The sequence below is a fragment of the Actinomadura sp. B10D3 genome, from assembly GCF_039871695.1.
In the GTDB taxonomy this organism is placed as follows: domain Bacteria; phylum Actinomycetota; class Actinomycetes; order Streptosporangiales; family Streptosporangiaceae; genus Spirillospora; species Spirillospora madurae.
Genome location: NZ_JBDPLY010000001.1, coordinates 57,040 through 172,382, shown reverse-complemented (window position 1 = coordinate 172,382; position 115,343 = coordinate 57,040). Strand labels below are relative to the sequence as shown.

Here is a 115,343-nt window from a genome sequence, read left to right as displayed (position 1 = left end):
CGTCTGCCAGACTGGCGACCGTGACGACCCCGCCTTCGCCCGACCCCCCGGACGCGGAACGGCCGTCCCGGAAACCGGACGACTCCTCGCCAGGTGGACGGCCTCCCAGACCACCCGGAACAGGCCGGCGGTCGGGTGGCCACCGTTCCACCGGTACCCACCGTTCCACCGGTGCCCACCGCTCCTCCGGCGCTCCCCTCCGCGATCTGGACCAGCAGGTGCGCGACCGCTACGGAACGTGGCGCGACCAGCCGCGCGGCCTGGCCTGCGCGGTGGTCGGCGCCTTCATGATCCTCACCACGGTGGCGTTCCTGTTCGCCGTGTTCGCCGTCGTGAAGGCCATGCGCTGAACGCACGGGACCGGGACGGCCCTACGGCGCGCCCCGGTCCCGTCTGCTCCGTCGCGTCAGGCAGAGGTCCCCCCGGCCCCCTCCGCGATGGTGAACGCCACGTCGCCCTGCGGGTCGACCTGGGCGTCGAGGGTCTTGTCGTCGAGCAGTTCGGCGACGGCGGCCTCCAGGTACACCTTGGCGCCCTCCTCCTCCACCACCTGGTCGCCGGCTTCGGGGGCGGGGGCCACCGAAAGCCGCAGGGCGTCCGAGCCGTCGAGCCCGGACTCGATGCGGATGCCGGTCTCGGGCGGAAGCTCCGGGTTCGCGGTCACTGTACGAATGACCTGGACGGCACCGCTGGTCAGCGTGAGCACGATCAGCTCCTCACGTCTCTGCTGTGTCGGGTTGATCCGCACACCCTCCCCGATCCCCATGGCCGTAAACATCGAGACGTGACCGAACGGTCTCAGTCCGCGCTCGGGGCGAGCGCCCGCACCGCCTCCGCCGGGGACAGGCCACCGCTGGGGACGATCGCCAGAATGGGCGTGGTGAGCCCGCTGTCCACGTACTCGCGGACGCGGGCGCGGCACCGGTCCGGGGAGCCGTGCACGACCAGGTCGTCGACGACCTCGTCCGGGATGACCTCCAGCGCCTTCTTGCGGTCGCCGGCCGCCCACGCCTCGTTCATCGGGCGGAGCGCCTCACCGCGCCCGAGCCACTCGTGGAACGCCTTGTAGACGGGGACCGTCATGTACGCGGCGATCATCCAGCGGCCGATCGCCCGGGCCTCCGCGGCGTCCTCGGTCGGGCAGACGAACAGCCGTGCGATCAGCTCCGGCTCGTCGCCCAGCTCGCCGCGGACCGTCCGGACGTCCTTCGGCGCGAGCCAGTTCGTGATCGCGCCGTCGGCCTCCCGGGCGGCCAGCCGCAGCATGCCGGGGCGCAGCGCCGCGAGGACGATCGGCGGCGGCGTCGCTGGCGCGTTGTCCAGCTTGAAGCCCTTGACGGCGAAGGTGTCGTACTCCTCCTTCACCTTCTCCCCCGTGAGCGCCTTGCGGAGGAAGCGCAGCGTGTCACGGGTGCGCTTGTAGGGCTCCTCGAACGGGATGCCGTTCCAGCGCTGCACGATCGTGTCGGACGAGGTGCCGATGCCGAGCACGAACCGTCCGGGCGCGAGGTCGGCGAGGGTGGCGGCCTGCTGCGCCAGGAGCGCCGGGCCGCGCGTGTAGACCGGCACGATCGCGGGGCCGAGCCGCAGCTCGGGGGCCCACTGCGAGGCGAGCGCCAGCGGGGTGAACGCGTCGGTGCCGTTCGTCTCCGCGGACCAGGCGTCGGTGTAGCCGAGCGCGGACAGCTCGGACACGACGTCCCGGTGCTCGGCGAGCGGGAGCCCGGTCAGCGGAATGGTGAGTCCCCAGCGTGACATGCGCTCTCCCTAGGCGACCGAGGGGCGGATGGTGGCGCCGCCGTCCACGACGAGCGTCTGCCCGGTCATCCAGGACGAAGCGTCGCCCGCGAGGAAGACCGCCGCGTTCGCGATGTCCTCGGGCTCGCCGAGGCGGCCGAGCGGCATGTGCTTGCTGATCTCCGCCTCGTTCGGTTCCCACAGGGCGCGGGCAAGGTGCGTCTTGACCAGGCCGGGCGCGATGCAGTTCACGCGGACCTTCGGCGCCAGCTCCATCGCGAACTGCCGGCTCAGGTGGATCACGGCGGCCTTGGTGGCGTTGTAGTAGCCGATGCCGTGCTCGGTGATCATGCCGCCGACGGAGGCGATGTTGATGACCGCGCCGCCCCGCTCGGCGAGCGACGCCCGCAGCGCGAGCTGCGTCCACTGGACGATCGCGAACTGGTTGACCTCGACGGTCTTCGCGGCGGCGGCGGGCTCGATGTCGGCCATCGGGCCGAAGTAGGGGTTGGTCCCCGCGTTGTTGACGAGGATGTCGAGGCCGCCGAACTCGGCGACGGCCGCGTCCACGCACGCGGCGGCCTCGTCTGCGTGACCCACGTGCGCGGCCTTCGCGAGGACGCGCACGTCCGGGTGCGCCGCGCCGATCTCCTTGGCCACCTCGTCCAGCGCCTCCTGCTTGCGGGAGGAGATGACGACGTTGGCGCCCTCGGCGGCGAACGCGGTCGCGATCGCCTTCCCGATCCCCCTGGAGGCCCCGGTGACCAGGGCGGTCCTTCCCTGCAGTCCAGTCCGCATCCGCGCGCTCCCTACTGTTCGCACCCTGTGGGCGGCTCGGCAGAATCCGACTCGGTCACTGTACCGAAGTGACTGACGAGTCAGTTAGCTCGGGTCCTGCCCACGCCCGTCCCGCTCACCGGACGCGTCCCGCTCCGAACGGTCGCTTGGTTGTTACGCTGCGCCCGGTTGGAGACGGCGGGGAGATCAGGGAGGGGCCGCGTGACCACGACCAAGGAACGTCGTCCGGCAGTCGAGGGCTGGTTCACCACCGAGGACGGAGGCGTCCGGCTGCTCGGCACCCGCTGCTCGTCCTGCGGAACGCCGTACTTCCCGCGCAACGAGCTCGCCTGCCGCAACCCCGCCTGCACCGGCCCGAAGGACGGTTCCGAGCTGGAGCCGTACACGCTGTCCGGACGCGGGCGCGTCTGGTCGTACGCCGACTCCCGCTACAAACCGCCGCCCCCGTACGTCTCCCCCGACCCCTTCGTCCCGTACACCGTCGCGGCGGTCGAACTCGAAGCCGAGCGCATGGTCGTCCTCGGCCAGGTCGCCCCCGGCCACACCGTCGACGACCTCACTGTCGGCATGGAGATGGAACTGACCGAAGGCACCCTCTACGAGGACGACGAAGCCGAATACACCGTCTGGATGTGGAGGCCCGTCCGATGAGCAGTGCGGGGCCGCGCGGCGGCTGGACTGAGGAACGCGCGCAGCGACGAAGGAGCGAGCACGTGACGAGGGAAGCCGCCGCGAAAAAGCGGCCCCGCACCGCGAGCGGAGCGAGCCAATGAGCAGTGCGGGGCCGCGCGGCGGCTGGACTGAGGAACGCGCGCAGCGACGAAGGAGCGAGCACGTGACGAGGGAAGCCGCCGCGAAAAAGCGGCCCCGCACTGCGAGCGGAGCGAGCCAATGAGCAGGGATATTGCGGTGCTCGGTGCGGGGATGCATCCGTGGGGGAAGTGGGGGCGCAACTTCGTCGAGTACGGGTTGGCGGCGGCGCGGGCCGCGCTGGCGGACGCGGGGCTCGCGTGGACGGACGTCCAGTACGTGGCCGGCGCGGACACCATCCGGAACGGGTACCCCGGGTTCATCGCCGGCGCGACGTTCGCGCAGGCGCTCGGCTGGTCGGGCGCGCGGGTGTCCAGCTGCTACGCGGCATGCGCCTCGGGAGCGCAGGCCATCGGCTCGGCGCGCGCGCAGATCCTCGCGGGCCTGTGCGACGTCGCGCTGGTCGTGGGCGCCGACGCCGCCCCGAAGGGCTTCTTCAAGCCCGTCGGCGGCGACCGCCCGGACGACCCCGACTGGCTGCGGTTCCGCCTTCTGGGCGCGACCAACCCGATCTACTTCGCCCTGTACGCGCGCCGCCGGATGGCCATGTACGGCGCGACGCTGGACGACTTCGCCGCCGTGAAGGTGAAGAACGCCCGGCACGGCCTGGCGAACCCGAACGCCCGGTACCGCAAGGAGGTGACGGCGGAGGACGTCCGCGAGTCCGCCGTGGTCGCCGACCCGCTGCGGCTGCTCGACATCTGCGCGACCAGCGACGGCGGCGCGGCGCTCGTCCTGACGTCGATGGAGTTCGCGCGGCGGCACGGGATCGCCGACCCCGTCCGGATCCCGGCGGTGTCGACGGTGACGCCGACGTTCCCGAAGACCGTCCTCGACCTGCCCGACTTCGCCACGGACTCGGCGATGGCGGTGCCGGAGCCCGAGCGCCCGTTCCGGTCCGCGATCGCGGACGCCGCCTACGAGGAGGCGGGCATCGGCCCCGAGGACCTGTCGTTCGCCGAGGTCTACGACCTGTCCACGGCCCTGGAGCTGGACTGGTACGAGGACATCGGGCTGTGCGGGCCGGGCGGCGCCGAGGAACTGCTCCGGTCGGGCGCGACGGCGCTCGGCGGGCGCGTCCCGGTGAACCCGAGCGGCGGGCTCGCGTCCTTCGGCGAGGCCATCCCGGCGCAGGCGATCGCGCAGGTGTGCGAGCTGACCTGGCAGCTCCGCGGTCAGGCCGAGGGCCGCCAGGTCGAGGGCGCGCGGGCGGGGATCGCGGTGAACCAGGGCCTGTTCGGCCATGGTTCCGCCCTCATCGCCGTCCGGTGATCACGCCACGGTGAACCCGTCGCACGCCATGAAGTAGGCGTCGCCGTTGGGGTGCACATGCATCCAGATGACGGTCCAGACGCCCTTCATCAGCGGATAGGTGCCGTTGCCGGAGCCCTCCCACTCGAAGTCGGCCGGGTAGCGGAGGCTCACGTCCTGGTTGTTCTCCGGCACCAGGTGCGGCTTGCTCCTGACCACGCCGGTGACGCCGTTGCCCTGCTGTTCCGCCGGCGGGCGGATCTCCGCGGTCACGTAGTAGCCGGACGGCTTCGCGTACTTGAAGCGCATGCTGAGATCCACGGTCGTCGCCGTGACCGGCTGGCGCGGCGCGGACCTCTGCAGGTCACCGGCGAGGGCGGCGTCCTCGGGCCGGACCGTCGGCAGGCAGGCGAGGTCGCTCTGGGAGAACCGCGTGGTCTGGAAGTCCGTGGTCGGCTGCTTCACCAGGATCACGTCCGGCGGGCGGCCTCCCGGGCCGGGGGTCCGTACCGGTGCCGTGGCCGCGCCGCTGTTCGCGCCCTGACCGCCCTGCGCGCCGGGCCCGCGGGTCGAGCCGGTGCCGCCGGTGGAGCCGCCCGGGTCGTCGCCGTCGAGGGCGAACCGCGCGGCGAGCGAGCCCCCGAGGACGACGGCGGCCACCGCGGCGCCCGCGGCGATGACGGCGGCGCGCGACCGTCCGCGTCCCGCGCCGGGCCCCGTCCTGATGTGCTCCGGCGGGACGAGCCCGAACGCGGCGGCGTCCGCGACGCTGGCGGGCATCGGCCGCGGGACGCCCACGACCCGCTGGTAGAAGGGGTCGCCCGTGACGGGGCCCGAGGGCATGGCCGACTGGAGGAGCCGCTCCAGCGTGATCCGCGCGTCCGGGTCGCGCTCGGCGCAGGGCCGGACCAGGTCGGCGACGCGCGGGTCTACCCCGTCCAGGTCGATCTCGCCGTCGAGGGTGCGGTGGATAATCGCCTCGATGCGCCCGCCGCCGAACGGCGGGCGTCCCGTGGCGGCGTAGGCGATCGTCCCGGCGAGCGAGAACACGTCCGACGCGGGCCGCGGCTCCTGCTCCCGGACGACCTCGGGCGCGACGTAGCCGGGGGTGCCGTTCCACACGCCGGTCTGGGTGATCTGCGTCTGCCCCTCGCCGCGGGCGATGCCGAAGTCGATCAGCCGCGGCCCGTCCGGGGCGAGGATCACGTTGCCCGGTTTGAGGTCGCGGTGCTGGACGCCCTGCCGGTGGATCTCCAGCAGGCCCTGCGCGAGGGCGGCGAGCAGCCGCACGCAGGTCTCCGGGGGCAGCGGCCCGTGCTCGGCGACGGCCTGGCGGAGCGTCGGCCCGGGGACGTACTCGGTGGCCAGCCAGTACGGCGGCGCGTCCAGCCCCGCGCCGACCATCGCGGCGGCGAACCGGCTGCGCACCCGCTCGACGGTCGCGACCTCGCGCCGGAAGCGGGCGAGCGCCTGCGGGCCCTCGAAGTCCTCCCGGATCACCTTGATGGCGACGTGCCGCCCGCCACCGGTCAGCCCCAGATACACCTGCCCCATGCCGCCGGCGCCGAGCCGGGCCAGCAGGGGGTAGCCGCCGGTCCCCGCGGGATCCTCTGGACGGAGTGGTTCCACGCGACAGATGATCTCACTCCGCGAAGGCGGTCACGCACTGCTCGTCGCGATCGGACCGGAGCGCGTGTGTGATGCAAATCACGTTGCTGACCCTGTGTGACCAGCGCCGTAGAGGTGACGTGTCTGGTGTCACCTTCCGAACACCAGACTCCGGGGACGGCCGCCGCGGCCGGGGGGACCGCCGCGGCCGTCCCCGGACCCACCGATGGTTCCGGGGCGGGCGGGGGGCGCCCCGGGACCGTCGGCCTTGACCTCAGGGCCTCGGGTTCGTCAGCGGGTGCGCTCGTGGATGGTCACCAGGACGCCGTCCCCGTACGACGTCGCCTCCCGCATGGCCCAGTTGGTCTTGTCGGGCGTCTCCGTCCAGAGCTTGCGCCCGTGGCCGAGGATCACGGGGATCCACATCAGGTGGATCTCGTCGACCAGGTCGCGCGCGAGCAGGCCCTGGACGAGCCGGATGCTGCCGGGCACGGAGATCTCGCCGTCGACATCCTGCCTGAGCCGCGCGACCTCCTTGGCCAGGTCGCCGGAGAGCACCGACGTGTTGTTCCAGTCGGGGTCCGTGAGCGTGCTGGAGACGACGTACTTCGGCATGCCGTTGTACTTGTCGGCGAGCTCGCCCTCGTAGTCCGGCCAGGCGGAGGCGAAGCCCTCGTAGGTCTCGCGGCCCAGCAGCAGCGCCGCCGACGCGAGCGCCTCGTCGGTCTTGAACTGCTCGCCGTCGGGGCCGCGGTCGACCTCGAAGCTCCAGTCCGGGTACTTGAAGTCCTCGCCGCCGGGCGCCTCGACGACGCCGTCCAGCGAGATGAACTCGGTCACCACGATCTTTCCCATGTCAGGCTCCTTGGATGAAATCGCGCAGGACGGAGGCGAGGACGTCGGCGGTCGTGCTGTGGTCCTCTCCGGGGACCGCCTTCAGCGTGGCGGTCGGCAAATGGGCGGCGAGGGCCTTGGCGCCGGCGGCGAGGTGCGGCCAGGTGTCGCGGCCGTGGAGGACGAGCACCGGGACGCGGACGCCGGACCACAGGTCGGCACGGAGCGGCTTGCCGGACATCGTGTCCCCGACGTTGCGGCCGTCGTAGGCGATCGTCGGCGCGACCGCCTCCAGGGCGGGCCAGAAGTCGCTCCCGCGCATCTCGGCGACGACGTCCTCGGGCATTCCCGCGGTGGCGGTCATGAACAGGGCCACGGCGTCCCCCGGACGGCCGTCGGCCACGGCCGCGTCGAGGCGCTCGACGTAGTCGGCGGGCAGCGGCGGGGCGCTGTCGTCGACGATGACCGGCGGCTCGAACAGCGCCAGGCGCGCGATCGGCACCCCGGCCTGCGCGGCGTTGAGGGCGAGGTGGCCGCCGGACGACCAGGCGAACACCGTCGCCGGACGGCCGCCGCCCGCCCGCTCGATGATCGCGGCGAGGTCCTCGAACTCGCGCTCGACCGCGTAGGGCGCGGTGTCCCCGCTCTCCCCGCGCCCCCGCCGGTCGTAGTTGATCACCTGGAACTCGCCCGCGAGCAGCTCCGCCGTCTGGGCGTTCTCCGGGGTGGCGGCGCGATGCGCGGTCGCGCCGTCGATGAGGACGATCGGATCACCGTCGCCCCACGCGGTGTAGGCGATGGTGGTGCCATCCGCCGAGGTCACAGTGCCCTGGAACATGACGTCGCGCCTTTCTGGTGTCGGTTGCCGCCCGATCGGCACCGACACTAGAGACGCGTGTCGCCCTCCGGCTTGTACAGAAGCGACAGGGGCTCGCCCGCGGCGTCGCGTTCCTGCAACTGCGTCGCGGTACGGCCGATGAACCGCCGCAGCGACCGCGCCAGATGCGGCTGGTCGTAGTAGCCGAGCCGGTTCACGACCTCCAGGGCGGTCACGCCCTCCGCGAGCAGCACCGCCGCGTGCCGGGCGCGGTCGATCTGCCGGATCGCGCCCCGGGTCAGGCCCGTGGCGGTGGCGACGCGCCGCTGCACGGACCGGGTCCCGACCTTGGCGATGCCTCCCCACACGACCTCGTCCACCAGCGGGTCGCGGGTGAGCACGCCCGCGCGCACGATCCTGTCGACGAAGTCCTCGGCGCTCTCGTAGCCGGGGATCTCCCATTCCTCGCCGCGCAGGACGAAGCGGCGCCGGCCGACGTGCGGGCTCTCCGCCTCGGCGTCGACGAGCCGGGCGACCGGCAGGTGCGGCATCGACGTGCCGTGCGCGAACGTGATCCCGAACGACTCGGAGTCCCCGGCCGGCTCGACGGCCGTCGCGGTGGTCTCCGGTCCCCGGACGGCGGCGTGCGGGATGCCCTCGTCCTCCCAGAAGACGAGCTCCCAGTTGGACGTCGCGACGGACGTCAGGCTGCCCGCGCCGCTCGCACGCCCGCGCCAGACACGCGCGATGTACGGCGAGTCGGACCCGCGGTGGTCGCTCTCGATCGGCATGCCGCGCGCCTCCTTCCTCTACCGAGGCTATTGGGTGCGGCCCCCGACCCGCGTGCCGTCGGCGCGCTTCACGGTGAGGTGGCCAGGCTGCCGAGGACGTCCGTGACCCGGTCGAGGGCTGCGGCTATCCAGGGAAGGGACGTGGGCGCCGGGGCGGCCAGAGCCGCTTCACGCTGGGCATCGTCCTGGCCGTAGAGCAGGCTTGTCGCCATCCGCACCTTCAGCGCCTGTGGGTCTTCACCGAAGGCGCTCCCGGGGACAACGGCGACACCGTGCTCCTCGAGAAGCAGGCGGGCGAGATCAGCGGAAGTTGGGGTCTTCATGTTCGCCCGAAGCGGCTCCAGGTCGGGATAGAGATAAAAACCCGCTCTCGGTTTCGGCACCGGGATTCCGGCTTCGGCGAGACGGGCCGCCATCGCCGTCACGACTTCCGCATGGAGCCTCCGGGATGCCGTCACGTGCTCGATGATCTCGGGTGGTTCCCGGAATGCGAGCGTGGCGGCGCGCTGGATGGGGTTCGACGAGGTGCTCCAGATGTTGCTGGCAACGCCGAGAATCCTCGTACGAAGCTCGGGATCCGGCACGAAAGCGACGCCGACCCGCCAGCCCCCGAGCGCGAGATTCTTACTCAATCCCGTGGTGATGACGGTGCGCTCGGGCGCGTATCTGGAAGGGCTGGGAAATTCGTGGTCACAGTCGAAGACCAGGTCCCTGTAGATTTCGTCCGAGACGATGGTCAGATCCAGCTCCCGTGCCGCCTGGCACAGATCGGCCACGAGCTCGGGGCGCGGCAGCGTGCTGGTCGGGTTGTCAGGGATGGTGAGGATCACCGAGCCGACCTTCCGTCCCTCCCTCCGGGCGCGCGTGACCTGCGCCGTCATCTCTTCAGGATCAGGCACCCCTCCCTCACCTGGGCGGATCGCCGTGAACAACGGCCGGACGCCGCACAGTTGAGCCTGGAACGCATAGCTGACCCAACTCGGACGGGGGAGCACCACATCGCCGCCGAGCGCGAGCATGATGGCGAACAGCAAAGGCTTGCTCCCGGGGCCGCCGACGACCTGCCCGGGCTCGGCCACGACCCCCCGGCGCCGGAAGTATCCGGCCACGGCCTCCCGGAATTCTCGCTCTCCGTCGACCGAACCGTAGGCGTTGAGGCCTACCGCGGCGGCGAGTTCCGTCTTGAGCGCACGGTGGACGGGCAGCCCGCTCTCACCGAACGCCAGAGGAAGTGTGGAGAGCCCGGCCAGCTGCCGCTGTTTGACGATTTCGTGCGCCGCCAGATTCGCGGCGACGGGAGCAACCTTTCGGGCTTCACTGTTCAGACGATTGACCATGGAAGGCATGCGAACTCCAAATTTCGGCCGGCGGCCGTCCGTTTGTTCGATCGAGACGGCCGCCGGCCCAGGTTGCGCGAACGTGCGGCCCGGGCCGGCCGCGGTCATCGGCATTACTTGAGAGCCGCGGTTTCGGGCGACCTGATATGAAAGAAGATCGCATGGGAGAAGCGACAGGGAGTCATACGAGAAACGAGCGCATCGCCCCATCCGACCACCGGGCTCCTGGTGATCTTCCTCTCGCTCAGTACGGACTCCGTCTTGATCTGTACACACTCCCAGCCATGCTGGGTGAACTCTTCCCGCAGCTGCTCCGGCGAGAAGGCGGTATAAGCGAATTTGCGGCGGGCGCCGTCGAGGTGGTGCGTGTACATGAACCGCGGCGCGCTGCCGAGATCGTCGACCGGAGCGTTCCGCCGCTCCTTCCTGTACCGGCGGAACGTGTTCGGAACCGACCCGATCACGTTGGCCTGACCGTTCGCCATGCTCTGAATCGTCTTGAGGACGATCTCCCGCTCCTGGTGGGCCATGTGCGAAAGAACACCGAAGAAGAGCAGCGACAGTTCGCTCTTTGCGGCCAGTTCCGCATCGATGTCTTCGAGTTCTTTGAAGCAGGTGATCCTATCTTGCAAACCCCGGAGAAGCGCGGTCTCCGCCAACTGCTCCCGGGCCGCATCACTTCTCTCCACCGCCAGCACGGTGTGGCCCGCCGCCGCCAGCGGGATGGCGTAGCGGCCGTCACCTGCACCGATATCGGTCAGTGTCGCACCAGGCGGCACCATGCGGAGCGTACGCGCGAAGGCCAGTCGATTCGGCCGCGGATATCGCTCCGCGTATTTCCTTGACCCAAAGTACGTCTCGTAGGAACGATACGTCTCATCGGGTTGCACCATGAAGTGGTGTTCTCCGTCCTTCTTCGTGCCATTGCCTGACCGTGTTCATGGCGCGGGGCCGCGCACCATCCCTTGGGCCTTTCGGTCGGGAACCGTCCACCCGGCCCGCGTCGCGGCAACCTCTGATCATCAACCGAATCGGGTTTTTGTAGGATCCGACAAAACCGCAGGCATGAATGTTTCAGGAGAGGCACGAACGAACACACGCGTCGAAATGGCGAGGAGTCGATCTGCCCGCCGACGAGCGCACGGAACAGACCCGCGATCAGGACTGGCGTCCTCTGGTCGCGGGCAGGCGTCGGCGATCCGCCGGGCGGCGTGAGCAGGTGCGCCGGCGGACGGGCGTCAGGTGCGGATTAAGCCGGCGAGCGACCAGATCGACGGCGTGGAACTCCGGCGAGATGCCGACTCTGCCAGCTGAGTCCTTGGCGCGATGGCCAAACCCGACCCGCTCCTTCGTTATGAGGTCCTCGCATGCGAGCCGACTCGCACACGATCGACACCCGCGACAGTCCGGGATGCGGGCCTGTCCGCATCCCCTCAGGTCAGAGCGGGTGGTTCCAGGTCAGGGAAGTTTGCGGATCTCCTCGATGACGGCCGGCATGACCGCGTTGTTGTGGCGGATCCAGTCGAGGAGGACGGCGACCTGGTCGTCGGTATAGGTGGCGAGGCGCTCGTTGAAGGCGCGGGCGATCGGCTCGAAGTAGCGGGCGAAATGGGCGACGTTCTCCTCGACGAGCTCGACGATCACACGCCGCCGGTCGTCGGGGTCGCGGGTGCGGCGGACGTACCCGGCGCGCTCCAGCCGGTCGATCACGGCCGTGATGGCGCCGCCCGTCGTGATGCCCATGAGCTGGGCGAGCTGGCCCGGCGTCTGCGGCCCGTCCAGCGTCAGCGCGTTCACGCACTGCGCGTCGGTGACGTTCATGCCCGCCTTGCTCGCGGTGGCATGGTGCAGCAGCACCGTGTACACCGTGCTGCGCTGCATGGCCGTCTGCAGCTCGGCCGCCATCCGTTCGCGCTCCGGGGTCGACACTCCCTGACTCTCCCATATTTCTCTCAGATAGAGAGGCTCACTTCAAGAGCGACTCCGTGGGGCGAGTCTATCGATCCCGCCGCGACCGGGACCACCCGGTGTGGCGCAGGCAACGCGCCGTGTCGATCGAAGCACGTCTGAGCAGCCACTACGATGAGTTTGTTAGGACCACTAACAGAGGTCCGCTCCTGGCCCCGGATCCCACGAAGGTTCGGGGCCGACCTCTTCGATCCCTCCCGGCACGCCGGCGGCGCCGCCCTACCGCGCCTCCTGCGCCACCTGCTTCGCCCAGCGGTAGTCCGCTTTGCCCGCCGGCGACCGCTTCATCTCCGCGACGAACGCGTACACGCGCGGCACCTTGTACCCCGACAGCTGCGTGCGGCAGTGCGCGTCCAGGTCATCGGTGGACGGCTCCTCCCCGGACGGCTGGATCACCGCCGCGACGCGGTTGCCCCAGCGCTCGTCCGGAATGCCCGTCACGACCGCGTCGTAGACCGCCGGATGCCCCTTGAGGACGGCCTCGACCTCCTCGGGGAACACCTTCTCGCCGCCGGTGTTGATCGTCTGCGACCCGCGCCCGTACACGGCGATCGACCCGTCCTCCTCCACGGTGGCGATGTCACCGGTGAGCAGCCAGCGCCTCCCGTCCACCACGGGGAACGTCCTCGCGGTCTTCTCCGGGTCGTTGTAGTAGCCCTGCGCGATGTGCCCGGTGCGGGCGACCTGGCCGATGACGCCCGACCCCGGCTTGACGGGCTGGAGCGCGTCGTCCAGGACGGTCACGTTCTCCACGTCCGGCGCGAACCGCAGGCCCTTCTCCGGGCTCGACCCGGCGACCGCCTCGGCCGTCGAGCCCGACTCGGTCGAGCCGAACCGGTCCATGATCATCACGTTCGGCAGCAGCTCCTGGATGCGGTCGCGGACCGTCCCGGTGAAGATCGCGCCCGTGGAGACGTAGGCGAACAGCGAGGAGGTGTCGTAGTCCCCGCGCGCCAGCTCGTCGGCCATCGGGATCGCCATCGCGTCCCCGGTGACCGTCACCGAGTTGACCTTCTCGCGCTCGATCGTCCGCCACACCTCGGCCGCGTCGAACTTGCGCGTGTAGACGAGCGTCGCGCCCATGAACCAGGCGATCCAGGTGCCCACCTGCGCGGCGCCGTGCATCAGCGGCGCCACCGGCATCATGATCAGCGGCCCGGCGTCGCGCGCGTTCTCGACGATGTCCTCCGGCCGGGTGGGGCGCGGCAGCGACGGGTTCCAGAACCCGAGCAGGATCTGCTCGGTCGACCACATGACGCCCTTCGGCATCCCGGTCGTCCCGCCCGTGTAGATGATGTAGACGTCGTCCTTGGAGCGCGCCGGGAAGTCCCGCGACCCGTCCGCCTCCTTCACCGCCTCGTCGTAGGAGACCGCGCCGGGGATGGACGGCGCGCCGCCCACCGCGATCAGATGCCGCAGCTTCGGCGCGTCCGGGACCGTCGCCGCGACCCGGTCCTCGAACTCCACGTCGTAGAGGAGCGCGACGCTGTCGGAGTCCCGGTACACGTAGAGCAGCTCGCTCTCCACGTACCGGTAGTTGACGTTGATGGGCACGGCCCGGATCTTCAGCGTGGCCAGCAGCGCCGCCGCGTACTCGATGCCGTTGTAGAGCTGGGCGGCGACGTGCTGACCGGGCCGGACGCCCGCCTCCAGCAGATGGTGCGCGAGGCGGTTCGCGTGCTCGTCCAGCTCGGCGTAGGTGAGCCGCCGGTCGCCGCAGACCAGGGCGATGCGGTCCCCGATCGCGTCCGCGACACCCTCGAACAGGTCAGCGTGGTTGTACTCCATCGGACGTCCCTTCCGGCGTCTGGGGAGATCAGGGTCTGTCGCTGCCGACGATCCACATCGCGAAGAACTGGGCGCCGCCGCCGTAGGCGTGGCCGAGCGCCCGCCGGGCACCGTCCACCTGGTGCTCGCCCGCCCGGCCGCGCACCTGCAGCGCCGCCTCGGCGAACCGGATCATCCCGGACGCGCCGATCGGGTTGGACGACAGCACGCCGCCGGAGGCGTTCCACGGGATGTCGCCGTCCAGTGCCGTCGCGCCGGCCTCGGTGAGCTTCCAGCCCTCGTTGTCGCCGCAGAAGCCGAGGTTCTCCAGCCACATCGGCTCGTACCAGGAGAACGGGACGTACACCTCGGCGCAGTCGAGCTCGTTCCGCGGGTCGGTGATGCCGGCCTGCCGGTACACGTCGGCCGCCGCGTCCTTGCCGCCCTGCGGGCTGACCGTGTCGCGGCCCGCGAACTGCATCGGCTCCGACCGCATCGCCGTGCCGTGCACCCACGCGGGCGGGTGCGGGGCCTTCTTCGCCGCGTCCTCCGACGCCAGCACCATCGCGCACGCGCCGTCCGACGACGGGCACGTCTCCAGGTAGCGGATCGGCTCCCACAGCATCGGGGTCGACTCGACCATCTCCCGGGAGATGCCGGGGATCTTCAAGTGCGCGTACGGGTTCTTCAGCGCGTTCTGCCGGTCCTTGACCGCGACCAGCGTCCCGATGTGGTCGGGGGCGCCCGACCTGCGCATGTAGGCGCGGATGTGCGGGGCGAAGTACCCACCGGCGCCGACGACGAGGGACGTGGTGAACGGCCCGTTCACCGTCAGCGCCCACGTCGCGTTGGACTCCGACTGCTTCTCCCACGCGATCGTGAGGACCCGCTCGTGCACCCCGGACTGGATCAGGTTCGCCGCGACGATCGCCGTGGACCCGCCGACCGAGCCGGCCGTGTGCACCCGCAGCAGCGGCTTGCCGGTCGCGCCCAGCGCGTCCGCCAGGAAGAGCTCCGGCATGACCACGCCCTCGAACAGGTCGGGCGCCTTGCCGACCACGACGGCGTCGATGTCCTTCCAGGTCAGCCCGGCGTCGTCGAGGGCGCGGCGGGCCGCCTGGCGGACCAGGCCCGCCATCGACACGTCCAGCCGCCTGGTCTTGTACTCGGTCTGCCCGATGCCGATGACCGCACAGGACTTAGCCATTCTTCTCTCCCGACAGGACGCACACGAGGTTCTGCTGGAGGCACGGGCCGGACGCGGCGTGCCCGAGCGCCCGGGACGCCGTCCCGTCGTGGACGCGGGACGCGGCCTCGCCGATCCGGATGAGGCCCGCCGCCATCACCGGGTTCGCCGACAGCGCCCCGCCGGACGGGTTGACCGCCACGCCGTCGCCCAGGCCGAGCGCCTCGCGCAGGATCAGCTCCTCGTGGCTGAACTGCGCGTGCAGCTCCGCGACCTCGATGCCGGTCGCGCCCGCCCGCTCCCCCGCGAGGCGGGCGGCCTCGGAGCGGGTCAGGTCGCGCACGCCCAGCGCGTGCGGCTCGGTGCGGTGGTCGATGCCGGTGATCCACGCCGGCCGCTCGCACAGCTCCCGGGCCCGGTCGCCGGCCGCGAGGACGATCGCCGCGGCCCCGTCGGTGACCGGCGCGACGTCGTAGGGGTGCAGCGGCGCCACGTCGTAGTCGTCGCCCTCGGGCTCCGGAAGGTCCAGCGCGAACGGATTGTCGCGCCCGGACGCCCGGGACCGGGCCGCGACCGCACGCAGGTCGTCCTCCTTCACACCCGACCTGTCCATGTACGCACGGGCCTGCATGGCCGCCATCGACACCTGGTCGACGCCGAGCGGCGCCAGGTGGTACGGGTCGAGCTGTTGGGTCATGACCGCGCGGAGGTCGCCCTGGGACGACTTGCCGAACCCGTAGACGAGCGCGGTGTCGATCTGCCCGATCTGGAGCTTCACCCACGCCTCGTACAGCGCCCACGCGCCGTCCATCTCGACGTGGCTCTCGGAGATCGGCGGCCACGCGCCGAGCGTGTCGAGCGCGGAGACGAAGGCGAACGGCGCCCCCTGGAGGTAGTCGCACGAGCCCGAGCAGGTGAACCCGAAGCGGGACAGCCCGGTCCGCTCCTTGATCTCCGTGATCACCGGCAGGACGATCTCGGTCTCCGCGAGCCCCTGGTCCTCGGCGCTGTGCCGGCTCTGCGCGAACGCGACGACTGCGACATCACGCATCACATGAAGTCCTTGATCTCTTCGAAGGGGACGTCGGGCTCGTCGATCGGCTCGAACCACTTGATGTTGGCCATCGACCGGTCCCACTCCTCGCGCGGGCGCCACGCCGCCCTCACCCGCATGCCCATCCGCACCTGGTCGGCGGGGATGCCCGCGACGAGCGTCAGCATCGTCAGGCCCGCGCCGTCCAGCAGGACGTAGGCGGACACGAACGGCACCTCGGGCGCGCGCGGGTCGGGGATGTTGTTGACCGCGAAGGTGGTGACCGTGCCGGTGTCGGGCAGCTCCACCTCCTCAGAGGTGGGGACGCCGTCGCGCGGGCAGAACCCCTTCATCGGCACGATGACCTTCTCGCACACGGGGCAGCGGTGCCCGATGATCCGGCCCTCGGAGATCCCCTCCAGGAACCGGCCGAGCGCCCGGCCGCCCTTGAGCCGGTACTCCAGCGAGGCCTGCGGGTTGATCATGGTGACCTCGGGCAGGAAGCACTCGATGTCGCCGATCGTCCCGGTCCGCTCCGCGCGGTACTTCGGCCGCACCCGCATCCCGGTCTTCAGGAACTTCGGCGGCTTCGCGCCCGCCTCGAAGAGGCCGAGGTCGAGCGCGTGCAGCAGCGCGGTGTCGGCGCCGTCCGGCCGGATCAGCGCCCACGCGAACGGGCGGTCGAACGGGTGCCCCTTCGCCGGGCGCGGCACCCACGACCAGGTGGTGACGGTGCCGGCGGGCCCGACCTCGACGAACTCGTCCGTGACGTCCTCGCCGGTCTCGGGGTCGCACTCCTGCGGCGGGACGAGCACCCTGCCGCCCGCCGTCCGGACGCCGACCATCCGGCCGTCGCGCAGCTCGCTGAGGAAGCGCCCGATCACCGGGCCGACCGAGCGGGTGTAGCCGCCGGGGAAGCCGACGACGTGGTTCGGCTCGACCGGCCCCTCGTTAGATGGCACTGTCGCGGTCCTTCCAGTACGGGTCGCGCAGCTTGCGCTTGAGGAGCTTGCCGTTGGGCTCGCGCGGCATCGTCTCGATGAAGTCGATGGATTTCGGCCACTTCATCTTGGCGAGCCGACCCTCCAGCGAGGCGAGGATCTCCCGCGCCAGCTCCGGGCCGGGCTCGACGCCCTCGGCGGGCTCGACGACCGCCTTGATCTGCTCGCCCCACTCCTCGTCCGGGATGCCGAACACGGCCACGTCCCCGACCTTCGGATGCAGGATGATCTCGTTCTCGATCTCGGCCGGGTAGATGTTGGCGCCACCCGAGATGATCATGTCGGCCTTGCGGTCGGACAGGAACAGGAACCCGTCCTCGGTCAGGTAGCCGATGTCACCGACGGTGAAGAAGTCCCCACCTATCGAGGGGGGTCGACCCCCCGCACCCCCCGGTTCTTTGTGGAGGCGGTTCTTCTCCGTCTTCTCGCGGTCGCCCTTGTACTCGAACTCGACGCCGGCCATCTTCATGTAGATCGTGCCGTGCGTCCCGGCCGGGACCGGGTCGCCGTCGTCGTCGACGATCAGCAGCTCGCTGATGGGCCAGGCGTTGCCGACCGTGCCGGGGTGGGCGCGCCAGTCGGCCGGGCTGGCGATCGTCCCGCCGCCCTCGGTCGCCGCGTAGTACTCCCAGATGCAGTCGCCCCACCATTCGAGCATCTGCTGCTTGATCGGCACCGGGCAGGGCGCCGCCGCGTGGATCGCCCACTTCATGCTGGACACGTCGTACCGGGACCGGACGTCCTCGGGCAGCGCCAGCAGGCGCTTGAAGTGCGTCGGCACCATGTGGGTATTGCTCACGCGGTACTTCTGGATCATTCTCAGGGTGTCTTCGGCGTCCCACCGGTCCATGTAGACGACCGTGTGGCCCATGTGGAGGGCGGTGCCGCCGAACTGGGTGACCGCCGTGTGGTAGTTCGGCGAGGTGATCAGATGGGCCTGTTGCTCGCCCCCGGCCGGGAGCCCCGGCGGGATGCCGAACAGGCCGAGCAGGAACGTCATCAGCTCGGCGCTGTCGTCGGGGTCGATGTGCATCAGCGCCCGCTTGACGCCCTTCGGCCGTCCCGTCGTCCCGGACGTGTAGTGCATCGTGGCGCCGTTGCCGCGGTCGTCGGGAAGGGAGTCGGGCTGACCCTCGACCAGTTCGGCGTAGGGGCGGAAGCCCTCGACGTCCCCGAGGCCGAACCGCCGGTGCGCCTCGATCTCCTCGCCGGCCCGCACGCCCTCAATCGCGTAGCGCTCGTGCACGAAGAACGCCTTGGCCTCGCTGTCGGCCACGATGTAGCCGATCTCCGGGCCGGTCAGGTGCCAGTTGATCGGCGTGTAGTACCAGCCCGCCTGGAGCGCCGCCAGATACAGGACGAGCCCGTCGACGCCGTTCGGGACGAGGCCGCAGATGCCGTCGCCCTTCTCCAGTCCCAGCGCGCGCAGCCCGTGGACGAGCCGGTTCGAGCGGGCCAGCAGGTCACCCGCGGTGTGCTCCGTCCCGTCCGGATCGACGGCCGCTACCCACTCGGGATCGGCCTGCGCCAACCGCCAAAAGCCCAATGACCCCATCGGATCTCCCTAGGTGACCGCGTTGAGCACCGGCGTCCGCAGCGGCGCCCGGCGACCAAAGTAGATCACGTTCTCGTTTTGGAGTTCAACCCCTACCGGTAGGGCAACGGCTTAACTAGAATCTGTTCTCGTTTGACATCTGAGCTGGAGGAACCCATGGCGGAACGACTGCCGATCAGCACCGAGGACTGCATCGTCGAGCGGGACGGGCACGTCGTCATCGTCACGATGAACCGCCCGGAGGCGCGCAACGCGCTCAGCTCCTCGATGCTGGTCGGTCTCGCCGACGCCTGGGCCTACATCTCCGACACCCCCGAGGTGCGTGCCGGAATCCTCACCGGGGCCGAGGGGACGTTCTGCGCCGGCGCCGACCTGAAGGCCATGGGCCAGCAGCCGTCCGACCCCAAGGTCCAGGAGCGCATGGCGCAGATCCCGAACTTCCACTGGAAGGGCCTGCTCCGCGAAGGGCGGCCCACCAAGCCGCTCATCTGCGCCATCGAGGGCTACGCGGTGGCCGGCGGCACCGAGCTGCTCGTCGGCACCGACCTGCGGGTGGTCGCCGAGGGCGCGACCCTCGGCCTGTACGAGGCCAGGCGCGGCCTGTTCCCCATGGGCGGCTCCGCGATCCGGCTCCCCCGCCAGATCGGTTACGCCAACGCGATGGACATCCTGCTCACCGCCCGTTCGGTGACCCCGCGGGAGGCGCTGGACATGGGGCTGATCAACAAGATCGTCCCGGACGGCACCGCGCTCGCCGCCGCCCGCGAGCTCGCCGGCCAGATCGCCGGGTGCGGGCCCCTCGCCGTCCAGGCCATCCTGCGCACCTACCGCGAGACCGAGCACCTCTCCGAGGAGGACGCCCTCAAGATCTCCGACGAGATCGGCTGGCCCGTCATCGGCTCCGAGGACGCCAAGGAGGGCTCCCGGGCCTTCAAGGAGAAGCGGCCCCCCGTCTACCACGGCAGGTGATCGCCGCGCCGAGGCGCCCGCACGCGCGCTCCCGGCCGCTTCCGGCCAGGGGGGCGCGTGCCGATGGCGCTTTAGGGGCTGTCCGAAAAGGCATGCCTGGTTTGTTGCTTTTCTGACGTGGCACCGCTGGGGGCGAAGCGAGTCACGGAAGGACTGAGCGGGCCATGGCCTTGCACATAGGACGCAAGCGGAGCGAGTCCACGGAGGCGACCCCCCGGCGGCGGCTCTGGCCGCGGCGGCCGGCGACGGACGAGACCGGCAAGACCGCGGTGGTCGAGCGCAGGCCGCGGCGGTGGCGGCGGAGCAGGCAGAACCCGGTCAGCGCGATGATCCTGGCCGCGGGCTGGGCCGCCGCCGCGATCCTCGCCCTCGGCATGCTGCTGACCTGGGGCGACGCCAACCCGGCGAACATGCTCGTGGACGCCACGCTCGACGCCGGGCGCTGGCTCGCCACGCCGTTCCACGACGTCTTCACCCGGTCCGACCCGCGGGAGCAGCTCTACATCAACTGGACGCTCGCGGGCGTCGTCTACTACGTCATCGCCCGCGCCCTGTCCTGGATGACGCGCTTCTGAGGCGGCGTGGCCCCCGCGCCGAGACGCGCGTCTCGGCGCGGGGGCTCTGCGCCGGTGTCAGCCGCTGCGCCAGTGCGCCAGGTCGGTGTACCGGGTCGCGTCGGTGATGGTGCTGCCGACCGCCCACACGGTCGTGGTGCCCGGGCGGACGGCCAGCGCGGAGACCCTCACCGTCGTCCCGGCGGGCCGGGTCAGCGTCTCCTCGGTCCATGCGCCCGCCGCGGTGCGGTGACGCACGGTGCCGCTGCCCGACAGGACCCAGATGCCGCCCGCGCCGTCCGAGGTGACCTCGGTCATGCTGCTGCCGGCGCCGCCGAGGACGCTGGTCCACTTGGTGCCGTTCCAGTGCGCCAGCAGCGAGCGGGAGACCGTCTCGCCCCCCTCGCCCGGCACCTGCACCGAGCCGACCGCCCACACGTCGTCGCCGGAGGCGGCGTACACGTCGTGCAGGGTCGAGGCGACCTCGCCCGGGACGGTCCCGTCGACCGCGGGGAACGGAACGTCGGTCCAGGACGTGCCGTTCCAGTGGGCGGTGGCGGGCTGCCCGTCCGCCGAGCCGACCGCCCACGCGCTGGTGGGCGAGACGGCCGCGAGCGCGCGGGGCCTGATCCCGATCGGGGTGTCGGCCCAGGACGTGCCGTTCCAGTGCTTGGCCGTCGAGAAGCCGACCGCCCACGCGCTGCCGGGGCCGGCGGTGGCGATGTCGTAAGGCTGGAAGCTCAGCGGGACCTTGTACGTGGTCCAGCTCGTGCCGTTCCAGCGCAGCAGGGCGTTCGAGTCGCCCGAGGTGTTGAGCTGGGCGGCCACCCACAGGTTCGACGCCGACGTGGCCGAGGCCGCCCTGAGGCGATACGGCGCGACGGAGGCGGGCAGCGCCACGTCGCTCCAGGTGCCGCCCGTCAGCCGCTGGAGGACCGGCTTGTACGCCGGGGACTTCTGCAGGCCGCCGACGGCCCACAGGGTGCCGTCCGGCGCCGAGGCGAGGTCGCTGAGAACGCTGCCGGCGTCGGCCGCCGGGTCGCTCTGGACGATCGGCCACGCCGTCCCCGCGGCCGCCGCGACGGAGGACGCCGCACGCTGCTCGTCCGGGTCCGTCGCGGTGATCCCGACCGTGACCGCCACCGCGCCCAGCGCGAGGGCCGTGCCTGCGACGGCCAGTGTCCTGCTTCTCTTCACAAGGCCTCATCCACCCATTAATGATCTTGCCGGAGAGCAGAACGTAGCAGGACGGAACGGACTCTTGAGCGCATTTGATGATCTTGTCGCGACGATCCTTCGTCCGCACCTCCACACGATGCGTCGCGGGCACCGGCCCGGCGGCGAACAGCACGCCGCCGCGCCCGGGGCGGGACGCGGCGGCGCTGGGAGGACGGTCAGCCTTCGGTGATGGTGTTGAGGCGCTCGATGGCCTCGACGTACTCCTCGATGAGGTCGTAGACCACCTGCGCGGCCGGTTTGACCTGGTTCATCGAGCCGACGATCTGGCCGACGGGGAAGGTCACCAGCTCGCCGTCGCCGGACCGCTGGATGCGGGGCAGGGCGTCCGCGATCAGCATGAACTGCATCGGCATCGGGAGGTAGCCGGGCGAGTCCTCCCTCTCCCACGCCTCGGTCCACGCGGTCTTGAGGAAGCGCGCCGGCTTGCCGGTCCAGGCCCGGGACCGGACCGTGTCGCGGGACGTGGCGCTCAGCAGCTTCGGCAGCGCCCGCTCGGGGGTGTCGGCCTCGTCCACGGTCAGCCAGATCGAGCCCGTCCAGACGCCGTCGGCGCCGAGCGCCATGCCGGCCGCCATCTGCCGGCCGCGGCCGATGCCGCCCGCGGCGAGCACGATGGTGTCCTCGCCGACGGCGTCGACCACCTCGGGGATGAGGACCATCGTGGCCACGTCGCCGGTGTGGCCGCCGGCCTCGGTGCCCTGCGCGACGATGATGTCGACGCCGACCTCGACCTGCTTGCGGGCGTGCCGGGCGTTGGAGGCGAGCCCGGCGACCTTGACGCCGTGCTCGTGCGCCTGCTCGACGACGTCGGCCGGGGGCGGGCCGAGCGCGTTGGCGAGCAGCGCGATCGGGTGTTTGAGGGCGACCTCGACCTGCGGGCGCGCGGTCACGTCCGTCCAGCCGAGCAGCGCCTTGCCGGCCTGCTCGCTGGGCGGGTCGACACCGTGCTCGGCCAGCAGGTTCTCCAGGAACTCCTTGTTCTCCGCCGGGATCATGCCCTGGAGCCTGCCGAGGAGCTCCTCGGCGTCGCCCATGTCGGCGCCCTCGTACTTGGCGGGCATGACGACGTCCACGCCGTAGGGCCTGCCGCCGACGTGCTCGTCGATCCACTTCAGCTCGAGTTCGAGCTCCTCGGGGGTGAAGTGCAGGGCGCCGAGGACGCCCATGCCGCCGGCGCGGCTCACCGCGGCGACGACGTCGCGGCAGTGACTGAACGCGAAGATCGGGTACTCGATGCCGAATAGTTCGGTGACTCGTGTCCGCACAGCCTCGACCCTAGGCGCGCGCCGACAAAACTGCAACAGGTTCTACTTAGTGATATCGAGTCGGACGTGCCACGCCCCTCCACCTAGAACACGTATCATCCTGCCGGTCTCGCGCGGGCAGGCCGACGGCCCGCGCGGCGGCGGGTCGGGAGACGGCGGGAACCGGCCGGGACGGGTCAGCGGCGTCGCGCGGGCCCCGCGGCCCGGCGCTGCTGGCGCTGGCTGCCCGGGGCCTGGCGGCGCGGCGGGGCCGCCCGGGCGACCGGCGAGGCGGGAGGCCGCGGCGGGCCGGACGGGGTCATGTCGCCGAACTTGCCGTCGGCGCGGCGCGGCGCCTCGATCGGCGGCGGCTCGCGCCGGGCCATGGCGAGGAAGCCGCCGGCGAACAGCAGGATCAGCCCGAAGAAGACCGCGGCGCCGGGCAGGTAGCTGCGCACCAGGTCGATCTGCAGGTTCTTGCCGTTGGCCAGGTCGACCATGGCCTTCTGGTCCTTGTCGACGCTGACCAGGTCGGCCTGCGCGACGATCATCGTGCCCTTGCCGTCCGGGGTGCGGACGGTGCTGCGGATGTTCTTGCGGTGCTTGACCGGGATGCCCGTACGCGGGTCGACCCAGATGGTGTTGTAGGCCTCGGTGTACCGGTCGACCTTCTGGTTGCCCGCGTCCCCCGGCAGCCCGAGCATCTTGGCGGGCAGCTTGGTGTCGAGCGCCGCCGTCTTGGTCAGCGGGATCGTCTGGGTGTAGCGGTACGTCGTGAGCCCGTGCACCTTCTCGACGGCGTTGAACTGCATCGGCGCCGACTGCTTGGTCGTGGTGTCGTAGACGGGGTAGTCCCGCTTCTGCACGTTCCCGGTCGGGAACAGCAGGCCGTAGCCCGACATCCGGACCGTGTTGTCGCCGTCCACGTTCGTGCCGCAGCAGTTGACCAGCGCCATCGTCCGGCGGTCGAACGCGATGCGGAAGCCCTGGATCTGGATGGGCTTGTCCGGGTTGGCCTGGTCGTAGATGTTGGTCGTGGAGTCCCAGACGGCGATGTCGTCATTGCCCTCGTTGGCGCGGACGTCCCCGCGGACGGTGTTCTTGGCCAGGAGGGTGACGCCGGTCTTCAGCTTCAGGTCGGCCTGGTCGAAGTACGTGGAGTTCTTCGACTCGAGGTTCGTCACCTGGTACTGGTTCAGCGGCGCGACGATCACCTGGTCGGCCACGTAGAAGCGGACGAGCGGCGCGAGCGTGAGGAAGAAGGCGCCCAACCCGATCAGGACCAGGCCGACCGTTCGCCGCATCAACACCTCCGGGGGCTGCCGTCGTCGCCCACGGCCGACGGGCCACATCCAGCTTGTCCGGGTCACCCTACCGGACACCCGTACTGGTCGGTAAGCTCCCCGTTACCTCGCGGGCCCGGCCCGGCGGGACGACCGGACGACACCTTCACCAGCGGCGACGATCACGAACAGCGAGGTGGCCGATGACCTCGGCGCCCCCGAGGCGGGACGCCCGCCCTCTCGGGCACGGGCACGGGCACCGGCACGGGCACCGGGCGACGCTGGCGCGGTCGGTGCGGCTGCTGAGCGCGTTCCGCCGCGAGCAGAGCGAGCCGGAGCACTTCTACGACCTGATGGCGCGGGACACCGTCGCCCTGCTCGGCTCCTACACCGGCCTCGACGGCGCGACCGTCGTCGACGTCGGCACGGGCTCCGGGTTCTTCGCCCGCGCGCTGGCCGCCGCCGGGGCGCGCTGCACCGGCATCGACCACGACCTCTCCGAGCTGACCGCGCACGGCGTCCCCGGGCCGAACACCCTCGTCGCCAGCGCGATGGCCCTTCCCTTCCGGACGGGCTCGGCGGACGTGTGCTTCTCCTCGAACGTCCTGGAACACGTCCCCGACCCGTGGCGGATGGCCGGCGAGATGGTCCGGGTGACCCGGCCGGGCGGGACGGTCTTCCTGTCGTTCACCAACTGGCTGTCCCCGTGGGGCGGCCACGAGACCTCGCCCTGGCACTACCTCGGCGGCGACCGGGCGGCGCGCCGGTACGAGCGCCGCAACGGGCACCCGCCGAAGAACCGGTACGGGCACAGCCTGCATCCGGTATCGGTGTCGGCGGCCCTGGCGTGGGCGCGCGGGCGTACCGACGCGACGATCCTGGACGCCCTCCCCCGCTACCATCCGCGCTGGGCCGAGGGCATCGTCCGCATCCCGGGTCTGCGGGAGATCGCCACCTGGAACCTCGTCCTGGTGCTGAGGAAGAACGGCCCGTGAGGACGTCCGCGCAGGCGGCCAGGCCCGCACCGCCGCCGATCTCCGGGCACCAGGACACCCTCGACGGCGTCCGGGCCATCGCGGCGCTCGCCGTGCTGGTCTTCCACGTCGCCAGCACCGCGGGCTCCATCACCAACCCGAGCGGCGTGCGGTGGCTGTTCAACGGCGGCCAGGTCGGCGTGCCCATCTTCTTCACGCTGTCCGGGCTGCTGCTCTACCGGCCCTGGGCCGCGGCCGCCCTGGACGGGCGGGCCGCCCCGCGCACGATCACCTACCTCCGCCGGCGGGTGCTGCGCATCATGCCCGCCTACTGGGCGGTGATCGTCGTCTTCATGGCCACGGCGGGGCGCGACCACATCGGCGACTGGGTCACCTGGGCCTCGCTGCTCACGGTGTCGCACACCTACCTGCCGGGGCCGTGGTGGGACAGCGACCTCGGCCCGGCGCACCTGGGGCAGCTCTGGAGCCTGGTGATCGAGGTCGCCTGGTACGTCACGCTGCCGGTCACCGCGGCGGTCCTCGGCTGGTACGCGCGGCGGGTGCGCACCCACGACGTCGGCGTCCGGGCCAGGCGGCTCCTCGTCGGCATCGGCGTGTACGGGGCGCTGTCGTTCCCGTGGACGGCCCTCATGTTCGTCCCGGCACGCAACTCCCAGATGGGGCTGTGGCTGCCGCGGTACTTCGCCTGGTTCGCGATCGGGATGGCGCTCGCGGTCGTCACGGTCTGGGCGCGGCTGGACGAGCGGCGCCCGGTCGCGGCCCTGTGCCGGGCCGTGTCGGACTCGTGGGCGGCGTGCTGGGTCGCCGCGGCGATGCTCTACGTCGTCGCCGCGACACCGGCGGCGGGGCCGCTCAGCCTCCAGACGCCGGACGCGTTCTGGACGTCCACGCTGCACCTGATCGTGTTCGGGCTGTGCGCGGCGGCGCTGGTCGCCCCCGTGGCGCTCGCCCCGCCGGGGCAGCCCGCGCTCGGCGCCGTCCTCGGCAATCCGGTGATGCGGTTCCTCGGCCGCATCTCCTACGGGGTGTTCCTCTGGCAGCTACTGATCATCGTTTCCTGGTACGAGGCCGCCGACCGGGTGTTCCGGGGGGACGTGGCGACGGATCTTCCGCTGATGGCCGCGGCGTCCATCGCAGCGGGGGCCCTGAGCTACTACCTGGTGGAGTGGCCGGTCCGGCGGCTGACCCGCCGCCGCGACCGGTCCCGTCCGGCCCCGGCTCGGGCGCCGTCCAGCTGAGCGCGATCCGCCCGCCCGCGGCGCCGCCGCCCGGCGGCTTCGGCCGCCACAACTCGACCGCGACCCGGCCGACGATCACCAGGCCGAGCAGCTGCGGGACGACGTCGCCGAGCGCGCCGGACGGGGCGGCGGGATTGTCGATCAGCTGCAGCCGGAGGCCCGCGGCGAGGCAGCCCGTCCCGGCCAGCATGGCGAGCGCGACCGGCCACGGGGAGGCGAGGGCGCGCGGGACGGCGGAGCGGCGGGTCCGCGCCCAGCCGCAGCAGAGCGCGACTCCGGTGGTGACGGCGGCGCCGGGGACGCCGGCGATCCAGCCGCCGAGCGCCGCGGCGAACCCGACAGCCGCCCACGCGGGCCAGCCCGTCCCGGCGACGAGGGCGCGGGGGTCCGGGCGGCGCCCGCCCTCGCGCCGCCCCCGCCAGACGGCGGCGAGCAGCAGGACCAGGAGCAGGTTCAGCCCGGCGACGACCGCGATCCGCTGCGCCCGGTCGGGCGTGTAGGTCAGCTCGACCGCGCCGCTGGTGCCCTCGGGGACGATCCAGCCCTGCTTCCACCCGTCCAGCCGCACGGCCCGCAGCTCGGTGCCGCCGGCCGTCGCGCGCCAGCCGCTGTTGAAGTTCTCGTTCACGGTGAGGAACGAGGTGGTCGCGGCGTCCACCTCCAGCTCGCGGGAGCTCGGCCCCCAGCTGATCACCTTGACCCGCTGCGGCGGGCGCGCGGCGGCCGCCCCGGGCTTGGCCCCCACCGTCACCGACTCGACGCGGAAGGAGTCGAGCGGCACCGACGCCAGCCGGTTCGGGCCGGCGTCGAGCGCGGCCCGCCGGCACGCGCTGAACGCCAGCGGGCGCCCGGCGAGCAGGTCACCGAGGGTGCCGGTCGCCTTCGTCGGGACGGTCGCGGCGCCGATCCGCAGCTTCGGGCCGTACCCGCACGGAAGCTGGAGCGGGTAGGTGCGCACGTCCGGGAAGGGTTTCACGCCCGGGACGGCGATCTCGGCGATCTGGATCGGCTGGGTGCGGTTGTCCTTGAAGAACGTGAGCTTCAGCCGGTCGGTCGTGATGGGGGCGAACGACAGCCGGCCTTGGGCGTCCGACAGTCCTTCGCGGATCTCGCCGTTGCCGCCCTCGACCCGGACGCGGATCGGTCCCGACGCGCTGGGGGGACGCGTCACCGTGATGGTCGACAGCCGCTTGCGGCCCTTCCAGCGAAGGTCGTACGCGGGCGCGCTCTCCTTCTCCCCCGCGATCCAGGCCGTCGCCAGGTCGCCGTCGAACGCGGACCGGGGCTGGTCGGCGGGATGCTCCGACAGCGTCGAGCCGGCCGACACCACCGGCTGGCCGTGCACGGCGGCGTACCGGGCGATGAGCCGCTGGTCGGTGAGGACGGCCATGCCGGTGACGGGCGCCTTCGCGGCGGCCGGGGACGTGAACGTCCGCTCGAACCCGGCGCCCTCCTCATCGCCGGAACCGAGGTCGGGCGAGCACACCCATCGCCGGCTGCCCTTCATGCACTCGCCCGCGGCCCCCGGCGGCCGGCTCATCACGTACGTGGCCGGGCCGTCGGCACCGGCGGGCGCGGGCATCGTGAAGGTGCGGGTGGGCCGGACGCCGCCGATGGACAGCTCCGCCACGCCCGCCCGGGTGAACGCGGGGACCGGGGGCGTCGAGGCCAGGGCGGTGATGCGCAGCCGCAGCCAGCGGGTCGGGCCGCCCGGCGCGCGGAGCGGCTGCTCGGTCGCGATCTTCTGGACGTCCTGCTCCAGCGTCCCGTTCTCGGTCTGGACGGCGACCCGCGTGACCGGTGGCCCGAGGAGGCCGTTCTGCACGAACACGGCGGTCAGGTCCCGCACGTCGCGGGGCCTGTCGAAGTCGACGCGGAGCCACTGCCCGGACGGGCCGTTCCAGCCGCCGGTCTCCCAGGCGGTGAACCGGTCGCCGTCGAGGGCCGCGAACGGGGTCGCCTCGGGCTTGCGGGCCTGCGGAATCGCCTCCTCGTCCGCCGCCGACGACGACGCCGTGACATCGCGGACGCCGCCGCCGTACGTCACGTGGGTCGCGTACCGCCTCCACCCCTTGTCCAGGACGTCGGTCGACTCGCCCCGGCGGGCGGCGGTGAGCGTCGGGGACGTCTGGTGCAGCTCGCCGAAGTTGCGGCGCAGCAGGCGGGGCGAGTCGGTCACGACCGGGGCGCCCTTGAGATCGGGGGCGTCGTCGTCGAGCAGGACGGGCCCGTCCGGAAGCACCTCGTCGTCGGCCATGGCCAGCAGGGACTCCGGACCGCCGTAGACGCGGACCGGGTCCGAGGCGTCGGCGAGGCCGGCGACGTCGGCGGCGCCCTCGACCTCGTACACCTCCAGCGCGGGGTACTTCTGGTCGACGGCGGACACCGCGTCGTCGGTGTCGCCGCCGACCGGCGCGCCGAACGAGGCGACCCTGCGCAGACCGGGCGAGCCGTCGAGCGCCTGGTGGAGGCGGGCGGGCCACGCGCCGCGCAGCGTCTCGCGCCGCAGGTCATTGCGGACCAGGACGTACCGGACGCCCATCCGGCCGAGGAACGCGCTCAGCCCCGGCGAGCCCTGCCCCGACCGCACCTGCTGGTCGATCGCGTCCAGGGCCCGCGTGTAGCCGGGAGATCCGGCCGGGACGAGCTGGCGGACGCCCCATCTCGCCTGCAGGAGGGGCTGGACGATGTCGTCCATCGGCCGCCCCCACAGGTACTCGCCGAACGGCGCCCCGGGGACGGCGAGCACGCCCTGCTGGCCGGCCCGCGCGTTGATCCAGGACGCGGCGTCCCGCCAGTGGCGGGGCACCTCCGGGAAGTCGCCCGGCCCGGTCAGGCCGTGCGAGGCGGCGGTGAGGCCGATGCCGCCGAGCGCGACGGCGGCGGCCGCGGGCAGGCTCGCGAGCGACCGCAGCGCCCGCCCGGCCGCCGGTCCGGTGCCGCCGCTCAGGCTCCGCACACCGGCCCCGCGGCGCTGGGCGCCCCGGGCCTCCCGGGCGCGCCGGGCGGCCGCGACGAGCACGTGGGCGAGGCCGAGCGCGAGTGGGAGCCGGACGACCGCGTCGAACTTGTGCAGGTTGCGCAGGGGCGCGAGCGGGCCGTCCAGCAGGTCGCGGAGCCGGTCCGCGAGGGGTCCCGGGATGTCGCTGATGTGGCCCATCGACAGGATCGCCAGCCCGGCCAGCAGCGTGAGCAGCAGGAACGTCCGCTCCGGCAGCAGCCGGCTCAGCAGCCCGGCGAGCCCGAGCGCCGCGACGGCGCCGGTGCACAGGACCGGCAGCGGTCCGAGCGACAGCCCGTGCCCGACCGGCCACCAGACCTGCCCGTCCACGATCAGGTAGTTGACCCAGCGCTCCGCCCCGCGCAGCACGTTGATCAGCCCGGTCGGCCCGGTCGTCGTCTCCGCCTTCTCGGTGTAGGTCAGCCAGGAGAACCCGTACGTGCCGGTCAGCAGCAGCGGGGCCAGCCACCAGGCGGTCGCCGCGCCCGCGCACACCGACCACCACGCGAGCATCCGGGCCCGGAACGACCCGCGGGGCCTCGTCAGGACGTACACGACCGGGACGACCAGGACGGCGACGGTCGCGGTCGCGTTGATGCCGCCGCAGCAGGCGATCGCGAGGCCCGACCGGGCCGCCGCCTTCAGCCGCCCGCTCTCGCCGGACGCCGCGGCGACCAGCGGCAGGACGATCCAGGGCAGCATCGCGGCCGGCAGGTACTCCGAGGAGATCTGGCCGAGCGTGGCCAGCGCGTTCGGGGCGATCGCGTACGCCATCGCGGCGAACAGGCGGGCGCCCTGCCCTCCGCCGAGCCCATCGCCGGGCCCCTCAGTGGCAGGGCCGCCGATGCCGAGGCGCTCCGCCAGCCGCCACGTGCCGACGAACGCCAGGCACATCAGCAGCGCCAGCCAGAGCCGCTGGGTGACCCAGGCGGGCATGCCGGCGACGTCGCCGAGCGCGAAGAACGGGCCCATCGGGAACAGGTAGCCGACGGCCTGGTTCTGGAGCTGGCCGAACTGCTCCTGGTCCCACAGGTGCAGGGCGCGGCCGAGGAACCCGAGCGGGTTCACCGCCATGTCGATCTTGGTGTCGGCGAGGATGGCGCCCGGACGGGTGCCGAACGCGAGCGCGGTCAGCGTCAGGCAGCAGGCGAGGACGCGGATCCGCTCCCGCAGCCGCCCGGCGGCGTCCAGGCCCTCCGGCCCGCCGGCCCCCGGCGCGGGCGGGCGCGGCGCACCGGTGCGGGGCGGGTTCGCCTCTCCCACGGCCATGCTCGCCCTTCGCCCCTTCCTGTGCTCCGCCCGGCGTCAGCGATGCCGGTCGGGGTGCTCGTCACCGTACCGGCGGCCGGCCGCGTCCCGGACCGCGGAGGCGACGAGGTCCCGCATCCGGCCGGCGGTGTGCGCCCAGTCGAATTCCGCCGCCCAGGCCCGGCACTCCGTGGCGATCCGGTCCCGGTTCGCGGCGTCGGCCAGCTCCTTGAGGGCCCGCCGGACGACGTCGGCCCGGTCGTCGCCCTCGCGGACGAGCCATCCGGTGGTCCCGTCGCGGACCGCGTCGCGCAGGCCGTCCACGTCGTGCGCGACGGTCGGGACGCCGAGCGCGGCGGCCTCGATCACGCTGAGGCCCCATCCCTCGCCCTGGGACGTGCTGAGGTGCAGGTCGGCCCGGGCGACCAGGGACGCCTTGACGCGCTCGGGAACGTAGCCGTGCGCGATGACGGCGCCGTCCAGGCCGCGGGCCGCGATCCCGGCCGCGAGCGCGTCCGCTTCGGGCCCGCCCCCGACGAGGTGGAGCCGGAGACCGGGATGGCTCTCGGCGAGGTCCTCCGCCAGGTCGAGGAGCAGGTCGAGGCGCTTGTGCGGGACGAGCCGGGACACGCAGACGAGATCGGGGTCCCCCCTGGGCCCGGTGACCGTGCCGTCCGGTTCGGCGACCACCGACCCGTTGGGGACGATGTGGGTCGGGCCCGTCCAGCCCAGCCGGTCCCGGACGGCGCGCCGCGTGGACGGCGAAACGACCACGAACGCGTGCCGCCGGTACGTCCAGCGGCTCACCGGCCCCTCCAGCACCTGGCCGACCCAGGCCAGCCATCTGGGGAAGTACAGGCCGAACTGGGCGTCGTGCACATGGTGGACGACGCAGAAGACCGGTACCCGGCGAGGCAGCACCCAGGGCGTGAAGAACGGGATGCCGTTCTGGCAGTCGATGACCGCGTCGAAGCGGCCTCGGCGCCGTCCCAGCCGGTGCCAGAGCATCCACAGCAGGACGAGCGGGTAGACGGTGAAACGGCCACCGAGGCGGACGAACTCGACGTCCTCCACCCGATCCGTGCGCTTCTGGCCGGGCGCCCTGGACGTGACGTAATCGACGCGGTCCCCCTCCGCGGCGAACCTGCGCGCGAGCTCCCAGGCGTAGCGTTCGGCGCCGCCCGCGGCGGGATGCCAGGGATCCCGCCAGTTGACGACCGCGACCCGCAGACCCTCGCTCATCCCGTCTCGGCGGCCGGCGCCGACGCCTTTTTCGCGAGGGGAAGCGGGCCCGGCTCGCCGAACGCCGCCCGGACGGGCACGACCGGGATGTTCGACTTCACCGGCACCGCGGGCAACCGGAAACCGGCGCGCGCGCGGATCCGGGCCAGGTCGAGCAGGCATTGCAGCGAATGGCGCCGGACCGAGAACGTCGAGCCCGCACGGTCGCGCCAGACCACCGGGATGTCGGTCACGGACGCTCCCCGCCGCACGCAGTGGGCGAGCAGCTCGACGTCGAAGGAGAAGCCCGTCGTGCGCAGATCGGCCGCGGCGGCGCGCCCCAGCGGGCCGAAGAAGAACTTGAAGCCGCACTGGGTGTCGGCGATTCCGCCCGCGAGATCGCGGACGATGCGGTTGAACGTGATGGCTCCGAGCCGCCTGACGGGCAGCGCGTAGCCTTCGACGACCGACCGACCGTGGCGCCTTGACCCGACCACGACCGGGCGGCCCCCGCGCAGCAGGACGATGGCTTCGTCCAGAGCCGCGAGGTCTGTTGCCATATCGGCGTCCATGAAGCCTACATAAGGAGCGCGGGTCGCGAGGAGTCCCGCGCGGACCGCGGCGCCTTTTCCGCGGGTTTCGCAGTGCACCAGCCGCACCGGCACGGGCCCGTCCCAGGCGCGGACGATGTCCGCCGTCCCGTCGGTGCTGGCGTTGTCGACGACGATGACCTCCGCGCGCACCGGCAGCCCCGCGAGCCTGTCGCAGAGCAGCCCCAGCCCCGCCGGGAGCCGGTCCGCCTCGTTGTAGGCGGGAACCACGATCTCCAGGAGGACGGAACGGTCCCGCCGGGTCCCCATCAGGGCCTTCAGGTCACCGGGAGCCGTAGTTGTACAGCGGCTTGATGACGGGGTCCTTCTGGGAGGCGTTCGCGAGCTGGACCGCGCCGAACGACGCTCCGGCGGCCAGCAGGACGCCGACGACGGCGGCGATGGCGATGCGCATCAGGGGGGTCCTTCGTCAGTGATCAGGGCGTCGGGGGTGGGGGTTGCGGGGCGGGGTACCGCCGAGTAACGGAAAGCTCAGAGTAGTCCGTGGGGGCAGGATTGACCAGAAAACGGCCAGACTCAACGCGATCCACGCGGCCACCACGGGCACCACGGGAACCTCGTCGCCGGGGGCGGCCGCGGTCCCCTCGATCCGATAGACGGCCAGGTCAGCGCCTTGAAACACCGGAGTGGCCGGACCGGACGGGCGCAGCGTCCCGAGCTCCGCGTCGACCACGACGTACCGTACGCCCGCGTCACGCAGCGTCACGGCGGACGGCGCGCCGGTACGGGCCGCCGGCGCGAGCCGCACGGCCCTCGGGTCCTCGGGCGCCACGGTCGTGCCGTCCACGGTGACGGCGTCGTCCACGACGACGCGGCGGTGCAGGTAGCGGGGCAGCGGGTCGAGCACCCGGCGGCCGTGGTTCCACGGGTAGCTCCGGTAGGAGGCCCAGGGCAGGACCAGCACGTCCCCGGCCGCGGGGTCGCCGTCGATGATCCGCTTCGCCCGCGCCCAGTCGTCGGGGTACCGGACGGCCCGCAGGTCGCCCGCCGCGCCCCAGGCCAGCGTCGGCAACAGAAGCACCGGGACGGCGATCGCCGCGGCGGCCACACCCGGCCAGCGCGCCTCGGCCGCCCGGTCGGCCGCCGTCCCGAGCCCCACGGCGACGAGAACGGCGAGCGGTGCCGCGTACTGCTGCCCGTCCCGCAGGACGGCGAAGCCGGGCCAGAGACCGATCACGGCTTCGAGGGCGCCGGGCGCGACCGCTCCCAGCGCCGCCACGGCGAACCCGATCGCGGCGGCGACGGCGAGGCCGCGGCGCCAGGCGGGCTCCCGGCACCATCTCCAGTAGGCGAGCAGCGCGACGACCACCACGACCAGCCAGATCGTCGCCGTGACGGGTGCTCCGTACCCGCTCGGGACCGTCTCGCCGTTCCAGACACCGCCCAGCAGGAGGAGGCTTCCGAGCGTCCCGAACGGCGTGTCGGCCCTGGCGGCGAACAGGTCGACGGCCGTCCCGTCCCCGGGCACCCCGGCGGGACGCAGCGCCCCGGGGATCAGCCAGGGGAGGCTCAGTGCCCCCGCCGCCGCGAGGACCCGCAGCGCGGCCCGGGTCCGGCCCGTCGCCACGGCGACCGGCAACGCCGTGATGGCGGTGACGGCCAGCGCGGCGAACCCGCCGACGGCGGCCGGGATCAGCGCGCGGACGAGGCGGCGGCCTCCCCCCGGCTCGTCCGTCCGGGCGGCGGCCGCGACCACCCAGGGCAGGGCCGCGTAGCCGAGCAGCAGGGCCCACTGGCCCAGGAGCAGCCGCTCGGCGACGAACGGGTTCCAGGCATAGCAGGCGCCCGCGGCGAGCCGCGGGGCCGGCCGGCGGGTCGGCACCAGCGACGCCGCCGACGCGCACGCCATGACGAAGATCGCGAGCACGACGAGCTTCTGCACGGCGTCCGAGGGGATGACGGCGGCGAGCGCGGTGACGAACGCGTCGCTCGGGACGTGCCGGGGAACGACCCCGGTCAGCCCGAACGTCATGCGGGTGAACGCCGGATCCGGGACGAACACCATGTCGTACGACAGCACGAAGCCGGGCGCGAGCCCCGGCCCCAGCGCCGCGAGCCCGAGCCCGAGCCCGGTCAGCGCGGCCACCAGGTGCCGCGTCCGGTCGTTCAAGGAGTCCGTCTCCGCATGTGAGCCTGGACGCTACCCCACCCGCCGGCCGGCTACCGGGCCGGCTCGGGGTCGCGGGGCAGGCCGAGGATGCGCTCGCCGATCACGTTCAGGTTGACCTCGGTGGTGCCGCCGCCGATGGTCATCGCGCGGGACGCCAGCAGGAGGCGGGTCCAGCGGGCGCGCAGCGCGTCCTGCCGGCCGCCGGTGAGCGCGCCCTCCTCGCCGAGCAGCGTGAACCCGAACTCGGTCACCTGCTGGCCGTGCTCCATCGCGACCAGCTTCCGGACGTTCGCCGTCGCGCCCGGGTCCGTCCCCGACAGCTGCTTCAGCGTGGCGCGCAGTCCGAGCAGGTTGAACGAGTGCTCGTCGCAGACCAGGCGCCCGATGCCGTCGCGGACCACCGGATCGCCGTCCAGGCCCAGTTCGGCGGCCAGTTCGAGCAGCTTCGGCAGGTCGCCGCCGAGCTGGAAGCTGCTGGTCAGGCCGACGCGCTCGTTCGCCAGCGTGGTGCGGGCGACGCGCCAGCCCGCGTTGACGGGTCCGACGACCAGGTCGTCCGGGACGAACACGCCGTCCAGGAACACCTCGTTGAACACGGCGTCGCCCGTGCACTCGCGCAGCGGCCGGATCTCGATGCCCGGCGACGCCATGTCGACGAGGAAGTAGGTGATGCCGTCGTGCTTGGGGCGGTCAGGGTCGGTCCGCGCGATGCAGATGCCCCACTGCGCCTCGCGGGCGAGCGACGTCCAGATCTTCTGGCCGGTGATCGTCCAGCCGCCCTCGACGCGCTCGGCGCGCGTGCGCAGCCCGGCGAGGTCGGAGCCCGCGCCCGGCTCGGAGAACAGCTGGCACCAGATGATCTCGCCGCGCAGCGTGGGCGGCAGGAACCGCTCCTGCTGCTCGGCCGTCCCGTACTGGACGAGCGACGGGACGACCCACGCCGCGATCATCAGCGGCACCGGGCGCACGTTCGCCGCCTTCAGCTCCTGCTGGATCACGACCTGCTCCAGCGGGCCGGCGCCCCGCCCCCACGGCTCCGGCAGGTGCGGCGTCACCCAGCCGCCCTCCGCCATCGCGGCCCGCTGGTCGAGCGGCTCCAGGGCGGCCAGCTCGGCGACCCGGGCCCGGATCTCCTCGCGGACCGGCTCGGCGTCCTCGGCCAGCTCGATGCTCATCGGGCGCCTGACCCCCTGGACGGCGAGGGCGGCGACGTCCGCCCGGTGCTTGCTCGCCCGTCCGAGGAGCCCGCGAAGGGTCAGGGCCCTCCGGTAGAGCAGATGGGCGTCGTGCTCGTAGGTGTAGCCGATGCCTCCGTGCACCTGGATGTTGCCCTCGGCGCAGGTCACGGCGGCGTCGGCGGCCAGTGCGGCGGCCACCCCGACGGCGTGGGCGCGCTGGTCCTCCGGCTCGTCGAGGGCCCGTGCCGCGTCCCACACCGCCGCCCTGGCGCGCTCTACGGCGATGAGCATCCGGGCGCACTTGTGCTTGATGCCCTGGAACTGGCCGATCGGACGGCCGAACTGCTCGCGGAGCTTCGCGTACGCGACGGCGTCGTCCAGGGCACGTCCCGCCACACCGCAGGCCTCGGCTCCCAGAAGGACGGCCGCGCAGGCATGGGCATCGACGCCGGTGAGGACGCGTTCGTCCGGGACGGTCACGCCGTCGACCGTTACCGACCCCACAGGACGCGTGATGTCGAGAGACTCCAGCGACCCCACCGTGACCTCGTCCCGTCCGAGGACGACCCAGCCGTCACCGGCCGGGAGCACGAACAGGTCGGCCAGCGGCGCACCCAGGACCGGCTGAAGCTTGCCTGAGACGGTGTCGCCGTCCTTGGTCAGGCTCCCCGACAGCCCGATCGCCGCCCTGCTCGACCCGTCGGCCAGCCCGCGCACGTCGCCCCCGGCCGCGTGCAGGACCGCGGACGCCAGCACCGTCGGCGTGTACGCGCCGGGGGCCATCGCCCGGCCGAGCTCCTCCAGCGTCACGGCCTGCTCCAGAACCCCGAAGCCCTGCCCGCCGGCGTCCTCGGGCAGGTGCAGCCCGGGAAGGCCCTGCGCGGCGAGCGCCGGCCAGAAACCGTCGTCCGCGTCCCGGACCGCCTTCGGCGTGATGTCGCGGGCGGCGAACGCGCGCACCGACGCCGCGAGCGCCTCGTGTTCTTCGGTCAAGCCGATGGCCATGGCCACACCTTTCCGCAGGGGTGGCGCCAGCTTATTAGAACGACATTCGGTCTGTCAGGCCGCGATCTTCAGCTGCGCGAAGAAGGCGTTGACGTCCGGCCAGCGCTTCTTGTGCGTGTTCGGCATCGACGCGAACACCACGGCCGGCGACGGCCGGCCGGTGTCGATCACCGCGGTCGCGACGACCTCCCCGGTCGCCTTCACCCCGTCCCGCTGGTAGGTGAGGTACGAGGCGATCAGCCAGCCCGGCCGCCCGCCCACGGTCAGCGCCTGCGACGCCAGCGGCGCCGACTTGTGCGGGAACGCGTAGTACTGCGCCTCGTAGCCCTGCGCGACCACCCCGGCGACGTTCTTCACGCTGTCCGGCCCCTGGTAGGCGCTCTGCAGGCTCGGCAGGAGCGTCCCGGTGAGCAGCTGTCCGTACCAGAGCTGCGCGCCGCGCTTCTCCGTCACGAGGATCTGCTGCCCCGACCATCCCGGCGTGCCCAGCTTGTTCTTCTTGGTCGGCACCTGCCACGGCGCCGCCATCCGCGGATACGACAGGCCCGAATGGGTGTCGTTCACCCGGCCGAGCATCCGGCTCGGCGTCCCGGCGAACTTCGCCAGCGGCTTGTCCGGCGGCAGCTTCACCTTCGCCGCCTCCGACTGCTCCGCCGCGGCCCGCTGGCCGGCGTTGCCCGTGTCCGCGGGCTCGTCGTCGGCGTTCTTCATGAAGTAGACGGCGCCGGCCGCGAGCAGCGCGACCAGCAGCAGCCCGACCCCGCCGAACAGGACGAGCTTGGACCGCCCGCCGCCGTCGTCCAGCCGGTCCCGGGGCGGCCTGGCCGAGGACCCGAGCTTGGCGTCGGCCGCCGCCTCGTCCGCCATCCACTCCGGCATCTGCCAGTTGCCGCTGCTGGGCTTGCCGGGCTTCGCCGGCTGCCCCGACCCGGTGGGCACGGCCGGAACGTACCTGTCGTCGCCGCCGCTCTCGTCGAAGAGCGACCCCTCCCACTGGGGGGCCTCGTCCTCGGGGACGGGCGCCACCCTGACGTCGTCCTCGGCCGGCGCGGAGGCGCCCGCGCCCCACACGCCGGGCAGGTCCTCGTCGCCGTCGCCGGCCCCGGAGAAGTCGGTGCGGCCCACCGGCGCGGGCATGAACACCTCGGGCACCTTCGGCTCGGGGGAGGCCGGCTGCGGGCCGGTCGCCTCGCCCGCGCCGTCCCGCGGCTCGCTCTCGCTCATGTCGGTCCAGCGCACGCCGCGCTCCCCCTGATCGGACATGCGGCACACGTTACGCGAAGATCACTCATGGGTTTCCGGACGGTCATCACGACCAGGACACATCTTCCTATCGCCTTAGTGCTGGGCCGCCAGGCCCGCGGCAGGTTCCGGCTCGTCCACCAGGCGTTCTCTGGCGAGCAGCGTGCCGCCCGCCACCGCGCCCGGCATCGCCAGCACGGCTCCCAGGGGAATGAGGAACACCACAAAAGTCGCGGCGCCGAACCCGACCGCCAGCGGCCGGTGCCTCTTCAGCCGCGCGAACCGCTCCTTGCGCAGCACCCCCCGCCGCTCCAGCGCGACCGAGGTCAGCTCGCCCGCCAGGAAGTACCCCGACACCAGCGCCGCCACCACCGGCACGACCGTCTGCCCCACCACCGGCAGGAAACCGCAGGCGAAGAACACCACCGCGAACGCCAGCGCGACGAGCACGAGGATGAGCGTGTCCTTGACCGCCCGTCCGATCTGCACGAGCAGGGGAACGTCCGGCTCCGGCGGCGCCCCGCCCTGCGACTCCTCCACCCGGACCGAGATGGCCTCGTAGAACGGGTCCCCGACCAGCAGCGTCACCGCCGTGAACGTGACCACCGCGAGGAACAGGGCCGCCCCGTAGATCGCGATCCCGGCGACGACGCGCACCGACGTCCGCGCCGCGTCCGCCCAGCCGTCCGCGAACCCCGTCACCCACCCGGCGAGGTCGCCGATCTGCAACGCCAGGACGACCAGCGCCGTCCCGTACACGGCCAGCACGATCAGCGCGGGAATCAGCCCGAACAGCCACTGCGCCGGATGCCGCGCCATCCATCCGATGCCTCGCAGCAGATATCCGGCGCCGTTGAACAAATCCTTGACCGCGGACGGCCGGGGCGGCTCCTCCTGCGGCGGAACGTACGGTTGGTTCACGCCGCCTGACCCTATAGGGCGGGCAACCCCACAAGGCGGGAAGAACGGTCCCAGACAGCGCGCCTCAGTTCCGGATCCTTCAACGCGCCCACCGTCGGCAGCAGCCCGGCGCCCGGGGTGGAACTGTAGAAGCCGCCGCTGCGCCCCTCGAACTCCTCGTCCAGCGCCAGCCGCAGCGCCATGCGCGCCCCCTGCGCCGGCGTCCGCAGCACCGGAGTGCGCGACAGCAGCGACCCGACCCGCTCACTCCCCGGGATCTCCCTGCTCAGACCGGTCGCGACGAACCCGGGACACAGCGCGTTCACATTGACCCCGCTGCCCTCCATCCGCCTGGCCAGCTCCTGCGCGAACAGGATGTTGAGCAGCTTCGACCGCCCGTAGACCCGCAGCGACCCGGCCGCCCCGTACGCCCCGGGCTCCGCCATCCGCTCGACGTCCAGCCGGTCCGCCTGCCGGTGCGCCTCCGACGCCACGACGACCACCCGCGACGGCGCCCCCTTCTCCAGCAGTCCGAGCAGCAGGTTCGTCAGCAGGAACGGCCCCAGATGGTTGGTCGCGATCATGCGGTCGTACCCGTCCGCGCTGACCTTGGCCCGCAGCAGGTGCACGCCCGCGTTGTTCACCAGCACGTCCAGCCGGTCGAACCGCTCCACCAGCGACGCCGCGACCCGCTGGACATCCATGAGCACCGACAGATCCCCGAGGAACGTCTCGATCCGCGACCCGGGAACGTCCCGCGCCAGCTCCTCCACGGTGGCCGCGGCCCGCACCTCGCTCCGGCAGACGATCCCCACCAGGAACCCGGCCCGCGCCAGCCCCCGCGCGACCTCTTTCCCGATCCCCGACGTCCCCCCGGTGACAACCGCGACCCCCGCACCCATCCCCCCACCGAACCATTCACCCCCCACCCCCGGCAACAACCCGCCACGGCCGCCACCCCTGGCATGGAACTGGAACGCGTTCTAGTATTCGGGCCATGAGGTTCACCTACGCCGAGGCCATGACCGATCCGTCCTTCTACCTGCCGCTGGCCAAGGCGGCCGAGGAGGCGGGCTACACGAGCATGTCGGTCGCCGACTCGCTGGTCTATCCGAAGGAGTCGGACTCGGTGTATCCGTACACCCCCGACGGCAACCGGGAGTTCCTGGAGAACAAGCCCTTCATCGAGACGTTCACGCTGATCGCGGCCATGGGGGCGGTCACCACCACGCTGCGGTTCACCCCGTTCGTCCTCAAGCTGCCGGTCCGCCCGCCCGTCCTGGTCGCCAAGCAGGCCACCTCGGTCGCGTGCCTGACGAACGGGCGCCTCGGGTTCGGCGTCGGGGTCAGCCCGTGGCGCGAGGACTTCGAGGTCATGGGCGTCCCCTGGGAGCGGCGCGGGAAGCGGATGGACGAGGCCATCGACATCGTGCGGGGCCTGAGCAGCGGCGAGTACTTCGAGTTCCACGGCGAGCACTACGACATCCCGGCGATCAAGATCAACCCGGCGGCGCCGTTCCCGATCCTGGTCGGCGGGCACAGCGAGCCGGCGCTGCGCCGGGCCGCGGTCCGCGGGGACGGCTGGATGCACGCGGGCGGCAACGATCTGGACGCCCTCCTGGCCAGGCTGAACCAGATCCGCGAGGCCGAGGGGAAGGCGGACGCGCCCTTCGAGATCCACGTCATCTCGATGGACGCCTACACGCCCGACGGCGTCAAGCGGCTGGAGGACAAGGGCGTCACCGACGTGATCGTCGGGTTCCGGGTGCCCTACACCAGGGAGCCCGACACCGAGCCGCTCGCCAAGAAGATCGAGAACCTCGAACGGTACGCCGAGACCGTCATCGCGAAGGCCGGCTGAGCCTCGACGGGCAAACGAGAACACGTTACAGTCCGGCGCATGGACGCCATCACCTGGGACGCCCCGGACTCCGACCACCCGGCCCGCCGCGCCGCCCGCGCCTCCATGACCGCCGTCTCCGAGGGCCGCCGGGACGACTGGCTGAGCCTCTTCGCCCCCGACGCCCTCATCGAGGACCCGGTCGGCCCGTCCTTCCTCGACCCGTCGGGAAAGGGCCACCGGGGCCGGAAGGGCACCGAGGCGTTCTGGGACGACTTCATCTCCACCATCGCCGGCTTCCGCTTCGCCATCGCCGACTCGTTCGCCAACGGCCCGTGCTGCGCGAACGTCGCGACCATCACCACCACGACCCACGACGGCGCCACGATGACCATCGACTGCGTGCTCATCTACACGGTGGACGACGACGGCCTCATCACGTCCCTGCGCGCCCACTGGGAACCCGACCGGGCCATGGCCACGATCACCAGGCCATAGGCGGGCCGTCACCCGGCGGCAGCAGCGCCCGGGCGATCGTCTGCTCCAGGCGGCGCACCGCCATCGACTCGCCCACGAACCCCTTGACGGCCTGGAGGAACTGCTGCAACCCGCCCGGATAGTCCAGGCACGTCTGCACGATGGCGTACAGGTCGGCCCGCGCCTCCCCCGACCGGGGCACCGCCCCGGCGATCTCCAGCGACAGCGCGCCGACCACCTGGTCGCGCCCCCGCTCGGCGCGGAGCCGGGGAATCTTCAGCAGCTCGTCCACGATGCGGAACATCGCCGTGGGCGGAAGCTCCTCCACCATCGCCGGAAGCTCTCCGAGCTCCGGCACACCGCCGTCCTTCTCCACCTCGTTCTTCCCGGGCACCGCTGGGACACCCGGCCCGGGCCGCACTCCCGGCACCATGATCCAGGCGTCGTCCGCGGTCTCCTTCACCTGCACCTTGACGGGGTAGTAGTCGCCCGGATCGACCAGCCCCCGCCCGTGGCACACCACGTCGTCGTACACCCGCCGCGAGACGATCACCGCGATCCCGGTCTCCGCCGCGGCCACCGCCTCCTTCAGCTGGGCCGCGTCCAGCAGCCGGAACGCGTGCGTCAGCGCCGTGCTGACGATGCCGTGCCCGTCCGCCTCGGCCTCCCCCACGTTGACCGCCACCCGCAGCCGCATCCGCGCGGCCTCGTTCGCCCCCGCGTTGTGGTGCCGCACCTCCGCCCGCAGCCGCTCGACCACCGTCGTCAGCAGCACCTCCGTGCCGACCGTCGGCGGGAGGACGACCATCACCCCGTCCCCCCGGTCCTCGTGGTAGCACTCGTCCATGCGGACCCCGGCGTCCGCCAGGCTCTGCCCGAGCCCCTCGTACATCGCCTTCCGCACCCGCACCCGCACCGGATCGACGCGCTCCGCGCCGCTGAACCCGGCGATGTCGCACACGAGGAACGCACACGTCCCTGCCGGCCGCCATCCCCCCGAAGCCGGTCGCACAGTCTCCGTCACGGGCACCTCACCGATGGATCGCTGCGATTCCCACTGTGCAACCTTCCTGCAACCTCGGCAAGGAAAATGCGTCACCCGTCACAGGCCCGCGAACGCAGCCGCATTAACGATGCCGTAAGCATCTCGACGCCTCCACAACGGCGGCCGGCGACGACCCCTTGGACGATCGCGATGAAGAACCTCGGCGTGTCTCTGTCGTTTCCTCGTCCCACGAGGCTCTCCGGTCAATATGATCCTCACGGATCACGGCGTTACGCTGGTGGCCCTTAGTCGACAGAAGAATCCCGACGACACCATACGATCGCGGAACAAGAGGGGGAGGCGGCCGTGGCGGCCACTCAAGCCAACGCGTCAAAGCCCGAAGCTCACACGGCCCCCTTTATCTGGTGCCGTCCCGCGCCCTCCCAACTGGACGCGGCGAACCTGCCCGGTGAAAGCATCCTCGGCACCGCCGTCAAGGCCGTCGCGGCCGAACTCCGCGTCGCCCGCAGCGTAACGGCCGGCTTCGACAACAGGTACCTGGGCTCCAAACGCCCCTCGGCTTGATGCTCGGGGCCGAGTCCTTTGAATGGCCGTTCGCCGGCCTGGACGTTTCGGCTCTTCAGAAGAGCGGGTGGCGGCCCGCACCCATCTCGGAGGTCGTGCTCAAGGTCCACGGCCGCTGCAACCTCGCCTGCGACTACTGCTATGTCTACGAGGGCGAGGACCAGTCGTGGCGGACACGTCCCGCCGCGATGTCGTCCGAAGTGATCGCCGCCACGGCCGCACGGCTGGCCGAGCACGCCCGCGAACACGCGCTCACCACGGTGACGGTCGTCCTTCACGGGGGCGAGCCGCTGCTGGCGGGACGAACCACTCTCGCCGAGGCGGTCACGGTGTTCCGCGAAGCGATGCCGTCCACCTGCGACGTCGGGGTGTGCACCCAGACGAACGGGGTGCTGCTCACCGAGGCGATGCTGGCGATGCTGGACGAGCACGACGTGGGCGTGTCGGTCAGCCTCGACGGCGACCGCGAAGCCCACGACCGGCATCGGCTGCGCGCCAACGGGCGCGGAAGCCATGCGGACGTCATGCGCGGCCTGAACCGGCTGGCAGGCTCATATCGGCGGCTCTACCAAGGGCTGCTCTGCACGGTGGACCTCGACAACGATCCGATCCGGACGTACGAGGCCCTGCTGGAGACGCGGCCACCGGGCATGGACTTCCTGCTGCCGCACGGAACCTGGCAGGCTCCGCCGCCCCGGCGTCCCGTCGAGGGCGGCGGCACGCCCTATGCCGACTGGCTCATCGCGGTGTTCGACCGCTGGTACCACACGCCCCGCAAGGAAACGGACATCCGGCTGTTCAACGAGATCATCACTCTGCTGCTCGGCGGGCAGAGCCGGAGCGAGAACATCGGACTCTCCCCGGTCGCGATGCTCGTCGTCGACACCGACGGGACGCTCCAGCAGGTCGACACGCTGAAGATCTCCTACGCCGGCGCCCCCGAGACCGGCCTCACCGTCTTCGACCACCGTTTCGACGACGCGTTGCTGCACCCCGGCGTGGTCGCGCGTCAGATCGGGCGGGCGGCGCTGTCGGCGACCTGCCAGGCGTGCGCGGTACGCGACATCTGCGGCGGTGGCGGCTACGCCCATCGCTACCGGGAGGGCAGCGGCTACCTCAACCCGTCCGTGTACTGTCCTGACCTGCTGAGACTGATCAGCCACATCGGCCGGACCGTCCAGCACGATCTCGCCCTCGCCCAGCCCTCCCGGAGCGGCTGACCTCGTCGAGGCTCACAGGGGGGCGGGCTCGATGTCGCATTCGAGCAGACCCCCGCGTCCGGCCACCTGAACGTCGGGATGGTCGCGGCCGAGTACCTGGACCAGAGAGGCCAGGACGCGATCGACGTCCTGCTCCCCTTCCCCCATGGCGGCACGAGCCCGCTCCAGGTTGAGGGCGGCGGCGAGCGAAACGGGATGTCGCTCGCCGAGGAAGGCGACCAATTTCGGCAGCACTTCTGACAGCAACTGGGCCGCGGCCTCCAACTCACCGAGCAGGTAGTAATCGTTGGCCAAGCCCACCGACCCGCACAGCGCGTAGTAATGGTTCGGCCCGAGAATTCCACCGGCCTCCAGACCCGCCAACGCGGCCTGATCGGTTTCCTGTGCCGTGTACACCTCCGCGAGACGCCGGAGGACGACCGCCCTGTCAATGGCACAGACGTGCACAAAGGGGTGAGATTCCCCCATCTTCCGGCGATAGCAGTCCAGCGCCTCGTCGATGAGCGGCAGGGCATCGGCCGGACGTCCGATCGCGCTGGTGGTCAGCGCCAGGCAGATCTTGCTGGCCAGCGTGTTCAGGTGCTCCTCGCCGAACCGGCGGACATGGGCGGCGACCGTCTCGGTGGCCAGACGGTGCGATTCCTCGAACCGTCCGAGTTTCCGCAGGGTGCTCGCATGGCTCACCTTCGCTTGCAGGACCATCGCGTGGCCGGGACCCAGCACCGGCCGCAGATTGGCGAGGCTCTCCGCCTGCATCGCGCAGGCCTCGCCGTACTGCCCCAAAGAGTGCAGGTCACGGGCGAGATGATCGTTGATACGGAACTGCTGCCTGTAGGGCTGGCCAGGCTCTCGCAGCCTGTGCCAGACCTCCAGATCGATGTCGTACGCCCTCTGGAAGTCGCCCAGGATCCGCAGATCGAGAGCGAGGTTGGTGGCGGCGAGTTGCGTGTTGGGGCTGGCGGCTCCCCGAAGCTGACGCATGCGCCGCCAGGCATCGAGATCCACCTCGTAGGCCCTGCGGAAGTCACCGCGAAATCGCAGATCGGCACCGAACCCCGTGGCGGTGAAGAGGGTCTGGATGTGGTTGACCCCGAGTTTGCGGCGAGTCCGCGGCAGGATGTCCTCGCTGAGGTCAGCGGCCGCGAGGTTCTCTCCCAGATCGCGCAGCGCGTTCGCCAGGACGCGCGAGATGTCCAGGACCGTGTCGTCGTCGGGCCCGTACCGCTCCAGCCATCGTTCCAGCGCGATCTCCGCCAGCCTGCGGCTGCCCTCGTACTCGCCCGACATGTAGAGGAAGCTCGCCTGGTCGACGCCGACGGACCGGATCTCTGGATCGTCCGACTCGAACACCCCGGAAGGGACCACATGGGGGGTGATCTCCAAGCGGCGCTCCCATGTGGACTCGACCTCCGGCGGCTCGTCCGGAGTCGCCGCGGCGAGGATGACGTGGACGTGCCCCTGAACCCGACGCCGGCCGTCCTCCCGGAGCCGCTCGTTGAGGATGGCCCGGACGAGCCGGTGAACCTGGAGAGTGGCCGACTCCTCGTCGAAGCGGGCGAGCGAGAACCGGGCGATGGCGCGCATCACGTCGCGCAGGCGCGTCTCGTCCCCCAGCAGGCCGGTCAGTTCGGCGGGCAGCACGGCCGACTTGCCGGCGGCGAGCAGCCCGCAGGACACCGGCTCGGGGTCGAAGACGGCCCACAGTTCCAGCAGCCTCCAGGCGACGGCGTCATGGTCCTGGAGCAGGTCCAGGTTCAGGCTCACCGCCGCCGCCAGCGGTCCCGGCAGGTCCTCCCCCGGCGACTCGGCCCCGGCGAGTTCGGCCAGCCGCCGATCCAGCAGCGGCAGATAATCCTCCACCGTGCCGCCGGTGACCGCCTGCCACGCCGCGGCCTGGTGAACGGCCAGGGGGAGGTCGCCGACGCGTTCGGCGAGCAGGTCGGCCTCGGCGTCGGAAAGGCGCGGCACCAGGCGCCGCAGGAAGGCGATGCTCTCCGATCGTTCGAAGACGTCGACGTCGACCACCGACGCGTGCCGTTCCCAGCTCCGGTCGCGTGAGGTCACCAGAACATGGCGACCGGGCCCCAGATTCGGCTCGAGTCCGTCGACCGACAACGGGGTGAGCGGGACGACCTCGTCCGGCTCCCGGGCATTGTCGTAGATCAGCAACCAGCGGTCATAAGGCCTTCCATCGCGCAACGCACGCAGAACACCGTCGACCGTGCCCTTGATGTCGTCGCTCATCGGCATGCCGAGCTGCCGCGCCAGAACAGCCAGCGCCTGACGGGCGGAGGTCGCCTGTTCAGCCGGGACCCACCACACCAGGTCGTAATCGCCGGCGTGGCGGTAGGCGTATTCCACCGCCAGATTGGACTTGCCTTCGCCCCCCATACCGGTCTCCGACCGCGGCAGAAGCGCCGCCATGCCGTCCCGCAAGGCCGCCTGGATCGCCGAGAGAAGCCGGTCACGTCCGATGAAGTCGGGATTGCGAGCCGGCAGCCCGCTGCGCGGCACCGGCACGGGTTCCGGGCTCGGCAACGCGTCGGCCTCCGTGGAGGGCGTCGTCACCGCATCGGTCGGCTCGGCACCGGAGGGCGTCGGCGCACCCGCGCCGTCGCTCGTCAGCTGCTTCGCCATCTCGCGGTACGGGCCGCCGAGCCGCATCAGTGACTGGGCGGCCACCTGCGCGAACGGCAGGTCGGGCGGCAGCTCCGCCTCCCCGCGGTCCACCGCGTCGAGGAACGCCCGGAAATCCAGGGACGAACCGATACGGTCCCGCACGACACCCCACACCGCGCGCAGCACCTGGAGTACCTCACGTCTGCGCAAGCCTTTCAGGAGGATCTCCCGGACCCCGTCATAGAACTCGTAGGCGATCTCCTCCTCGCCTCCGCCGGCCGGACGGCCCACCAGCCGCAGCAGGCCGCCGAGGAACACCTCCGCCAGGTCGGCCGACGTCGAGGTCGGCAGCATCGCCCGCTGGACGAGGCGCATCACGGGCAGCCGCAGCGGCGCCGCGGCGAGATACGTCGCGAGCTTGAACGCCGCCGGCGACGAGGAGGCACGGAACTGCTTGACCCGCATCTCCGGCGCCAGGGTACCGGGAAAGGCGTCGGCGGGCGGCCGGGGCGCCGCAGGGCGCCCGGTGAACAGGGCGGCGCCCATGACGTCCCGTCCACCGCGCGCGACCATGCCCGCCCAGGAGCGCAGCCAACGCTCGCTCAGCTCCACCACCGGGATCGGGATGCCCTGGGGACGGTCGTCGGGCAACTGGAGCTGCGTCCGCGTCACGGCGAGCTGCTCGTTGGACACGCCGGGCCCGGACGCGTCGAACCGCACCGGCTCGATGGCCGCCGCGGTCCGCCACCACAGGCGCTGGGGAAGCGGCTGGGCGATCGCGACAGTCCCGGAACGGCCCCACCGGTCGAGCAGCGCCGCGGCACGGCCGTCCTCCCACGCCGCACCGATGCAGTCGCTGACGACCAGGACGATCCGCCGGCGCGTCGGATCGACCAGCTCGTCGGGGTCGCGGTTCGCGCCGGCCTCGAAGACGGATCCGGTGCGCAGCGACAACCCACCCGCGCCGGTGTCCAGGTACCACGTCCTCATGTCACGGAACGCGCCGAGTTGCTGCAGCAGCAGCCCCAGTTCCTCGACCGTCTGCCGCCACACGACCATCGAGGGGCCGACGTCCGCGACGAGGTCGAGATCGTAGCGGTGCTCCTGGGCCGCGACCATGACGGGCTCGCACACCCCGGTCTCGGCGATACGCTCCGCCGTCGCCGCCTCATCGAGATGCTCGCGCGTCAGCGACGGGACGGTCGTGCGCAGCGGGCGCAGGGCGCGGGACAAGGCCAGCGAACGGGAGATCGCGGGCATCGAGGGCATGCGGACCGGGAACGCGGTCGCCGGCACCTCCTGGTCGGCCACGTAGAGTCCCGCCTCCGGTGACCGCTGCGGCGGCGGCTCCCGCTCGGGCGCCGCGGGCGGTTTGGGCGCGTGGACGGGCCGCGGCGCGGGATCGGGAGAGCCTTCTGGGCCGGGCTCTTCGGAACCGTCCGTCCCCAGATGGGTCGAGCCCTCGTGCGTCCGGAACCAGTCGGCGAGCCACAGCGCGTCCGCCAGCTCGCCCGCCGTCGGCTCCGGGTCGAGCGCCTGCAGGGCCTCGACGAGCCGCCGGATCATCCCGCCCCAGGCCTCTCGATCGGGCGGAGCACGGTGTCGAGAAGCTGCTCCAGCTTGGCCTCGGGCGGCCTGCCCCCGGAGGTCGCGAGGTAGACGGCGTTGAGAAGCTGGTCGGTGGCGAGCGCCCCGTCCGCACGGCGGGCGAGGAAGTCCTCGATGAGCTTGTCGCTCTTCGCCCTGGCGTCCGCGCCGAGATGCGCCTCGACGATCTCCGCGAGCCGGTCCCGGCCGGCCGGCTCGATCGTCACCCGGATGCACCGGCGCAGGAAGGCGGGCGGGAACTCACGCTCGCCGTTGCTGGTGATGATGACGATGGGGAAGTTCTCGCACCTCACCTCGCCGTGGTCGATCGGCACCCGCGGGCCGCCGTCCGCCGTCATCACACGGATGCGCGACTGCTCGTCCGGCAGGCGCTGCAGTTCCAGGATGGTGAACCGGCCCTCCTCGAACACGTTGAGGAGGTCGTTCGGCAGGTCGATGTTGCTCTTGTCCAGCTCGTCGATGAGCAGGACGCGGGGCCGATCGCCCGGCAGGAGCGCGGTGCCGAGAGGGCCGAGACGGATGTAGCGGCCGATGTCCGGCGGCTCGGCATCCTCCGCGCGGCCGCCCATGCCCCGCAGGCTGGTCTCGTGGAGCCGGCCGATCGCGTCGTAGTCGTAGAGCCCTTCCTTCAGCGTGGTGTTGCTGGTGATCGCCCAGGACAGGACGGAACCGAGCCCCAGTTCGTAGGCGACGTTCTTGGCGAGGGTGGACTTGCCCGACCCCGGCTTGCCCGTCACGAGCAACGGGCGCCGCAGCAGGATGGCCGCGTTGACCCTGTCGACCACCGATTCGTCCGGCCGGTAGGAGATGGCCTGCTGCAGATCCCGCTGCAGGCGCCCCTTCGCCGCCCCCTCGGTGCTGAACCGGCGCCAGGGCGGCGGCGGCGGGAGCCTCCGCACCCGGTCGTGCGGCCGGCTGTCGCCCCGGTAGACGCGCCAGTCGCCGTCCATGCCTGTGGTCTCTGCTTCTGTCATGGTGGACGCCTTCCGGGAACGGTGTCAGGCGGGCGGTCGGAGCTGAACGTAGGGCTCGGGAATGCGATCGGCATCGTCGAACAGGAGGGTCAGATGCAGGCCGAGATGGCCGGTTCCCGCACCCTCGGACCCGGCGGACAGAGCCCGGCGCCGCAGATCCCTCGCCCGGCGCGGCAGCTTCATCATGTCCGCCGCCAGCAGTTCCTTGACCTCCCTGGCGAACCGGGCGGGATCGCGCCCGTCCCGGCACCAGGCGACGACGGGAATGCCCGCGACAAGGCCCACCCAATGTTCGTCCGGGACATCGCTCGCCCCCGCCCAGGGCGGGAAGGCCAGTGCGAGCACGGCTGTCGAGGGCTTCGACAGTTTCGAGTACAGCTCCTCTCTGTCGTATTCACCACGTCGGCTCACCAGGCAGACGGGGGCGTCCACGGAGTCGCCGGACAGCCAGCCCCATTTGTGCCGCCAGTCGGGATGGATCGCCGCGGTGCGCATCCGGTCGAGGCTGCGCACGACCACGGGGTATCGGATGCCGATTCGGTGCTCAAGTCCCGCGATGGTGATTCTGCATTGCTCGAACGGATGGTCCAGCAGAGATCGCGGAAGGATGAACTCGATGGTGAGATCGGGGTTACGCCGGTTGACCACCAGGCTGTCCGAGGTGAGCAGTCTTTCGAGGAGCTCGGGAATCCTGCTGAGCGGCAGTGCCTCGTCGCTGCACTGCAAGGTGTTACCGGGCTCCCGGCCGACCTGGAGCCACGCCGTGACGAGAAAGCGATCCGGTTCCAGCGCATCAGGGGTGCATCCGATGATCAGGTAGTTCTCGGACGGTTCCGCGTCGGACGGCGCCGTCAGTGATGCTCGACGACGCTGGAAAAGCACGCCGTCCAATCCTTGTGCCGCCACCTGGCGGCGCATCCAGTCCCGCAAGGCCGGCGCCGTCGGATACCCGGCATGCTCGGCCACGTCCTCGACGAACGTCAGCAGCGGCGGCACGCCGTCGTCACCGGCGGGCATGTCCTCCAGCAATGCGACCACGTCGTGCAGGCTGCGTATCTCACGATCGAGCTCCGGCCACGCCGGCCCGACCGCTCGCCGGTACAGCGTCGGAAACCTGGCCAGATGAAGGAGCCCGGGGTCGGTCTGCTCCAATGCGGTGATCAACTGATGGAGGTCGCGCCGGTCGGCATGGTCGAGCCATGGTTCCGGGAGAAGCTCCCGGACGAGATCGCCGAGAGCCCGCACCGACAGGCTGCCCTGGTAGAACGTCTCGAGAATGCGCACCAGGACCTGCGCGGCCCCCGGGTATTTGAGAAGGACGTCGACCAGCAGCAACACGTCGAGCATTTCCTGGTCATGGTGGACGAGCGGCAGCCGGTGGCCGAGCTCGCGCTCCAATGACTCCAGGATGACCGCACGGCCGCGCTGCACCCGCATTGCGTCGATTCGCAGGATCGCCTGGACCAGCCGATGCTGATCCTTGACGTTCAGCGACGTGATCAAACGCTCCGCCTCCGACCGAAGACGCCTCAGAAAGCCGACCGTGGTCGACGCAGGAAGCGTACCCCCGCATAGTGCACAGAGCGGGCACTCACCGGTCAACTCAGAAGCGACCGGAATAGGACGCCCGAAATGTGTCAGCTAACACAGATCGGGTGTAACAAAGGTGGGTAAAGCCCCCTGATGGGGGCGGAGCCCACGAAGCGCAGGCTACGCTTTCCCACTCACCGACGCAGCACTGCCAACGGGAACTCTCTTCCCGGTCACGGCATCGTGCTTCGCCCCGGTCACCGCGTCGCTCCGCGCCGTGCTCACCGCTTCGTCCGGCGCCGCAGTCGCTGCATCGTCCGGCGCGCCCACCGCCGCACCGTCCAGCCCCACGGCCGCCGCCCCGTCCAGCGCACCGTCCAGCGCACCGACCGCCGCACCGTCCAGCACCCCGACCGCCGCGACTCGGGCATGGGCCGGGGGATGGGCCAGCAGGAACACGACGACCGTGATGGCCAGGAAGGCCCCGGCCACCAGGACGGCCGTCGTGCGGGACCCGAAACAGCTGATCACGTATCCCCCGACGGAGGCGCCGAGCGCCACGGCACCGGTCGTCAGGAACTGGGTGATCCCCTCGACGCGGCCCAGGACGCCCTTGGGGATGACCTTGCTCTGGTGCATCGCCAGCGCGACGTTGATGTAGGCGCCCATGAAGCTGCAGGCGCCCCAGGCACCGAGGCCGACCCGCGGGTCGTCGGCGATGGCGACGACCAGGATGAAGGGGAACCACAGCAGCACGCAGCACTTGATCGTAACGACGGGCCGAAAGCGTCGCACCACCATGGGCGCACTGATCGCACCGAGGAATCCGCTGAGACCCGACGTCGCGAGCATCGCACCGATGATCGTGCCGGTGAAATCTTGCCGTTCGGCCTCGACGACGAGCAGCAGAATCACGATCTGAAAGCCGGCGTTGGCAACCGCGCACGCACCGAAGGAGACGAAAAGCAGCCGGTCACGAAAAATATGGTTCAATCCCTCACGCAGGGAGGACAGCGCCTTCCCCTTCGATGTCCGAGACGCATCCCCCAGGGTCGGATCAGATTTGAGGTCACCCTTGAGGAAGGCGATAGAAATAAGAGATATGCATGTGGTCAGCGCATCGAGCAAGTAAGGAAGTTGCCGCCCGCAGGCAAATAGCAATCCTCCGACCGGGCGCCCGAGCACCAAGGCCAGATGGTGGCGCGCCTCGCTCTTGCCCATCCTGTTCTCGGCTTCACCGTCCGGCACGACATGGCGCACCGCCGCAAGTTCTGCTATACGAAAGAAGACGGCGCACGAGCCATCGATCACCGCGGCCACGACGAAAATCGCCCAGGGGGCGGGAAGAAAGATCAGACAGCAAATGAGGATGGCTGAATTGATCAGCCGGACCCCCTGACTGATCGCCATGATCCACCGGCGGTCGTAACGATCGGCGAGCAGTCCGGCCGGCAGGTGCAGCACCAGGCCCGGGAGTGTGTTCGCTGCGGCCACCCAGCCGGCCACAATGGGCGAGCCGGTCAGCGCCAGCGCCAGCAGCGGGTTCGCCGCGGCGGCCCCCAACGTGCCCAACTGCGAGAGCACCGAGCCGCTCAGCAACAATCGATAATTGCGAAGCCAGATGGATGGCGGAAGGATATGATCGGCTGCCGCACCTTCACTCGGAAGGCTCATTCCCGATGCGGCGGCGGCCACCTTCTGACTTCTCCTCGCTTCGGACCGCGGACACCACTGCGACCCGGTCGACCTCGACAATTCACTCTGGAAATATTCCCGGCATTTCACTACCCAAGGCCATACCGCAGCCAAGGTTCCGCCAGGAGACGCCAAAATGCCCGTCCGTAGCATTTTCGGACAGGCATACCGACCGGCAGGCCCCGGCGATAGGGAACCTTACCAGCTACCGCAAATGACGGGTACCGTGGATGGCGAATTACTTATCGACCTGTGGGTTAACGGCGCCGATCGTTCCATCTAAACAGACGTAAGGAGTATCTAGCTTCATAGTGGATAGACTGCCACAAAGCATACCCAGCGCGTAGCGTACCGCAGAGTAACCCCAGAATCTGCGCTTCTACGCAGTGCCGGACATAGCACGCTTGGCGTCGAGGGCTTCGCGGTTCTTGCTGTCGCGGCCGAGGACCTCCTCGAACACCGCCCGGGCGGCGTGCGTCCGCCCGGAACGCAGGAGCGCCTGCCCGAGGGCGGTCTGGACCGAGAGTTCGTGCGGGAGCCGGCTCGCCGCGGCCTGGAGCTGGCGCACCGCCTCCGCCGGATCGCTCGGCAGCAGGACCCGGCCGATCCCGGTCAAGAGCCAGCCCGCCGCGGCGTTGTCCGGGACGGCCTCGAAGATCGCCGCAGCCTCGCGGTAATGCTTGACGGTCTTCTTGGCGTCCCCGCGCTCGTGGGCGATGTCGCCGAGGAAGGTCGTCGCGTCGGCGAGGGTTCGGAGATCGCCTTCTCCGCAGGCTCTGGTAGCCGCCTCGGTATGGCGGCGGGCGAGTTCGGGGTCGCCGACGGCCAGGGCCTGGTGAGCCTGCCGGAGACGAGCCGAAGGCCCCGGCCGGCGGATCGGCACGGTTCCGTTGCTCAGGCGTGCCACGGGCTCGATGAGGCGCGGATGAAGGAGCTCGTAATACCGCTGGCCGTCCCGGATCCTCGCCCGGATGAGGTGGGAGTCCTGCACCGCGTCCACGACCGCGCCGGGCATGGCCTCGCATGCGCGTGCCATGGAGACTCCAGCCCGTCCCTCCGGGCCGCCGAACAGGGATCGGAACCAGGAGAAGATCACTCCGGCGGGGATGCTCTGATCGGCGGCGATCGTGGCGAGGCGCTGCGCGCAGAAGTCTTCCAGGACGTGGTTCACCTCGGCGCGCAGACGTTCGGCGGGGATCTCGCCATCGCCGTTCAGTTCCTCCCAAAGGGCGGCGAGAGCCCGGTGCAGGAGGACGCCCTCGACGCGCGGGATGATCTGGACACTCCCCTCGGACCGAACCGTCCGGAGTTCCCGCACCAGCGCCGCGGCATTGGCCTCGCCAGGCTGACCGGCGCCATGGAGCAGATTGGCGACCGCCTCCTCGGCGGCTTGGGACGTCAGCGGCTCCAGGGAACAGGTGGCGGGAGGCGCCTGACCGAGCCGGGCGGCGAACTCCAGCGCCGCGTCGACCGCGTCGTCGCGTACGACCAGCAGCAGGTGCAGGTCGGGCATCTCCTTCACGGCCGCCGCCAACTCATCGAGAAAGTCCCGGCGGTGCCGCTCGTGCCGGTCGGACGTACGCAGCAGCGCCTCTAGGCCGTCGATGACTCCCAGCATGGGCAGCGGCCGACCGAACCGGTCCCTGCGACGCTGCTTGCGGAGGAAGGTCCCGATCGTCAGTTCGGAGATGTGGACGGGGGACGCGCGCGGATACCAGGAGGCCAGCACGGCGAGCCGGAAGACGTTGTGCTCGGCGAGCGCGGCCACGGGGAACGACGGCCGATGCGCAAGGTGCGCCACGGGCAGGACGTGCTTTCCCTCGGCATCGAGGAACGGGATGACGCCGGCGCGCAGCAGAGAGGTCTTCCCGACGCCCGCTCCGCCATGCAGGACGAGAAGCCGATTGCTCTTCCACAAGGATGCGATTTCGGCTATCCGTTGACCGCCACCGTAAAAGATCTTCCGGTTCGGCTCCGCGGACCTGTGGCCGGCCATGTCGGAACCGGGTGAGCCGAGGGAAGACTGCGCGATCATCGTTCCGTCCCCGTGAGCGGGTACCCGCTGGAGATCTTTTATGGCGTCGGCCTCAGGGGCCCGAGTCCCATGAGACTAACGCATCGACGCTTCCCAGCGGTGACGATTCGGAACGGCGCCCGGCGCCTCCAGCGAGGCGATCGACCGGAGCGCTGCCGGCCGCCGTCGAAATGATCACACGTCGTGGAGCCCTACCAGATCTACCCGGCTTACCGGCCTGCTCACGCCTTGTTGTCGAAGTGGCGGCTGATGCTTCCGGGCCGGGCCAACTCCTCCCCCACCCTGCAGATTCCAGGCCGCGTAAGCGGAGTGGAAGCCTTCGGGACTCGGTTACTCGGCAACCGGAAGGGGGAGCTCTTGCGGTCGGAGGTGGATGGCGGCATTCGACTCTCCTCTACAGGTCGGTACGGAGCCGCGTCCGTAGGGAGCGTCTCCGAGCTGCAACAGCGCACTGACCGCTGCCATACTCTCAAGAATTGTCACGCTGCGCCATAGCGCCGACCACGGACACCCATTATTTGGACGTCAACAAGCAACAATAAGGACATCCGAAATGGAAATCGGAGTTAGTGTCACCAGACGCAGTCTGGAACAGATGGCCTTATTACACTAACTTCGTTGACGACCTGACTTGACCGCACCGTGATGCCTCGCGCCCGCGAGCGCCGGCATGCGCAGGGGGATCGAGTGATCAAATCACAGCCGGACGTACCATCCACCGAGCGCGTTCCCCAGATCTGGGGGAAGGTCCCTCCCCAGAACAAGAACTTCACCGGCCGCACGGATCTGCTCGCACGGCTGCGCAGCGGACTGGCCAACCAGGTCACGGCGGTGGTGCCGCACGCGCTGCACGGCCTCGGCGGCGTGGGCAAGACCCAGATGGCGGTCGAATACGCCTATCGGTACCAGTCGGACTATGACGTCGTTTGGTGGATCCCCGCGGACCAACCGGTTCTGGTCCGCTCATCATTGGCCAGCCTGGCACAACCGCTCGGCCTCCCCTCGGCGGCGGTGAGCGGTGTCGAGGACGCCGCCAACGCGGTGCTCGACGCGTTACGCCGCGGAGAGCCCTACTCCAAGTGGCTGTTGATCTTTGACAACGCGGACGAGCCGGAGGAACTCACCGACGTCCTCCCGCAGGGCCCGGGGCACGTGCTGATCACGTCGCGCAACCACCGCTGGGCGGGCATCGTCGACGCCGTTCCCATCGACGTCTTCACCCGCGAAGAGAGTGTGGAGTTCCTGAGCAAGCGGGTACCGAGAGGTATCACTTCGGAGGACGCGGACCGGCTCGCGGAAGAACTCGGAGACCTGCCGCTTGCTCTCGAACAGGCGGGTGCGCTCCAGACCGAGACCGGCATCGCGGTATCGGAGTACCTCCAACTCCTGACCCAGCGCACCAGCCAGTTGCTCTCCCAAGGAAAGCCGACCGAGTACCCCGTGTCGATGACGGCCGCCTGGGCGCTTTCGGTGGCCAGCCTGGAGGAGAAGCTGCCCGAGGCACTCGACCTCCTGCGCTACTGCGCCTTCTTCGGCCCCGAGCCGATCCCGCGGGATGCTTTCAGCAAGGTCGTGCCCGGTCTGAGCCCCCAGCTCAGAAACCTCATCGAGGACCCCATCCGCCTCGGCCGTGCCATTGGAGAGCTCGGGCGCTTCGCTCTTGCCAGGCTGGACATCCCCGCCCGAACGATTCAGGTGCACCGGCTGATCCAAGCTCTCGTCCGGGACGAGTTGCCGGAGGCGGAGCAGGAGCGCCTCCGGCATGAGGTCCACCTCCTACTGGCCGGTTACACCAGGTTGGACCCGAACGACGCCGGCAACTGGAACACCTACCTCAACTCGCTGGGGCACTTCGAACCGGCCGGGGTCGCGCGATGCCAGGCTCCGGAAGTGCGCGAACTCGCGCTCAACATGGTGACCTATCTCTACTCCTCGGCCGACTTCCCCTCTGCTCGGTCCTTCGTGCAGTCGTTCCTCGATGAGTGGACCTCCACCTCTGGCGCCGACCATGAGGACGTGCTCAACCTTCAGGTCCAACTGGCCAACCTCCTCCGCGAACTCGGCCAGTACGACGAAGCGGCGGAGCGCAACCTCGAGACGCTCAACGCGGCCGAAAAGGTCCTCGGACACGACCACGACACGACACTGCGCGCCCTTCGTGGACGAGCGGCGGACCTCAGGGCGAGCGGCGACTTCCAGCAGGCCCATGAGATCGACGAGGAGACACTGCGCCGGTACGAATCCAAGTTCGGAGAGAAGGACTGGAATACCTGGCGCGCTATGAACAGTGTGGCGCTCGACTATGGCCTCAAGAGCGATTACCCGACCGCCCGGACGCGCCTTGAAAAGGTGCTGCGGGGAGTGCTCTCCATCGACGGCGCGTCTTCGGACCCCAGCTCCTACCTCAACTTCTACACCGGGCTCGTCAGGACGGTAAGGCTCGGCGGGGACTATTCGGAGGCCTGCGACCTCGGCGAGGACGTGTACGCCTTCGGCATCGAGAAGTTGGGCCCCGAAAGCACCTGGACGCTGCGCGCCGGCAGGGACCTCTCCATCGCCTGGCGCCGCGCCGGGGATTACGAGCGCGCCCTTGAGCTGGCCGAAGAGATCCAGCAGCGCTACGTACGCATCTACGGTCTGGACCACCCGGACACGCTCGCCGCGGCCGTCGCCCTCGCGAACATCCGGCGGACGATCGGCGAGTTCCAGGAGGCCCTGGTCCTCGCGGACGACACCGTCCGCCGCTATCCGCGGATCTACGCCGCCGAGCACCCCTACAACCACGCCTGCGCGGGGAACCTGGCCGTCCTGCGGCGCATCACCGGCGACCCGGAGATCGCCCGAAAGCTCAACGAGGACGCGCTGGCGGGCCTGGAGGTGAAGCTGGGCCGCGACCACCACTTCTCGCTCACCGTCGCCATCAACCTGGCCAGCGACCTGGCCGCCCTCGGCGAGACGGAGTCGGCGTACCGGCTCTGCTCGGGCAGCCTGCGGCGCCTCCGGGCGCTGCTGGGAGACAACCATCCGCTGACGCTGTCGGCGGCCGCGAACACCGTCGCGGACCTGCGGGCGCTCGGCCGGGACGACGAGGCCACGGCGCTGTTCGACGACACCGAGGAGCGCTACCTGCGCAGCCTCACTCTCGACCACCCCGACGCCCGCGTCTTCCTGGAGGGACGCCGGCTCGACGCCGACTTCGACCCGCCGCCCATCTGACCTCAGACCGCGGTGGCCACCGGCTCCGCCACGGAGAGGTTCAGGTCGCTGCTGACCACGTCCCGGATGTGGGTGATCAGCTTGAACAGGTCCTGGCAGTAGACGGACGGGTTGCGGAATCCCGTGCCCGACCGGTAGCGGTGCGGGTAGAGGCCCGCGCCGCAGACCTCGTGCGCCGGGCAGGCCAGGCACTGGTCCGACAGCGCCCGCCGCCCGATCTGCCGTGCGGCGACGGACGGCAGCGACAGGACGGTGTCGAACGGGTCGCGCGATACGTGCAGCCGCGTGCCCGCCGCCCCGTCGTAGGCCGACTTCAGCGAGTCGACCTGCTCGATCTCGCCGTTGGTCTCCACCACGACCACGGCCACCGGGGACAGCCCGACGGCCTCGCTGGCCGACATCCGGCCGAACAGCAGCCGGATGATCTCGCTGAACAGCCGGATGCGGACGTCGCCCGCCTCCGCGGCGTACCACCGGTCGAAGATCGCGATGAGCCAGTCCGCGTAGGGCGTCGACTCGTCCGGCGGCCGTCCGGGAGGCGGGGTGTCCCAGTTGCCGTGCGGCAGGAGGAAGTCCATCTCGGGCGGCCCGAGACCCAGGAGCGACTCGTATGTGGCGATCGGGTCGTTGCGCAGTTCGATGGTGCTCAGCACCCCGCCGAACAGGTGCCGGTAGCCCGGCACGGTGAGCCGCTCCAGCCCGTCCCGCACCGCCTGGTAGCTGCCGCGGCCGTCGGCGCGCCGCCGGTGGAGGTCGTGGCCCTCCTCGTCGCCGTCCACGCTCACGCCCACCGAGACGCCGTGCTCGGCGAACAGGTCGAGGAACATCTCGTCCAGCAGGACGCCGTTGGTCTGGACGCTGAAGCCGACGCGCACGTCCGGCTCCGCCGCCGCCACGATCGTCTCGATGGCGTACCTGAGGTGCTCCGCACCGGCGAGCAGCGGTTCGCCCCCGTGGAGCACGACCTGGACGTCGAAGATCCGGTTGGTCCGCGCATGCTCCGCGATGCGCCGCGCCGCCCACTCGAGGACATGCCGCGACATCCGCCGGGGCTGCCGGCGCCAGCCCTGGTCGGCCATCTCGTACATGTAGCAGTAGTCGCACGCCAGGTTGCACCGGCTGTGGACCTTGAGGATGAAGTCACGGATCGGCGTGGGCCGCCAGCCGTCCTCCAGGAGTCCGCGCACGTCGAGTGCGCCCGGCCACTCGATCGTCTGGCCGGGTTCCTCGCTGCTGACGCCCACCTGCTGACCCCCAGGAGATCAAGACACGGCGCTGCGCTTCTAATTTTGTAGTGATATGTCTAGTTCACAAGATCAATAAACATGATCGACACCCTTCGTGAGCGCCCACCGCTCGTGATCCCGCCATTCCCCGTCGATCTCGATGAACCCGGGCGAGAAACCCTCCCTGCGGAAACCGAGCCGCTTCACCAGACGGACCGACGCGTCGTTCCCGGGCTGGATGTCGGCCTCGACGCGGTGCAGTTCCAACCGTTCGAAGGCGTACCTCACCGCGAGCGCGACCCCTTCGCTCAGGTATCCCTGCCCCGCATAGGGCAGGAAAGCCGCGTACCCCAGCATGCCGCGCTGGTATGAGCCGCGGACGATCCCGTTGATGTTGACGAAGCCGGCCAGGTCTCCCCCGTCCCGCAGGCAGACCACCATTCCGACGGCCGTGACCTCGTCGAACCGCGCGAGGTACTCCGAGAACTGCTCCGCCGACACCGGCGGATCGACCCACGGCCGATGAAACGCGGAACTGGCACACGCCAGCTCGACGAAACGCGCCTCATCCTCCGCCCGAACCCGCCGGACCGCCACCCGGGCCCCCACCCTCAACTCCACACCCACCTGCGAAATCTACGCCACCCACCCCGCACCCCTCGATCCACACAAACCACCCCGCACCGCGCCCAGTGCCGATGATGTCGCGTTCAGGGCATTACGGAGCTCTTACGGGATCTGGTGGGTGGGGCGCTTGGTTCTACGATCGCGGGCGTGTTGAGCATCGGAAGGTCGGTACTGGTGACCGCTGCGCCGCTCGTTCTGGCCGTGGCGGGTTGGGTGCACCCCCATGGCCTGTCCAGGACGACCGCGGAAGAATGGGCTCACCTGCACATCGTGCTGCTCCCTGTCTTTCCGCTGCTGCCGGTCGGGTTGCTGGCGCTCCTGTGGCGTCGGCCTCGCCGCGACCTCGCGGGGGTGGCCACCGTGGTGGTGTGGATCGCCGCGTTCGCCTACGCCGCCTACTACACCGGGCTGGACGCGGTCGCCGGTATCGCGGCGGGAACCACCGTCGAGCACGCTCCCCAGAACGCGGATCTGGGGGCGCTGAAGCAGCCGCTCTACGACACCGGCGACGCACTCGGGCATGTCGGTGCCTACGCCCTCATCGTCGCCGTCGTGGCTGCCGCGGTCGCGTTGTGGCCGCGGCACGGCATCCGGGTTCTCCCGGGCACGGCCGTCCTGCTGTTATCCGGCTGGTCGTTCATCGACAGCCACATCTTCTGGCCGCGCGGCGTATTCACGATGCTGGGGTTCGCGTTGGGCTTCGCCCTCCTCGACTGGGCGGTTACCGGACGAAGGCCGGGAGCAGATCGGACATAGGCGCCACGTCGGTGACGAACCCGAAGCGGCCCTCGCGCATCTCGCGGGCACCGTCCAGGAACGAGCGCATGGCCAGCCTGGAGAGTGCGCCGCCGATGCTCACGCGCCGCACGCCGATCTCGGCCAGTTGGTCCAGGGTGATGGAGGGGTCGGCGGAGCCCATCACCACGTTGACGGGCTTGCCGACGGACGCGACCACCGTGCGCATCTGGTCCAGGGTGCGCAGGCCGGGCGCGTACAGGACGTCCGCACCGGCCTCCTCGAAGGCCTGCAGCCGCCGGATGGTGTCGTCGAGATCGTCGATCCCGTACAGCAGGTTCTCGGCCCGGGCCGTCAGGACGAGCGGGACGGGCAGGGTCCGGGCGGCCTCCGCGGCCGCGCGCACCCGCTCGGCGGCCAGGCCGAAGTCGTAGATCGGGTTGCGCCGGTCCCCCGTCGCGTCCTCGATGGACGCCCCGGCGGCGCCGTGCGCGCAGGCCTCCACGATCATCTTCGCCGCCTCGGCGGGGTCGTCGGCGAAGCCGTTCTCCAGGTCGGCGTTCACGGGCAGCGGGGTCGCGTCGTTGATGACCCGGCAGTTGTCCAGGATCTCCTGGCGGCCTGCTCGGCGCCGGCCATGCAGGTTGGCGACGCCGAGGCTGGTGGTGGCGAGTGCCTCGAAACCGAGGTGCGCCAGCAGCCGCGCCGTCCCGGCGTCCCAGGGGTTCGGCAGCAGCAGTGGTTCGGAGCGCTGATGCAGTGCCCGGAAAGCGGTCGCTTTGTCCGTCATGAGGCCAGCCTCGTCTGCGCCTGCACCATCAGTCAAATGCATGTTCCAGATGCGATCCATCAGGAATACTGATGAAGGTGACCATCGACGAGATCGAGACGTTCGTGTGCATCGCCGAGGTGGGCGGGTTCACCGAGGCGTCCGCGCGGCTCGGACGGTCCCAGCCGGCGATCAGCCGGCGCATCCGCGAGCTGGAACGCTCGCTGGGCGCGCCGCTGTTCGACCGCACCGGTCGCCGTGTCGCGCTCACCGAGGCAGGGAAGGCGCTCCTTCCGCACGCCCAGGCGGCGCTGGCCGCCGTCCGCGACGGCGCGCAGGCCGTCCGGGACGTGGCGGGCGAGGCGCAGGCCCTGAGCGTCGCCATCGTCCGGACGCTCGCGGACTCGCACATCGTCGACGCGCTGCGCGCTTTCGAGGCGCGTTTCCCGGACGCCCCCGTCGACCTGCGGACGGCCACCAGCCGCGAGGTGAGCGTCCTGGTCCGCACCGGTGAGGCCGCGCTGGGGTTGCGCTACTTCCCCGACCCCGATCCCGCGCTGGAGTCCGTCCCGCTCGGCGCGGAGCGGCTCCTGGTCGTGGTGTCCGCCTCCCACGAGATCACCGAGCCGGTGATACCGGATCTGGGCCCGCTTCGGAAGGAGCGCTGGCTCGGCTTCCCACCCGAGCGGCTCCAGCCCGACTCGTTCGGCCACGTGCTGCGACGGGAGCTGGCGGCGGCCGGGCTCGCCGACCCCTCCATCACCCTGATCGACAGCCTCACCGCGCAGACACGCCTGGTGGAGGCCGGGCTCGGCGTGGCGCTCATGCCCCTCAGCGGCATCCGCGAGGAACTGCGCATCGGCAGCCTGCGCACGGTCGAGGTGCAGAGCCTGGCGGCTGAACTGCCCGTGGTCGCCGTCCGCCGGAAGGACGGCTACCAGAGCCGCCTGACGACCGCCTTCCTCACGGAGCTCAGAGCCCACACTCCCGACCTGCGCTAGGGTGGCTGGCCGGCTAGCTGAGTGTCACCGGTCCGTTCGGGCCCTCCAAACGCGCCACCAACGCCGGGCGCGCGCCCTCTCGGACGTTCAACTCGCCCCCGAGGGCTGATAGGTCCTTCCGCACAGCCTCGGGTTCGGGATGGACGGCCTCGAACGACAGCAGCCGCACGACCGGGAGTTCGCGCGCCGGGTGGGGCGTGTCTCCCCAGTCGATGATGAACGGCACCGGTCCCGTCCGAGGCGCCGTCAACCTCCACTGCAGCAGTTCCCCACCGGGACGGCGGCGCGACATCTCCGTCGGAGGCCCGGGGTCGTACCCGGCCGCCCGAGCACGGTCGATGGTCTCGTCCAGGTCGTCAGTGGCCACGGCCCAGCCGACCAACCCGGGCTCGGTCAGATCGTCGATCCCGAACGGTCGAGGTCCTGCCGGATCGGGCTGCTCGGGGTCCGGTCCGATGACCTCGAGAAAGGCAGCACCGCCGAGCCCCAGCAGGTGGTTCCGACTGCCCATGCCGACGTGCGACCCGCCCGGCAGCGGCCGCACCCCGGTCAGGCGCGCGACGTCCTCGACCGCCGCGGCCAGATCAGGGGCGGCGTACACCAAATGATCAAGCTTCATCCCGGGACCATAACCCGGGCACTCCACGTCCGGGAGGGAAGAAGGCAGGCCCGGGGACGGCCACAATGAGCCCATGGAATACGTCGGCCGGGTGCCTGCCCCACCCCTCGACCGGTTCATCGACGACATCTACTGCCTGACCGGGGTGCCGCGCCACCGCCGGATGAACGTGCCGCCGATGCCGTCGGCGCACCTGTACGTCAACCTGGGCGGACCCGCACGCCTATGGGATTCCGACCCTTCGGTGCCACCGGCGGTGTTCACCGACGGATGGTTCATGGGCGTATGGACCCGGCGTTTCCTGTACGAGTACCCCACCCCAGTGCGGTTGGTCGGAGTGCATTTCAAGCCCTGGGGGCTTTCACCGTTCGTCGACATGCCTGCGTCCGAGCTGCACAACCGGTGGGTGCCGGTCGACGCCGTCTGGCGGCGGTCCATCGACCGGATCCGCAACCAGGTCGGCGACACGGCATCGCCCGCCGAGACACTGCGGGTCTTGGAGGAGGAGCTGCTGTCGCGGCTCGCCGAGGCGCCCTCGCGCGGTCTCGGCCTGGTCGTGCACACCGGCGGGCGCCTGGAGACCTCCCATGGCGCGGTCCCGGTCGGTGCGCTGGCCGATGCCGCCGGGGTGAGCGGCAACCACCTGGCCAGGCAGTTCACGTCCCATGTCGGTGTCACGCCGAAGCGGGTGGCGCGGATCTACCGCTTCGCCCGGCTGATCGTCTCCGTGGACGCCCTGCGTCCGGTCGACTGGTCGGACCTCGCCCAGGCAGCGGGCTACTTCGACCGGGCCCACTTCAGCAGGGAGTTCAAGGACTTCACCAGCCACACCCCGACGGAGTACCTGGCCCTGCGGCGCCGGTTCCCGGCCGAGAGGGGGTTCCCGCCGGACGCCGGCCCGATTCCCGCGGAGTGATTTCTTACATGCCCGGCCGTGACCGGGAACGACAGGATCGGAGAAATGGCGCAGGGAAGACCGGAGGAAGACCCGTGGGCACAGTGATCATGCACAGCGTGATGTCGGTGGACGGCTTCATCGCCGACGAGAAGGACGAGGTCGGGCCGCTCCACGACTGGTACTTCAACGGGGACACCCCGATCGTCGTGAAGGACGATCAGCAGTACGACCACTCCGGAGCCGGAAGCGGCTTCAGGGTCTCGCGGGCATCGGCCGAGTACGTCCGGCCGATGTGGCGGTCGATCGGCACGATCGTGACGGGCCGCCACCTGTTCGACCTGATGAACGGCTGGGAAGGGCAGCCGCCCACGGGCGACCACGTGGTCGTGGTGTCCCACCGCCCCAAGCCCGAGGGCTGGCACCCTGAGGCGTCGTACCACTTCGTCGGGGACGTGACGGCCGCGATCGGCAAGGCCCGGGAACTCGCCGGGGACCGTGCCGTCGCCGTGAACGCCGGCGACGTGGGCGGCCAGGCCCTCGCCGCCGGCCTCGTGGACGAGGTGGCGATGGACGTCGTGCCGGTGGTGTTCGGCACAGGCAAACGCTACTTCGGCGCCATCGACGGCCGGCACCTCCTGGAGGGCCCCCACGTGGTCGTCCAGGGCGAGGGAGTCCTGCACCTGAAGTACAAGGTCCGCCGCCGGCCCTGACGACCACCGCGGCAAGGCGAAAAGGCTACCCGGACAGCCATTTCGTCGACCGACTGTCAGGTTTTCCATAGACGGGTGACCCCGGTTGGCCTGACATGAGTGTGTGGAGCTGATTTCAGAGGCGGAGTTCCCGGCGTCGTATCGGGCCGCCGATCGCTGTGCCCAATTAGGGCAGCAAAGGCTTCTCGCCGCCACCAGGGTCCGGCTGACCGCACTCGTCGCCGCGGCGCTCTTCGGGGCTCTGAGCCTCGAGAGCGGGCGCGTGGACCTTGCCGCCTTCGGGGCCGCCACGGCGCTGATCGTGGCCCTGGTGACCGACGTCTACCTGCTGACCGTGCGGCCGGACCGCCATTGGTACGCGGCGCGCGCCATGGCGGAGTCGGTCAAGTCGTTGGCGTGGCGCTACCTCGTCGGGGGACGCCCCTTCGACCAGGGGAACGAGGACGGGCGCCACGTCGACGAACAACTCCTTCGCCGGTTCGGCCATATCACGGACGCTCTGCGAGGCGTCGTCGTCGTGCCGCCCCCCGAAGGCGGGCTGGAGGTCACGAACGCGATGCGGCAGGTGAGGGCGCTGCCGTTGGACGAAAGGCGGCATGCCTACACGCTCGGCCGGATCAATGATCAACGCTCGTGGTACTCCGCGCGGGCGCTGCTGAACGAGCAGCGAGCCGCCAGGTGGTCGGTCGCGCTCGCCGTGGTCGAGGCGATCGGACTCGTCTGCGCGGTCTTGAAGGTGGTGCAGTTGGTCGACATCGACCTGGCCGGGGTGGCGGGCGCGCTGGCCGCCGCCGGTGTGGCCTGGCTCCAGACCCGGCAGCATCATCAGCTGGCCAGCGCCTACGCGGTCGCCGCCCAGGAACTGGCCGACATCGCCTCGCGCGCGCACTGGCCCGAGACCGAGGCGGAGTGGGCGCACTTCGTCGACGAGGCGGAGGAGGCGATCTCCCGTGAGCACACGCTCTGGTGGGCGTCGCACAGCTGACCCCGCCCCGGCCGGACGCGTGGCAGGATGGCGCCGAGGCAAGGGTGGTGATCGTGTGGTGGCACGCATCGCCGTGACCGGTCATCGGGACCTGACTCCGCGGTCGGCGCGCACGGTGGAGGCGCGGATCCGGGAGCTGCTCGGCTCGCGCGCCCCGGAGTTCGTGGGGGTCTCCTGCCTCGCGGAGGGCACCGATCAGATCTTCGCGGCCGTCGTCCTCGAACTCGGCGGGACGCTGGAGGCGGTGGTCTGCGCCGCGGACCTTCCCGATGCCCTCCCCGCGTCCGCGCGGGCGCCGTACGACCGGATGCTCGCCGCGGCCACCGTGGTCCGCCGCCTCCCGTTCGCCAGCTCCACCTCGCACGCCCACGAGGCGGCGAACGCCGTCATGCTGGAGTCGGCGGACGAAGTGATCGCGGTCTGGGACGGACGGCCGGCGGCGGGACGAGGCGGCACGGCGGAGGTCGTCGATGAAGCCAGGCGCCGCGGCATCCCGGTCCACCGGGTCTGGCCGCCGGGCACCGCGCGATCTTCGGACATGCTCGGTGAGGCCCGTCTCCATTGACCGGACCGCATATGGCCGAGCAGCTCGCTGACAGCGAGAACGAAAAGCCGTAGCATATCCATTGCACTCCGCACGTATGACATCCGCGTCATGTGAATTCGATCAATAAACGGAAAGACTGGATGAGTCTTGGATCGCATACGAGTGTTCCTCGCCTGGTCCCAGCAGGTTTCTGAGGAGAGCGCCCTGAACAAGGCTCTCGACATTGTGCGGAAGCAGCTCGCCGAGCGCGACTACGATGTGTACGACTGGAGCCAGCAGCAGCACATCCGCAATATCGGCGCGGAGATAGAGAACCAGTTGCTCCAGTGCGACCTGATGATCCTGGAGGGGTCGTCCGGACGACCCAACCTGGCATTCGAGGTCGGCTTCGCGCGGCGTGCCGACATCCCGGTCATCGTGCTGAAGCAGGAAGACTCGGACGCGCTTCCCGAGGACTTCGGAGCACCCAAGTACCTGCAGTATCCGAACGACGCGAGCTGGGAGGCCAACTTCAAGCGCTTCGAGACGGATCTGCGCAAGCTGCTCGATGCGCTGCAGAACGGCGCGCTCAGCCCTGGACATCGAGAACTCCGCCGCGCACGCACCGAATTCCACCACGGCGTGCAGCAGGTGCTGGACACCTATCAAGGCGATCATGCCCACCTGCACCTGATGGACGGCCTGGTCAAGGCGATGGCGGGCGGGATCCGCGAGGGCGGGCAGTCGGTCATCGCCGCGCAGTCCGACTACTACGTACGGATGTTCAACGCCCTGCAGAAGCGTCCGAACCTCCAGGTCAAGGCGATCGCCGACCTCACCGACGACATCGAGCCGTTCTGGAAGTCCAGCAAGCCGGACCTGACCACTCCCGTGGGCGAGCGCGTCTTCCTCGTCGACTGGAAACTGTTCTTCGAACGCGAGTCGGAACTGTCGCGCTACATCGACGCCTGGCGCAAGGAACTCCTGCGGCACAAGGACTACAAGATCTTCGTCGCCACCAAGGACGACATCGACCCGCGTGCCCGGCACCCGTTCAGCACGGAGACGGTCGGCCTGAATCTGCTGCTCATCGAAGACGACGCCACCTTCGGCGGCTACCGGCGGGGCCGGGACTCCAAGGATCAGCAGATGTTCGTCATGGAGCACGACGAACACCGATGCGAGAACGCGCGGGTGTTCTACAACGCGGTGGTGGAGGGCGCGGTCCGGTTCGATCCGGCCGACGACTTCGTGAGCCTGAAGCGCAAATGGCTGAGCAAACACCGGATCGGCCAGTGGGACTTGGCGTGGAACCAGCAGACCGAGCGGCGGCCGCCGGCCTACTTCGATCGGTATGACCAGCACGTTCGATGCTGGATCCCGCCCTACAACGAGTTCATCTCCGAATGCGCGGCGGCGGTGGCCCGCGAGATCCTGCACATCCGCCAGGGCACCGGCAAGCCCGTGGACCTGCTGGAGATCGGGCATGGCACGGGCAGCCTGACCGCGCAGATCCTGCCCTGGATCAAGCATCTCAGCGAGCCCTCCGAAGCCCTCGGGGACCTCCCGCCGGTCGGCCGCTACTACGCGGTCGACCGCGCCGAACAGATGCACAACATCGCCAGGGAATACCTCGGCGACGACGTCAACGCCCGCGTCCACCTGCTCAAGCAGATCGCCTGGCAGGGGGTGCGCGAGGACCTCCGTTATGACGTCATCTTCGGGTCCCTGGTGATGCACTTCATGCTCGATCGCGCCGCAGGGCCCGTCACCGCCGACAGCTTCTTCACGGAGTGCAAGCGCCGGCTGCAACCAGGCGGAAGCCTGGTCTTCTCCGATTCGTTCGGCATCGACGAGAGTTCGGGACCCGACTCCGAGGAAGCGGCCAGGCAGTGGCGCGACGCCATGGTCGCGCACGGGCTGTCGGAGGATTACGCCAACGGGTTCATCAGCGGAAACGCCGACATGATCGGCGCCTTCTCCTGTGAGGAACTCCGGGAGAGCGCCGTCCGCAACGGACTGGTCCCCGCAGGCGAGCGTTCGGTCGGCGCCATCCCGTTCTTCAAGGTCATGACCTTCCGGCGTCCCGCTCAGGAGGCCGGGTCGACCGACGCCCCCGCGACGTAGCCCAGGGCCAGCGCCTTGGCCGCCGCGGCCACGGCACCGTCGGGCGGCAGGAAATCGGCCTGGTGCAGCGGAGCAGGCCGGAACCCCGGCGCACCGCGCAGGCCCACGAAGATCATCAACGCCGGGCAGACGGCCCTGTAGTGGGCGAAGTCGTCGCCGCCGCAGGAACGCCACGGCGGCGCGAGCCGGAACCCGCCGATCGCGGCGAGCGACCGGGCGGCGAGCGCCGCCCCGTCGTCGTTGACCAGCGCCGGCTCGCTCTTGGGGAACGTCAACTCGGCGGTGCAGCCGTGCGCCTCGGCGACACCGGTCGCCATCCGCGTCACGGCGTCGCGCAGCCGGTCCTGGTCGCGCTCGTCCAAGGCGCGGAAGGTGACCCTGGCCTCGGCCTCGTCGGGAATGATGTTCTCCGTCGAACCCGCCCGCAGGCTCCCGACCGTCAGCGTCGCCGCCCGGGTCGGATCCACCTGGCGTCCGACCAGGCCGTTCAGCCCGACCACGAGGTGGGCCAGCGCCAGCACGGGATCGGTGGCCTGATGCGGGTAGGCGGCATGCCCGCCCGCCCCTTTGATCACGATGTGCACCGCGTCGGCGGCGGCGTTGACGGCCCCCGGCTCGATCCCGACCCCGCCCCAGGGCAGCTCCGGATGGACGTGCACGGCGATCGCGGCTCTCACGCCGACCGCCAGTTCGGGATCGTTGACCAGCGCCAGCGCCCCGGACGGATGACGCTCCTCACTGGGCTGGAAGACCGCGGTGAGCCTGGCCGGCAGCTCGTCCTGCATCCGGTGAGCGGCACGTACCAGGGCGGCCAACGCCGCGAGATGGACGTCATGACCGCAGGCGTGCATGTATTCACCCGTGGCTGAATACGGCGCTCCGGTCCGTTCCCTGACGGCCAGAGCGTCGAGTTCGGCCCGTACCCAAACGGCGTCCTGAGCCGCGTCGCCAATCGAGACCAGCCGTCCCGTCCCGGCGAAACTCCGCCCCTGAACAGGAAGAGCATCCTCGATCAGCGCGACCGTGGCATGCTCTTCCGACCCGAGTTCCGGGACGCGGTGGAGCCGATGACGCAGTTCGACCGCGGCCGGAATTTCGTCGGCCAGCAACCTCAGCAGTTCCTGCAACGTGTCGATCGCGGGCGGGGCCAGACCATGAGAACCGTCAGCGGTCATGTCACGATGCCCTATCCGTTGGCTACCGAGGCTCAGAATGACACTCACTTCAAAGCCTGCCAAGTGTGGTGCTTTCGGGCGTCCCGCGTCGGGTTTTGTCGGGTGGTGGGGCTAGCGTGATCGTTCATGTCTCAGAAGGAACTCGCGTTTTCCGAGCACCAGCTCAGCAGGCTCCACCCCCGGCGCGGTGGGAGCGTGCTTGCGGTGCCTGCCGCCATCGATCCTGGCGCCGCCGAGCGGCTGCGCAGCGCCTTGACGGAGTCGCGCGAGAGGGCCGAGCAGGTGCTCGGCCACGGGAAGAGCGCGCCCGAACTGGTCGAAGCCGCTCGCGCCCACCTGGACGGCCCTGCGAATCCCCTGGGCGCGGCCGTCCTCGCGGCCTCCGTCCCGAGCATCGGGGCGGGGGACCTCGCGGACGCGTGGGTCGCCGAGCACGGTCTGGCGTTCGCGGCCGCGGCGACGGCCGGGCTCGCGCGCTTCCGGGTGGAGCCCGACCCAAGTGGCGGTCAGCATCTGCAACTGGTGCGCCACGACGACTGGGCGCTCTTGCGAAGTCAGGGTGACGCGGCCTTCGATGACGTCGCTCCCCGCATGCGCGCACTCGTCGCGGCCGCCGATGACCGGGAGTACCAGGACGTGGTCGCGATGCTGGCGGAATCCCGCCAGGACCTCATCGCGCGGATCGCCACGGCGTTCCTGGCGCCGTCGGAGACCGCCTGGGTGGACGACCTGTGCGCCGAGCTGCCCGACAATCTGCCGCCCTGCCTGCCGCAGCGGGTCATGTGCTCGCTCGGCACCGCGGACCAGGTCGCGCGGTTCTGGGGGACGGTGCAGCCGTGGGGGTGGCTGGTCAGGGACCACGTCCTGTACACCGCGGCCGACGGGCTCGGCCCCGCGCTGGTCCCTCCCCTGGTCGATCTGTTCGACCGCACGGCCGCTCCCCTGGTGTTGGAAGTCCTCGGCGTCCTGCCGTCCGACGAGGCGATGAAGGCCCTGGTAGAACGCCTCGACCGGCCGGGCGCGCACGCGGCCGTCCTCCACGCCGCGGAGCACTTCCCGGAAAGCGCGCGCCGGGCTTTCCGCACCGCCGTGGACTCCGGTCCCGGGGAGATCGCCCGGTACGCGGCCCGCCTGCTGGGCGGTCCGGCCGTCCGGGACGCCGGGTGGGCCGACGAGGCGGCGCCGGAGGACCTGCCGTCGGTGTTGGCCGTCCCTCCCTGGGCAGGCGGGGGCCTGCGAGACCGCAAGCGCGCCGCTGTCAAGTACCTCAAACCCCCGGCTGAGCTCACAGCCGCATGGGAGCCCGGTGAACGTGAGGAGTGGGCCGCTCCCCCGGCCGGCCACGAGGTCGACTGGGAGAAGGAGATCGAGCTCTTCCACGATCGCCAGCTGCCCACCGAGCGGCAGGTGGGCCTGTTCCTGTCCGGCCCGGAGGAGGACGTTCGTCCCCTGCTCGCCCGCTGGTGGCCCGGGCTGATCACCGAGATCGCCCCCGAACGGCTGAAGCCGATCCTGGCGCGTTTCTCCGTGGACGCCGTCCCGGCGGCGATGGACATGGTCGGGCGCCGGCCCGCGGCCGCCGCCGAGCTCCTGCTCCCGTTCTGCGACGCCGGGATCGCCGCGCGGATGGCGGAGTCGCTGCTGCGGCGCCCGGCGCTGCGCCCCGTCGCGGAACGCTGGTTCGCGCGGCACGCGGCGGCCGCGGCTCGCGCGCTCGTCCCCGCCGCCCTCTCCCACGGGACGAGGATCACCGAGCGGCGGGAGCAGCGCGAGGCGGAGATGGCACTGGTCCACCTCGCCTCGCATGGGCACGCCGACGACGTCCTGGCGGCCGGACGGGACTACGGCGCCAAAGCCGCCGCCGAGATCGAGGCGCTGGTCGCGCTCGACCCGCTGACGGCCGCCCTGCCCGCACAGATTCCCGCCACCCCGCGCTGGCTGGACCCGCACCTCCTCCCCCAGGTACTGCTGCGGGACGGGCGGGCGCTGCCCGGCGCGGCGGTCGGACCCCTGATCACGCTCCTCATGGTGTCCGAGCCCGACGACGTCCACCCCGGCGTGGACGCGGTGCGGGAGGCGTGCACCCCCGCCTCCCTCGGCGCGTTCGTCTGGAGGATCTTCGAGCTGTCGGGCCTGCGCGAGCGCGGCGGCGGCCGCGGTCTGCAGAACGAGGGCTGGGTCATGGCCGCGCTGGGCCTCCTCGGGGACGACACCACGGCGCGCGACCTGACGTCGGTGATCCGCAGGTGGCCGGGCATGAACGGCCACCGCATGGCCGTCGCGGGCCTGGACGCGCTCGTCGCGATCGGCACCGACACCGCGCTCGGCGGGCTCAACGGCATCGCCGAACGGATCAAGTACAAGGGCCTGCAGGGACAGGCGCGGAACCGGATCGCCGTGCTCGCCGCCGACCGCGGGCTGACCGCCGAGCGGCTGGCGGACCGGCTCGTCCCCGACCTGGGCCTGGACGCGGCGGGCACGCTCGTCCTCGACTACGGCCCGCGCCGGTTCACCGTCGGGTTCGACGACCGGCTCAAGCCGTTCGTGCTCGACGAGGACGGCAAGCGGCGGGCGAGTCTCCCCAAGCCGGGCGTGCGCGACGACGCCGAGCTGGCCCCGGCGGCGCGCAAGCGGTTCACCGCGCTGAAGAAGGAGGCGCGTGCCACCGTGGCCGCACAGCTGGAGCGGCTGGAGCGGGCGATGGTCGCCGGGCGGCGCTGGAGCGCGGACGAGTTCCGCGAGCTGATCGTGGGGCATCCCCTGATCTGGCACATCGCCCACCGGCTGCTGTGGACGGCGGGCGACCGGACGTTCCGCATCGCCGAGGACCGCTCGCTCGCCGACCTCGACGACGCCGAAACCGCCCTGGCCGACGCCGACCAGGTCGGGATCGCCCACCCCCTGCACCTGCCCGAGGGCGATCTGAAAGCGTGGTCCGACGTCTTCGCCGACTACGAGATCATCCAGCCGTTCCCCCAGCTCGGCCGCCCGATCCACACGCTGACCGACGACGAGCGGGCCGGAGCCGCACTCGACCGGTTCCGCGGCCTCAGCGTCCCCACCGGCGCGGTGCAGGGCCTGCGGCAGCGCGGCTGGGACCGCGGAATCCCGCTGGACAACGGCATCATCTTCTGGATCTCACGGCGCCTCCCCGGCGGCCGGACGGTCGTCCTGGACCTCGACCCCGGCGTCCCCGTCACCGCTCCGGGAGACTGGCCGGAGCAGCGGATCAAGGAGGTCCGCATCGTCCCCGGCCACGACCTGGCCCAGCGGCCCGGCACCCACTCCGCGACCTTCGCCGACCTCGACGCGATCAGCGCCTCGGAGCTCCTGACCGACGTCCTCCACCTCACCGACGGCCGCACGGCGACGTAGACCGATGTCTGGACTCCGCAGGGTCCGTTCAGGTCACACTGCGGAGTCCAGACGTCCGCGCTGCTCGGCGGTCAGCTCCAGTGACACGCCCGCGATCGCCTCGTCCAGCTGCTCGACCGTGCTGACGCCGACGATCGGCACGGCGGCCGGGGTGCCGCCGGTCAGCCACGCCAGCACCACACGGTTGCGGTTCGTGCCGGTCTCCGCGGCGATCTCGTCGAGCACCGTGAGGCGGCGTGCGGTGCCGGGGTGCTCGTACTCCGCCGGCAGCGGCTTGTCCGTGTTGGTGTAGCGCCCGCTCAGCAGCGGCGTGTACGCCCACAGCGCCATGTCGGGGTTGTGTTCCAGGTAGTGGAGACCCTCGTCCGTGACCGCGCCGAACCGGTGCACCACAGTGGGCTGGGTGCCTGGACGCGGTTGCAGGTATGTGTGGTGCTGCTGCATCGCGGTGAAGCCGGCACAGCCGTCGGCCTGTGCGATCCGCCGTGCCCGCTCGACCTGCCAGACGGGGTAGTTGGAGCAGCCCAGGCGGCCGACCGTACCTGCGGACACGAGGTCACCGAAGGCGGCGACCGTCTCTTCCAGCGGTGTGTCCGGATCGGGCTTGTGGGCCCAGTACAGCTCGACGTGGTCGGTACAGAGCCGTCGAAGGCTGCCCTCGATCGCACGCTTGACGGCCTTGTCCGAGAGGCCCTCGACCCGCTCCGGGAACCCTCCGACCACGGTCGGCTCGCAGCCCACCTTGGTGCTGATCTTGACGCGGTCGCGGACGCCCGGGCGGCTCGCCAGCCAGCGCCCGAGCACGGTCTCGCTCTGCCCTCCGAAGCCGCTCGGATCGGCCCAGAACGCATAGCAGTCGGCGGTGTCGATCCAGACGCCTCCGGCGTCCACGAAACGGTCCAGGAGCTCGAACGACCGGCGCTCGTCCTGAACGGTGCCGAACAACATGGAACCAAGAGACAAGTTGTCAATCACGGTGACAACGTAGGCGGATTCGGATCGGCGCTACGATCCAATCTTGTGTCTGTTCCCCAGACCAATCTCGCGTGGGCGACACTGCTGGACGTCCACCCCCCGGAACGCGGCCGGCGCCGCCTGCACGATCGCCTGGCTCACGCGCTGCGCGCCGCGATCCGGGAGGGGCGGCTGGTGGAGGGCGCCGCCGTGCCGCCGAGCCGAACGCTCGCCGAGGAACTCGGCTGCTCCCGGTGGGTCGTGACAGAGGCGTACGCCCAGCTCAAAGCGGAGGGCTACCTCTCCGCGCGGACGGGTTCCGCCACCCGCGTCTCCTGGACACCGGACACCGCGCCGCCGCTGCCCCGCGCGCGACCCGCACCGCCGCGGCCACCGATCCGGTACGACCTCGCGCCCGGCCTGCCCGACCTCCGGGCGTTTCCGCGCCGGCGCTGGGCCGAAGCCGTCCGCACGGTCACCGGCTCGGCCGTCCACTATGACCTCGGCCTGCCCGACCCGTCCGGGCATGCGGTGCTGCGCACCACCCTCGCGCAGTACCTGCGGCGCTCGCGCAGCGCGGACGCGGCCGCCGCGTCCGTGGCCGTGTGCGCGGGCATCACCGACGGTCTGGCCCGCCTGTGCCGGACGCTGCGCGCCGAGGGCATCGCCGACGTGGCCGTGGAAGATCCGGGCTGGCCGCGGCTGCGGGACGCCGCGAGGAGCGCCGGTTTGCGCGTCCACCCGGTACCGGTGGACCACGACGGCCTCCGCGTCGACGACCTCGCACAGATCCCGGCCCGCGCCGTGGTCGTCGGCGCGGCGCACCAGTTCCCCACCGGCACGGTCCTGTCCCCGGCACGCCGGGCACGTCTGGTGCGCTGGGCCCGCGACGTCGACGGCTTCCTCATCGAGGACGACTACGACGCCGAGTTCCGCTACGACCGCCCCCCGATCGCCGTCATGCAGGGCATGGACCCGAGCCGGGTCTTCCTCCTCGGCTCGGTCAGCAAGACGCTGTCGCCGGCCCTCGGCCTCGGCTGGCTGGTCGCGCCCGCCGCGATGAGCTCGGCGCTCCGGGCGGCGAACCCCGTCGCCGCCGCGCCTCCGGTGCTGGACCAACTCGCGCTCGCCGCCTTCATCGACCGCGGGTGGTACGACGCCCACCTGCGGGCGGCGCGGCGGCGGTTCCGTGCCCGCCGCGACCTCCTCGTCCGGACGCTCGGCGCCCAGGTGCCGGAGGGCCGGGTGGCCGGCACCGCCGCAGGGCTGCACATCCTGCTGCACCTACCGGACGGCACCGACACCCGTGCGGCGGTCCGGGCCGGGGCCGCGTCCGGGCTTCGTCTGGCGGACCTCGACGACTACCGCGTGAAGCGATCTGCGGGGAACGCGCTCGTCCTTGGCTACGGCAACATCAGCGACACGGAGATCTCCGCAGCCGTCACGCTCCTCCGCGAAGCGTTGCGCCCGCCCCGCTGATCACTCACCCGCGGCGAGTGACCGCTCATCGACAGTGACATCGATCACTAGACCGGAGCATGCCGTGTGCGGATGCCTCCGAACGGTAACAACATGCGAGGAACTCAGGACTCTTCCCCTGCTGACCACCATCGACCCGACGAGCACGGCTCGGTGCCCGCCCCAGCCGTCCGGAGGCGTCCCCTGGTAGGCACCCTCGCCACGATCGTCGTCCTGCACGTCGGCGCGTTCACGCTGACCGGTCTCAAACTGAGCCACGATGCCACGTCCAAGATCATCGTTCCGGCGGTCGCCGACACCTCCGTGGCACGTGAGGAACCGGCCGAAGGCTTCGGCGTGGCCAGGACGATCACAGCCTCGACGTCGCCAGGAAGACACACCGAGGCGTACGTCGCGTTCGACGTGCCGCGCGACACGCCCCGCATCACCGGGGCCCGCATGGAGGTCGCGCTCGACGGCCCACGTCCCCGCCAGGTCGAGCTCCGCAAAGTGCCCGCGTCCTGGACCGAGCATGGCACGTTCTGGAACAACCGTCCCGCCGCCGGCCCGGTCGTCGCGACCGCCGCCCCCACCGCCGACACGATCGGCTTCGACGTCACCTCGGTGGTCCGGGGCCCCGGCCGCCACGCTTTCGCCTTCACCAGCAAGGACGCCCGCTCGGCGGCATCGCTTCGCTCTCGGGAGAGCGGCAACGGCCCCCGCCTCGTCCTCACGACCGATGACTCTTCCGAGAGACCCCGGAACCTGTCGGCCGCCACCCCCACCCTCTGCGGCGTCTCCCTCGACCTCAAACCGGGTGAGACGTTCCAGAACGCACTCAGCCGCATGGACGACACCTACGGCGGCCTGGAGACCGTCCGGCTGTACTACCCCGGCGTCCCGCCGGCGTGGCCCGGCAACCCCGACACCGGCAACCGCCCGCCGATCATCTCCTTCAAACTCGCCCCCAAGGACATCCTCGCCGGCAAGTACGACAAGGAGATGACCCGCTGGTTCGCGACCGCGCCCCGCGACCACGACGTCTACTGGGTCTACTACCACGAGCCCGAGGACAACATCGCCTCCGGCGAGTTCACCGCCGCCGACTACCGCGCCGCCTGGCGCCACCTGCGCTCCCTCGCCGACAAAGCCGGCAACCCCCGCCTCCACGCCACCCTCGTCCTGATGAGCTGGAGCCTCGACCCCCTCTCCAAGCGCGACTGGCGCGACTACTACCCCGGACGCGACGTCATCCAGGTCCTCGGCTGGGACGTCTACAACCTCGGCTGGAAGAAGGGCCGCTACGACACCCCCGCCACCATGTACGACCGGGTCGTCGCCGTCAGCAAGGCCGAAAACCTCCCCTTCGGCATCGCCGAGACCGGCAGCTTCCTGATCAAGGGCGACAACGGCGACCAACGCGCCTCCTGGCTCCGCGCCACCAACGCCTACCTCGCCAAACGCCGCGCCCTCTGGGTCGCCTACTTCGACCTCAACTGGGAAACCGGCGACTACCGCCTCAATGACACCCAAAGCCGCAAGGCCTGGCAAGAGTCCTGCTAGAGGTGCTTACTGGTGGACCACCGTGCCGCTCGAAAGGAGATCTCATGACCGACGATGAGACCGACCTCACGGAACATGTGGCCGTGTGCCCCGTCACCGATGACCTGGCCGCGCAGATCATCAGTTTGGCGGACATGTCCTGGGAGGGTCCGGACGCCACCGCCGCAATGCCGACCTTCGGCTGGACCGAGCCCGACGACACCGTCCCGATGAGCGAGGTGCACTGTGTCACCAGCCAGGGGCAGTTCGTCTTCGCTGACTGCGGTTTCTTCATGCCGTTCGCCTACTTCTACACGTTGGCGCTCAGCCCGGACGACCCCTTCGTTTCAGTTCCCGGCTGGTCCGTCCGGCAGGATGCGGACCGCGGCGACTTCGATGCCGCCGTCGAGGACGCCGTGGAACGCTTCACGGCGCGGCTCGGACGGCCCGACCACACCACGACGCTGCAGGGCAGCAGTTCCATGGCCGCCGGCCCCATCACGTGGCGTTACGCCGCCTGGCGCCGGAACCAGAACGTCCTCATCGTCGGCCCGAAATCCGAGGCCATGTCCTACCACCAGTTCGAGGAGGGCACCGTCCACATCATCCCTCTTGCGGCGGGCGCGCCATTCCCGGAGGGTGACGAACTCTATCGACTCCTCAACTCGTGACGCTGCCACGACCGGAAGCGCCCTCGTTGGAAGCCAAGGAACACCGTTCAAGCGAGCCAGAATCACCAGCATTGCAAAAACCGAGATATCGGTTCGGCCAGGCCATTCCCACGCCCCGGCGCACGCCGGTCACATTCGGCTACCTGACCATCCTATGCCTTGGCTACGTTCTTGTATACAAGGTCGTCCCCATCAGCGTGGCGCGCGACTTTCTTCTCTCGATCAGTACGACCGTTCCGGCCATGGAAAGCCGGCCACTCGTCGCATTGGCCGGCAGCACGCTGGTGTTGACCCCTCCACTGTGGAGCGTTTCGAGTCTCATCACGCTCGCCGGCGGAATCGGCTGGTGCATGGGCAGGGTCGAGCGCACCTATGGGGCGAGTATCTGCGTTGCCGTGTTCGTCGCCGGACATGTCGGCGGGACATTGATCACCACCGGAGTCAAGATCGCGGGTGTGCGGGCAGGCTTCTACGACGCCTCGGTGCTGCGCACGTTCGATTTCGGCCCAAGCTACGGGACCATCGCCATCATGGCAGTGATGATCCTGTTCCTCCCGCAATTGCTCCGCCCAGTATGGCTCCTCACGGGCGTCGCCTATCTCCTGTACTTGGCAACATGGCATGGCCCTCTACCTGACTTCACCACGATCGGCCATCTCTCCGCGGTAGCCATCGGACTGGCTTGCGCCGTCGCACTGCACCGCAGCAGGCCTGAAGCGCGAAACAAGAACAAGTCGGGGACAGCCAAGGCCCCTGAACGGCAAAACACACAGACGTGAGCACCGTCCCCGGATGGTCAGGTCGGGCTCGCCGTACAGATCTGCCGCACTGGGAGCTCCCACAGGACCCCCAGTCTTGGACCAATACGTGGCGTGATGCTGAACTCGTTCCCGTCTGACCGCATCGTCGCGGTGGTGTAGCCGTGGACAGTTTTGTCCTGATGGCGCGCTTTTTCCGCAGCACCGCTGGGGACGGCTGGGCCGATCGTCTTCCTCCTCATCGGCCTCGGCATGGTGGCGGGCGCCGTCGGCGCGCTCGTGGCGGACCTGCCCGACGGTGACCGTGACCTGCGCGCGTACGAGGTGGCCACGCCCTGCCCCACCGTCCCGATCAGGCCTGCCGACTGCCTGTGGAAGCAGGAGCTCACGGTGACGGAAGTCGACGACCCACGCGGCCCGGGGCAAGGGGCCGTACGCGGTCCTGACGGACGCGGACGGCGACGTCGCGGCGATGAAGACACGCCCCACCGAAGGAACCCGCGGCAGCGAGAACAGGAACGTCGAACAACGACCTGAGCCGGGAGGGGGCGTGGGGGCGGAGCCCCCACATCGGGGGTCTGGGGGTCGCCCCCCAGGCAGACATGACGAAGGAGTGGCGGCCCGCGCTTTCCGCGGGCACACCACTCCCTACTCCGAGTGGAGGTGGCGGGAATCGAACCCGCGTCCTTCGGTGATGAGTCAGGGCTTCTCCGGGTGCAGCCTGCTTGGCGTTTTCTCAGCCCCGGCGCTCACGCAGGCGTGTCGCCGACGGGCTCAGTCGCTGTTGGGTGTCCCTACCGGCCCCGCGACCGGGCCGGCAGGTGGAGTCTCCTTACGATGCCAGACCCCGGGTCGGAGACGCACCCGGGCTGACAGAGTTCGCTCCTCGCTCAGGCGGCGAGGGCGAACTCGGACTGCTTCTTGTTGGCAGTTATTGGTTTGCTGTCACAGGATTTACGAGGTCACGACAGCAACCCTCGACCCGCTTCCCCTGGCTCGAACGACCGAAGTCGAAGCCGGTCACCCCCATGTTCAGTTGTCAAAGCGGGCGTCCGGGGACGTCCGCACGACGACGCTACAAGCATAACGTGCGCGCGGGCAATCGGATTCCCCGGCGGACACACGTGAACCCCGGTGGGCGCGAACGGTGTCGCGCCCACCGGGGTCGACCGGCAGGGTCGGGCCGGTCCGGACGGCAGAGCCTCCCCCGAGACGAGGCTCCGGTCTCATCACGGCGACTGAGTCCGCAACCCCCCAAGCGGAGTCTCAGTCACCCGTAAAGACGCCCGGAGGGCACAGGATGGTTGCGTCCGGGCCGTAAAGACCTCACAAAGCCCTATCCGCCGAGGAACCTCGCGGCGATGGCGGGGGTGTTGACGGTGCCTTCGACGGCGATGGCGAAGGCGCGGTCGCCGCTGGAGCCGACGAACCAGGAGACGGTCTTCTCTCGGCCGCCTTCCTTGTAGGCGGCGACGGCGGCGACGCCGACGACGTCGCCGGAGACGCGGGCGCCGCGGGCGTTGCCGCGGGTCGCGTTGCGGGTGAGGACCTTCTTGAGGCTCGCGATCGACTCGGGCTTCAGGTTCTGCGGCGGCGGGGCCTGGACGGTGCCGGAGATGTCCTTGAGGACGTACGGGGGCTTCCAGGTGCCGTTCTGCGCGGCGGCGGCGACGAGGGCCATGGCCAGGGGGCTGACCTGGACGCCGCCTTCACCGATCATGGCGGCGGCCTTCTCGGCGTCGTTGGCGGGCGTCGGCATCGTGCCGCTGAACGCCGGGACGTTGAGGCCCCAGTTCTTGCCGATGCCGAGCTGGGCCGCCTCCCGGGCGAGGGCCTGGGCGTCCAGCTTGCTGCTCAGCTGGGCGAGGGTCGTCTTGCAGGACGCGGCGAAGTGGGAGGCGAAGCTGCCGTCGCCGCGGGCGTTGTTGGTGAAGGTCCTGCCGCCGACGGTGACGCTGCCCGGGCAGGTGGTCTCGGTGGACTGGCTCATGCCGGCCTGGGAGAACAGGGCCTCCGCGGACACGATGCCGAAGGTGAGGCCGGGCGGGTAGTGGCCCTCGAAGGCGAGGTTGCGGCCGTTCGTGCCGTGGTTGGACACGGCGAGGACCTCGCCGGTGCTCGGGCGCAACGCCACCATGGACGCGGGGAGCCGCAGGTTCCGCAGGGCGTTGTCGGCCCGCCGCTGGTAGCCGGGGTCGAGCGTCGTCTGGACCTTCTGCGGCTCCTGGCCCGGCCAGGACCGCAGCTCCTCGGTGGCCTTGCCCGACTCGTCCTGCGCCACGACCCGGACGGTCGGCGTCCCGGCGAGGCGGCGCTGCTGGAGCAGCTGGATGCCGCTGACGCCGATCGTGTCGCCCGGCTGGTAGGGGGCGCCGACCTGCTGGAGCCGGTCGGCGGTGGCGGGGCCGAGGTTGCCGACCAGCTCGGGCGCGTACGCGGGCACGATCGGCGCGCGGACGCCCTTGAACCGCAGGCCGGGGACGTGGACGAGCCGCTGGATCAGCGCGTTGTGCGTGGGGACCTGCAGCGTCAGGAGCGGCAGGAATGCCTGCGGCGGCGCGGACCGGACGCGGCCGAGGAGGCGCTCGGCGTCCAGCCGCCGGCCGCCGTCGATCTTGGTCTGCTTGGCGAGCAGGTCGAGGGTCTTCTGCGGGTCGGCGAGCTGCCCGGGGAACACGCCGACGTTGTAGGCGCCGGTCTCGCGCAGCACCGACCGGCCCTGCGTGTCGGTGATCGGGGCGCGCTCGGGCGTCTCGGTCACCACGGCGAGCCGCTGGCCCGGCTTCAGCTTGGTGTTGATGATGGACGGGCTCCAGACGACCTTCCACTTGCCGCCGACGCGGCGCAGGTGCATCAGGCCCGGGTACTGCCACGGCTGCCCGTTCTCACCGAGGTCGATCTTCACGGTGAAGCGGGCGTCGGCCTCGTCGCCCTTCTTGACGATCTGGTCGACGTCCGAGCCCTGGACCTCGGTGCCGAGGGACAGCCGCAGGGACGCGGCGTCGAGCTGCTGCCGGACCCGGCTCAGCGCGTCCTCGATCTGCTGCCGGTCGCCGCCGACGGTCCGCCCGGCCGCGGCCTCGTAGTTGCCCACCTGCCAGGCGATCAGGAAGTCGCGCACGGCCGGCATCGCGGACGGCTCGGCCCAGCATCCCGTCGTCATGGTCCCGACCAGGGCGCCGCAGGCCGTCAGCGCGACCGCCCGGCGCCGGGTACCCGGACGCTGCATGACCGGGGACCCGCCGCGGGCCCTCCGCCGGCCTCGGATCGTCATCGACACCCTTCACCGTCTCCTGAACCGGGCCGCCGCCGCCTTCTGCATCTCCCGCTCGGCTTCCCGCTTCGCGATCGCCTGGCGCTTGTCGTAGGTCTTCTTACCACGGGCCAGCCCGATCTCGATCTTGGCCTTGCCGTCCTTGAAGTACAGGGAGAGCGGGATCAGCGTCCAGCCGGGCTCCTCCGACTTGGCGATGATCTTCTGTATCTCGCGCCGGTGCAGCAGCAGCTTGCGGCGCCGGCGGGGCGCGTGGTTCGTCCAGGTGCCCTGCGTGTACTCGGGGATGTGGACGTTCTCCAGCCACACCTCGCCGTCCCGCACGTGCGCGTAGCCGTCGGCGAGGGAGGCGCGGCCGGCGCGCAGCGCCTTCACCTCGGTGCCCATGAGCACCATGCCCGCTTCCCACGTGTCGTCGACGTGGTAGTCGTAGCGGGCGCGCTTGTTCTGGGCGATGATCTTCCGCCCGGTGTCCTTCTTCCGCCCGGTGTCCCGTGCCACGTCATCCGTCCTTGTCCGGCGGTCGTCGTTCCTAGTCCGGCTGTGCCGCGCGCAGACCGCGCAGCACCGCCCGGGCGCGCTGCTCGGCCTCCGCGGAAGGGCGGTCGGCGGAGACCGCCACGTCGGGTTCGATCCCGATCCCGTCGAGATTACGGCCGCCCGGGGTGCGGTAGCGACCGACGGTCAGCTCGATCGCCGATCCGTCGGCGAGCTTGAGGGTTTCCTGGACCGATCCCTTCCCGTATGTACGCGATCCTACGATCACCGCGCGGTCCCGGTCGCGCAGGGAGCCCGCGACGATCTCGGCCGCGCTGGCGGTGCCGGCGTCGACGAGGACGACGAGCGGTGTCTCCGCGTCGCCGGGCGCGGTGACCGCGCGCCGCTGGGCGGGGGCTCCGCGCGGCTCGTACGTCACGACGGGGCCGGAGCGTAAGAACGCCGACGCCGTCTCGACGGCCTCGTCCAGGAGACCGCCGGGGTTGCCGCGCAGGTCCAGCAGGACGCCGCCCTTGGAGCGCTCTGAAGGGGACCGCCCGGTGACGGCGGCGCGGACGTCCCGCCCGGTGCCGCGGGTGAAGGCGCCGACCCGGATCATCCGCGCGTGGTCGGGAAGGTCGGTCACGGTGACGTCGCCTCCAGACACAGGTGTGCGGACAAGGTGGAACCGCTTGGTTCGATGCTCGCGCCGCACCGTCAGTTCGACAGGTCTGTCCGGACCTCCGCGTAACGCCCCGGCGACGCGGGAGATGTCCCAGCCGGCCACGGACGCGTTCCCGACGCGGGTGATGACGTCTCCGGCCCGCACGCCCGCGCGCGCGGCGGGCCCGCCCGGCTGCACGCTGGCGACCAGCACGCGGGAGTCGCGGTCGCCGGCGCCGAGCCACAGCCCCACGCCGCTGTACCGGCCGGTCAGCCGTCCCTCGACGTCGTCGTACTCGCTGGCCGGGTAGTACTGCGCCCACCGGTCGCCGAGGCGGCGCAGCATCCCCTCGATGGCGGCGCGGTCGAGGTCGCCGCGCTCGACGGGGTGGGCGGCACGGCCGCCGATCTTCGTCGCGGCCTCGTCCAGGACGGAGCCGCCGCCCGCGACGGCCGCGTGCCGCTCGGAGCCCGAGCCGCTCACCACGCCGGCCCCGTACGCACAGCAGAGGGCCGCCGCGACGGCGACCCCGCGCGGCAGGCTCCCGCGCCGCCTGATCAGCGGAGACACGGGTTCGGCGCGGACGCGGAGGGGGTCATGCGGCAAGTGTAGGGCGGCAGGACGGGCCGGATCCGGCAGTTGCGCCGGATCCGGTCACCACGTCAGATTCTCAGATATCTGCGCAGCGTCAGGAACGACGAGACGGCACAGAGCAGCACACCGAAGCAGATCGACACGATGATGACGAGGATGACCGTGCTCCAGCCGAGCTGGCTGACGAGCTGGACATCCCCCGCGAGTCTGTCCACCAGGAGTTTCTTGCTGAAGACGAGCAGCACCGACGCGAACAACCCGCCGATCAGGCCGGCGATCGCGCCCTCCAGGATGAAGGGCATCTGGATATAGGTGTTGGACGCGCCGACCAGCCGCATGATCCCGGTCTCCCGGCGCCGGTTGAACGCCGACAGCCGGACCGTGTTGCCGACCAGCATCACCGCCGCGACCACCTGGATCAACGCGATCGTCAGCGCCGCGAGCTGCAGGCCGTTGAGGATCCGGAAGAACCGTTTCAGGATCTCCTGCTCGTTGATCACCGAATCGACGCCCGGCTGGTTGAGCATCGCCTGCGCGACCGCCTTGTACTCCTCCGGGTTCTTCAGCTTCACCCGGAACGAGTCGGGGATGTCGCCCTCACGGGTGCTCTCCACGAAGCCCGGCGAGCCGGCGAAGCGGTCCTTGAACCGCTCGTAGGCCTGCTGCTTGGTCTCGTACTGGACGTTGGAGACCTGCGGCATCTTCTTCAGCTGCGCCTCGAGCGTCGACCGCTGCTGGGCGGAGACGTCCTGCTTCTGGCAGACGGGGTTGGAGCTCGTCTTGGCGCACAGGAAGATCGACACCTCGATCTTGTCGTACCAGTAGCTCTTGGAGGCGCGGACCTGTTCCCGCAGGAGCAGCCCGGTGCCGAAGAGCGCCATGGCGATGGCGACGGTGATGACGAGGGAGATCGTCATCGTCATGTTCCGGCGGAGACCGATCCAGATCTCCTGGAGAACGAACTGTACGCGCATGCCTCGCTGTCCTTGATCGCCTGTTGTTCCACGGAAGCCCGGGGCGGCCGCGCGGTGCGGCGCGGGCGGCTCCCGCTTCCCGGGTCGGGCCCTCCGGGTGTCGTACGACCGGGCGGGAACCGATGGTTCAGATGGTCAGTACGCCTGGCCGTACACGCCGCGCGACTGGTCGCGGACGACGCGGCCGTCCTCCAGCTCGACGACGCGCTTGCGGAACGCGTCGACGATGGCGGCGTCGTGGGTGGCCATGACGACGGTGGTGCCGGTCCGGTTGATGCGGTCCAGCACCTTCATGATGCCGATCGAGGTGGCGGGGTCGATGTTCCCCGTCGGCTCGTCCGCCAGCAGGATCATCGGCCGGTTGACGAACGCCCGCGCGATCGCGACGCGCTGCTGCTCACCGCCGGACAGCTCGTCCGGCATCCGGTGGGCCTTGCCCTCCAGGCCGACGAGGTCGATGACCTCCGGGACGACCTTGCCGATGAAGCGCCGCGGCTTGCCGATCACCTCGAGGGCGAACGCGACGTTCTCGAAGACGTTCTTGTTGGGCAGGAGGCGGAAGTCCTGGAAGACGCAGCCGATCCTGCGGCGCAGGTGCGGCACCTTCCAGTTGCTCAGCCTGCTCAGGTCCTTGCCCGCCACGTGCACGTGACCCTGGGAAGGACGCTCCTCCTTCAGGATGAGGCGGAGGAAGGTCGACTTGCCGGAGCCGGAGGGACCCACCAGGAACAGGAACTCGCCCTTCTCGATGGCGACGTTCACATGCTGCAGGGCGGGCCGGTTCTGGCTCGGGTAGACCTTGGTGACGTTGTCGAAATGGATCACGGCTGCATCACGGCGGTTCGCTGTAGGGGTTGGGGAGCGGGCCGGCCCGCGGCCACGGACGGGTCCGTGGTCTCTTGCCTGCGCCGCCCGGCTTCACGGCCAGGTGGGACGCGGAGCCTTCGAGCAGTGTAGAGGGGAGAGGCGACCACCTCGTCCCACTCGGCGTGGTACGGGCGCCCGGGGCCGGCACTGTGTCCGATCAGTGCGTGACGTCCGATCAGTGCCATGTGAACCGTCTCCCGACGTCCGGCCGTTTCATACCTTCAAGGTCCCGGACTTGCCTGAATGACCATACAGTCCGGCTACGCTGGATGAAGGCGAAAGATACCTAATAGGTGGACTGACGACCAGACAGGCCGACGCTTCCCGCACGGCCCGAGCGCCGCTGACGGAGATTGGGGCCCACGACATGAGCTGCGAACATCTGATCTGCGCTCGATGCTCGAACCCGGTGGTGGAGGGGCGCTGCCCCACCTGCCGCGAGGCCCGGTCGGAGCTGCACCGCCACGGTTCGTCCGTGCCGCCCGCGCTCGTCCTGGCGGCACTCGTCGCGCTGTTCTTCGTCGCGCTCGTCCTCCAGCGCGTCTACGGCTGACCGCACCCGACCGGCGACACCCCCGGCCGACCGCACCGCGGCGGTCCCGGCCTCACGGCTTCTTGATCGGCGGGGTGGCGGCCTTGGTGACCGCGCCGTCGTCGGCGACCATGTGCGCCTTCGGCCGGTCGTCGTCCTTGTCGCCCTTCGGCGGGTCGTAGGCCGCGAAGTGCAGCGTCGAGGTGGTGTCGACCTCGTTCCCCTCGACCGTCCCGTCGAGCAGGTGCTCCGCTTCCTCGGGGATCTCCGGCTTGGGCGTCTTCGGGTCCTTCGCGATGAGCGAGGTCGTGCGGAACAGGGAGTAGACGACCAGCCCGCCACCGTGCTCGGTCCGCAGCCCGAAGTAGGGGAAGGGCGTCGCCGTGTAGACGGTCTGGAGCGTGAGGTCCTTCTTCTTCGCCTTCTTCCTGGCGCGCTTGGCGTCCTGGTAGAAGCCGGTGGTGACGGCGTTGGACTTCATCACCTTCGCCGCGACGCTGCGCGGCCCCTCCGCGGCGATGGTCGCCTGGATCCCGCCGACGTCCCGAGGACGGATCAGCAGGGACGGGTCGGTCGTGGTGAGCGCGGTCGCGTACCCGTCGGCGTCGATCGTGACCTTCGGCTCCTTGGCCTTCTCCTGCAGGACGGTCGCCAGGGTGAGCTTCCAGTGGTCGGACGCGCCGCGCAGGATGAACGCCATCAGCACCCTGCGCTTGCTCTCGGCCTTGCCCAGGACGGAACGGTCGACCGACGCCACGAACCACTGCGGATAGGCGGCGTCCTTGAGTTTCGGCACGTACAGCTTGGGCCTGCCGTAGACGAAACGCCGCACGGGGTCGCCGTCGTAGGCCGCCTTCCGGAACTCGGCCGCGGTGAGCTGCGACTGGCCGTCGGACGTCCATGTCAGCGCGAGACGCTCGTCGCCCGCCGTCCGGGCCACGTCCTCGTCGGTGACGTAGGTACGGAACGCGTTCTCCGCGACCTGCGGGGTCAGCGGCACGGGGTCCGGCGGGGACGTCTCGGGCATGGCGACGGTGGGCCGCGCCTCCGTCCTGCCTTCGGCGCAGCCCGCGACGGTGAGCGGGATGAGCAGCGACCCGGCCGCGACCACCCGCAGGAACCTGTGCAAAGACCCGTCCCCCGGACCGAAATCTAGGGCCGCCCGTCCTCGGCGGCCTCCTCGGCCCGTGATTCTGCCATCTTCATGATATTGGTCCGGCGGCCGGGCGCCGCGCGGATCGCGATAAGCAGTGCCGGGACGGCGATAAGCTCGGACCGTGGCAGGCATCGAACCCGAAGAGCAGCTCAAGGAGCTCGGCTCGGCACTTTCCGGCATCGAGCAGGTGCTGGACCTCGACGGCATGCGCCGCGACATCGCCGAGCTGCGCGAGCAGTCGGCCGACCCTGACCTGTGGAGCGACCAGGAGCGCGCCCAGTCGGTGACGCGCCGGCTGTCGTACCTGGAGAGCGAGCTCGGCAGGGTCGAGAGCCTGCGGCAGCGTCTCGACGACACCGCCACGCTCTACGAGATGGCCCGCGAGATGGACGACGCCGACACGCGCACGGAGGCCGACGAGGAGCTGGCTTCGCTGCACAAGGCCGTCCAGCAGCTCGAGGTCCGCACGCTGATGTCGGGCGAGTACGACGCCCGCGAGGCGCTGGTCACCATCAACGCGCAGGCCGGCGGGGTGGACGCCGCCGACTGGGCCGAACAGCTCCAGCGGATGTACCTGCGCTGGGCCGAGCGGCACGGCTACCCGACGGAGGTCTACGAGACGTCCTACGCCGAAGAGGCCGGGATCAAGTCGACGACGTTCACGGTGAAGGCCCCCTACGCCTACGGGACGCTGCGCGGCGAGCACGGCACGCACCGGCTGGTCCGGATCTCCCCGTTCGACAACCAGGGCCGCCGGCAGACGTCGTTCGCCGGCCTGGACGTCGTTCCGGTGGTGGAGCAGAGCGACCACGTCGACATCGACGAGAGCGACCTGCGGGTCGACGTGTACCGGTCGTCCGGTCCCGGCGGCCAGGGCGTCAACACGACCGACTCCGCGGTGCGGATCACCCACATCCCGACCGGGATCGTCGTGTCCTGCCAGAACGAGCGCAGCCAGCTGCAGAACAAGGCCACGGCCCTGAACGTGCTGCAGGCCAAGCTGCTGGAGCGCAAGCGGCAGCAGGAGGCCGACGAGCTGTCCAAGCTCCGCGGCGAGGGCACCACGAGCTGGGGCACGCAGATCCGCAACTACGTGCTGCACCCGTACCAGATCGTCAAGGACCTGCGGACCGGCGTCGAGGCCGGCAACCCGAGCGCGGTCCTCGACGGCGACATCGACGAGTTCATCGAGGCCGAGATCCGCTGGCTGCGCCAGCAGGAGAGCGTCTGACCCCCTCCCGCACCGCGCGTTCCCGGAGGCTTTTCCGGCCTAATTTCGTGTTCATAGAGTGACTGCTCGGTCACTCTGCGAGGATTCCGAGTGGTCCGGATCACCGTCGCCATTCGGGGGGCCTCATGGCTGCACGCACGCTCGTTCCGATCCTCCTACCCGGCCTGCTCGCCGCCGCCGCGGCGGCGGGCTGCTCCGGGAACACCACCTCCGCGGCCTCGGGGAAGCCGCAGGGGACGCCGGCGCTCACCAAGGCGCAGGCGCAGCAGGTGCTCACGTCCTTCGCCGCCGGGGCCAACCAGGCGGGGCGCCGGTTCAGCGGGAAGGCGCTGCGCTCGGTCGAGGCCGACCCGCAGCTGTCCATGGACGTCGCCGCGCTGAAGCTCCGCCGCAGCGTCCGCCAGCGCCCGCCGAAGCTGGCGTTCGCGAACCCGACGTTCTACATCCCGCGGCTGGCCGGCTACCCGCGCTGGTTCGCCGCCGACGCCGTCAGCGGTCAGGGCAAGCGGTCGCTGCGGCACGCGCTGCTGTTCACGCAGGCCGAGCAGGGGACGCCCTGGCTGCTGACCGCCGACCCGTACCCGTCGGACGCCGCGCTCGGCCGCATCGCGCTCGACAGGGAGGGATACGCCACCCCGGTGAGCCCGGGCGGGAAGGGCCACGGCCTCGCCGTCGCGCCGGCGAAGCTGCCCCAGGCGCACGCGGCGCTGCTCACCAACGGGCCCGGTGCGCCCGGAACGTCCGTCCTGGCTGACGGGGCGAAGACCAGCGAGACGTACAAGGCGCTCAAGCAGGGCGAGAAGGTCCTGGCGGGGCGGGGCGTCACGCTCTCGTCCCGCTTCTCCCCCTCCCGCTACAGCGTCTACGCGCTCCGCACCAAAGACCGCGGAGCGGTCGTCTGGTACATCCTGCAACAGAGCGAGGCGTACTCCGCGTCCCAGCGGGGCAGGCTGGCAGTGAGCGGCGACCTCGTCGGGCTGGCCCCGACCAAGGCCGGAACGACGCGCATGGACACGACCGTCCTCGTGCAGTACCTCGCCACCGTCCCGCCGAAGGGACGCGCCACGGTCAGCGGCATGTACCGCAAGGCCGTGGCCGCCCAGGGCTCCTGAACCCCGCCGGGTGCCGGTGGGTCTCGCGCTTCTGACCGCTGCAGCGGGACCCACTGGCACTCGGCGGTATCCACCGGGCGGGCCCGGCGCGGGCCTTGACGCCGGCACGGGCAAGGCCGACATTTCGTCCGTGGGGTGGGGCTTAGGCGGGGTGGCGCTGGCCACGGTGGCGGCCGTCCTGCTGAATGCGTGCTCCTCCGACGAGGCGAGCGACACGGCGCCAAGCCCGGAGCCCACCGGTGCGCCCGCAGTGGGGGTCGATGAGTCGTTCAGGGTCCTCTCGGAGTGGACCGATCGGCACAACGACGCCATTACCTCGGGGGACGTACGAGTCTGGCGTGAAGCCGTTACGGGGGCGCTGGAGGCACCCGTCAGCGCACGCGTCCGGGTGTACGGCGAACTGCCCGCGTCGGCGCGGATTTCCCTGGCGAATCCCGTCCTGTACGTCCCGCGGCAGAGCCGTTATCCGAAATGGTTCGGGATGGCCGCCTTAGAGCGGTCGACCGGGAAGGACCAGCAGGTTCTCGGGGTGTTCGTGAAGACGGACGCCAAGGCGAGGTGGCGTGCGGCGCACTGGCTCACGTTCCAGGGAGCGCCCCCGGACATCGCGTCCGACCGGCAGGGATACGCGATTTCCGCGCCCGATCGCGGCCTGCCTTCCGTGCATGCGCGCTATCTGGCGGACGGGGACGAGAGCGGCGTCGTGCCGGACGCCTACTCGGCGGATGCCCGCACGAAACGGTATGGGGATTGGACGGGTGGACCCGGGAAGTTCACCCCCGGAACCGGACCGTCCTATGCACTGCGTACCAAGGACGGCGGGTCACTCGTCTGGTACGGCCTGAAACAGGAAATCACGCTTACCGGCGGCGACGCGTCCACCCTTCCGGCCGAGCTCCGCGACCATCTGGCCAAAGCGGCCGAGGAGGGCGAGAAGCCCGCCGGGACCCTGCGCACGACGTGGCAGTGGCTGGTGATCGGTTACGCGCCGCCGTCCGGTAAGCGACGCGTCCTGGGCGAGTCGGTCTCCCTGGTCTCAGCGCGCTGAGACCAGGGAGACGCGAGCGGTCAGGCGCCCTTGCTCGGAAGGGAGCTGGCCGTGACCAGGGTGCGGATCGCGCCCAGCGCCACCGACAGGGTGGCGAGGTCGAAGCTGTCGCTCTCCCAGATCTCGCTGAGCGTCTGCTGGGCGCGCTGGACGGCCGGCTTGTTCTTCTCCGCCCAGTGGATCATGCGCTCCTCCGGCTGCCCGCCCGGCTCGCTGGTGAGCAGGACGTCCCGGGTGAGGGCCGCGTGCGCCGCGTACAGGTCGTCGCGGAGCGCGGAGCGGGCCATCGAGCGCCACTTGTCGTCGCGCGGCAGGGCGATGATGCGCTCCCGGAGCCGGGACAGCTGGAGGCGGTCCGCGAGGTCGAAGTAGACCTCGGCGACCTCCTCCACCGGGCGGCCCGCGTCGTGCGCGATGCCGACGAGGTCGAACGTGGAGTAGGCGGCCACGAAGGTCGCGCACTGCTCGGCCAGATCGTCCGGCACGCCCAGCTCGGCGAAGCCGTCCCGGCGCTGCTCGAACGCGGCGAGGTCCAGCCCGACCAGCAGCTTCGACAGGTGCGCGCTCAGCGTGGTCGCGCCGCGGCCGAAGAAGTCGATCGTCTCGCGGATGTCGAACGGGGGCCGCCGGTTGTGCAGCAGCCAGCGCGACGCGCGCTCGGTCAGCTTGCGGGCCTCCAGCAGCATCGCGATCTGCGTGGACTGCGCGACCTGGTCCGACAGGGCCTCCACCGACCGCCAGAAGCGCGGCATCTCGAACACCTCCCGGGCGACCAGGTAGGCGCGGGCGATGTCGGGCGAGGACGCGCCCGTCTCCTCGTTCATCCGGAAGACGAACGTGGAGCCGCTCGCGTTGACCAGGTCGTTCACCACGGCGGTCGTGATGATCTCGCGGCGCAGCGGGTGCCGGTCCATGTAGGAGCGGAACCGCTCGCGCAGCGGGGTCGGGAAGTACTCGACCAGCCACGACTCCAGGTAGGGGTCGTCGGGGAGGTCGGACGCGACGATCTGCGAGTCCAGCGTGAGCTTGTCGTAGGCGAGCAGGACGGAGAACTCGGGGCTGGTCAGCCCCAGCCCGGACTGCCGCCGCTCCGCCAGCGCCTTGTCGTCCGGCAGGAACTCCAGGCGCCGCTTCAACCGGCCGTCGCGCTCCAGCTTGCGCAGGTAGCGGGCGTGGACGTGCAGCATCGCGGGGGCCTGCGCGCGGGACGCGGCGAGCACCACGTTCTGCCCGTGGTTGTCGCGCAGGACGAGCCGCCCGACCTCCTCGGTCATCTCGTAGAGCAGGTTGTCGCGCTGCTTGCCGGTCAGCTCGCCGTCCCGCACCGCCTGGTCGAGCAGGATCTTGATGTTGACCTCGTGGTCGGAGGTGTCGACGCCGGCGGAGTTGTCGATGAAGTCGGTGTTGATCAGGCCGCCGCCGCGGGCGAACTCGATCCGGCCGAGCTGCGTCACGCCGAGATTGCCGCCCTCGCCGACCACCTTGCAGCGCAGCTCGCCGCCGTCGACGCGGACCGGGTCGTTGGCCTTGTCGCCGACGTCGGCGTGGTTCTCCGCGGACGACTTGACGTAGGTGCCGATGCCGCCGTTCCACAGCAGGTCGACCGGCGCCTTCAGCACGGCCCGGATCAGCTCGTGCGGAGTGAGCGCCTTCACCCCGTCCTCGATCCCGAGCGCCGCCGCCATCTGCGGGGTGACCTTGATCGACTTGAGGGTGCGGGGGAACACGCCGCCGCCCTTGGAGATCAGCGCGGTGTCGTAGTCGGCCCAGCTGCTGCGCGGGAGCTCGAACATGCGGCGGCGCTCGGCGAACGACGTGCCCGGGTCGGGGTCGGGGTCGACGAAGATGTGCCGGTGGTCGAACGCCGCGACGAGCCGGATGTGCTCCGACAGCAGCATCCCGTTGCCGAACACGTCGCCGGACATGTCGCCGATGCCGACCGCGGTGAAGTCCTCGTTCTGGACGTCCTTGCCGAGAGCGCGGAAGTGGTACTTCACCGACTCCCAGGCGCCGCGGGCGGTGATGCCCATGCCCTTGTGGTCGTAGCCGACGGAGCCGCCGGACGCGAACGCGTCGCCGAGCCAGAACCCGTACTCGGCGGCGACGCCGTTGGCGATGTCGGAGAACGTCGCGGTGCCCTTGTCGGCGGCGACGACCAGGTAGGTGTCGTCGCCGTCGTGGCGGACGACGTTCGGCGGCGGGACGACCTTGCCGTCCACGAGGTTGTCGGTCAGGTCGAGCAGCCCGGAGATGAAGTCCTTGTAGCAGGCGATCCCGGCCCGCTGCCACGCCTCCCGGTCGACGGCCGGGTCGGGCAGCTGCTTGCCGACGAAGCCGCCCTTCGCGCCCGCCGGGACGATGACGGTGTTCTTCACCGCCTGCGCCTTCGCCAGGCCGAGGATCTCGGTGCGGAAGTCCTCGCGGCGGTCGGACCAGCGGAGCCCGCCGCGCGCGACCGTCCCGAACCGCAGGTGCACGCCCTCGACCTTCGGCGAGTACACGAAGATCTCGTAGGTCGGCTTCGGCAGCGGCAGGTCGGGGATGCGCTCGGGGTCGAACTTCATCGCCAGGTACGGCTTGCCCTGGTAGTGGTTCGTGCGCAGGGTCGCCTGGACGAGCGACAGGTACGCGCGCAGGATGCGGTCCTCGTCGAGGCTCGCGACCTCGTCCAGCTTGCCGTGGATCTCCTCGGTGATGCCGGCGCTGCGCTCCTCCTCGCCGCCCGCGAGGGCCGGGTCGAGGCGGCTCTCCCACAACCGGATGATCAGCCGGGTGATGGCGGCGTTGCGCAGCAGCACCTGCTCGATGTACCGCTTGGAGAACGTGGTGCCGGTCTGCCGCAGGTAGAGGGCGTAGGCGCGCAGGATCATCGCCTGCCACCAGGTCAGCCCGACGTGCAGGACCAGCGCGTTGAACCCGTCGTTCTCGATGTCGCCGCGCCACAGCGAAGCGAACGCGTCCTGGAACAGGTCCTTGATGGCCTCCTCGGGGACGTTCTCCGGCGGCACGTACCGCAGCCCGAGGTCGTAGATCCAGAACCGGCGGCCGTCGGACGGGCGGATCTCGTACGGCCGCTCGTCGACGACCTCGACGCCCATGTTCTGCAGCAGCGGCAGGATCCGGGACAGCGAGATCGGCTCGCCGAGCCGGTACATCTTCAGCCGCCGCTCGCCGGGCTCCGCGCTGTATGGCTCGTACAGGTTGATCGAGGTGTCGACGTCCTCGGTGAGCTCGTCGAGGCGGCGCAGGTCGGCGACCGCGGTGCGGGCCGGGAAGTCGGCCTTGTAGGCCTCGGGGAACGCCTCCCCGTAGGCGCGGGCGAGCGTCCCGGACCGCTCCTCGCCGCACTGCTCGACGATCGCGTCGCCGAGGTCGTCCTCCCAGGAGCGGATGGCGGCGGCGAGGCGGCTCTCCAGCTCGGAGACGTCCACGTCCGGCAGCGGGCGGCCGCGCTCACCGCGGACGACGACGTGCAGCCGGGCCAGGATCGACTCGGTGACGTTCGCGCTGTAGTCGACGCTGACGCCCTCGAACGCCTCCTTCAGGATGTCCTGGATGCGCAGGCGGATCTTGGTGGTGTAGCGGTCGCGCGGCAGGTACACCATGCACGACATGAAGCGCCCGTACATGTCCTTGCGCAGGAAGAGCTTCAGCTGGCGGCGCTCGCGCAGCCGCAGCACGCCGAGCGAGATCTTCAGCAGGTCGTCCACCGAGATCTGGAACAGCTCGTCGCGGGGGTAGCTCTCCAGGATCTCGACGAGGTCCTGGCCGTCGTAGCTGTCGGCGGTGAACCCGGCCCGCTCCAGCACCTCGTCCAGCTTGGCCTTCAGGACGGGGATGTGCGCGATCGACTCGCTGTAGGCGACGTGCGTGAAGAGGCCGAGGAACCGGCGCTCCCCGATCACCCGCCCGTCCGCGTCGAACTTCTTGACCCCGATGTAGTCCAGGTACAGGGGGCGGTGGACGGTCGACCGCGAGTTCGCCTTGGTCAGCACCATGAGCTGCTTCTCCGTCGCCTTCTCCCGGACCTCCGGGGGCAGCGCGGCGAAGCTGTCGGACTCGCGCTTGTCGTTGCGCAGGATGCCGAAGCCGGTGCCGGGCTCGGGCCGCAGCGCCGTGCCGTCGTCGGTGAGCGTGTAGTCGCGGTAGCCGAGGAAGGTGAAGTGGCCGTCGGCGAGCCAGTCGAGCAGCTCGACGCCGTCGGCGAGCTCCTTCTCCGGCAGCGGCGGCGGGTTCTCCTGGATCGCGGTGGCGATCTCGTGGGCGCGGGCGCGCATCTTCGGCTCGTCCTCGACGGCGACCCGCACGTCGTGCAGGACGCGCAGCAGGTCGCGTTCGAGCTCGTCCAGGACGGCCCGGTCGCTGGTGCGGTCGACCTCGATGTGCATCCACGACTCGTCGACGTCGTCGTCGGAGTCGAGCTTGCCGCGGAACGCCTTCAGATGGCCCGCGACGTCCCGGTCCACGCCGAGCAGCGGGTGGACGATCAGATGGGTGGCGAGCTGGTGCCGGGTCAGCTCCATGGTCACCGAGTCGACCAGGAACGGCATGTCGTCCGTCACGACCTGGACGACCGTGTGCCCCGGGTCCCAGCCGTACTCCTCCAGCGTCGGCGTGAAGACGCGCACCTTCGCGCGCCCCTGCGGCCGTTCCTCGCCGAGGGCCCGGTGCGCCATCGCCGGGCCGCAGATGTCGGCGGGGTCGCGCTCCTGGAGGTCCTCCTGGGCGACGTGCCGGTAGTAAAGCCGGAGGTAGGCGAAGTCCTCCTCCACGTCCCCGCCCCGCGCTCCCGGGCGCTGCGCGCACGTCTCAGCGGCCCGCCGGAGCAGGTCGTCCTTCGCTTGATCGAGCATGCCGCTCATCGACAACTCCCCTGATGACCCTTCGCCACCTCGTTGTGGCGCCGCTCACTGGACGAGCGTAGCCAGGAATCGTCCCAAAGCCGACCTGCTCAGCGGCAACGCCGACGTGGCTTATCCCACCCTGGCGCCCGGGTGACGTCACCCGGCGGCCTGGCCCTCGGAGCCGGTGCCCCCGCCGGGCGGCGGCGTGGACGGGTCCGGCGGGTCGGACGGGTCGGTCGGCTTCGTGGTCGGAGTGGACGTCTTGGTGGGGGTCGGCCGCGTCGTCGGCGAGGTCGTCGGCGTGGGGCTGCCGGTCGGCGTGGGGCTGCCGGTCGGCAGCCCGCTGTCGGTCGGCGTCGGCTCGTACGAGGTCGGCGGCGCCTGCTCCACCGGCCGGCGGCTCGTGGGCGGCGCCGTGCTCGGGACGACCTCGGTCGACGCGGGCGGGGCGCTCGGGTCGCTGACCTTCCGGCCCGCCTTTCCGTTGTCGCCCGCGCCGAGCGCGAGGACGGACGAGACGACCACGATCGCGACGAACAGCGCCGCCGCGCCGGCGAGCACCGCGGAACGCCCGGAGCCGGCGAGCGATCGCACGCCGCGCTTCCCGGTCCCGGCCGCGAGGTCGGGGGGCAGCGTGTCGCCGGCGGCCCATTCGGCGGGCGTGGGGAGCCGCGCCGGCTCGTGCTCGTCCGCGTGGCGGGCGCCGGGCCCGGCCTCCTGGACCTCCACCGGGACGGCGTCGAACCCCGTCCCGGGGTCGAAGTCCGGGGAGTCCTCGAAGATGGGGGCGTCGCCGAACACCGGGTCGGGCTCGAACACCTCGTCCTCGTCGGCGATCTCCGCGGCGCGGACGGAGCCCGCGGCGAGCATCGCGGTCTCGTCGGTGGCGGTCGGGCGGGCCGCCGGACGGGCGGCCTCCTCGTGCCCGAGCAGCCGCATCAGCACCTGCTGGGCGCGGGGCCGCCGCTCCGGCTCCTTCTCCAGGCAGTCGAGCACCAGCTCGCGCAGCGCGCCGTCCAGGTCGCCGAGGTCGGGCTCCTCGTGCAGGATCCGGTTGATCACGGCGGGGATGGTGTCCTGCCCGAACGGCGGCCGGCCGGTGGCGGCGAACACGAGCGTGGCCGCCCAGCAGAACACGTCCGCGGGCGTCCCCACCTCGTCGCCGCTGATCTGCTCGGGCGCCATGTAGGACGGCGTGCCGATCACCCGGCTGGTGAGCGTGGTGCCGCCGCTGAGCGCGCGGGCGACGCCGAAGTCGATGACGCGCGGGCCGTCCGGGCCGATCAGCACGTTGTGCGGCTTGAAGTCACGGTGGACGATCTTGGCCTGGTGGATCGCGGCGAGCGCGGTCGCGGTGCCGACCGCGAGCCGGTCCAGTGCCGCGCCGAAGAGCGGGCCGTCCTCCAGCACCTGCTGGTTCAGTGACGGGCCCGGCACGTACTCGCTGACGATGTAGGGCCGGTCACCGGTCGCGTCGGCGTCGATCACCTGCGCCGTGCAGAACGGCGCGACCTGCTTGGCGACCTCCAGCTCGCGCAGGAACCGGGCGAGCGCCTTGTCGTCGGACGTCAGCTCGGCGTGCAGCAGCTTGATCGCGACCTGCCGGCCGTCCTCGGCGGCGCCGAGGAACACCGTCCCCTGGCCGCCCTCGCCCACCCGGCCGATCAGGGCGTACGACCCCAGCCGGTCCGGGTCTCCGGACCGTAGCGCCCCAACCTCCATGCGTGGAACCGTCCCTCTCTTGATCGACGGACCGCGGAGTTCCGCGACCGGATCACCCCTCCGACTGTGTGACGCCCGAGACCGGAGGGAAGTTCACCCGATCCTGCGACCTTCCGGCGCGATCTGACCCACCGCTTCCATTCGGCCACAATTGGCCGGGGGACCACTCTAATGCCGTCACATCCCAGAGCGATACGGACACGCAAGGTGTCACCCAAGCGTTGCCCCGCAGCAGAATGAGTCCATGACGACGCTCGACGGCCGCCGCGTCCTGACCCGCGCCGAAATCATGGAGCGGCACGGGCTCGGACGCAGCACTCTGGAGAAGTGGTACCGGGAGCGAGCGTCCAACGGCCATCCGGAACCGGTGGGGACGGTCGGCTCGCAGCTCGCGTGGGACGCCGGCGCATGGGACCGCTGGTACGCCGCGCGCCGTTCCCGGACCGTCCCGCCCGGTCTGGTGACCCGTGACGAGCTGGCGTCGCGGCACGGCGTCACCAGGCACCGCCTCAAGCAGCTGTGGGCCGACCGTGCGTCCAACGGCCATCCGGACGCCGCGCACCGCGCCGGGAAGGCCCTGTACTGGGACGAGGCCGCGTGGACGGCCTGGTTCCGCTCGCTGGAGGACCGTCCGCCTAACGAGGAGCCGGACGACCTGGTGACGCTCGCCGAGGCCGCCCGCATCCTCGGGCTGGCCCAGACGAGCGTCACCGTCTACGTGAGCCGTCCGCCGGCGGGCTGGCCCGACCCGGTGCGGGTCGAGCCGCTGCGGGGCGGCCGGGTCCGCCGCCTCTACCGGCGCCGCGACATCCTCGCCTACGCGGCGCGGTCTACGGGGTGAAGTGGGTGAGCACCTCGGGGTTGGCCATGGAGTCGCGGTTGGCGGCCTGGTCGACCGGGGTGCCCTGGAGGATCTTGCGGACGGGCACCTCCAGCTTCTTGCCGGACAGGGTGCGGGGGATGCCGGGGACGGCCGTGATCTCGTCCGGGACGTGCCGGGGCGACAGCGACGACCGGATCTCCCGGCGGAGGTTCGCCACCAGGTCGTCGGTGAGGGACGCACCCTCCGCGAGCTGGACGTACAGGAGCAGCCGGCCCTCCTCGCCGAGGCGGCCGGTGTCGATGACGAGGCTGTCGGTGATCTCGTCGAACGCCTCGACGACGCGGTAGAAGTCGGACGTGCCCATGCGGACGCCGCCGCGGTTCAGGGTGGAGTCGGAGCGGCCGTAGATGACGCAGCCGCCGTCCGGGAGGATCTTGATCCAGTCGCCGTGCCGCCACACGCCCGGGTACATGCCGAAGTAGGAGTCGCGGTAGCGGTCGCCGCTCTCGTCGTTCCAGAAGGAGACGGGCATGGACGGCATGGGCTCGGTGAGCACCAGCTCGCCGACCTCGTCCACGACGGGGCGTCCGTCCTCCCCGAACGCCTCGACCTTGGCGCCCAAGCCGCGGCACTGGATGACGCCCGCGCGCAACGGCAGCAGGGGGCAGGGGCCGACGAAACCGGTGCAGATGTCGGTCCCGCCGGAGAAGGAGCCGAGGAGCAGGTCCTTCCCGACCGACTCGTACACCCACGCGAACCCTTCGGGCGGGAGGGGCGAGCCGGTGGAGCCGATGCCCCGCAGGGCGGACAGGTCGAGCTCCTCGCCCGGACGCCGCCCCTGCTTCGCCGTGGCCGTGATGTAGGGCGCGCCCACGCCCATGTAGGTCATGCCGGTGTCGGCGGCGAGCTGCCAGAGGTCGGCGGGCGCCCCGTCGTACATGACGACGGTGGAACCCACCAGCAGGCCGCCGATGAGGTAGTTCCACATCATCCAGCCGGTGGTGGTGAACCAGAAGAAGACGTCCTCGGGGCCGAGGTCCTGGTGGAACGACAGCGCCTTGAGGTGTTCGAGGACGACGCCGCCGTGACCGTGGACGATCGGCTTCGGCAGCCCGGTCGTCCCGGACGAGTACACGACCCACAGCGGATGGTCGAACGGGACGGGCTCGAACTCCGGCGCGTCGTGGCCGGGACGCGGCAGGTCGCCGTACGGCATGCCGACGCGGAGGCCGTCCGGGGTGGCGGCGGGGTCGAGGTACGGGATGAGCACGGTCGCGGCCAGGCTCGGCAGCGCGGCCTCGATCTCGCCGACGATCTCGCGCCGGTCGAACCGCCGTCCGTTGTAGGCGTAGCCGTCCACGGCGATGAGGACCTTGGGCTCGATCTGCGCGAACCGGTCGATCACCGAGGACGACCCGAAGTCGGGTGAGCACGACGACCAGATCGCCCCGAGCGACGCCGTGGCCAGGAAGCAGATCAGCGCCTCGGGGATGTTCGGGACGTAGGCGGCGACCCGGTCGCCCTTGCCCACGCCCAGCTCCACCAGCCCCGCGCGGACCTCCGCCACGTGCAGCGCCAGCTCGCGGTACGTCAGGATCCTGTGGCCGCCCGCCTCCGACCGGAAGACGACCGCGGTCTTGTCCGGAGTCTCCCGCGCCCTGCGCAGCGCGTTCGCCGCGTAGTTGAGGGTCGCGCCGGGGAACCACTTCAGGCCGTCCACCGGCATGGGCCCGCCCGTCCGCACGGGACCGTCACCGCGCACGCCGACCACCTCGAAGTACGACCAGATCGCGTCCCAGAACGCGTCGACCTCGGTGACCGACCATTTCCAGAGGTCGTCGTAGGACTCGGTGAGCACGCCCCTGTCCCACAGCCAGTGAATGAAGTGGGTCACCCGCGCGTTGGCGACGACCTCCTCCGACGGCTCCCACAACACCGAACCCTCGGACACCGCACTGGCCATCTCTCTCCCTCCATGCCGCACCCCGGTCGCGCGGCCATCCCAATATCGGCCCCGCCCGGCACACGGCGCAACTTCCCCGCCCGCACCGCCACGAAGCACCAGAGCCCCGCCCCATCCCAGGTCAGACGCCTGCCACCCACAACCCCGACCCTCCACACAGATGGGGACCGCCTCATCCTCGCCCACCACACATGCCCGGCTCCGCCGAGGCGGGGCGAGATGGGGGTTCAGATGCGGGTGAGGTCGGCGACCGCGCTGACGAGGGCGTGGGTGTCGGAGAGGGTGGCGAGGACGCGTTCGGCGCCCGCCGCGCGCAGTTCGGCCTCGGTGGCGCTGCCGGTGGCCACGGCGATGATCGGGGAGCCGGCGATGTGCGCGGCCTGGACGTCGCGGGGCGAGTCGGCGATGTACACGGTGGCGGACTCGGGGTAGCGGGCGCGGTGGCGCTCGCCCGCGCGGGTCCGGGCGAGCTCCAGCAGGGCGGCCTTGCTGTAGACGCCGTTCTCGTACCCTCCGGCGTCCAGGTCGAGGTGGCCGGCGAGGCCCAGCTCGGTCACCTTCAGGACGGCGTTCGGCTGGAGGGAGCCGGTCAGCACCGACTGGACGACGCCGGGGACGTGGGCGAGCGCCTCGACGGCCTCGCGGGCGCCGGCCAGCACGCGGCCGTGCGCGCGCAGGTCCGCGCGGCGGGTCGCGAAGGCCTCGGTGAGGGCGGAGAAGAAGGCGGGGAGGTGGTCATCGGTGGTGACGACGTCGTTGAAGGCGAGGGTCTCGAAGATGATCTCGGACTCGGTGCGGCCGGGGGTGGGGGCGAGCCGGACGAGGGGCCGTCCGATGGTTCGCTGGAACGCCTCGGCGTAGGCGTCCCGGGTGACCCTCCCGACGTCGATCAGGGTGTGGTCGATGTTCCACAGCACCAGCCGGTTCAGCGTCGACATCCCGTTCCCATGCGCGTCGGAGGGGCGCGCGCGGGCACCGTTCGGCGCGCCCGCGGCGGTTGGCGAGCTTATCGTCCGGCCTCCGGGCCCCCCGCCGCAACCGCCCCTGCCTGGCCGGGCGGGCTAGGGGCCCATGTGGGGGTAGCGGTGGTCGGTCGGAGGGACGAAGGTCTCCTTGATGGAGCGGGCGCTCGTCCAGCGGGTGAGGTTGAACACCGAGCCGGCCTTGTCGTTGGTGCCGGAGGCGCGGGCGCCGCCGAAGGGCTGCTGGCCGACGATCGAGCCGGTCGGCTTGTCATTGATGTAGAAGTTGCCGGCGGCGAACCGGAGGGCCTCGGTGGCGGCGGCGATCGCGGCGCGGTCCTCGGCGATGACGGCGCCGGTCAGGGCGTACTCGGACACGCCCTCCATCTGGCGCAGGACGGCGTCGTAGTCGCGGTCGTCGTAGACGTGCACGCCGATGATCGGCCCGAAGTACTCGGTGGTGAAGATCTCGTCCGCGGGGTCGGACGACTCCAGCACGGTCGGGCGGACGAAGTAGCCGCGCGAGTCGTCCAGCTCGCCGCCGGTGAGGATCTCGATGGAGTCGGTCCGGCGGGCCCGCTCGATCGCCGCGCGGTGCTTGGCGAAGGCGCGGTCGTCGATCACGGCGCCCATGAAGGTGGACAGGTCCTCGGCGACGTTGCCCACGGTGAGCGACTCGGCCTCGGCGCAGAACTCGTCGCGCAGCCCGTCCCAGATCGAGCGCGGGATGTAGGCGCGGGACGCGGCGGAGCACTTCTGCCCCTGGTACTCGAAGGCGCCGCGGACGAGCGCCGTCTTCAGCACGGCCGGGTCCGCCGAGGGGTGCGCGACGACGAAGTCCTTGCCACCGGTCTCGCCGACGATCCGCGGGTAGCCCCGGTATCCGGAGATGTTCTCCCCGATCCCCCGCCAGAGCCGCTGGAACGTGGCGACGGAGCCGGTGAAGTGCAGGCCGGCCAGGTCGGGGTGGCGCAGCGCCACCGCCGAGACGGCCTGCCCGTTCCCGGTGACCATGTTGATCACACCGGGCGGGAGCCCGGCGGCCTCCAGGAGCCGCAGGGTGTGGTGCGCGGCGAGCTGCTGGGTCGGGGACGGCTTCCAGACGACGACGTTGCCCATCAGCGCGGGCGCCGTCGGCAGGTTCCCGGCGATCGCGGTGAAGTTGAACGGGGTGATGGCGAGGACGAACCCCTCCAGCGGCCGGTACTCCAGCCGGTTCCACACGCCCGGCGGCGACAGCGGCTGTATCTCGTGGATCTGCTGCGCGTACCGGACGTTGAACCGCCAGAAGTCGATCAGCTCGCAGGCCGCGTCGATCTCGGCCTGCTGCACCGACTTGGACTGGCCGAGGATCGTCGCGGCGTTCAGCGTGGACCGCCACGGGACGGCGAGCAGGTCGGCGGCGCGCAGCAGGATCGCGGCCCGGTCCTCGAACGCCATCGCGCGCCAGGCGGGCGCCGCCTCCCGCGCCGCCGCGATCGCCTCGGCCACGTCCGCCTCGGTGGCCTCGCCCATCCGGCCGAGGACGTGCCCGTGGTTGTGCGGCTCGACGACGTCGACGGGCGTGCCGGCGCCCATGCGCCGCTCACCCCCGAGCGTCATGGTCAGCTCGGTCTCCGCGCCGCCCAGCTCCTTGATCTTCGCTTCCAGCGCGGCGCGCTCCCCGCTGCCCGGCGCGTACCCCTTGACCGGCTCGTTCACGGGTACCGGCACGTTCGTCACGGCGTCCATCTGACGGCTCCCTGCGATCCGACGGCGTTGTCGACGTGCCGGGGATCTACCCGCCCCGCGGGCACGGAATGCACCGCCCCGGCCGACGACGCGGCACCCACCCCCGAACGCGCGGCGCGGGGTGGTCAGTCGAGGAGGTGCTGGAGTTCCTGGGTGGCGTACCAGAGGAGGTCGTGGCCTTCGGCGCCGTCGACGGTGAAGCGGGCGTCGTCGTCGCCGGCGTCGGCGGCGGGCAGGGCCTCCACGGCGGCGGCGATGTCGGGGACGGCGTCCGGGTCGTCGACGTGGCCGGAGGCGATCAGCGTCCACGGGACGGGCGCGGTGACCCGGACGAGGGAGCGGTCGCCGTTCGCCAGGTCGGCGTCGCCGCGGGGGCGGGCGACCTGGTCGTCGGGGATCTCGGCGGCGAGCACGACGCGGCGGCGCGGGGCGGACGGGTCGGCGGCGAGCAGGCGCAGCGAGGCGCGGGCGGCGGCGGACATCGCCGCGTACTCCAGCTCCTCCAGGTCGCCGCCCGCGTACCACTCGCGCAGCGCGGGCGTGACGGCGTGCGCGGCGAGCGGCGCGGGGCCGATCTCCCGCGCGGCGTGGACGCCGGCGAGCAGCGTGAGCGTGGACGGCAGGTAGAGGCGCATGACGGTCAGCAAGTCTGCCAGACCGTCAGGGCAGGAGCCCCAGCTCGCGCAGTTCGGTGATGGTGGTGTCGGGATCGGTGTGCAGGATCCCGCGGAGGCCGAGGTCCTCGGCGGCGCGGATGTTGTGCTCGATGTCGTCGATGAAGACGCAGGCGGCGGCTTCCACGCCGAGCAGGTCGAGGGCGTGCCGGAAGATCCGCTCGTCGGGCTTGCGCATCCCGACCTCGCAGGAGATGACGACCGCGTCGAAGAGGTCGGCGAACAGGTCGCGGGGGTACTCGTTGCCCCACGAGTTCGACAGCAGCGCGGTGCGGGCGCCCGTGGCGCGCACGGCGCGCAGCGCGTCGTACATCGGCACGACGGGGGCGAAGGCGCCGAACATGCGGGAGATGAGCCCGGCCGCCTCGACGGGCCCGCCGTCGACGGTGAGCAGCTCGGCGGCGAGGAGGCGCTCGAAGTCCTCGGTGGCGAGCGAGCCGTCCTCCAGGCCGTGGATCGGGTTGTTCCCGGAGCCGTTGTAGGCCTGCTTCACCCACGCGCGCATCACGTTCTTGTAGTGCTCGGCGTCGATGCGGTCGGCGGCGAGCCAGGCTTCGATGGCGTCGCCCAGCGGGGACGTCAGCACACCGCCCCAGTCGGTGATGACGGCTTTGACCGCGGGTTCGGTGGACACGGGCCGATGGTAAGTGATCCCGGGCGAAATGACCGAATCGCGTTCTGCCAGAATGCGCCCCATGGACTTCGCACCCAGCCCGAAGGCCCGCGACTACCAGGAGCGGCTCCAGGAGTTCATGGACCGGCACGTGTACCCGGCGGAGCCGGTCTACGCCGCGTGGCGGGCGGAGAACGACCCGCACGCGCTGCCGCCGGTCGTCCAGGAACTCAAGGTCGCGGCGCGCGAGCGGGGCCTGTGGAACCTGTTCCTGCCCGACGTGTCCGGGCTGACGAACCTGGAGTACGCGACGCTCGCCGAGCTGACCGGCCGCTCCCCCGACCTCGCGCCGGAGGCCGTCAACTGCGCGGCGCCCGACACCGGGAACATGGAAGTCCTGCACATGTTCGGGACGGACGAGCAGAAGCGGCGGTGGCTCCGGCCCCTGCTCGACGGAAAGATCCGCAGCGCGTTCGCGATGACCGAGCCGGACGTGGCGAGCTCCGACGCCACCAACATCACCACCTCGATCGTCCGGGACGGCGACGAGTACGTGATCAACGGCCGCAAGTGGTTCATCACCGGCGCCGCCGACGAGCGCTGCAAGATCTTCATCGTGATGGGCAAGACGGACCCGGACGCGCCCGCGCACCGGCAGCAGTCGCAGGTGCTCGTCCCGCGCGACGCGCCGGGCGTGACGATCGTCCGGCACCTGCCCGTCTTCGGCTACCAGGACCAGCACGGCCACTCGGAGATCCTCTTCGAGGACGTCCGGGTGCCGGTGTCGAACCTGATCGCGGCGGAGGGCGACGGGTTCATGATCGCGCAGGCGCGGCTCGGGCCGGGCCGCATCCACCACTGCATGCGGGCGCTCGGCATGGCGGAGCGGGCACTGGAGCTGATGTGCCGCCGCGCCCTGTCGCGCGAGGCGTTCGGCGGGCCGCTGGCCGAACAGGGCGTCGTCCGGCAGCAGATCGCCGAGTCGCGGATGGCGATCGAGCAGGCCCGGCTGCTCACCCTCAAGACCGCCTGGCTGATCGACAGGCACGGCGCCAAGGGCGCGCGGTCCGAGATCGCCGCGATCAAGGTGGTCGTGCCGCGCATCACCCACGAGGTGCTCGACCGGGCGATCCAGGTCCACGGCGGCGCCGGCGTCTCCGACGACACCCCCCTCGCCGCGATGTACGCGTGGGTCCGCGCCATGCGCATCTTCGACGGCCCCGACGAGGTCCAAGTACGCACGGTGGCAAGCCGAGAACTCCGGCGTTTCTGATGGCAGTGCCCTTGGCTCCGGCCCCTGGGGGCCCTACGCCAAGGGCACTGCGTGCGATCGCTGCATCGCTCCGGCTCGCATAGCGGCTCGCTGCGCGATCAGTTTCTCGCAAGCTCGAAACTGCCTTCGGCCGCGGTCTGTCCGCGATCATGCGAGTGGTCCCCGGTCATGCCGATCTGAGGCGTTGGAGTGCCTCTCGGACGCCACCGTCGGTCTCCTCCAGGACCACCGTGGCGCGGGCCGCGGGTACCTCGCCCAGCAGCGAGACCAGCGCGACGCGGGTGTTCCCCCCCGCCTCCTCCAGCGCGTTCTCGCAGGTGCGGGCGTCCATCCCCGTCGCCTCGGTGAGGATGCGCACCAGCCGGGCGCGCAGCTTGGAGTTCAGCGCGTTCACGCTGACCATCAGGTTGGAGTAGGTGCGCCCCATCCTGATCATCAGCGTGGTGGAGAAGGAGTTGAGCACCAGCTTGGTCGCGGTGCCCGCCTTCATCCGGGTGGACCCGCTGATCACCTCGGGCCCCGTGGCGAGGCCGATGTGCACCTCGACCTCGTCCCCGTACGGGGTGTGCGGGTTGCAGCTGATCAGGGCCGTGCGGGCCCCGACCGCGGCGGCGGCGCGCAGGGCGCCCACGACGTAGGGGGTGCGGCCGCTCGCGGCGATGCCGATGGCGACGTCGCCCGGCTGGACGTCGCGGGCGTCCCGGCGGCCGAGCTCGACGTCGTCCTCCACGTCGGAGATGGCCTGGGACAGGGCGCCGGGGCCGCCGGCGTGGTGGGCGACCACCCGGCCCCAGATGCCGAACGTTGGGGGCAGCTCGGCGGCGTCCAGCACCGCGAGCCGGCCGGACGTGCCGGCGCCGAAGTAGTGCACCCGGCCGCCCGCCCGCAGCGAGTCGACGGCGAGGTCCACCAGCCGCGCCACCTCGGGCAGGACGGCGGCGACGACCATCGGGACGGTCGCGTCCTCCGTGTTGATCAGGCGTAGCACCTCCATGGTCGGCAGCGTGTCGACGTCGAGGGTCCGGGGGTTCCGTCCCTCGGTGGGGAGCTCGCAATCGATCACCGACGCCTCCGGTCGGGTCGCACGGTCCGTCCGCGGACCGCCTCGAACGTGGCTTCCAGGGCCTTGCGGGTGGGCCCGTAGGTGCGCTGCGCCACTCCGACGAAGACGCAGTCGACCACTGTGAGCTGCGCCAGCCGGCTGGCGGTTGCGCCGGAGCGGAAGGTCGTCTCCCGCGCGGCCGTCGTCAGGATCAGGTCCGCCACCTCCGCTATCGGGGACTTCGGGAAGTTGGTGAGCGCCACGGTCTTCGCGCCGCGGGTCTTGGCGACCTCCAGCGCGTCGATGGTCTCCACCGTCGCGCCGGTGTGCGAGATGCCGATCGCCACGTCGCCGTTGCCGAGGACGGCGGCGCTGGTCAGCATGATGTGCGCGTCCGCCCACGCCGAGCAGACGCGCCCGATCCGGTGCAGCTTCTGCTGGAAGTCGGCCGCGACGAACGCGCTGGCGCCGACGCCGTAGACGTCCACCCGCTCGGCGGCGACGACGGCGTCCACGACCTGTTCGAGCATCTTGATGTCGAGCTGGGCGGCGGTCTCCTCGACGGCGCGGGCGTCGGCGAAGGTCACCTTCTCGACGATCTGCTCCAGCGAGTCGTCGGGGCTGATGTCGCTGCCGATGACCCGGCCGCCCGCGGCGCTCTGGGCGCGGCCGGCCTCGGTCGCGAGGGTCAGCCGCAGTTCCGGGTAACCATGGAATCCGATCGCGCGGCAGAACCTGATGACGGTCGTCTCGGACGTGCCGCAGGTCTGCGCGAGCTCGGTGATGGTGGAGTTGGCGACCCCTTCGGGGTCGTCGATGACGCGTTGAGCGACTCGTCGCTCGGCGGGGGGCAGCGAGGGCAGCAGCGATCGGACGCGCACCACCGTGCTCAGCGGTGTGGCGTCCTTGTCCTTGGTCTGGCCCGGCACGTCGTCCCGTGACGCTTCGGGCTCCCCCGTGATCCCCCGCTCGGGGCCCCGACCGGGGCCGATGGGTTTCCTCATGGAGGAAATTTTCTTACGTGCGAGATGTCACGTCAACGGTAGAAAAGGCTACGGTCGCCATGTGTTGACCCATTTGGCCGGTCCTTACGTGGTCGGTATCGACGCGGGTGGCACGAAGACCCGCTGCGTCGTGCTGACGCTCGGGGGTGCCCTGGCCGGTTCCGGCACCGGCCCCGGGGCCAACCCCAACTCAGGAGGCGACACCGCGGGGGCGCTGACCACCGCCCTGCGGGAAGCGCTCGGGGACCTGGACCGTACCCACATCCTCACCGGCGTGTTCGGCATCGCCGGCGCCGGCTCGGCCGGCCGGCCCGCCGCCGTCGCGGCGGCGCGGCAGGCCTGGCAGGCCGTCGGGCTGCGCGGCTCGCCCGCCGTTGTGACCGATATCGCGGTGGCGTTCGCCGCCGGAACCAGCGAGCCCAAGGGCATCGTGGTGTTCTCCGGCACGGGCGCCGGCGCGGCGGTCATCAACGACGGTGCGATCGTGCAGCGCGCCGACGGCTACGGCTGGCTCGTCGGGGACGAGGGTTCGGCGGTGTGGCTCGGGAAGGAGGCCGTGCGGGCGGCGCTCGCCGCCTACGACGGCCGCGGCTCCCCGACGCTGCTCACCGATGCGGTCCCCCGGGCGCTGCTCGGCGCCACCGTGGTCGCGGAGATCGACTCGGAACGGCGAAGATCCTTCCCCCGGAGGGCGCTGGCCATGGCCGGCGCCCCTTCGCCGTCACCGGGCGCCTCCGTGCTGCCGCAACCCGCCGCGCTCGCCTCCGGAGGGGCTCCCCCGGGCAGGGGCACGGGCACCGCCGTGCTGGTCCCCGAGTCCGCCTATCCGCCGTCCGTCCCCTATCCCGCACCGGGAGGCGGGCCCACCGGCCCGCACGGGCCACCGGGCCATCCCGAGTCCGTCCCGCCCAACCCGCGCATCGCCCAAGCGATCATCAAGGAGGTGTACGGCCGCCCACCGGCGGCCCTGGGCCGGCTCGGCCCGGTGGTCGCCGCCGCCGCGGCCGCCGGAGATCCCGTGGCCAGGCGCATCACCGACGAGGCCGCGCAGTGGCTGCTGCGCGACGTCGACGCGGTGCGCCCGGCCCTGTCCGACCCCTGCGCACCGGTCGTGATGCACGGCTCGGTGCTGCGTGAAGGCCCCGTCGCCGAGGCCGTCCGCACCGGACTGCGCGCCCGCTTCGCCGAGGCGCCGCGCAGCGCCGGCGACGGAGCCGTCGGCGCGGCCGGGATGGCGCTGCGCCGCCTCGGCCACCCCCTGCCCGGCTGAGCCGCCCCGCCCGCGGCGGACGACTCTCCGGCCCCCGGCCCGGCCGTCCCGATCCGGCCCGGCCGTCAGGTTCATCGCGATGGACCCCACCAGATCCGCAATTCCTTGCGATCCCGGGGTCCATCGTGATTAAGCTGTGACCACGGTGGCGACAGCGCCGCGGGAGCGGTCCCGAGAGGGCCGCGTCCTGCGGGACCACCGGCCACAGGCGTGGCTCGTACCGAATCGACTGCGTTACACCGCAGCGTCGTCCGCGCGGGATGCTCCCGACCCGAGCGCCCCTTCCAGCACGCGCATGCCTTCCAGACGCATGCCCGCCCGCGCTCCCGCATGCCCGGACGACGGCCGACTCCGTACTCCCACGTCGAACGAGGTCGCATGCACTCCCTGCCCAGGCGCCGCCGTGTCCGGCCGGCCCTCGCCCGCCTGTCCCGCACCGTCGTCCCCCGCTCGCGCCGATGGCGCCGCCTGATCGTGATGATCATCACACCCGTCGTGCTGACGGCCGCCCTCACCGCGGTCGCCTACGTCCGGACCCCGATGCCGACCCGGCCGCAGGACGGCGTGACCGACGAGGGCTCCACCGTCTACTACGCCGACGGCCGGACGCCGCTGTTCCGCCTCGGCGCCAACCGGGAGAGCGTCCGGCACGACCAGATCCCCGACCGGCTGCGCTGGGCGGTGCTCGCCGCCGAGGACCGCGGCTTCTACGACGGCCACGGCGTCTCCCCCGCCGGGACGATCCGGGCGATGTGGAACAACGCCTCGGGCGGCGACACGCAGGGCGGCTCGACCATCACCCAGCAGCTCGCCCGCAACTACTTCAAGGGCCTCAGCCGCGACCGGACGGTGCGCCGCAAGATCAAGGAGATCTTCATCGCGGTGAAGCTCGACCGGCACCGCACCAAGGACGAGATCCTCGACCTGTACCTCAACACGATCTACTTCGGCCGGCAGACGTCCGGGGTGCAGGCGGCGTCCCGCGCCTACTTCGACAAGGACGTCTGGCAGCTGGACGTGGCCGAGTGCGCCATGCTCGCCGCGATGATCCAGCGGCCGGTGTACTTCAAGACCCAGGGCCACGACGCGCCGGCCCGCGCGCTGAGGGCCCGCTGGAGGTACGTCCTCGACGGGATGGTGTCGATGGGCAGGCTGAGCCGCGCCGAGGCCGCCCGGCTGCGCTTCCCCCGCACGCAGGACGAGTGGACGGGCGTCAGCCTGTCCGGCCAGGACCTCCTCGTCCGCCAGCGCGTCGAGGAGGAGCTGGCGAGCGTCGGCATCCCGATCGACAGCGTGGTGAACGGCCGCCTGAAGATCTACACGGGGCTGGACCGGCGCTGGATGAAGCACGCCGAGGACGCCATGCGCGGGGCGCGGGAGCCGCAGTGGCCGAGGACCGTGCGCGGCGGTCTCGTCGCCGTGGACGCGAAAACCGGCGCTGTCAGGGCGTTCTACGGCGGCGACCCGGAGCGCACCCAGGTCGACTCGGTGTTCGGCCCGGTCGCGCAGGCGGGCTCGACGTTCAAGCCGTACGTGCTGGCCGCCGCGCTGCGCAGAGGCTTCAGCGTCCGGACGAAGGTGAGCGGGAAGTCGCCGCAGAAGTTCGCGCCGGACGGTGAGAACACGACGGCGACCGCGCCCGGCTACAAGGTCGAGAACGACGAGGAGATCGGCTCGCTCGGCACGATGGACATGGTCGAGGCGACCGCCCTGTCGGTCAACACGGGGTACGTGAAGGCGGCGCTGAAGACGGGGATATCGAACGTCATGGAGACGGCGCGGCTGTTCGGCGTCCCCGCGTCCGCGCTCGCGCCGTTCAAGGGGCAGGCGGGGATCGCGCTCGGCATCCCCGACGTCGCGGCGGTCACCCAGGCCGCCGGGTACGCGCCGTTCGCGAACGGCGGCACGGCGGTCGTCCCGCACCTGGTGACCAAGGTGGTCGACGCGAACGGCCGCCGGGTGCCGCTGCCCTGGGACCGGCCGGGCGGCCGCGTGCTGAACCGGGAGCAGGCCGCGCAGGCCACGTTCGCGCTGCGGGCGACCGTCCGGGACGGGACGGGACGGCGCGCCGCCCTGTCCGACCGCGAGGCGGCGGGTAAGACGGGCACGACCGAGCACAACCGTGCCGCCTGGTTCGTCGGGTTCGTCCCGCAGGTCTCGGCCGCGGTGGTGATCGGCAACGCGAAGCCCGCCACGCTGCGGAACCTGCCCGGCTTCCGCGGGACGGTCGCCGGCGAGAACCTGCCCGCCACGATCTGGCACGCGTTCATGGACAAGGTCGCCCGCGACCTGCCGGTCCAGCCGTTCCCCGAGCCCGCGTTCTCCGGCGTGGCCGCGAACTGGGCCGGCCCCGGCCCGGACGAGCGCAAGCCCGGCACGCCGGAGCCGGGCACCACTCCGACCGGGCCGAACCCCGCCAAGGAGAAGGAGGCCGCGAGGCGCAAGCAGGCCGCCGGAGGGCTGCCGGACGCCCCCACCCCGCGGACGACGCGCGATCCCGGCGCGGGCGGGACGCTGCGCACGGCGCCGCCCGCCGCGGACTGACGTCCGGGAGATCGAGTCGACAGCGGGCCGGGGAACGGCTACCGTCGCGGCGTCCGATGCGACCGAGTTACCGAGACCACGTCGGGGGGCCTGGTCAGGTGCGTGCTTCACGTTCACTCGCGCTCGCGGCGGTGGCGTCCGTGCTGGTCACGGGGGTCGCCGGCTGCGGTGGCGGCGGTGGGAGCGGCAAGAGCGGGCGGACGCCGTCCGCCCGGTCCGCCGCGCCCGGTCCGCCGGGCGGCGGCACCCCGGCGGCGGACGCGTGGATCCCCGGCCGGGTCGCGAAGATGACCGTGGCGGAGAAGGTCGGGCAGCTGTTCGTCCCGACGTTCTCCAGCCGCGCCGACGCCCTCTCCAAGATCAAGAAGTACCGGGTGGGCGGGCTGATCTACTTCCCGGAGAACTTCGGCAGCCCGGCGAAGACGGCGGCGCAGTCGAACGCGCTGCAGAAGGCGTCCACGATCCCGCTGCTCCTCGGCGTGGACGAGGAGCAGGGCATCGTCTCGCGGACGCCGTTCATCACCGCCTTCCCCGGCAACATGGCGCTCGGCGCGACCCGGAACCCGGCGGACGCCCGCACCGCCGCCCAGGTCACCGGCGCGGAGCTGCGCGCGGTCGGCATCAACCTCGACTACGCCCCGGACGCCGACGTGAACACGAACCCGCGCAACCCGGTGATCGGGGTGCGCTCGTTCGGCGCCGACCCGGCGCTGGCGTCCACGATGGTCCGGGGCGCCATCGGCGGCTACCAGGCCGCCGGGGTCGCCGCGACGGCCAAGCACTTCCCCGGGCACGGCGACACCGCCACCGACAGCCACACCGGCCTGCCGGTGATCGGCCACTCGCCGTCGGCGTGGGAGCGGCTGGACGCGCCCCCCTTCAAGGCGGCGATCGAGGCGGGCGTGGACGTCATCATGACCGCGCACATCGTGGTGCCGAAGCTCGACCGGTCCGGCGACCCGTCCACGCTGTCGAAGACCGTGCTGACCGGGCTGCTGCGCGAGAAGCTCGGGTACCAAGGCGTGATCACGACCGACTCGCTGGAGATGGCGGGGGTGCGCGAGAAGTACGGTGACGCGGCCGTCCCCGTCCGGGCGATCAACGCGGGCGCCGACCAGCTGCTGATGCCGCCCGACCTGCCGCGCGCCTACCGGGCCGTCGTGAAGGCCGTCCAGTCCGGGAAGATCACGCGCAAGCGGCTGGACGAGTCGGTGACGCGCATCCTCAGGCTCAAGCAGCGCCGCGGGCTGTTCCAGGGGGCGGCCGTCGACCCGGCCAAGGCCGCCGCGTCCATCGGCACGGCCGCGAACAAGGCCGCCGCCCGGCAGGTCGCCGAGCACGCGGTCACCCTCGTCCGCAACAAGGGCGGCGTGCTGCCGCTCAAGGGCAGGAAGGTCGCGGTGTCGGGGCCGGGCGGCGACCGCCTCCGGGCCGCGCTGCGCGGCCAGGGCGTCGCGACGGCACCGGTGGGCTCGGCGGACGTCACCGTGCTGACCACCGAGAACGCCGGGGCGGCGACCGCCGCCCGCATCCGCGCGCTCGGGCCGAAGCCGGTGGTCGTCGCCGCGCTCGGCCGCCCCTACGACCTCGACGCGGCCGGGGCCGCGCAGGCGGCGCTCGCCACCTACTCCTCCAGCCGGGTGTCGGTCGACGCGCTGGCCAGAGTGCTGAGCGGCGCGGTGAAGCCGACCGGCAAGCTCCCGGCCCCCGCGGCCGGAAAGCCGGCCGGGTTCGGCATCGGCTACCGTTGACGCGCTCCCCGGCCTGAACCGGGCAGACGCTGGATCGCCCGGGGGCGATCCAGCATTTCTCGCCCCGCTACGCGGAAGGGTCCGCTTCACCCCCCGGCCCGAAGGCCGGAGCACTGCGGACGAACACGGCAGCTTCCCTCTGATGGACGCGGCGGGCCGTCTGCTGGGAGGATCGGGCCGCTTCGCGCCCACAGGAGGTATGCCCGTGCGCGTCCGCCCGTTAGTCCTGGCCCTGATGCTGCTCTCCTCGCCGGCGGCGTGCGACGGGAAGGACAAGGTCACGATGCCGCCGCTCACACCCGAGCCCCGTGAGTCGCGGCTCGCCGGCACGCCCACCGCGGCGTCGTCGCGGACCCTCGCGGCCCGGCTCGCGCTGTACAGGTACCTGCGCGGGATCGCCGCCGGGAACGTCAAGGCGTGTGCGTTCCTGACGGCCGGATACGAGCGGCGCGTGTTCGGCGGGCCGGGCAGGTGCCGGTCAGGCCTCGCCCAGGCTCGGGCGAGGCTGCGCCCGCAGGACATCACGGCGCTGCGGGGCGTCACCGTGCCCGTCTGCGAGACCGCGCCGGACGGCGCCTGCACCGTCCGGTTCGAAAACCTCCGGTGGAAGGGCGAGCCCGCGAGACAGGGCGGCCTCCTCGCCGCGAGCTTCACCCTCCGCAAGACCGGGGCCTACTGGCGGATCGCCGCCTGACCCGCCGCCTGACCGGGAACCGCGCCCCGGCCCGTCACAGCCCGACGTCCGCGAGACCGGGCAGGCGGGCGCGGGCGGCGTCCTTGGCCTCCCCGGCGGTGCGGGCGGCCCGTGCCGCTGCGGCGGCCTCGCGGCACTCGTCCAGCGTGTGCCGGGCGAGCGCGGCGCGCACCAGCGGGAGGGACGGGGCGCTCATCGACAGCGACGTCACGCCGAGGCCCACCAGCACGCACGCGAGCACCGGGTCGCCGGCCGCCTCCCCGCACACCCCGCACGGCACGCCCGCGCCGGCCGCGGGGGCGACGAGGTCGAGGACGGCGGGCTGCCACGGGTCCTGGAGGTGCGCGAGGCCGCCGATCTGCCGGTCCGCCGCGCACGCGTACTGGGTGAGGTCGTTGGTGCCGATGCTGAAGAACTCCACCTCCGGCGCGAGGTCGCCGGCGCGCAGCGCGGCGGCGGGCACCTCGATCATGACGCCGGGATGCTCGATGCCCGCCTCCCGGCAGGCGGCGGCGAAGTAGGCGGCCTCGGTCGCGTCCGTCACCATCGGCGCCATGACCTGGAGCTTCACGGTCAGCCCGGCCGCGGCGCGGGCGAGAGCGGTCAGCTGCGCGGACAGCACGTCCGGGTGCAGCCGCATCATCCGCAGGCCCCGCTCGCCGAGCGCCGGGTTCGGCTCGGCGCCGGGGGCGGGCAGGAACGCCAGCGGCTTGTCGGCGCCCGCGTCGAGCGTCCGGACGACCACGCGGCCCTCCGGGAACGCCTCCAGCACCTTGCGGTACGCCTCCTCCTGCTCCGCGTCGGACGGCGGCGTCGCGCGGTCGAGGAACAGGAACTCGGTCCGGTACAGCCCGACGCCCTCCGCCCCGTTCTCCAGCGCCGCCTGGACGTCCTTCGGGCCGCCGATGTTCGCCAGCAGCGGGACGGCGTGCCCGTCCCGGGTGGCGCCCGGCCCGGTCGACTCCCGCAGGGCGGACGCGCGGGCGTCGGCGGCGGCCCGCGCCGCGGCCACCTCCGCGTCGGACGGGTCGGGCAGCACGGTCCCGGCGGCGCCGTCCACCAGGACGCGGGTCCCGTCGGCGATCGACGTCGCGCCCTTCAGCGCGACGACCGCGGGCACCCCCATCGTCCTGGCCAGGATCGCGGTGTGACTGGTCGGGCCGCCCTCCTCCGTCACGAACGCGACGACCTGCGCCGGGTCGAGAACGGCCGTGTCCGCGGGCGCGAGGTCCCGCGCGACGAGCACGAACGGCTCGTCGGACTCCGGGACGCCCGGCACCGGCAGGCCGAGCAGCCGGGCGATCGCGCGGTCGCGGATGTCGTCGAGGTCGGTGACGCGGGCGGCCATGTACTCGCCGGCCCCGGCGAGCATCTCCCGGTAGACGCCGAACGCCTCGAACACGGCGCGCGCCGCCGCCGTCCCCTCGCCGATCGCGCCGCGGACGCCGTCGGCGAGGCCCGGGTCGCGGGCCATCAGCGCCTGCGCGTTCAGCACGTCCCGGCCGTCGGCGTTGCCCGCCGCGGCGGCGCGCTCACCGCGCTCCTCCAGGTCGGCGGCGACGGCCTCCAGCGCGGCCAGCGCGGTGTCGGTCTCGGCGGCGGCGTCGCCGTGCCGCGCGCCCGCGGGCGGCTCCGGGACGGCCCCGGCGATACCGCGCACCGGCCCGGACCCGACCCCCGGGCTGACTCCCGCGCCCTGCATCACCCCGTCCACCTCAGGCCTCCTCTGGCTCCGGCGTGGACAGCAGCTTCTGCAGGCCGTCGAGCAACTCCTCGGCGCCCTCGCCCTCGGCCGACAGCACGACCTCCTCCCCGTGCCGCACGTCCAGCCCCAGCACGGCGAGGATGCTCTTGGCGTTCACCGGGGTGCCGCCGCGCTTGGCCACGGTCACGTCCATCGGGGCCTTCGCCGCGGTCTGGACGAACAGCGCGGCCGGCCGCGCGTGCAGCCCCACCCTGGACTCGATCTTGACGTTGCGCTCGGTCACCGCACACTCCTTCTCGCTATAGCCCGGCGACGGGCCGGCGCACCCGCAGCGCGGGGCCCGGCACGACGTCCACTTCCTTGAAATCGGCGACCACGTGGTCGGCGTCGGCCAGCGCGCCCGCCGGCTGCGTGGTGATGACGCCCACGCAGGTCATGCCCGCGGCCTTCACGGCCGCCACGCCCGCGGGGGCGTCCTCGAACCCGATCGTCTCCTGCGGCGGGACGTCCAGGTCGCGCGCGGCGGCCAGGTACCCCTCCGGATGCGGCTTGCCGGTGACGACGTCCCCGGCGGTCACCACGATGTCGAGCAGGTCGCGGATGCCGAGCCCGGCGAGCAGCCCCTCGGCGTAGTCGCGCTGCCCGGACGTCACCACCGCCAGCGGCACGCCCGCGTCCGCCAGGGACCGGACGAGGTCCACGGCGCCGGGGACGGGCACGGCGGGCGGCAGCCCCGGCACCGACCCGTAGGACAGCGCCTGCGCGAACAGCGCCTCGACCGTCCGGCCGGGGAACAGGTGCGCGAGGTCCTCCAGGACCTCCTGCCCGCGGCGCCCCGCGAACGAGGCGATCAGCGCCTCGTCGTGCGGGACGCCGTGCGCCTCGAACAGCCGCGACCACATCACCCGGTTGCGGGGCTCGGTGTCGATGAGGGTCCCGTCCAGGTCGAACACGGCCGCGCCGAGGCCGATCACCGCCATGCGCTCAGCTCCATGTGAACAGCTCGTCCCCCTTGGTCACCTCGCCCGACTCGACCACGTCCGACAGGGCGTCGGCGCCCGCGTCCAGCGCGACCACGGCGCAGATCGGCGAGCGCCCGCCCGCCTCGATCACGGCCGGGTCCCACCCGACGACCGGCTGGCCGGCGCTGACCTCGTCACCCTCGGCGGCGAGGAGCTCGAACCCCTGCCCCTTCAGCTTGACGGTGTCGATGCCGAGATGCACGAGGACGCCGTGGCCCTCCTCGTCCACCACGACGTACGCGTGCGGATGCAGCTTGACGATCTTCCCGGCGACCGGGGCGAGGGCGGGGCCGCGCCCGCGCTCGG

91 protein-coding genes, 1 other RNA gene and 1 pseudogene (1 of these 93 running past the window's edge) are annotated in these 115,343 nt (G+C 71.3%); 34 read left to right on the top strand and 59 right to left on the bottom strand.

The window, feature by feature from the left end; genetic code table 11:
• Positions 1–218: 218 nt before the first annotated feature.
• On the top strand, positions 219–350 hold the full coding sequence (locus ABGB11_RS00710; protein WP_347627638.1) for a hypothetical protein: 132 nt from the start codon (positions 219–221) through the stop codon (positions 348–350).
• A gap of 56 nt (positions 351–406) precedes the next feature.
• On the opposite strand, the gene ABGB11_RS00705 is transcribed toward ABGB11_RS00710, so the two are convergent.
• Genes ABGB11_RS00705 through ABGB11_RS00695 form a run of 3 tightly spaced genes read right to left on the bottom strand, consistent with a single transcriptional unit; the run spans position 407 to position 2,535 of the window.
• Positions 407–766, bottom strand: a complete 360-nt coding sequence (locus ABGB11_RS00705) for a Fe-S cluster assembly protein HesB (protein ID WP_347627636.1) — start codon at positions 764–766, stop codon at positions 407–409.
• Positions 767–798: 32 nt separating this feature from the next.
• The gene (locus tag ABGB11_RS00700) at positions 799–1,758 is read right to left on the bottom strand and encodes an LLM class F420-dependent oxidoreductase (protein ID WP_347627634.1); all 960 of its coding nucleotides are present in this window, start codon (positions 1,756–1,758) and stop codon (positions 799–801) included.
• Positions 1,759–1,767: 9 nt separating this feature from the next.
• Positions 1,768–2,535: an SDR family oxidoreductase gene (locus ABGB11_RS00695; protein WP_347627632.1), complete on the bottom strand. Its 768-nt coding sequence runs from the start codon at positions 2,533–2,535 to the stop codon at positions 1,768–1,770.
• 201 nt (positions 2,536–2,736) lie between these two features.
• Between ABGB11_RS00695 and ABGB11_RS00690 the strand changes: the two genes are divergently transcribed.
• Together ABGB11_RS00690 and ABGB11_RS00685 are read left to right on the top strand one after the other, a co-directional pair.
• The gene (locus tag ABGB11_RS00690) at positions 2,737–3,186 is read left to right on the top strand and encodes an OB-fold domain-containing protein (protein ID WP_347627630.1); all 450 of its coding nucleotides are present in this window, start codon (positions 2,737–2,739) and stop codon (positions 3,184–3,186) included.
• Between the two features lie 240 nt (positions 3,187–3,426).
• On the top strand, positions 3,427–4,617 hold the full coding sequence (locus ABGB11_RS00685) for a lipid-transfer protein (RefSeq protein ID WP_347627628.1): 1,191 nt from the start codon (positions 3,427–3,429) through the stop codon (positions 4,615–4,617).
• On the opposite strand, the gene ABGB11_RS00680 is transcribed toward ABGB11_RS00685, so the two are convergent.
• The 12 genes from ABGB11_RS00680 to ABGB11_RS00625 form a co-directional block, all read right to left on the bottom strand.
• Positions 4,618–6,225: a serine/threonine-protein kinase gene (locus ABGB11_RS00680; RefSeq protein ID WP_347627626.1), complete on the bottom strand. Its 1,608-nt coding sequence runs from the start codon at positions 6,223–6,225 to the stop codon at positions 4,618–4,620.
• 270 nt (positions 6,226–6,495) lie between these two features.
• On the bottom strand, positions 6,496–7,059 hold the full coding sequence (locus ABGB11_RS00675; RefSeq protein WP_347627624.1) for a dihydrofolate reductase family protein: 564 nt from the start codon (positions 7,057–7,059) through the stop codon (positions 6,496–6,498).
• 1 nt (position 7,060) lies between these two features.
• Positions 7,061–7,876 (bottom strand): alpha/beta hydrolase, encoded by an 816-nt coding sequence (locus tag ABGB11_RS00670; protein WP_347627622.1) that lies wholly within the window; start codon positions 7,874–7,876, stop codon positions 7,061–7,063.
• A 47-nt stretch (positions 7,877–7,923) separates the two neighbouring features.
• Positions 7,924–8,646: a helix-turn-helix domain-containing protein gene (locus tag ABGB11_RS00665; RefSeq protein ID WP_347627620.1), complete on the bottom strand. Its 723-nt coding sequence runs from the start codon at positions 8,644–8,646 to the stop codon at positions 7,924–7,926.
• A 68-nt stretch (positions 8,647–8,714) separates the two neighbouring features.
• The gene (locus ABGB11_RS00660) at positions 8,715–10,091 is read right to left on the bottom strand and encodes a pyridoxal phosphate-dependent aminotransferase (RefSeq protein WP_347627618.1); all 1,377 of its coding nucleotides are present in this window, start codon (positions 10,089–10,091) and stop codon (positions 8,715–8,717) included.
• A gap of 5 nt (positions 10,092–10,096) precedes the next feature.
• Entirely contained in the window at positions 10,097–10,876 is a 780-nt protein-coding gene (locus ABGB11_RS00655) for a methyltransferase domain-containing protein (RefSeq protein ID WP_347627616.1), read from the bottom strand.
• 565 nt (positions 10,877–11,441) lie between these two features.
• Positions 11,442–11,912 (bottom strand): MarR family transcriptional regulator, encoded by a 471-nt coding sequence (locus tag ABGB11_RS00650; RefSeq protein ID WP_347627614.1) that lies wholly within the window; start codon positions 11,910–11,912, stop codon positions 11,442–11,444.
• A 258-nt stretch (positions 11,913–12,170) separates the two neighbouring features.
• Entirely contained in the window at positions 12,171–13,739 is a 1,569-nt protein-coding gene (locus ABGB11_RS00645) for an acyl-CoA synthetase (protein ID WP_347627612.1), read from the bottom strand.
• Positions 13,740–13,767: 28 nt separating this feature from the next.
• The gene (locus ABGB11_RS00640; RefSeq protein WP_347627610.1) at positions 13,768–14,925 is read right to left on the bottom strand and encodes a thiolase domain-containing protein; all 1,158 of its coding nucleotides are present in this window, start codon (positions 14,923–14,925) and stop codon (positions 13,768–13,770) included.
• Positions 14,918–15,955 carry a thiolase domain-containing protein gene (locus tag ABGB11_RS00635; RefSeq protein WP_347627608.1) on the bottom strand — a complete coding sequence of 346 codons (1,038 nt, stop codon included), beginning with the start codon at positions 15,953–15,955 and terminating at the stop codon, positions 14,918–14,920. The genes ABGB11_RS00640 and ABGB11_RS00635 overlap by 8 nt, the downstream gene beginning before the upstream one ends.
• A complete protein-coding gene (locus tag ABGB11_RS00630) occupies positions 15,955–16,899 on the bottom strand; it encodes an OB-fold domain-containing protein (protein ID WP_347627606.1) in 945 nt (314 codons plus the stop codon). Before ABGB11_RS00630 ends, ABGB11_RS00635 begins: the two co-directional genes overlap by 1 nt.
• Positions 16,889–18,493 carry an acyl-CoA synthetase gene (locus tag ABGB11_RS00625; RefSeq protein ID WP_347627604.1) on the bottom strand — a complete coding sequence of 535 codons (1,605 nt, stop codon included), beginning with the start codon at positions 18,491–18,493 and terminating at the stop codon, positions 16,889–16,891. Before ABGB11_RS00625 ends, ABGB11_RS00630 begins: the two co-directional genes overlap by 11 nt.
• Positions 18,494–18,649: 156 nt before the next feature.
• On the opposite strand from ABGB11_RS00625, the gene ABGB11_RS00620 reads away from it, so the two are divergent.
• Positions 18,650–19,462, top strand: coding sequence for a crotonase/enoyl-CoA hydratase family protein (locus ABGB11_RS00620; RefSeq protein WP_347627602.1), 813 nt, complete (start codon positions 18,650–18,652; stop codon positions 19,460–19,462).
• Positions 19,463–19,626: 164 nt separating this feature from the next.
• Complete coding sequence (locus ABGB11_RS00615; protein WP_347627600.1) at positions 19,627–20,037, top strand: hypothetical protein; 411 nt, start codon at positions 19,627–19,629, stop codon at positions 20,035–20,037.
• 57 nt (positions 20,038–20,094) lie between these two features.
• Here ABGB11_RS00615 and ABGB11_RS00610 read toward each other — a convergent pair whose 3' ends face one another.
• The 3 genes from ABGB11_RS00610 to ABGB11_RS00600 all read right to left on the bottom strand — a co-directional run bounded on the left by ABGB11_RS00610 (position 20,095) and on the right by ABGB11_RS00600 (position 23,803).
• Entirely contained in the window at positions 20,095–21,213 is a 1,119-nt protein-coding gene (locus ABGB11_RS00610; RefSeq protein WP_347627598.1) for a hypothetical protein, read from the bottom strand.
• Between the two features lie 197 nt (positions 21,214–21,410).
• A complete protein-coding gene (locus tag ABGB11_RS00605; RefSeq protein ID WP_347627596.1) occupies positions 21,411–22,520 on the bottom strand; it encodes a nitronate monooxygenase in 1,110 nt (369 codons plus the stop codon).
• Between the two features lie 176 nt (positions 22,521–22,696).
• Positions 22,697–23,803 carry a DUF3068 domain-containing protein gene (locus ABGB11_RS00600; RefSeq protein WP_347627594.1) on the bottom strand — a complete coding sequence of 369 codons (1,107 nt, stop codon included), beginning with the start codon at positions 23,801–23,803 and terminating at the stop codon, positions 22,697–22,699.
• 182 nt (positions 23,804–23,985) lie between these two features.
• On the opposite strand from ABGB11_RS00600, the gene ABGB11_RS00595 reads away from it, so the two are divergent.
• Positions 23,986–24,777: a class I SAM-dependent methyltransferase gene (locus ABGB11_RS00595; protein ID WP_347627592.1), complete on the top strand. Its 792-nt coding sequence runs from the start codon at positions 23,986–23,988 to the stop codon at positions 24,775–24,777.
• Positions 24,774–26,015 (top strand): acyltransferase, encoded by a 1,242-nt coding sequence (locus ABGB11_RS00590; RefSeq protein WP_347627590.1) that lies wholly within the window; start codon positions 24,774–24,776, stop codon positions 26,013–26,015. Before ABGB11_RS00595 ends, ABGB11_RS00590 begins: the two co-directional genes overlap by 4 nt.
• A 1,780-nt stretch (positions 26,016–27,795) precedes the next feature.
• Here ABGB11_RS00590 and ABGB11_RS00585 read toward each other — a convergent pair.
• The 9 genes and pseudogenes from ABGB11_RS00585 to ABGB11_RS00545 all read right to left on the bottom strand — a co-directional run.
• A pseudogene (locus tag ABGB11_RS00585) lies at positions 27,796–30,285 on the bottom strand (alpha-(1->3)-arabinofuranosyltransferase family protein); the annotation flags it as partial.
• 36 nt (positions 30,286–30,321) lie between these two features.
• Entirely contained in the window at positions 30,322–31,506 is a 1,185-nt protein-coding gene (locus tag ABGB11_RS00580) for a glycosyltransferase family 4 protein (RefSeq protein ID WP_347627588.1), read from the bottom strand.
• Positions 31,503–32,345: a glycosyltransferase gene (locus tag ABGB11_RS00575; protein ID WP_347627586.1), complete on the bottom strand. Its 843-nt coding sequence runs from the start codon at positions 32,343–32,345 to the stop codon at positions 31,503–31,505. Before ABGB11_RS00575 ends, ABGB11_RS00580 begins: the two co-directional genes overlap by 4 nt.
• 13 nt (positions 32,346–32,358) lie before the next feature.
• Complete coding sequence (locus tag ABGB11_RS00570; protein WP_021592999.1) at positions 32,359–32,490, bottom strand: hypothetical protein; 132 nt, start codon at positions 32,488–32,490, stop codon at positions 32,359–32,361.
• 15 nt (positions 32,491–32,505) lie between these two features.
• Positions 32,506–34,206 (bottom strand): hypothetical protein, encoded by a 1,701-nt coding sequence (locus tag ABGB11_RS00565; RefSeq protein WP_347627584.1) that lies wholly within the window; start codon positions 34,204–34,206, stop codon positions 32,506–32,508.
• Positions 34,207–34,256: 50 nt separating this feature from the next.
• Entirely contained in the window at positions 34,257–36,389 is a 2,133-nt protein-coding gene (locus ABGB11_RS00560; protein WP_347627582.1) for an acyl-CoA dehydrogenase, read from the bottom strand.
• A gap of 54 nt (positions 36,390–36,443) precedes the next feature.
• Complete coding sequence (locus ABGB11_RS00555) at positions 36,444–37,652, bottom strand: hypothetical protein (RefSeq protein ID WP_347627580.1); 1,209 nt, start codon at positions 37,650–37,652, stop codon at positions 36,444–36,446.
• A 75-nt stretch (positions 37,653–37,727) separates the two neighbouring features.
• Positions 37,728–38,552: an EI24 domain-containing protein gene (locus tag ABGB11_RS00550; protein ID WP_347627578.1), complete on the bottom strand. Its 825-nt coding sequence runs from the start codon at positions 38,550–38,552 to the stop codon at positions 37,728–37,730.
• A gap of 11 nt (positions 38,553–38,563) precedes the next feature.
• A complete protein-coding gene (locus ABGB11_RS00545) occupies positions 38,564–39,433 on the bottom strand; it encodes an SDR family NAD(P)-dependent oxidoreductase (RefSeq protein ID WP_347627576.1) in 870 nt (289 codons plus the stop codon).
• A gap of 95 nt (positions 39,434–39,528) precedes the next feature.
• On the opposite strand from ABGB11_RS00545, the gene ABGB11_RS00540 reads away from it, so the two are divergent.
• Both ABGB11_RS00540 and ABGB11_RS00535 read left to right on the top strand, forming a co-directional pair.
• Positions 39,529–40,392 carry a TIGR03619 family F420-dependent LLM class oxidoreductase gene (locus ABGB11_RS00540; protein ID WP_347627574.1) on the top strand — a complete coding sequence of 288 codons (864 nt, stop codon included), beginning with the start codon at positions 39,529–39,531 and terminating at the stop codon, positions 40,390–40,392.
• Positions 40,393–40,431: 39 nt separating this feature from the next.
• Positions 40,432–40,869, top strand: a complete 438-nt coding sequence (locus ABGB11_RS00535; protein ID WP_347627572.1) for a nuclear transport factor 2 family protein — start codon at positions 40,432–40,434, stop codon at positions 40,867–40,869.
• On the opposite strand, the gene ABGB11_RS00530 is transcribed toward ABGB11_RS00535, so the two are convergent.
• Positions 40,856–41,809, bottom strand: coding sequence for a hypothetical protein (locus tag ABGB11_RS00530; protein WP_347627570.1), 954 nt, complete (start codon positions 41,807–41,809; stop codon positions 40,856–40,858). The genes ABGB11_RS00535 and ABGB11_RS00530 overlap by 14 nt on opposite strands.
• Before the next feature lie 390 nt (positions 41,810–42,199).
• On the opposite strand from ABGB11_RS00530, the gene ABGB11_RS00525 reads away from it, so the two are divergent.
• Both ABGB11_RS00525 and ABGB11_RS00520 read left to right on the top strand, forming a co-directional pair.
• Positions 42,200–42,418 carry a hypothetical protein gene (locus ABGB11_RS00525; protein ID WP_347627568.1) on the top strand — a complete coding sequence of 73 codons (219 nt, stop codon included), beginning with the start codon at positions 42,200–42,202 and terminating at the stop codon, positions 42,416–42,418.
• Positions 42,418–43,638 carry an FxsB family cyclophane-forming radical SAM/SPASM peptide maturase gene (locus tag ABGB11_RS00520; RefSeq protein WP_347627566.1) on the top strand — a complete coding sequence of 407 codons (1,221 nt, stop codon included), beginning with the start codon at positions 42,418–42,420 and terminating at the stop codon, positions 43,636–43,638. Before ABGB11_RS00525 ends, ABGB11_RS00520 begins: the two co-directional genes overlap by 1 nt.
• 12 nt (positions 43,639–43,650) lie before the next feature.
• Here ABGB11_RS00520 and fxsT (ABGB11_RS00515) read toward each other — a convergent pair whose 3' ends face one another.
• The 5 genes from fxsT (ABGB11_RS00515) to ABGB11_RS00495 all read right to left on the bottom strand — a co-directional run bounded on the left by fxsT (ABGB11_RS00515) (position 43,651) and on the right by ABGB11_RS00495 (position 54,060).
• Positions 43,651–47,823, bottom strand: coding sequence for an FxSxx-COOH system tetratricopeptide repeat protein (gene fxsT, locus ABGB11_RS00515; protein WP_347627564.1), 4,173 nt, complete (start codon positions 47,821–47,823; stop codon positions 43,651–43,653).
• Positions 47,820–48,839 (bottom strand): MoxR family ATPase, encoded by a 1,020-nt coding sequence (locus ABGB11_RS00510; RefSeq protein WP_347627562.1) that lies wholly within the window; start codon positions 48,837–48,839, stop codon positions 47,820–47,822. The genes fxsT (ABGB11_RS00515) and ABGB11_RS00510 overlap by 4 nt, the downstream gene beginning before the upstream one ends.
• A gap of 24 nt (positions 48,840–48,863) precedes the next feature.
• Positions 48,864–50,342, bottom strand: a complete 1,479-nt coding sequence (locus tag ABGB11_RS00505) for a hypothetical protein (protein ID WP_347627560.1) — start codon at positions 50,340–50,342, stop codon at positions 48,864–48,866.
• A gap of 207 nt (positions 50,343–50,549) precedes the next feature.
• The gene (locus ABGB11_RS00500; RefSeq protein WP_347627558.1) at positions 50,550–52,064 is read right to left on the bottom strand and encodes an MFS transporter; all 1,515 of its coding nucleotides are present in this window, start codon (positions 52,062–52,064) and stop codon (positions 50,550–50,552) included.
• 379 nt (positions 52,065–52,443) lie between these two features.
• Positions 52,444–54,060, bottom strand: coding sequence for a tetratricopeptide repeat protein (locus ABGB11_RS00495; protein ID WP_347628535.1), 1,617 nt, complete (start codon positions 54,058–54,060; stop codon positions 52,444–52,446).
• Positions 54,061–54,786: 726 nt separating this feature from the next.
• Here ABGB11_RS00495 and fxsT (ABGB11_RS00490) point away from each other — a divergent pair.
• The gene (fxsT, locus tag ABGB11_RS00490; protein WP_347627556.1) at positions 54,787–57,315 is read left to right on the top strand and encodes an FxSxx-COOH system tetratricopeptide repeat protein; all 2,529 of its coding nucleotides are present in this window, start codon (positions 54,787–54,789) and stop codon (positions 57,313–57,315) included.
• A 2-nt stretch (positions 57,316–57,317) separates the two neighbouring features.
• On the opposite strand, the gene ABGB11_RS00485 is transcribed toward fxsT (ABGB11_RS00490), so the two are convergent.
• Together ABGB11_RS00485 and ABGB11_RS00480 are read right to left on the bottom strand one after the other, a co-directional pair.
• Complete coding sequence (locus ABGB11_RS00485) at positions 57,318–58,559, bottom strand: FxsB family cyclophane-forming radical SAM/SPASM peptide maturase (protein ID WP_347627554.1); 1,242 nt, start codon at positions 58,557–58,559, stop codon at positions 57,318–57,320.
• A gap of 72 nt (positions 58,560–58,631) precedes the next feature.
• A complete protein-coding gene (locus ABGB11_RS00480; protein ID WP_347627552.1) occupies positions 58,632–59,168 on the bottom strand; it encodes a GNAT family protein in 537 nt (178 codons plus the stop codon).
• A gap of 147 nt (positions 59,169–59,315) precedes the next feature.
• On the opposite strand from ABGB11_RS00480, the gene ABGB11_RS00475 reads away from it, so the two are divergent.
• Positions 59,316–59,924: a hypothetical protein gene (locus tag ABGB11_RS00475; protein WP_347627550.1), complete on the top strand. Its 609-nt coding sequence runs from the start codon at positions 59,316–59,318 to the stop codon at positions 59,922–59,924.
• Here the strand turns inward: ABGB11_RS00475 and ABGB11_RS00470 are convergent.
• Positions 59,890–60,693 carry an isocitrate lyase/phosphoenolpyruvate mutase family protein gene (locus ABGB11_RS00470; RefSeq protein WP_347627548.1) on the bottom strand — a complete coding sequence of 268 codons (804 nt, stop codon included), beginning with the start codon at positions 60,691–60,693 and terminating at the stop codon, positions 59,890–59,892. The genes ABGB11_RS00475 and ABGB11_RS00470 overlap by 35 nt on opposite strands.
• A 71-nt stretch (positions 60,694–60,764) precedes the next feature.
• Between ABGB11_RS00470 and ABGB11_RS00465 the strand changes: the two genes are divergently transcribed.
• Positions 60,765–61,673 carry a LysR family transcriptional regulator gene (locus tag ABGB11_RS00465; protein WP_347627546.1) on the top strand — a complete coding sequence of 303 codons (909 nt, stop codon included), beginning with the start codon at positions 60,765–60,767 and terminating at the stop codon, positions 61,671–61,673.
• Between the two features lie 13 nt (positions 61,674–61,686).
• Here ABGB11_RS00465 and ABGB11_RS00460 read toward each other — a convergent pair whose 3' ends face one another.
• The gene (locus ABGB11_RS00460) at positions 61,687–62,292 is read right to left on the bottom strand and encodes a VOC family protein (RefSeq protein ID WP_347627544.1); all 606 of its coding nucleotides are present in this window, start codon (positions 62,290–62,292) and stop codon (positions 61,687–61,689) included.
• A 73-nt stretch (positions 62,293–62,365) separates the two neighbouring features.
• Here ABGB11_RS00460 and ABGB11_RS00455 point away from each other — a divergent pair, with 73 nt between their 5' ends.
• The 5 genes from ABGB11_RS00455 to ABGB11_RS00435 all read left to right on the top strand — a co-directional run bounded on the left by ABGB11_RS00455 (position 62,366) and on the right by ABGB11_RS00435 (position 67,538).
• The gene (locus ABGB11_RS00455) at positions 62,366–63,208 is read left to right on the top strand and encodes a helix-turn-helix domain-containing protein (protein ID WP_347627542.1); all 843 of its coding nucleotides are present in this window, start codon (positions 62,366–62,368) and stop codon (positions 63,206–63,208) included.
• 74 nt (positions 63,209–63,282) lie between these two features.
• Positions 63,283–63,900 carry a dihydrofolate reductase family protein gene (locus tag ABGB11_RS00450; RefSeq protein WP_347627540.1) on the top strand — a complete coding sequence of 206 codons (618 nt, stop codon included), beginning with the start codon at positions 63,283–63,285 and terminating at the stop codon, positions 63,898–63,900.
• Positions 63,901–64,003: 103 nt separating this feature from the next.
• Entirely contained in the window at positions 64,004–64,885 is an 882-nt protein-coding gene (locus tag ABGB11_RS00445) for a DUF4231 domain-containing protein (RefSeq protein WP_347627538.1), read from the top strand.
• 58 nt (positions 64,886–64,943) lie between these two features.
• On the top strand, positions 64,944–65,450 hold the full coding sequence (locus tag ABGB11_RS00440; protein WP_347627536.1) for a hypothetical protein: 507 nt from the start codon (positions 64,944–64,946) through the stop codon (positions 65,448–65,450).
• Positions 65,451–65,579: 129 nt separating this feature from the next.
• Positions 65,580–67,538 (top strand): class I SAM-dependent methyltransferase, encoded by a 1,959-nt coding sequence (locus ABGB11_RS00435; RefSeq protein WP_347627534.1) that lies wholly within the window; start codon positions 65,580–65,582, stop codon positions 67,536–67,538.
• On the opposite strand, the gene ABGB11_RS00430 is transcribed toward ABGB11_RS00435, so the two are convergent.
• A complete protein-coding gene (locus ABGB11_RS00430; RefSeq protein ID WP_347627532.1) occupies positions 67,502–68,776 on the bottom strand; it encodes a M20 family metallopeptidase in 1,275 nt (424 codons plus the stop codon). The genes ABGB11_RS00435 and ABGB11_RS00430 overlap by 37 nt on opposite strands.
• 63 nt (positions 68,777–68,839) lie before the next feature.
• On the opposite strand from ABGB11_RS00430, the gene ABGB11_RS00425 reads away from it, so the two are divergent.
• Entirely contained in the window at positions 68,840–72,088 is a 3,249-nt protein-coding gene (locus ABGB11_RS00425) for a DUF4132 domain-containing protein (protein WP_347627530.1), read from the top strand.
• 33 nt (positions 72,089–72,121) lie between these two features.
• Here ABGB11_RS00425 and ABGB11_RS00420 read toward each other — a convergent pair whose 3' ends face one another.
• Positions 72,122–73,063 carry an aldo/keto reductase gene (locus tag ABGB11_RS00420; protein ID WP_347627528.1) on the bottom strand — a complete coding sequence of 314 codons (942 nt, stop codon included), beginning with the start codon at positions 73,061–73,063 and terminating at the stop codon, positions 72,122–72,124.
• A 45-nt stretch (positions 73,064–73,108) separates the two neighbouring features.
• Between ABGB11_RS00420 and ABGB11_RS00415 the strand changes: the two genes are divergently transcribed.
• From ABGB11_RS00415 to ABGB11_RS00400, 4 genes are all read left to right on the top strand, one after another.
• Positions 73,109–74,521 (top strand): PLP-dependent aminotransferase family protein, encoded by a 1,413-nt coding sequence (locus ABGB11_RS00415; RefSeq protein WP_347627526.1) that lies wholly within the window; start codon positions 73,109–73,111, stop codon positions 74,519–74,521.
• Positions 74,522–74,674: 153 nt separating this feature from the next.
• On the top strand, positions 74,675–76,063 hold the full coding sequence (locus tag ABGB11_RS00410) for a DNRLRE domain-containing protein (RefSeq protein ID WP_347627524.1): 1,389 nt from the start codon (positions 74,675–74,677) through the stop codon (positions 76,061–76,063).
• 44 nt (positions 76,064–76,107) lie between these two features.
• A complete protein-coding gene (locus ABGB11_RS00405; RefSeq protein WP_347627522.1) occupies positions 76,108–76,713 on the top strand; it encodes a hypothetical protein in 606 nt (201 codons plus the stop codon).
• Positions 76,710–77,492 carry a rhomboid-like protein gene (locus ABGB11_RS00400; RefSeq protein ID WP_347627520.1) on the top strand — a complete coding sequence of 261 codons (783 nt, stop codon included), beginning with the start codon at positions 76,710–76,712 and terminating at the stop codon, positions 77,490–77,492. The genes ABGB11_RS00405 and ABGB11_RS00400 overlap by 4 nt, the downstream gene beginning before the upstream one ends.
• 634 nt (positions 77,493–78,126) lie before the next feature.
• Here ABGB11_RS00400 and ssrA read toward each other — a convergent pair.
• From ssrA to ftsE, 6 genes are all read right to left on the bottom strand, one after another.
• Positions 78,127–78,499: a transfer-messenger RNA gene (gene ssrA / locus ABGB11_RS00395) on the bottom strand.
• Positions 78,500–78,807: 308 nt separating this feature from the next.
• Complete coding sequence (locus ABGB11_RS00390; protein WP_347627518.1) at positions 78,808–80,745, bottom strand: penicillin-binding transpeptidase domain-containing protein; 1,938 nt, start codon at positions 80,743–80,745, stop codon at positions 78,808–78,810.
• Between the two features lie 9 nt (positions 80,746–80,754).
• Positions 80,755–81,246: an SsrA-binding protein SmpB gene (gene smpB, locus ABGB11_RS00385; RefSeq protein WP_021593035.1), complete on the bottom strand. Its 492-nt coding sequence runs from the start codon at positions 81,244–81,246 to the stop codon at positions 80,755–80,757.
• A gap of 31 nt (positions 81,247–81,277) precedes the next feature.
• The gene (locus ABGB11_RS00380; protein ID WP_347627516.1) at positions 81,278–82,492 is read right to left on the bottom strand and encodes a S41 family peptidase; all 1,215 of its coding nucleotides are present in this window, start codon (positions 82,490–82,492) and stop codon (positions 81,278–81,280) included.
• A gap of 56 nt (positions 82,493–82,548) precedes the next feature.
• Complete coding sequence (gene ftsX, locus ABGB11_RS00375) at positions 82,549–83,454, bottom strand: permease-like cell division protein FtsX (RefSeq protein WP_347627514.1); 906 nt, start codon at positions 83,452–83,454, stop codon at positions 82,549–82,551.
• Between the two features lie 135 nt (positions 83,455–83,589).
• Positions 83,590–84,279, bottom strand: a complete 690-nt coding sequence (ftsE, locus tag ABGB11_RS00370) for a cell division ATP-binding protein FtsE (RefSeq protein WP_021597771.1) — start codon at positions 84,277–84,279, stop codon at positions 83,590–83,592.
• Positions 84,280–84,688: 409 nt separating this feature from the next.
• Here ftsE and ABGB11_RS00365 point away from each other — a divergent pair, with 409 nt between their 5' ends.
• Positions 84,689–84,874, top strand: a complete 186-nt coding sequence (locus ABGB11_RS00365) for a hypothetical protein (protein WP_347627511.1) — start codon at positions 84,689–84,691, stop codon at positions 84,872–84,874.
• Positions 84,875–84,926: 52 nt separating this feature from the next.
• Here the strand turns inward: ABGB11_RS00365 and ABGB11_RS00360 are convergent, their stop codons facing one another.
• A complete protein-coding gene (locus ABGB11_RS00360; RefSeq protein ID WP_347627509.1) occupies positions 84,927–85,982 on the bottom strand; it encodes a hypothetical protein in 1,056 nt (351 codons plus the stop codon).
• A 148-nt stretch (positions 85,983–86,130) separates the two neighbouring features.
• Between ABGB11_RS00360 and prfB the strand changes: the two genes are divergently transcribed.
• The 3 genes from prfB (at position 86,131) to ABGB11_RS00345 (ending at position 89,400) form a co-directional block, all read left to right on the top strand.
• Entirely contained in the window at positions 86,131–87,240 is a 1,110-nt protein-coding gene (gene prfB / locus ABGB11_RS00355) for a peptide chain release factor 2 (RefSeq protein ID WP_347627507.1), read from the top strand.
• A gap of 125 nt (positions 87,241–87,365) precedes the next feature.
• Positions 87,366–88,352 carry a hypothetical protein gene (locus ABGB11_RS00350; protein WP_347627505.1) on the top strand — a complete coding sequence of 329 codons (987 nt, stop codon included), beginning with the start codon at positions 87,366–87,368 and terminating at the stop codon, positions 88,350–88,352.
• Positions 88,353–88,503: 151 nt separating this feature from the next.
• Entirely contained in the window at positions 88,504–89,400 is an 897-nt protein-coding gene (locus ABGB11_RS00345) for a hypothetical protein (protein ID WP_347627503.1), read from the top strand.
• Between the two features lie 20 nt (positions 89,401–89,420).
• Here ABGB11_RS00345 and ABGB11_RS00340 read toward each other — a convergent pair whose 3' ends face one another.
• Together ABGB11_RS00340 and ABGB11_RS00335 are read right to left on the bottom strand one after the other, a co-directional pair.
• Complete coding sequence (locus ABGB11_RS00340; RefSeq protein ID WP_347627501.1) at positions 89,421–94,262, bottom strand: NAD-glutamate dehydrogenase; 4,842 nt, start codon at positions 94,260–94,262, stop codon at positions 89,421–89,423.
• A 138-nt stretch (positions 94,263–94,400) separates the two neighbouring features.
• Positions 94,401–95,966, bottom strand: coding sequence for a protein kinase (locus ABGB11_RS00335; RefSeq protein WP_347627499.1), 1,566 nt, complete (start codon positions 95,964–95,966; stop codon positions 94,401–94,403).
• A 244-nt stretch (positions 95,967–96,210) separates the two neighbouring features.
• On the opposite strand from ABGB11_RS00335, the gene ABGB11_RS00330 reads away from it, so the two are divergent.
• Positions 96,211–96,807 (top strand): hypothetical protein, encoded by a 597-nt coding sequence (locus tag ABGB11_RS00330; protein ID WP_347627497.1) that lies wholly within the window; start codon positions 96,211–96,213, stop codon positions 96,805–96,807.
• Here ABGB11_RS00330 and ABGB11_RS00325 read toward each other — a convergent pair.
• From ABGB11_RS00325 to ABGB11_RS00305, 5 genes are all read right to left on the bottom strand, one after another.
• Entirely contained in the window at positions 96,797–98,752 is a 1,956-nt protein-coding gene (locus tag ABGB11_RS00325) for an acetoacetate--CoA ligase (RefSeq protein ID WP_347627495.1), read from the bottom strand. The two genes, ABGB11_RS00330 and ABGB11_RS00325, sit on opposite strands and share 11 nt — an antisense overlap.
• A 227-nt stretch (positions 98,753–98,979) precedes the next feature.
• Positions 98,980–99,690: a haloacid dehalogenase-like hydrolase gene (locus ABGB11_RS00320; protein WP_347627493.1), complete on the bottom strand. Its 711-nt coding sequence runs from the start codon at positions 99,688–99,690 to the stop codon at positions 98,980–98,982.
• A gap of 123 nt (positions 99,691–99,813) precedes the next feature.
• Positions 99,814–101,445: an L-glutamate gamma-semialdehyde dehydrogenase gene (gene pruA / locus ABGB11_RS00315; protein ID WP_347627491.1), complete on the bottom strand. Its 1,632-nt coding sequence runs from the start codon at positions 101,443–101,445 to the stop codon at positions 99,814–99,816.
• Positions 101,446–101,570: 125 nt separating this feature from the next.
• Complete coding sequence (locus ABGB11_RS00310; RefSeq protein WP_347628533.1) at positions 101,571–102,080, bottom strand: hypothetical protein; 510 nt, start codon at positions 102,078–102,080, stop codon at positions 101,571–101,573.
• Positions 102,081–102,105: 25 nt separating this feature from the next.
• A complete protein-coding gene (locus ABGB11_RS00305) occupies positions 102,106–102,753 on the bottom strand; it encodes an HAD family phosphatase (protein ID WP_347627489.1) in 648 nt (215 codons plus the stop codon).
• 61 nt (positions 102,754–102,814) lie between these two features.
• Between ABGB11_RS00305 and ABGB11_RS00300 the strand changes: the two genes are divergently transcribed.
• Positions 102,815–104,005 carry an acyl-CoA dehydrogenase family protein gene (locus ABGB11_RS00300; protein WP_347627487.1) on the top strand — a complete coding sequence of 397 codons (1,191 nt, stop codon included), beginning with the start codon at positions 102,815–102,817 and terminating at the stop codon, positions 104,003–104,005.
• A gap of 166 nt (positions 104,006–104,171) precedes the next feature.
• Here ABGB11_RS00300 and ABGB11_RS00295 read toward each other — a convergent pair whose 3' ends face one another.
• Positions 104,172–105,068 (bottom strand): N-acetylmuramic acid 6-phosphate etherase, encoded by an 897-nt coding sequence (locus ABGB11_RS00295; protein WP_347627485.1) that lies wholly within the window; start codon positions 105,066–105,068, stop codon positions 104,172–104,174.
• Positions 105,065–106,051 (bottom strand): MurR/RpiR family transcriptional regulator, encoded by a 987-nt coding sequence (locus ABGB11_RS00290; protein ID WP_347627483.1) that lies wholly within the window; start codon positions 106,049–106,051, stop codon positions 105,065–105,067. The genes ABGB11_RS00295 and ABGB11_RS00290 overlap by 4 nt, the downstream gene beginning before the upstream one ends.
• A gap of 61 nt (positions 106,052–106,112) precedes the next feature.
• Here ABGB11_RS00290 and ABGB11_RS00285 point away from each other — a divergent pair, with 61 nt between their 5' ends.
• The 4 genes from ABGB11_RS00285 to ABGB11_RS00270 all read left to right on the top strand — a co-directional run bounded on the left by ABGB11_RS00285 (position 106,113) and on the right by ABGB11_RS00270 (position 112,310).
• Positions 106,113–107,321 (top strand): BadF/BadG/BcrA/BcrD ATPase family protein, encoded by a 1,209-nt coding sequence (locus ABGB11_RS00285; RefSeq protein ID WP_347627481.1) that lies wholly within the window; start codon positions 106,113–106,115, stop codon positions 107,319–107,321.
• A gap of 378 nt (positions 107,322–107,699) precedes the next feature.
• A complete protein-coding gene (locus ABGB11_RS00280; RefSeq protein ID WP_347627479.1) occupies positions 107,700–109,865 on the top strand; it encodes a transglycosylase domain-containing protein in 2,166 nt (721 codons plus the stop codon).
• 98 nt (positions 109,866–109,963) lie between these two features.
• Complete coding sequence (locus ABGB11_RS00275; RefSeq protein WP_347627477.1) at positions 109,964–111,616, top strand: glycoside hydrolase family 3 N-terminal domain-containing protein; 1,653 nt, start codon at positions 109,964–109,966, stop codon at positions 111,614–111,616.
• A gap of 199 nt (positions 111,617–111,815) precedes the next feature.
• Positions 111,816–112,310 (top strand): hypothetical protein, encoded by a 495-nt coding sequence (locus ABGB11_RS00270; RefSeq protein WP_347627475.1) that lies wholly within the window; start codon positions 111,816–111,818, stop codon positions 112,308–112,310.
• A gap of 34 nt (positions 112,311–112,344) precedes the next feature.
• Here the strand turns inward: ABGB11_RS00270 and ptsP are convergent, their stop codons facing one another.
• The 4 genes in view from ptsP to ABGB11_RS00250 are tightly spaced (at most 16 nt apart) and all read right to left on the bottom strand, a layout consistent with a single transcriptional unit that may run on beyond the window.
• A complete protein-coding gene (ptsP, locus tag ABGB11_RS00265; protein WP_347628531.1) occupies positions 112,345–114,012 on the bottom strand; it encodes a phosphoenolpyruvate--protein phosphotransferase in 1,668 nt (555 codons plus the stop codon).
• Positions 114,013–114,025: 13 nt separating this feature from the next.
• Positions 114,026–114,298, bottom strand: a complete 273-nt coding sequence (locus ABGB11_RS00260; RefSeq protein ID WP_347627473.1) for an HPr family phosphocarrier protein — start codon at positions 114,296–114,298, stop codon at positions 114,026–114,028.
• Between the two features lie 16 nt (positions 114,299–114,314).
• On the bottom strand, positions 114,315–114,995 hold the full coding sequence (locus tag ABGB11_RS00255; protein WP_347627471.1) for an HAD family phosphatase: 681 nt from the start codon (positions 114,993–114,995) through the stop codon (positions 114,315–114,317).
• A 4-nt stretch (positions 114,996–114,999) separates the two neighbouring features.
• Positions 115,000–115,343: the 3' portion of a PTS glucose transporter subunit IIA gene (locus tag ABGB11_RS00250; protein WP_347627469.1), read on the bottom strand. It continues 106 nt past the right edge of the window; 344 of the gene's 450 nt are visible here — the last part of the coding sequence; its start codon lies beyond the right edge, outside the window; the stop codon is at positions 115,000–115,002.

What these genes read in the sequence shown, in the direction of transcription:
- ABGB11_RS00705 (WP_347627636.1), bottom strand. Translation starts at nt 766, where the DNA reads ATGGGGATCGGGGAGGGTGTGCGGATCAACCCGACACAGCAGAGACGT.
- ABGB11_RS00700 (WP_347627634.1), bottom strand. Translation starts at nt 1,758, where the DNA reads ATGTCACGCTGGGGACTCACCATTCCGCTGACCGGGCTCCCGCTCGCC.
- ABGB11_RS00695 (WP_347627632.1), bottom strand. Translation starts at nt 2,535, where the DNA reads ATGCGGACTGGACTGCAGGGAAGGACCGCCCTGGTCACCGGGGCCTCC.
- ABGB11_RS00685 (WP_347627628.1), top strand. Translation starts at nt 3,427, where the DNA reads ATGAGCAGGGATATTGCGGTGCTCGGTGCGGGGATGCATCCGTGGGGG.
- ABGB11_RS00675 (WP_347627624.1), bottom strand. Translation starts at nt 7,059, where the DNA reads ATGGGAAAGATCGTGGTGACCGAGTTCATCTCGCTGGACGGCGTCGTC.
- ABGB11_RS00670 (WP_347627622.1), bottom strand. Translation starts at nt 7,876, where the DNA reads ATGTTCCAGGGCACTGTGACCTCGGCGGATGGCACCACCATCGCCTAC.
- ABGB11_RS00665 (WP_347627620.1), bottom strand. Translation starts at nt 8,646, where the DNA reads ATGCCGATCGAGAGCGACCACCGCGGGTCCGACTCGCCGTACATCGCG.
- ABGB11_RS00660 (WP_347627618.1), bottom strand. Translation starts at nt 10,091, where the DNA reads ATGACCGCGGCCGGCCCGGGCCGCACGTTCGCGCAACCTGGGCCGGCG.
- ABGB11_RS00655 (WP_347627616.1), bottom strand. Translation starts at nt 10,876, where the DNA reads ATGGTGCAACCCGATGAGACGTATCGTTCCTACGAGACGTACTTTGGG.
- ABGB11_RS00645 (WP_347627612.1), bottom strand. Translation starts at nt 13,739, where the DNA reads ATGGAGTACAACCACGCTGACCTGTTCGAGGGTGTCGCGGACGCGATC.
- ABGB11_RS00640 (WP_347627610.1), bottom strand. Translation starts at nt 14,925, where the DNA reads ATGGCTAAGTCCTGTGCGGTCATCGGCATCGGGCAGACCGAGTACAAG.
- ABGB11_RS00635 (WP_347627608.1), bottom strand. Translation starts at nt 15,955, where the DNA reads ATGCGTGATGTCGCAGTCGTCGCGTTCGCGCAGAGCCGGCACAGCGCC.
- ABGB11_RS00625 (WP_347627604.1), bottom strand. Translation starts at nt 18,493, where the DNA reads ATGGGGTCATTGGGCTTTTGGCGGTTGGCGCAGGCCGATCCCGAGTGG.
- ABGB11_RS00620 (WP_347627602.1), top strand. Translation starts at nt 18,650, where the DNA reads ATGGCGGAACGACTGCCGATCAGCACCGAGGACTGCATCGTCGAGCGG.
- ABGB11_RS00615 (WP_347627600.1), top strand. Translation starts at nt 19,627, where the DNA reads ATGGCCTTGCACATAGGACGCAAGCGGAGCGAGTCCACGGAGGCGACC.
- ABGB11_RS00600 (WP_347627594.1), bottom strand. Translation starts at nt 23,803, where the DNA reads ATGCGGCGAACGGTCGGCCTGGTCCTGATCGGGTTGGGCGCCTTCTTC.
- ABGB11_RS00595 (WP_347627592.1), top strand. Translation starts at nt 23,986, where the DNA reads ATGACCTCGGCGCCCCCGAGGCGGGACGCCCGCCCTCTCGGGCACGGG.
- ABGB11_RS00580 (WP_347627588.1), bottom strand. Translation starts at nt 31,506, where the DNA reads ATGAGCGAGGGTCTGCGGGTCGCGGTCGTCAACTGGCGGGATCCCTGG.
- ABGB11_RS00575 (WP_347627586.1), bottom strand. Translation starts at nt 32,345, where the DNA reads ATGGGGACCCGGCGGGACCGTTCCGTCCTCCTGGAGATCGTGGTTCCC.
- ABGB11_RS00570 (WP_021592999.1), bottom strand. Translation starts at nt 32,490, where the DNA reads ATGCGCATCGCCATCGCCGCCGTCGTCGGCGTCCTGCTGGCCGCCGGA.
- ABGB11_RS00560 (WP_347627582.1), bottom strand. Translation starts at nt 36,389, where the DNA reads ATGGCCATCGGCTTGACCGAAGAACACGAGGCGCTCGCGGCGTCGGTG.
- ABGB11_RS00555 (WP_347627580.1), bottom strand. Translation starts at nt 37,652, where the DNA reads ATGTCCGATCAGGGGGAGCGCGGCGTGCGCTGGACCGACATGAGCGAG.
- ABGB11_RS00545 (WP_347627576.1), bottom strand. Translation starts at nt 39,433, where the DNA reads ATGGGTGCGGGGGTCGCGGTTGTCACCGGGGGGACGTCGGGGATCGGG.
- ABGB11_RS00540 (WP_347627574.1), top strand. Translation starts at nt 39,529, where the DNA reads ATGAGGTTCACCTACGCCGAGGCCATGACCGATCCGTCCTTCTACCTG.
- ABGB11_RS00535 (WP_347627572.1), top strand. Translation starts at nt 40,432, where the DNA reads ATGGACGCCATCACCTGGGACGCCCCGGACTCCGACCACCCGGCCCGC.
- ABGB11_RS00520 (WP_347627566.1), top strand. Translation starts at nt 42,418, where the DNA reads ATGCTCGGGGCCGAGTCCTTTGAATGGCCGTTCGCCGGCCTGGACGTT.
- fxsT (WP_347627564.1), bottom strand. Translation starts at nt 47,823, where the DNA reads ATGATCCGGCGGCTCGTCGAGGCCCTGCAGGCGCTCGACCCGGAGCCG.
- ABGB11_RS00510 (WP_347627562.1), bottom strand. Translation starts at nt 48,839, where the DNA reads ATGACAGAAGCAGAGACCACAGGCATGGACGGCGACTGGCGCGTCTAC.
- ABGB11_RS00495 (WP_347628535.1), bottom strand. Translation starts at nt 54,060, where the DNA reads ATGGCCGGCCACAGGTCCGCGGAGCCGAACCGGAAGATCTTTTACGGT.
- ABGB11_RS00470 (WP_347627548.1), bottom strand. Translation starts at nt 60,693, where the DNA reads ATGACGGACAAAGCGACCGCTTTCCGGGCACTGCATCAGCGCTCCGAA.
- ABGB11_RS00465 (WP_347627546.1), top strand. Translation starts at nt 60,765, where the DNA reads ATGAAGGTGACCATCGACGAGATCGAGACGTTCGTGTGCATCGCCGAG.
- ABGB11_RS00460 (WP_347627544.1), bottom strand. Translation starts at nt 62,292, where the DNA reads ATGAAGCTTGATCATTTGGTGTACGCCGCCCCTGATCTGGCCGCGGCG.
- ABGB11_RS00455 (WP_347627542.1), top strand. Translation starts at nt 62,366, where the DNA reads ATGGAATACGTCGGCCGGGTGCCTGCCCCACCCCTCGACCGGTTCATC.
- ABGB11_RS00425 (WP_347627530.1), top strand. Translation starts at nt 68,840, where the DNA reads ATGTCTCAGAAGGAACTCGCGTTTTCCGAGCACCAGCTCAGCAGGCTC.
- ABGB11_RS00405 (WP_347627522.1), top strand. Translation starts at nt 76,108, where the DNA reads ATGACCGACGATGAGACCGACCTCACGGAACATGTGGCCGTGTGCCCC.
- ABGB11_RS00390 (WP_347627518.1), bottom strand. Translation starts at nt 80,745, where the DNA reads ATGACGATCCGAGGCCGGCGGAGGGCCCGCGGCGGGTCCCCGGTCATG.
- ftsX (WP_347627514.1), bottom strand. Translation starts at nt 83,454, where the DNA reads ATGCGCGTACAGTTCGTTCTCCAGGAGATCTGGATCGGTCTCCGCCGG.
- ABGB11_RS00365 (WP_347627511.1), top strand. Translation starts at nt 84,689, where the DNA reads ATGAGCTGCGAACATCTGATCTGCGCTCGATGCTCGAACCCGGTGGTG.
- ABGB11_RS00350 (WP_347627505.1), top strand. Translation starts at nt 87,366, where the DNA reads ATGGCTGCACGCACGCTCGTTCCGATCCTCCTACCCGGCCTGCTCGCC.
- ABGB11_RS00340 (WP_347627501.1), bottom strand. Translation starts at nt 94,262, where the DNA reads ATGAGCGGCATGCTCGATCAAGCGAAGGACGACCTGCTCCGGCGGGCC.
- ABGB11_RS00335 (WP_347627499.1), bottom strand. Translation starts at nt 95,966, where the DNA reads ATGGAGGTTGGGGCGCTACGGTCCGGAGACCCGGACCGGCTGGGGTCG.
- ABGB11_RS00330 (WP_347627497.1), top strand. Translation starts at nt 96,211, where the DNA reads ATGACGACGCTCGACGGCCGCCGCGTCCTGACCCGCGCCGAAATCATG.
- ABGB11_RS00325 (WP_347627495.1), bottom strand. Translation starts at nt 98,752, where the DNA reads ATGGCCAGTGCGGTGTCCGAGGGTTCGGTGTTGTGGGAGCCGTCGGAG.
- ABGB11_RS00320 (WP_347627493.1), bottom strand. Translation starts at nt 99,690, where the DNA reads ATGTCGACGCTGAACCGGCTGGTGCTGTGGAACATCGACCACACCCTG.
- pruA (WP_347627491.1), bottom strand. Translation starts at nt 101,445, where the DNA reads ATGGACGCCGTGACGAACGTGCCGGTACCCGTGAACGAGCCGGTCAAG.
- ABGB11_RS00310 (WP_347628533.1), bottom strand. Translation starts at nt 102,080, where the DNA reads ATGCGCCTCTACCTGCCGTCCACGCTCACGCTGCTCGCCGGCGTCCAC.
- ABGB11_RS00300 (WP_347627487.1), top strand. Translation starts at nt 102,815, where the DNA reads ATGGACTTCGCACCCAGCCCGAAGGCCCGCGACTACCAGGAGCGGCTC.
- ABGB11_RS00290 (WP_347627483.1), bottom strand. Translation starts at nt 106,051, where the DNA reads ATGAGGAAACCCATCGGCCCCGGTCGGGGCCCCGAGCGGGGGATCACG.
- ABGB11_RS00280 (WP_347627479.1), top strand. Translation starts at nt 107,700, where the DNA reads ATGCACTCCCTGCCCAGGCGCCGCCGTGTCCGGCCGGCCCTCGCCCGC.
- ABGB11_RS00270 (WP_347627475.1), top strand. Translation starts at nt 111,816, where the DNA reads ATGCCCGTGCGCGTCCGCCCGTTAGTCCTGGCCCTGATGCTGCTCTCC.
- ptsP (WP_347628531.1), bottom strand. Translation starts at nt 114,012, where the DNA reads ATGCAGGGCGCGGGAGTCAGCCCGGGGGTCGGGTCCGGGCCGGTGCGC.
- ABGB11_RS00255 (WP_347627471.1), bottom strand. Translation starts at nt 114,995, where the DNA reads ATGGCGGTGATCGGCCTCGGCGCGGCCGTGTTCGACCTGGACGGGACC.